This is a genomic window from Inquilinus limosus (genome assembly GCF_002195995.1).
Taxonomy (GTDB): Bacteria; Pseudomonadota; Alphaproteobacteria; order DSM-16000; family Inquilinaceae; genus Inquilinus; species Inquilinus limosus_C.
On the sequence record NZ_NHON01000038.1, the window covers coordinates 1 to 86,326 of the forward strand.

The 86,326-nt window shown below is 70.2% G+C and carries 83 protein-coding genes and 1 pseudogene; 54 read left to right on the plus strand and 30 right to left on the minus strand.

The features are described 5' to 3' along the window. Positions 1-77: 77 nt before the first annotated feature. A protein-coding gene (locus BWR60_RS19665; protein ID WP_179221845.1) for an IS630 family transposase occupies positions 78-1,027 on the minus strand; the annotation gives its coding sequence in 2 pieces (ribosomal slippage) (positions 78-692 and positions 695-1,027; 948 coding nt in all). A 238-nt stretch (positions 1,028-1,265) separates the two neighbouring features. Further along, entirely contained in the window at positions 1,266-2,603 is a 1,338-nt protein-coding gene (locus BWR60_RS19670; RefSeq protein WP_179221846.1) for a PLP-dependent aminotransferase family protein, read from the minus strand. Positions 2,604-2,733: 130 nt separating this feature from the next. On the opposite strand from BWR60_RS19670, the gene BWR60_RS19675 reads away from it, so the two are divergent. From BWR60_RS19675 to BWR60_RS37140, 4 genes are all read left to right on the plus strand, one after another. Next, on the plus strand, positions 2,734-2,946 hold the full coding sequence (locus BWR60_RS19675) for a DUF1127 domain-containing protein (RefSeq protein ID WP_088152714.1): 213 nt from the start codon (positions 2,734-2,736) through the stop codon (positions 2,944-2,946). Between the two features lie 70 nt (positions 2,947-3,016). Continuing rightward, on the plus strand, positions 3,017-3,847 hold the full coding sequence (locus BWR60_RS19680) for a helix-turn-helix transcriptional regulator (RefSeq protein ID WP_088152715.1): 831 nt from the start codon (positions 3,017-3,019) through the stop codon (positions 3,845-3,847). 250 nt (positions 3,848-4,097) lie between these two features. Next, positions 4,098-4,247 (plus strand): hypothetical protein, encoded by a 150-nt coding sequence (locus BWR60_RS37135; RefSeq protein ID WP_179221847.1) that lies wholly within the window; start codon positions 4,098-4,100, stop codon positions 4,245-4,247. 3 nt (positions 4,248-4,250) lie between these two features. Beyond that, positions 4,251-4,454: a DUF1127 domain-containing protein gene (locus tag BWR60_RS37140; RefSeq protein WP_088152716.1), complete on the plus strand. Its 204-nt coding sequence runs from the start codon at positions 4,251-4,253 to the stop codon at positions 4,452-4,454. 73 nt (positions 4,455-4,527) lie between these two features. Here BWR60_RS37140 and BWR60_RS19690 read toward each other — a convergent pair whose 3' ends face one another. Both BWR60_RS19690 and BWR60_RS19695 read right to left on the minus strand, forming a co-directional pair. Next, positions 4,528-5,568 carry an SPFH domain-containing protein gene (locus BWR60_RS19690; protein ID WP_088152717.1) on the minus strand — a complete coding sequence of 347 codons (1,041 nt, stop codon included), beginning with the start codon at positions 5,566-5,568 and terminating at the stop codon, positions 4,528-4,530. Positions 5,569-5,771: 203 nt separating this feature from the next. After that, complete coding sequence (locus tag BWR60_RS19695) at positions 5,772-7,373, minus strand: peptide ABC transporter substrate-binding protein (RefSeq protein ID WP_088152718.1); 1,602 nt, start codon at positions 7,371-7,373, stop codon at positions 5,772-5,774. A 193-nt stretch (positions 7,374-7,566) separates the two neighbouring features. On the opposite strand from BWR60_RS19695, the gene BWR60_RS19700 reads away from it, so the two are divergent. Both BWR60_RS19700 and BWR60_RS19705 read left to right on the plus strand, forming a co-directional pair. Beyond that, positions 7,567-8,772, plus strand: coding sequence for a CaiB/BaiF CoA transferase family protein (locus BWR60_RS19700; protein ID WP_088152719.1), 1,206 nt, complete (start codon positions 7,567-7,569; stop codon positions 8,770-8,772). 111 nt (positions 8,773-8,883) lie between these two features. Continuing rightward, positions 8,884-9,423, plus strand: coding sequence for a hypothetical protein (locus tag BWR60_RS19705; protein ID WP_088152720.1), 540 nt, complete (start codon positions 8,884-8,886; stop codon positions 9,421-9,423). A 99-nt stretch (positions 9,424-9,522) separates the two neighbouring features. Here the strand turns inward: BWR60_RS19705 and BWR60_RS19710 are convergent, their stop codons facing one another. Then, a complete protein-coding gene (locus BWR60_RS19710; protein ID WP_144445672.1) occupies positions 9,523-9,750 on the minus strand; it encodes an acid-shock protein in 228 nt (75 codons plus the stop codon). Between the two features lie 276 nt (positions 9,751-10,026). Here BWR60_RS19710 and BWR60_RS19715 point away from each other — a divergent pair, with 276 nt between their 5' ends. The 14 genes from BWR60_RS19715 (at position 10,027) to rpmG (ending at position 24,433) form a co-directional block, all read left to right on the plus strand. Further along, positions 10,027-10,893, plus strand: coding sequence for a dienelactone hydrolase family protein (locus BWR60_RS19715; RefSeq protein ID WP_088152722.1), 867 nt, complete (start codon positions 10,027-10,029; stop codon positions 10,891-10,893). Between the two features lie 139 nt (positions 10,894-11,032). After that, positions 11,033-11,560, plus strand: a complete 528-nt coding sequence (locus BWR60_RS19720; RefSeq protein ID WP_088152723.1) for a DUF2975 domain-containing protein — start codon at positions 11,033-11,035, stop codon at positions 11,558-11,560. 4 nt (positions 11,561-11,564) lie between these two features. Next, the gene (locus BWR60_RS19725; RefSeq protein WP_034837186.1) at positions 11,565-11,801 is read left to right on the plus strand and encodes a helix-turn-helix domain-containing protein; all 237 of its coding nucleotides are present in this window, start codon (positions 11,565-11,567) and stop codon (positions 11,799-11,801) included. Between the two features lie 63 nt (positions 11,802-11,864). Further along, positions 11,865-12,662 (plus strand): MipA/OmpV family protein, encoded by a 798-nt coding sequence (locus tag BWR60_RS19730; protein WP_088152724.1) that lies wholly within the window; start codon positions 11,865-11,867, stop codon positions 12,660-12,662. A 219-nt stretch (positions 12,663-12,881) separates the two neighbouring features. Beyond that, on the plus strand, positions 12,882-13,076 hold the full coding sequence (locus tag BWR60_RS19740) for a hypothetical protein (protein ID WP_144445673.1): 195 nt from the start codon (positions 12,882-12,884) through the stop codon (positions 13,074-13,076). A gap of 51 nt (positions 13,077-13,127) precedes the next feature. Continuing rightward, the gene (locus BWR60_RS19745; protein WP_034844099.1) at positions 13,128-13,310 is read left to right on the plus strand and encodes a DUF6726 family protein; all 183 of its coding nucleotides are present in this window, start codon (positions 13,128-13,130) and stop codon (positions 13,308-13,310) included. A gap of 101 nt (positions 13,311-13,411) precedes the next feature. Beyond that, on the plus strand, positions 13,412-14,650 hold the full coding sequence (locus tag BWR60_RS19750; RefSeq protein WP_088152727.1) for an MFS transporter: 1,239 nt from the start codon (positions 13,412-13,414) through the stop codon (positions 14,648-14,650). A 69-nt stretch (positions 14,651-14,719) separates the two neighbouring features. Continuing rightward, complete coding sequence (gene plsY / locus BWR60_RS19755; RefSeq protein WP_088152728.1) at positions 14,720-15,370, plus strand: glycerol-3-phosphate 1-O-acyltransferase PlsY; 651 nt, start codon at positions 14,720-14,722, stop codon at positions 15,368-15,370. A 190-nt stretch (positions 15,371-15,560) separates the two neighbouring features. Continuing rightward, on the plus strand, positions 15,561-16,700 hold the full coding sequence (gene dprA, locus BWR60_RS19760) for a DNA-processing protein DprA (RefSeq protein WP_088152729.1): 1,140 nt from the start codon (positions 15,561-15,563) through the stop codon (positions 16,698-16,700). A 75-nt stretch (positions 16,701-16,775) separates the two neighbouring features. Further along, positions 16,776-19,424: a type I DNA topoisomerase gene (gene topA, locus BWR60_RS19765; protein WP_230983109.1), complete on the plus strand. Its 2,649-nt coding sequence runs from the start codon at positions 16,776-16,778 to the stop codon at positions 19,422-19,424. 256 nt (positions 19,425-19,680) lie between these two features. Beyond that, positions 19,681-22,062, plus strand: coding sequence for a ribonuclease R (gene rnr, locus BWR60_RS19770; RefSeq protein ID WP_088152730.1), 2,382 nt, complete (start codon positions 19,681-19,683; stop codon positions 22,060-22,062). 110 nt (positions 22,063-22,172) lie between these two features. Then, positions 22,173-23,735: a S41 family peptidase gene (locus BWR60_RS19775; protein ID WP_179221848.1), complete on the plus strand. Its 1,563-nt coding sequence runs from the start codon at positions 22,173-22,175 to the stop codon at positions 23,733-23,735. 72 nt (positions 23,736-23,807) lie between these two features. Next, positions 23,808-24,134 (plus strand): hypothetical protein, encoded by a 327-nt coding sequence (locus BWR60_RS19780; protein WP_088152732.1) that lies wholly within the window; start codon positions 23,808-23,810, stop codon positions 24,132-24,134. Between the two features lie 131 nt (positions 24,135-24,265). After that, positions 24,266-24,433 carry a 50S ribosomal protein L33 gene (gene rpmG / locus BWR60_RS19785; RefSeq protein ID WP_034846881.1) on the plus strand — a complete coding sequence of 56 codons (168 nt, stop codon included), beginning with the start codon at positions 24,266-24,268 and terminating at the stop codon, positions 24,431-24,433. A gap of 223 nt (positions 24,434-24,656) precedes the next feature. Here the strand turns inward: rpmG and BWR60_RS19790 are convergent, their stop codons facing one another. After that, a complete protein-coding gene (locus BWR60_RS19790; protein ID WP_088152733.1) occupies positions 24,657-25,022 on the minus strand; it encodes a response regulator in 366 nt (121 codons plus the stop codon). Positions 25,023-25,188: 166 nt separating this feature from the next. Here BWR60_RS19790 and BWR60_RS19795 point away from each other — a divergent pair, with 166 nt between their 5' ends. Further along, a complete protein-coding gene (locus tag BWR60_RS19795) occupies positions 25,189-26,487 on the plus strand; it encodes a DNA polymerase IV (RefSeq protein ID WP_088152734.1) in 1,299 nt (432 codons plus the stop codon). 133 nt (positions 26,488-26,620) lie between these two features. Then, complete coding sequence (locus BWR60_RS19800; RefSeq protein WP_088152735.1) at positions 26,621-27,319, plus strand: superoxide dismutase; 699 nt, start codon at positions 26,621-26,623, stop codon at positions 27,317-27,319. Positions 27,320-27,471: 152 nt separating this feature from the next. On the opposite strand, the gene BWR60_RS19805 is transcribed toward BWR60_RS19800, so the two are convergent. From BWR60_RS19805 to aspS, 3 genes are all read right to left on the minus strand, one after another. After that, positions 27,472-28,284 (minus strand): EipB family protein, encoded by an 813-nt coding sequence (locus BWR60_RS19805; protein WP_088152736.1) that lies wholly within the window; start codon positions 28,282-28,284, stop codon positions 27,472-27,474. Between the two features lie 54 nt (positions 28,285-28,338). Continuing rightward, positions 28,339-29,865 carry an ABC transporter substrate-binding protein gene (locus BWR60_RS19810; protein WP_088152779.1) on the minus strand — a complete coding sequence of 509 codons (1,527 nt, stop codon included), beginning with the start codon at positions 29,863-29,865 and terminating at the stop codon, positions 28,339-28,341. Positions 29,866-30,258: 393 nt separating this feature from the next. Then, a complete protein-coding gene (aspS, locus tag BWR60_RS19815) occupies positions 30,259-32,058 on the minus strand; it encodes an aspartate--tRNA ligase (RefSeq protein WP_088152737.1) in 1,800 nt (599 codons plus the stop codon). A 138-nt stretch (positions 32,059-32,196) separates the two neighbouring features. Here aspS and BWR60_RS38200 point away from each other — a divergent pair, with 138 nt between their 5' ends. The 4 genes from BWR60_RS38200 (at position 32,197) to BWR60_RS19835 (ending at position 35,933) form a co-directional block, all read left to right on the plus strand. After that, positions 32,197-33,708: an alpha/beta hydrolase gene (locus BWR60_RS38200; RefSeq protein ID WP_230983115.1), complete on the plus strand. Its 1,512-nt coding sequence runs from the start codon at positions 32,197-32,199 to the stop codon at positions 33,706-33,708. 67 nt (positions 33,709-33,775) lie between these two features. Next, positions 33,776-34,774: an NUDIX hydrolase gene (locus BWR60_RS19825; RefSeq protein ID WP_221345211.1), complete on the plus strand. Its 999-nt coding sequence runs from the start codon at positions 33,776-33,778 to the stop codon at positions 34,772-34,774. Continuing rightward, positions 34,771-35,214, plus strand: coding sequence for a GNAT family N-acetyltransferase (locus BWR60_RS19830; RefSeq protein WP_088152739.1), 444 nt, complete (start codon positions 34,771-34,773; stop codon positions 35,212-35,214). Before BWR60_RS19825 ends, BWR60_RS19830 begins: the two co-directional genes overlap by 4 nt. A 71-nt stretch (positions 35,215-35,285) precedes the next feature. Beyond that, positions 35,286-35,933 (plus strand): hypothetical protein, encoded by a 648-nt coding sequence (locus tag BWR60_RS19835; RefSeq protein WP_088152740.1) that lies wholly within the window; start codon positions 35,286-35,288, stop codon positions 35,931-35,933. Positions 35,934-36,270: 337 nt separating this feature from the next. Here BWR60_RS19835 and BWR60_RS19840 read toward each other — a convergent pair whose 3' ends face one another. Continuing rightward, positions 36,271-37,221 (minus strand): aldo/keto reductase, encoded by a 951-nt coding sequence (locus BWR60_RS19840; protein ID WP_088152741.1) that lies wholly within the window; start codon positions 37,219-37,221, stop codon positions 36,271-36,273. Positions 37,222-37,449: 228 nt separating this feature from the next. On the opposite strand from BWR60_RS19840, the gene nadA reads away from it, so the two are divergent. The 5 genes and pseudogenes from nadA (at position 37,450) to BWR60_RS38860 (ending at position 42,414) form a co-directional block, all read left to right on the plus strand. After that, positions 37,450-38,448, plus strand: a complete 999-nt coding sequence (gene nadA / locus BWR60_RS19845) for a quinolinate synthase NadA (protein WP_088152742.1) — start codon at positions 37,450-37,452, stop codon at positions 38,446-38,448. Next, positions 38,448-40,028, plus strand: coding sequence for an L-aspartate oxidase (locus BWR60_RS19850; protein ID WP_230983110.1), 1,581 nt, complete (start codon positions 38,448-38,450; stop codon positions 40,026-40,028). Before nadA ends, BWR60_RS19850 begins: the two co-directional genes overlap by 1 nt. Positions 40,029-40,043: 15 nt before the next feature. Continuing rightward, positions 40,044-40,406 carry a hypothetical protein gene (locus BWR60_RS19855; RefSeq protein WP_088152743.1) on the plus strand — a complete coding sequence of 121 codons (363 nt, stop codon included), beginning with the start codon at positions 40,044-40,046 and terminating at the stop codon, positions 40,404-40,406. 5 nt (positions 40,407-40,411) lie between these two features. Beyond that, positions 40,412-41,263 carry a carboxylating nicotinate-nucleotide diphosphorylase gene (nadC, locus tag BWR60_RS19860; RefSeq protein ID WP_088152744.1) on the plus strand — a complete coding sequence of 284 codons (852 nt, stop codon included), beginning with the start codon at positions 40,412-40,414 and terminating at the stop codon, positions 41,261-41,263. A gap of 502 nt (positions 41,264-41,765) precedes the next feature. After that, positions 41,766-42,414: pseudogene (locus tag BWR60_RS38860) on the plus strand (enolase C-terminal domain-like protein). Positions 42,415-42,462: 48 nt separating this feature from the next. Here BWR60_RS38860 and BWR60_RS19870 read toward each other — a convergent pair. Continuing rightward, positions 42,463-42,855, minus strand: a complete 393-nt coding sequence (locus tag BWR60_RS19870; protein ID WP_144445675.1) for a hypothetical protein — start codon at positions 42,853-42,855, stop codon at positions 42,463-42,465. 178 nt (positions 42,856-43,033) lie between these two features. Between BWR60_RS19870 and rnd the strand changes: the two genes are divergently transcribed. The 3 genes from rnd to BWR60_RS19885 all read left to right on the plus strand — a co-directional run bounded on the left by rnd (position 43,034) and on the right by BWR60_RS19885 (position 45,906). After that, positions 43,034-44,182: a ribonuclease D gene (rnd, locus tag BWR60_RS19875; protein WP_088152746.1), complete on the plus strand. Its 1,149-nt coding sequence runs from the start codon at positions 43,034-43,036 to the stop codon at positions 44,180-44,182. A gap of 108 nt (positions 44,183-44,290) precedes the next feature. Next, positions 44,291-45,268: a M23 family metallopeptidase gene (locus BWR60_RS19880; protein WP_088152747.1), complete on the plus strand. Its 978-nt coding sequence runs from the start codon at positions 44,291-44,293 to the stop codon at positions 45,266-45,268. Further along, the gene (locus BWR60_RS19885) at positions 45,265-45,906 is read left to right on the plus strand and encodes a glutathione S-transferase family protein (RefSeq protein WP_088152748.1); all 642 of its coding nucleotides are present in this window, start codon (positions 45,265-45,267) and stop codon (positions 45,904-45,906) included. The genes BWR60_RS19880 and BWR60_RS19885 overlap by 4 nt, the downstream gene beginning before the upstream one ends. 15 nt (positions 45,907-45,921) lie before the next feature. On the opposite strand, the gene BWR60_RS19890 is transcribed toward BWR60_RS19885, so the two are convergent. The 3 genes from BWR60_RS19890 to BWR60_RS19895 all read right to left on the minus strand — a co-directional run bounded on the left by BWR60_RS19890 (position 45,922) and on the right by BWR60_RS19895 (position 47,379). Then, a complete protein-coding gene (locus BWR60_RS19890; protein WP_088152749.1) occupies positions 45,922-46,341 on the minus strand; it encodes an SgcJ/EcaC family oxidoreductase in 420 nt (139 codons plus the stop codon). A 66-nt stretch (positions 46,342-46,407) separates the two neighbouring features. After that, positions 46,408-46,569 carry a hypothetical protein gene (locus BWR60_RS37145; RefSeq protein WP_179221849.1) on the minus strand — a complete coding sequence of 54 codons (162 nt, stop codon included), beginning with the start codon at positions 46,567-46,569 and terminating at the stop codon, positions 46,408-46,410. A 48-nt stretch (positions 46,570-46,617) separates the two neighbouring features. Further along, on the minus strand, positions 46,618-47,379 hold the full coding sequence (locus BWR60_RS19895) for a helix-turn-helix transcriptional regulator (protein WP_088152750.1): 762 nt from the start codon (positions 47,377-47,379) through the stop codon (positions 46,618-46,620). Positions 47,380-47,476: 97 nt separating this feature from the next. On the opposite strand from BWR60_RS19895, the gene BWR60_RS19900 reads away from it, so the two are divergent. Beyond that, entirely contained in the window at positions 47,477-47,941 is a 465-nt protein-coding gene (locus tag BWR60_RS19900; protein ID WP_088152751.1) for a DUF1579 family protein, read from the plus strand. On the opposite strand, the gene BWR60_RS19905 is transcribed toward BWR60_RS19900, so the two are convergent. After that, positions 47,910-48,803, minus strand: a complete 894-nt coding sequence (locus tag BWR60_RS19905) for a hypothetical protein (protein ID WP_088152752.1) — start codon at positions 48,801-48,803, stop codon at positions 47,910-47,912. The two genes, BWR60_RS19900 and BWR60_RS19905, sit on opposite strands and share 32 nt — an antisense overlap. A gap of 224 nt (positions 48,804-49,027) precedes the next feature. Here BWR60_RS19905 and BWR60_RS19910 point away from each other — a divergent pair, with 224 nt between their 5' ends. Further along, positions 49,028-49,654, plus strand: a complete 627-nt coding sequence (locus BWR60_RS19910; protein WP_088152753.1) for a LysE family translocator — start codon at positions 49,028-49,030, stop codon at positions 49,652-49,654. 7 nt (positions 49,655-49,661) lie between these two features. On the opposite strand, the gene pcaD is transcribed toward BWR60_RS19910, so the two are convergent. Next, positions 49,662-50,438 (minus strand): 3-oxoadipate enol-lactonase, encoded by a 777-nt coding sequence (gene pcaD / locus BWR60_RS19915; RefSeq protein WP_088152754.1) that lies wholly within the window; start codon positions 50,436-50,438, stop codon positions 49,662-49,664. 153 nt (positions 50,439-50,591) lie between these two features. On the opposite strand from pcaD, the gene BWR60_RS19920 reads away from it, so the two are divergent. Beyond that, positions 50,592-51,194 carry a DUF938 domain-containing protein gene (locus tag BWR60_RS19920; protein ID WP_088152782.1) on the plus strand — a complete coding sequence of 201 codons (603 nt, stop codon included), beginning with the start codon at positions 50,592-50,594 and terminating at the stop codon, positions 51,192-51,194. A gap of 159 nt (positions 51,195-51,353) precedes the next feature. Here BWR60_RS19920 and pyrC read toward each other — a convergent pair whose 3' ends face one another. Beyond that, the gene (gene pyrC, locus BWR60_RS19925; protein ID WP_088152755.1) at positions 51,354-52,397 is read right to left on the minus strand and encodes a dihydroorotase; all 1,044 of its coding nucleotides are present in this window, start codon (positions 52,395-52,397) and stop codon (positions 51,354-51,356) included. 115 nt (positions 52,398-52,512) lie between these two features. Between pyrC and BWR60_RS19930 the strand changes: the two genes are divergently transcribed. From BWR60_RS19930 to BWR60_RS19960, 8 genes are all read left to right on the plus strand, one after another. Then, a complete protein-coding gene (locus BWR60_RS19930; RefSeq protein ID WP_088152756.1) occupies positions 52,513-53,214 on the plus strand; it encodes an orotate phosphoribosyltransferase in 702 nt (233 codons plus the stop codon). A 287-nt stretch (positions 53,215-53,501) separates the two neighbouring features. Then, the gene (locus BWR60_RS19935) at positions 53,502-54,746 is read left to right on the plus strand and encodes an MFS transporter (protein ID WP_088152757.1); all 1,245 of its coding nucleotides are present in this window, start codon (positions 53,502-53,504) and stop codon (positions 54,744-54,746) included. Positions 54,747-54,824: 78 nt separating this feature from the next. After that, positions 54,825-55,589 (plus strand): helix-turn-helix transcriptional regulator, encoded by a 765-nt coding sequence (locus BWR60_RS19940; protein WP_088152758.1) that lies wholly within the window; start codon positions 54,825-54,827, stop codon positions 55,587-55,589. A gap of 189 nt (positions 55,590-55,778) precedes the next feature. Beyond that, positions 55,779-55,907, plus strand: a complete 129-nt coding sequence (locus BWR60_RS38700; protein ID WP_275542392.1) for a hypothetical protein — start codon at positions 55,779-55,781, stop codon at positions 55,905-55,907. A 375-nt stretch (positions 55,908-56,282) separates the two neighbouring features. Beyond that, positions 56,283-57,041, plus strand: coding sequence for a helix-turn-helix transcriptional regulator (locus tag BWR60_RS19945; protein ID WP_179221850.1), 759 nt, complete (start codon positions 56,283-56,285; stop codon positions 57,039-57,041). Between the two features lie 181 nt (positions 57,042-57,222). Continuing rightward, the gene (locus BWR60_RS19950) at positions 57,223-57,672 is read left to right on the plus strand and encodes a DUF3574 domain-containing protein (protein ID WP_088152760.1); all 450 of its coding nucleotides are present in this window, start codon (positions 57,223-57,225) and stop codon (positions 57,670-57,672) included. Positions 57,673-57,868: 196 nt separating this feature from the next. Then, a complete protein-coding gene (locus tag BWR60_RS38705) occupies positions 57,869-59,314 on the plus strand; it encodes a calcium-binding protein (protein WP_088152761.1) in 1,446 nt (481 codons plus the stop codon). A 275-nt stretch (positions 59,315-59,589) separates the two neighbouring features. Then, positions 59,590-60,723, plus strand: coding sequence for a branched-chain amino acid ABC transporter substrate-binding protein (locus tag BWR60_RS19960; protein WP_230983111.1), 1,134 nt, complete (start codon positions 59,590-59,592; stop codon positions 60,721-60,723). 42 nt (positions 60,724-60,765) lie between these two features. Here the strand turns inward: BWR60_RS19960 and BWR60_RS19965 are convergent, their stop codons facing one another. The 6 genes from BWR60_RS19965 to BWR60_RS19990 form a co-directional block, all read right to left on the minus strand. After that, the gene (locus BWR60_RS19965; RefSeq protein ID WP_429913032.1) at positions 60,766-61,551 is read right to left on the minus strand and encodes an ABC transporter ATP-binding protein; all 786 of its coding nucleotides are present in this window, start codon (positions 61,549-61,551) and stop codon (positions 60,766-60,768) included. Continuing rightward, a complete protein-coding gene (locus BWR60_RS19970) occupies positions 61,548-62,387 on the minus strand; it encodes an ABC transporter ATP-binding protein (protein WP_179221851.1) in 840 nt (279 codons plus the stop codon). Before BWR60_RS19970 ends, BWR60_RS19965 begins: the two co-directional genes overlap by 4 nt. After that, complete coding sequence (nikC, locus tag BWR60_RS19975; protein ID WP_088152763.1) at positions 62,384-63,319, minus strand: nickel transporter permease; 936 nt, start codon at positions 63,317-63,319, stop codon at positions 62,384-62,386. Before nikC ends, BWR60_RS19970 begins: the two co-directional genes overlap by 4 nt. A 232-nt stretch (positions 63,320-63,551) precedes the next feature. Next, positions 63,552-64,544: an ABC transporter permease gene (locus BWR60_RS19980; protein WP_088152785.1), complete on the minus strand. Its 993-nt coding sequence runs from the start codon at positions 64,542-64,544 to the stop codon at positions 63,552-63,554. 83 nt (positions 64,545-64,627) lie between these two features. Beyond that, a complete protein-coding gene (locus tag BWR60_RS19985; RefSeq protein WP_230983112.1) occupies positions 64,628-66,220 on the minus strand; it encodes an ABC transporter substrate-binding protein in 1,593 nt (530 codons plus the stop codon). Between the two features lie 21 nt (positions 66,221-66,241). Then, positions 66,242-67,846, minus strand: coding sequence for an ABC transporter substrate-binding protein (locus BWR60_RS19990; RefSeq protein ID WP_230983113.1), 1,605 nt, complete (start codon positions 67,844-67,846; stop codon positions 66,242-66,244). Between the two features lie 220 nt (positions 67,847-68,066). Between BWR60_RS19990 and BWR60_RS19995 the strand changes: the two genes are divergently transcribed. From BWR60_RS19995 to BWR60_RS20010, 4 genes are all read left to right on the plus strand, one after another. Then, positions 68,067-68,681 carry a helix-turn-helix domain-containing protein gene (locus BWR60_RS19995; protein ID WP_088152765.1) on the plus strand — a complete coding sequence of 205 codons (615 nt, stop codon included), beginning with the start codon at positions 68,067-68,069 and terminating at the stop codon, positions 68,679-68,681. Further along, on the plus strand, positions 68,678-69,169 hold the full coding sequence (locus BWR60_RS20000) for a GAF domain-containing protein (protein WP_088152766.1): 492 nt from the start codon (positions 68,678-68,680) through the stop codon (positions 69,167-69,169). The genes BWR60_RS19995 and BWR60_RS20000 overlap by 4 nt, the downstream gene beginning before the upstream one ends. Positions 69,170-69,202: 33 nt before the next feature. Beyond that, on the plus strand, positions 69,203-70,789 hold the full coding sequence (locus BWR60_RS20005; RefSeq protein WP_088152767.1) for an ABC transporter substrate-binding protein: 1,587 nt from the start codon (positions 69,203-69,205) through the stop codon (positions 70,787-70,789). A 150-nt stretch (positions 70,790-70,939) separates the two neighbouring features. Further along, positions 70,940-71,479, plus strand: coding sequence for a GNAT family N-acetyltransferase (locus tag BWR60_RS20010; RefSeq protein ID WP_218823584.1), 540 nt, complete (start codon positions 70,940-70,942; stop codon positions 71,477-71,479). Between the two features lie 75 nt (positions 71,480-71,554). Here BWR60_RS20010 and BWR60_RS20015 read toward each other — a convergent pair whose 3' ends face one another. After that, entirely contained in the window at positions 71,555-72,478 is a 924-nt protein-coding gene (locus BWR60_RS20015) for a LysR family transcriptional regulator (RefSeq protein ID WP_088152788.1), read from the minus strand. A gap of 133 nt (positions 72,479-72,611) precedes the next feature. Here BWR60_RS20015 and BWR60_RS20020 point away from each other — a divergent pair, with 133 nt between their 5' ends. Continuing rightward, entirely contained in the window at positions 72,612-73,322 is a 711-nt protein-coding gene (locus BWR60_RS20020; protein ID WP_088152768.1) for an SDR family NAD(P)-dependent oxidoreductase, read from the plus strand. A 174-nt stretch (positions 73,323-73,496) separates the two neighbouring features. Further along, positions 73,497-74,792, plus strand: coding sequence for a carbohydrate porin (locus BWR60_RS20025; RefSeq protein ID WP_218823585.1), 1,296 nt, complete (start codon positions 73,497-73,499; stop codon positions 74,790-74,792). A gap of 91 nt (positions 74,793-74,883) precedes the next feature. On the opposite strand, the gene BWR60_RS20030 is transcribed toward BWR60_RS20025, so the two are convergent. Continuing rightward, the gene (locus BWR60_RS20030; protein ID WP_088152769.1) at positions 74,884-77,184 is read right to left on the minus strand and encodes a TonB-dependent hemoglobin/transferrin/lactoferrin family receptor; all 2,301 of its coding nucleotides are present in this window, start codon (positions 77,182-77,184) and stop codon (positions 74,884-74,886) included. A 446-nt stretch (positions 77,185-77,630) separates the two neighbouring features. Between BWR60_RS20030 and BWR60_RS20035 the strand changes: the two genes are divergently transcribed. Together BWR60_RS20035 and BWR60_RS20040 are read left to right on the plus strand one after the other, a co-directional pair. Then, a complete protein-coding gene (locus BWR60_RS20035; protein ID WP_088152770.1) occupies positions 77,631-79,829 on the plus strand; it encodes a phosphocholine-specific phospholipase C in 2,199 nt (732 codons plus the stop codon). Positions 79,830-79,921: 92 nt separating this feature from the next. Beyond that, positions 79,922-80,167 carry a hypothetical protein gene (locus BWR60_RS20040; RefSeq protein WP_144445676.1) on the plus strand — a complete coding sequence of 82 codons (246 nt, stop codon included), beginning with the start codon at positions 79,922-79,924 and terminating at the stop codon, positions 80,165-80,167. 151 nt (positions 80,168-80,318) lie between these two features. Here the strand turns inward: BWR60_RS20040 and BWR60_RS20045 are convergent, their stop codons facing one another. After that, the gene (locus tag BWR60_RS20045; RefSeq protein ID WP_088152771.1) at positions 80,319-81,245 is read right to left on the minus strand and encodes an NmrA/HSCARG family protein; all 927 of its coding nucleotides are present in this window, start codon (positions 81,243-81,245) and stop codon (positions 80,319-80,321) included. A 90-nt stretch (positions 81,246-81,335) separates the two neighbouring features. Here BWR60_RS20045 and BWR60_RS20050 point away from each other — a divergent pair, with 90 nt between their 5' ends. Next, a complete protein-coding gene (locus BWR60_RS20050) occupies positions 81,336-81,749 on the plus strand; it encodes a winged helix-turn-helix transcriptional regulator (protein WP_218823586.1) in 414 nt (137 codons plus the stop codon). Between the two features lie 157 nt (positions 81,750-81,906). Here BWR60_RS20050 and BWR60_RS20055 read toward each other — a convergent pair whose 3' ends face one another. Genes BWR60_RS20055 through BWR60_RS20070 form a run of 4 tightly spaced genes read right to left on the minus strand, consistent with a single transcriptional unit; the run spans position 81,907 to position 86,252 of the window. Further along, positions 81,907-82,842: a Gfo/Idh/MocA family protein gene (locus BWR60_RS20055; protein WP_088152773.1), complete on the minus strand. Its 936-nt coding sequence runs from the start codon at positions 82,840-82,842 to the stop codon at positions 81,907-81,909. A 16-nt stretch (positions 82,843-82,858) separates the two neighbouring features. Further along, positions 82,859-83,806: an ABC transporter permease gene (locus BWR60_RS20060; RefSeq protein ID WP_088152774.1), complete on the minus strand. Its 948-nt coding sequence runs from the start codon at positions 83,804-83,806 to the stop codon at positions 82,859-82,861. Next, positions 83,803-84,774 (minus strand): ABC transporter permease, encoded by a 972-nt coding sequence (locus BWR60_RS20065; protein ID WP_088152775.1) that lies wholly within the window; start codon positions 84,772-84,774, stop codon positions 83,803-83,805. The genes BWR60_RS20060 and BWR60_RS20065 overlap by 4 nt, the downstream gene beginning before the upstream one ends. Continuing rightward, the gene (locus tag BWR60_RS20070; protein WP_088152776.1) at positions 84,771-86,252 is read right to left on the minus strand and encodes a sugar ABC transporter ATP-binding protein; all 1,482 of its coding nucleotides are present in this window, start codon (positions 86,250-86,252) and stop codon (positions 84,771-84,773) included. The genes BWR60_RS20065 and BWR60_RS20070 overlap by 4 nt, the downstream gene beginning before the upstream one ends. Positions 86,253-86,326 lie beyond the last annotated feature (74 nt).

Below are 86,326 nucleotides of genomic sequence, written 5' to 3' on the forward strand. Positions count from 1 at the left end.
CTAGAGCGTTAGCCACCTAGGTTGGCGCGAGATATCCGGAATTGAGGATGTAGTTCTGGCACTAGAGCGTTAGCCACCTAGGTTGGCGCGAGATATCCGGAATTGAGGATGTAGTTCTGGCATTCGAGCGGTGGGAAACGGTCGAGCAGTGAGCCGATGCGGTTCCACAAGGCGTGTCGGTTGCGGGGTGCGGCCCGTCGTATCAGGGTCTTGAGTTTGGCGAAGACCTGCTCGATTGGGTTGAGGTCGGGCGAATAGGGCGGCAAGAAGCGCAACTCGCCACCGACTTGCTCGATGGCGGTGCGGGCGGCCTTGCTCTTGTGGCTGCCGAGATTGTCGAGCACCACGATGTCGCCAGGCCTGAGGCTGGGCGCCAGGATCTGCTCGACATAGGCGGTGAAGCTGAGGCCGTTGATGGGGCCATCGAAGACCGCCGGTGCACTCATCCCGTCCCAACGCAGTGCAGCCAGGAAGGTCGAGGTCTTCCAGTGGCCGAAGGGGACGCGGGCGATCAATCGCTGACCGCGCTGGCAACGGCCATGCGTAGGCGTCATGTTGGTCTTGACCCAGGTCTCGTCGATGAAGACCAGGCGGCGCGGGTCAAGGCCGATCCGCTCCTCGATCCAGGCCGCACGCCGCGCCTGGACATCCGGCCGATCGAGCTCGGTCGCCGTCAGCGTCTTTTTTTGCGCGTGATCTTCTCGCGCTGAAAGAACCGCCGGATCGAGCCATAGCCCACCACGATGCCGCGCTCGGCCAGATCGTGCCGCAGGCTCTCGATCGAACAATCGGGCTGCGCCTCCAACAGCGCCAGAACCGCGGCCTTGTGCGCTGTCAACTTGGGCGGGCTCGGATTGCCCATCTTCTGCGGTGCCACGCTCCCGCTGCTGCGGTAGTCGCTCACCCAACGCACCGCCGTTCGGATCGCCACACCAAATCGAGCCGCCGCTGCCCGACGGCTCATGCCTTCCTCTTCAACCGCCCGAACAACACGCAGCCGAAGATCCTGCGACAAGGGTCCTGCCATTCATGCCGGCCTCCGATCCAGCACAAAGCTTGAATCACAGTTCACCCAAAATGGGAACTCCTCTCGAATCAGCCTTAGCGGCTAACGCTCTAGCCTTCAACCGCCCGAACAACACGCAGCCGAAGATCCTGCGACAAGGGTCCTGCCATTCATGCCGGCCTCCGATCCAGCACAAAGCTTGAATCACAGTTCACCCAAAATGGGAACTCCTCTCGAATCAGCCTTAGCGGCTAACGCTCTAGTCCACCGCGATCTGGTCAGGCTCGCTTCGCGCCAGCCGGGCCAGGGTCTCCACCGCCTCGCGCAGCACGTCCGGCGCCGGCGAGGCCAGGGCCAGCCGCACCCCGGCCGGCGCATGGCCGGGGCCGACGGCATAGGCCGGGCCGGGGGTCAGGGCGATGCCCTTGCGCGCGGCCGCGGCCGCGAAGGCCTCGGCCCGCCAGCCTTCCGGCAGGTCGAGCCAGAGGTGATAGGCGCGCGGATCGCCCCGGGTCTCAAGCCCGTCCAGCGCGGCGCGGGCGATCGCCTGGCGCGTGCGGGCATCCTCCCGCTTCTCCGCCACCAGCGCCGCCACCGTGCCGTCGGCCATCCAGCGCGACGCCGCCTCCAGCGCCAGACCCCCGGGGCTCCAGGGGCCGGAGCGGATCACCCCCACCATGCGCTCGACCAGCGCGCGCGGCGGCACCGCGAAGCCCAGGGTCAGCCCGGGCGCCAGGCGCTTGGACAGGCTGTCGACGACGACGGCATGGTCCGGCACCAGCGCCGCCAGCGGCGCCTCGTCGGCCAGGAAGCTGAACACCCGGTCCTCGATCGCGACCAGGTCGAGCCGCTGCAGGGTTGCAGCCAGATCCGCCCGCCGGCCCGACGGCATCGACAGGCCGAGCGGGTTGTGCAGCACCGGCTGCAGATAGACGCCGCGCAGCGGGGCGGCGTGGTGCGCCGCCTCCAGCGCGTCGGGCCGCAGCCCTTCGGCATCCATCGCGATCGGCACCAGGGCGATGCCCAACCGGATGGCGATGCCCTTGATCACCGGATAGGTCAGCGCCTCGACCCCGACCCGGCCGCCGACCGGCGCCAGCGCCGACAGCGCCGCCGCGATCGCCTGCCGGCCATTGCCGGTGAACAGCACCCGCGCCGGCTCCGGCGCCCATCCGGCCTGCGCCAGGAAGGACGACGCCACCGCCCGCGCCGCCTGGGTGCCCGCCGCCGGCACTGCCCGCAAGGCCAGGCCCAGCGCGTCCGGCCGCATCAGCGCCTGCAGCCCCTGCGCCAGGGCGGCCGGCTGGCCGGGCAGGATCGGGAAGCTGGATTCGAGGTTGATCGGCGCCTGCCACGGCTCGGCCAGCACCGAGGCCGGCACGGTCGCCGCGGCGCGGACGAAGGTGCCGCGCCCGACCTCGCCCGACACCAGGCCGCGCCGGGTCAGCTCGGCATAGACCCGGGCGGCGGTGGAGGCGGCGATGCCGCGGCGATAGGCGAAGTCGCGCTGCGGCGGCAGCCGGTCGCCCGGCCGCAATTGCCCCGAGGCGATCTCACCGGCGACGGCATCGGCAATGGCGCGGAAATCGTCCAGCATGCTAAATTGCTCCGAGTGCAATACTCTGATTGCACCGACATCATGCTCGGATCAATCTCCGACTGCAATCCCGCAATTGCCGCTCCGGGGCGCAGTGCCCCGCCGGCCGCGGGCCATCAGGAGACCTCCCATGTCGACGCGCGTTGTCGAGCGCCGCGTTTCCCGCTCTGCCCTGTCCCGCCCCGTGGCCTTCGCCGGCTGGCGCCAGGTCTTCGGCCTGTGGCTGCGGCGCGCGCGAACCCGACGCCAGCTCGACGCGCTGAGCGACCACGAGCTGCGCGACCTCGGCCTCCACCGCGGCGACGCCCTGCGCGAGGCGGCAAAGCCGTTCTGGCGGGGCTGAGCCTCGCCCAGGTGCGGAACACGGCCCGGCAGGGTATGGTGGGCCGTAAGCCCCCTGCCCTGCCGGAGCCATGACGGACATCTCGGCCGATACCCTGCTGCAGACGGAGACCGTCGCGATCCGCGATGTCGCCTGCGGCGGTGCGTGCCGGCACCGCAGCGCCGAGGAATGCGCGGCGGCCACCCATCTGGTCTTCCCCTATCGCGGCGTGTTCGTCCGCCATCTCGGCAGCGACGATGCGGTGGGCGAGGCCAACCAGGTGCTGTTCTTCAACCCGGATGAGGGCTACCGGACCAGCCACCCGGTCGAGGGCGGCGATGCCTGCCTGGACGTGGTGGTCGACGACGCGCTGCTGCGCGAGCTGGCGCCGCCGGAGCTGCTGCGGCACGGCCCGGCGGCGGCGTTCCGCCCGCACCGGCTGCGGATCGACGCCCGCAGCCAGGCGCTGGTGGCGCTGCTGCGGCACAGCCTGAGGCGCGAGGCCGCCGAGACGCTGGAGGCCGAGACCCTGGCCCTGACCCTGGTGCGGCGCGCGATCGGCGAGCGCACCTCGCACCAGGCCGGAGCCAGCCGCGGCCTGCAGAAGCTGGTCGACCGGGCCAAGCTGGCGCTGTCCGGGGATTTGGCGCGGCGGTGGACCCTGGCCGAGATCGCGGCCGAGGTCGGCGTCTCCCCGGTCTACCTGACCCAGGTGTTCCGGCAGGTCGAGGGCCTGCCGCTGTATCGCTACCAGCTGCGGCTGCGGCTGGCGCGGGCGCTGGACCTGCTGGGCCGCTACGACGACCTGACCGCCCTCGGCCTCGACCTCGGTTTCTCCAGCCACAGCCATTTCAGCGCCGCCTTCCGCCAGGCCTATGGCCGCACCCCGGCGGAGTTCCAGCGCTCGGTCCATCTGCGCTGAGTGGTTCTTGTTCAATACCGGCGGCCTTTGAGAGCGACTCGCTTTTTTCGTCATGGCGAGGAGCGAAGCGACGTGGCCATCCAGGGGCCGGTGCGAGCCGCCCTGGATGGCCACGCCCCTCCGGGGCTCGCCATGACGGATCTGTGGTCCGGGCCGTCGCTGCAAGTCCCTAAAGAATCCGACAGCGGGCCGGCCGCCCGAAATGGTCCCCTTCCCTGGCCCGGATGCCGGGCGGAGAAGGAGAGCCCCCATGAGCGAGAGAACCTGCGCGGCCTGCGACTGCGAGCTGGACGCCGAGACCATCAAGGTGACGATCGGCGGCCAGACGGTGGAGGTGTGCTGCGAGGATTGCGCCCGGGCGCTGCGCGAGGCCGACGCCTCGACCGCAGGCGGGGAGTGACCGATGCAGCCCCTGTCGCTGACCGCGGCGAAGCCGCAAAGAGGCTCCGGCCTCGTCCCGCTTATGACGCGCCTGGCCGGGCTGTGGCTGCGCCGGTCCCGCACCCGCCCGCGTCTGTGGACGTTGAGCGACCACGAGCTGCGCGACCTCGGCCTGGAACGCTGCGCCGCCGACCGCGAGTCGCTGAAGCCGTTCTGGCGGGGGTGAGAAGGATCGCGCAGAAGCAAAAGAGTCCCCCCTCCCGCAAGGGGAGGGAGGACTAGATAAGAAAGCTCCCCGCTCACTCCGTCGGGGCCTGCGCGGCCGCCGCCGGCCTCATCGCCTCGGCCGGCAGCACCACGACCGGCGCCGCGCCCGGGCCGCCCGCCCCGCCGGCGAGCTGGACGCCGGGGACCGCGCCGGTCCAGTTCTTGGTCGCCTCGGCCCGCAGGATCTCGGCATAGGCCTGGGCCGAGCCGGCCGCCTTGGCCTTGGTCGAGATCACCTCGGCCTCGGCCGCGCCGACCTCGCGCTTGGCGCCTGCCTCGGCCTCGGCGCGCTTGGAGACGTCGTAGGCCGCGGCGTCGGCCGCCAGGCGCACCGACTGGGCCTGCGCCTCGGCCTGGGCGATGGCGACGCGCTTCTGGCCGTCCGCGGTCGCCGCGGCGGCGTCGGCCTCGCCCTTGGCGACGGCGACGGCCTGCTCGGCCTCCGTCTGCTTCACCTTGAGGATGTTGATCGCCGCGAGCTGCTGGTTGCGGGTCTGCACCGTGACCTGGATGTTCCGCTCGAAATTCTCGTCATACTTGATCTGGGTGATCTGGATGTCCTCGACCTTGACGCCGAACATGTCGGCGGCCTGGGCCTGGATGGCGGTCAGGATCGAGTTCTCCAGCCCCTTCTTCTTGTCGGCGATCTCCAGCGCGTTGACCTGGCCGAACACGTCGAGCGTGCGGCTCTGCACGAAGGGGATCACCTTCTCGCTGACCGTGCCGCCGCCCATGTCGCCGACCTGGAACAGCGCCTTGAGCGGGTCGGAGAAATGGTAGGTCAGGCTCATGTCGATCGACACGAACTGGTTGTCGATCGTCTTCACATGGATTTCCGGGATCGGGATCTTCTCGATCGAGGTGCGGATGGTGTGGACCGAGTCGACGACCGGCAGCTTGAAGTGCAGGCCCGGCTGTACCGGCTGGTCGCTGACCAGCCGGCCGAAGCGCAGCACCGCGCCGACCTCGTTCTGGTTGACCGTGAAATAGGACGACATCACCAGGATGACCGCGACCGCCAGCACGACGACCAGGGTGACGTTCGACCTGAGTTTCGCGAGCAGGGGATTCATGGCAGCTCCGGTGTCCGGACGCCGCCGCTCCGGCCCGTTGCGGTCGGATGCCGCAGCGGCGCCCGGCCGGGAGACTAGGAGCCGCACTGGGACAAAATCATGGCGGCCGCATGAATTCCCATGTCGGCCCCGGTGCGGGATCGGGGCGGACACGAAAAGGGCCCCGCCTCAGCCCGAGGCGGGGCCCGATCGGCGACGGGCGGTCAGCGTTCGACCGTCAGCCAGCGGCTGAGATGGTTGTCCAGGATGTTGTCCTGCCACCCCTTCACCGCCGGCGAGAGCATGCGCTTGCTGGTGTAGACATAGATCGGGATGATCGGCTGGTCGGCCAGGAACATCTGCTCGCCCTTGGCCAGGATCTGGCCGCGCTTGCCGAGATCGGCCTCCGCCGCCGCATCGTCCATCAGCTTGTCGTAGCCAGGCTCGGCATAGCCCGGATAGTTCTGCTCACCGGCCGTGCTGCGGAACAGGTCGAGGAAGTTGCTGGGGTCGTCGAAATCGCCGATCCAGGAGGTGCGGCTGAAGTCCTTGTACTCCTTCTTCCGCAGCGAGCTCTGCAGCGTGCCCCATTCGACGTTGGTCTGCGTGACCTCGACCCCGAGCTTCTGCTTCCACATGGCGCCGATGGCGACGGCGATCTTCTTGTGGCTTTCCGAGGTGTTGTAGGTGATGTCGACCGCCAGCGGCTTGTCCGGGCCGTAGCCGGCCTTGGCGAACAGCTCCTTGGCCTCGGCGTCGCGCTGGGCCTGGGTCTCCCCCGCCTCCTTCGGCGTCCAGGCCGCGAAGTTGCTCATCCCCGGCGGCACGAAGGTGTAGGCCGGCAGCTCCCCGCCCTGGGTGATCTTGTTCACCAGCACGTCGCGGTCGATCGCCAGCGACAGGGCGCGGCGCAGCTCCGGATGGCTCTTCCAGGGCTCGTGCGTCAGGTTGATCGCATAGTAGTAGGTGCCGACATAGGGCGCGATCCGCACCTGGTCCGGCACGGTCTGCTTCAGCTCGGGGATCTGCTGGCCCGGGATGGTGTAGGTGTAGTCCAGCTCGCCCGCCTTGAAGCGCTGCAGCTCGGCGTCGACATCCTCGGTCACGAAGTAGCGGACGGTGTCGATCTTGACGTTCGGGGCATCGTGGAAGCTGGGGTTCTTCACCAGCTTCACATGCGACTGCGGCACCGCCTCGGCCAGCATGTAGGCGCCGTTCGACACCAGATTGCCCGGCTTGAGGTAGTCGTCGCCGAACTTCTCGACATTGGCGCGGCTGAGCGGGAAGGTCGAATGGTGGGTCAGGGTCGACAGGAAATACGGCGTCGGCCCGACCAGCGAGACCTCGAAGGTGCGGTCGTCGACCGCCTTGACCCCGAGCGTGTCGGCCGGCTTCTGGCCCAGGCGGATCTCCCTGGCGTTGACCACCCGGTCGATGAAATAGCCGTAGGGGCTGGCGGTCTTGGGGTCCAGCAGACGCTTCCAGGCGAAGACGAAGTCGCCCGCCGTGACCGGCGTGCCGTCGGACCATTTGCCGTCGGCGCGAAGCTTGAAGGTGTAGGTCTTGCCGTCGTCGGAGACGGTCCAGCTTTCCGCCGCGCCCGGCACCGGCTGCGCCTTGGCGTCCTGGGTCAGCAGGCCCTCGAACAGGTCGTTCTGGATGTTCGCCTCGGCGACGCCGGACGATTTCTGGATGTCGAGCGTCTCCGGCTCCGAGCTGTTGCCGACATTCAGCACCATCTCGGCCAGCGCGGCCGACGCCGTCCCGCCCAGCAGCGCCGCCGCCAGCAGGCTGCGGACGAGAACCCTGGAGAAGCCTTGCATCATCGTTTATGTCCCCTGTTGGACCGACGCCTTTTTCGGGCGCCAAGGCTATGGCCTAGACCACTCCCTCGTCCCTGCCAAAAAGAAAGAAGGTCTTAACCTGGGGTCATGATCCGCCCGCCCGCGCGGGGCGCCGATTGCGGCCCCGCCCCGCCTGGGCTAACCAGGGCGGACCAAGGAGGAAGGTTCAAAAGACATGACCGACAGCCCCGCCGGCGCCCTGGCCGGCCTCAAGGTGCTCGACCTGACCCGCGTGCTGGCCGGCCCCAGCGCCACCCAGATCCTGGGCGACCTCGGCGCCGACGTGGTCAAGGTGGAGCGGCCGGGCGTCGGCGACGACACGCGGAAATGGGGCCCGCCCTTCCTCAAGGACGCCGACGGCGCCGATACGACCGAGAGCGCCTACTATCTCAGCGCCAACCGCAACAAGCGGTCGATCGCCATCGACTTCACCCAGGAAGATGGCCGCGTGCTGCTGCGCCGGCTGGTGGCGCAGGCCGATGTGCTGGTCGAGAACTACAAGCTGGGCGACCTCGCCCGCTACGGCTTCGGCTATGACGACCTGAAGGACGAGTTCCCGGGGCTGATCTACTGCTCGATCACCGGCTTCGGCCAGACCGGGCCCTACGCCCCGCGCGCCGGCTACGACTACCTAGTCCAGGCCATGGGCGGGATCATGAGCCTGACCGGCCCGATCGACGGCGAGCCGATGAAGGTCGGCGTCGCCATCGCCGACCTGATGACCGGCACCTACGCCACGGTCGGCATCCTCGCCGCCCTCGACCACCGCCGCCGCACCGGGCGCGGTCAGATGGTCGACATGGCGCTGCTGGACACCCAGGTGGCCTGGCTGTCCAACGCCGGCCAGTACTACCTGACCTCCGGCGTGCCGACGCCGCGCACCGGCAACGGCCACCCGACCATCGTGCCCTACCAGGCGTTCCGCGCGTCGGACGAGTACCTGATCCTGGCGGTCGGCAACGATTCCCAGTTCGCCAAGTTCTGCGAGGTCGCCGGCCGGCCCGACCTGCCGGCCGACCCGCGCTTCGCCACCAACCAGGCCCGGGTGCGCAACCGCGAGGTGCTGGTGCCGATCATCGCCGGGCTGATTGCCGAGAAGCCGCGCGGCCACTGGCTCGAGGCGCTGGAGGCCCGGCAGGTGCCCTGCGGCCCGATCAACACCATCGACCAGGTCTTCACCGACCCGCAGGTCGTGGCCCGCGGCATGCGGATCGAGATGGCGCATCCGCTGGCGCCGGACCCGGTCGCCCTCATCGGCAGCCCGATCCGGCTGTCGGAGACGCCGGTCACCTATCGCCATGCCCCGCCGGTGTGCGGCGCCGATGGCGACGCGGTGCTGCGCGACTGGCTCGGCGAACCGGAATCCGGTTTCGGGCGTTAATAAGGGGAACTGAGCCTGGCGTCACCGCCGGCGAGGTGCACGCACCCGCGATCGGGACGCGTCGCGCCAATGGTCCTGCCGTGGCTGGCGCCGACAGAACGGAGCAGAGACATGGTCAAGACTGTCCATGCGGCGTCCGCCGCCACCCTGGCTGCGTTGCTGGTCGCAGCGCCGGCCATGGCCCAGACCGTCATCGTGCCGTCCCCGGCCCCGACGGTGGTCACGCCCGCGCCGGCGCCCACCGTCGTGCAACCGGCACCGGTGGTCGTCGCCCCGCGGCCGGCGCCCGTGATCGCCGAGCCGACGACGGCCTATCCGATCGACCCGAACACCCGGGTGCAGCAGCCCTATGTCTTGCGGGGCGGGGTGCAGCCCTACAATCCGCCGGTGACGGCGATGCCGGGCGGGCCGGCCCCGGCCGATCCGCGCGAATACGCCACCGACACGCCGATCACCGTGACCGGCCATGTCGACGGCGTCACCCGTCTGGGCGGCATCACCTCGTTCCGGCTGCAGACCCCGACCGAGGCCTGGACCGTGGTGGTGCCGTCCGGCGAGACCGGCGCCATCGGCCGCTCGGCGACCGTGACCGGCTATCCGCATGTCGAGGTGCGGAACCAACTGCTGGCGCAGAGCGTCTCGACCCGCTGAGGCGGGGCGCCCGGCCCGGGAAACGGACAAAAAGAACCCCGGCGTCGAGGCCCGACGCCGGGGTTTCATGAACGATCGCTGGAAGGGGGAGAGAAGCGATCAGTTCACGGGGTTGGACGACGGCGCGGCCGTCGTCGAGCTCTTCCGGTGGGCATGCTTCTTGGCATGCTTCGCGGTATGCGCACGATGGTGCGCAGTGTGATGGGTCGCCTTGTGGGCGGTCGCCGCCGGCGCGGCGGTGGTGGTGTCCGCCGTGCCCGAGGTCTGGGCGAAAGCCGCGACGGGCAAGGCCAGGGTCATGATGCCGGCGAGAAGAAGTTTACGCATAGTCGAGCGCTCCCGGGAGCCGTGTCTTAACGGCACATCCGACAGTGCCGCACGGCCAAAGAAGGCCATGAATCGGGGTGCCGCGGCATCTTAACTCTTGGTAAGGCGCCTGAACTCTTCGTAAACTTGCAGCCTCGGCTGCATTGCCTCGGCCCGACCTTGCGATGCCGGTTGCGGCGTCGCCGCGGTCGACAGGCCGCCCGTCCCTTCCCTATCGTCCGCAGGCGGGCCGCAGCGCCGCTCCGGCCGCCGCCGCCGACCACGAAGGGGCCGATCATGACCAGCTTCGATTCCGACATTCTGAGCCTGCATCACGCCGCCGACCTGACCCGGCGCGGCTTCGCCATGACCTCGCTGATCGCCGGCTTCGCGCTGGCCACCCGGCCGGTCTCGGCCGCGGCCATCACCACCGACACCGAGGGGCTGGAGGCCGGCGAGGTGCAGGTGCCGGTCAAGGACGGCACGGTTCCGGCCTATCGCGCCAGGCCGAAGGCCGGCGGCCCGGCGCCGGTAATCCTGGTGGTGCAGGAGATCTTCGGCGTGCACGAGCACATCAAGGACATCTGCCGCCGCCTGGCCAAGATCGGCTATTACGCGATCGCGACCGAGCTCTATGCCCGGCAGGGCGACGCCAGCAAGATCAGCGACATCAACCAGCTGATCTCGACCATCGTCTCGAAGGTGCCGGACGCGCAGGTCATGTCCGACCTCGACGCCACCGCCGCCTTCGCCGCCGCCGACGGGGGCGACGCCGCCCGGCTGGGCATCACCGGCTTCTGCTGGGGCGGCCGCATCGTCTGGCTGTATGCCGAGCACAACCCGAAGCTGAAGGCCGGCGTCGCCTGGTACGGCAAGCTGGTGGGCGACCCGACGCCGCTGCAGCCGAGGAACCCGATCGACCTGGTGGCCGACCTGCACGCCCCGGTGCTGGGCCTGTATGGCGGCGCCGACACCGGCATCCCGGTCGAGACCGTCCGCCGCATGGAAAGCGTAGCCAAGGCGGCGGGCAAGACGGTGGAGATGGTGGTCTATCCGGACACGCCGCACGCCTTCAACGCCGACTACCGGCCGAGCTATCGCCAGGGCCCGGCCGAGGATGGCTGGAAGCGGCTGCAGGCCTGGTTCCGCGCGCATGGGCTCTGACCCGTCCGCACGGGTGCGACGGCTCGGCGACCGCCGGGCCTTCGCATATTCCTTTATCGAAATTCGATAAACACTTATTGACCATCGATAAGAGTCGACGCATAGTGGCTTGGTGATTCGACTGGGGTGAGTCCTGTCCATGAACCGCGTCGCGCGCCTCAGCAGCGTGCTCCGTCTGACTGTCACGGCCCTGGCCTGGCTCATCCTGCTGGCGACGATCCCGTTCCTGATCTGGGTCGTCCTGTACGGCAAGGCCGACCTGTCGGACGGTGTCAACGCCCCGGTATCGTCGCTGCCGCTGCTGCCGGTGGTGCTGTTCGTGGCGCTGTACGCGCTGCGGTCGCTGCTGATGGTGGTGGCGCTGTTCTCGCTGCGCCGGATCCTGATCCATTTCGGGCACGGCCAGTTCTTCACCCGGAATTGCGTCATCGTTTTCCGGCAGATCGGCCTGCAGCTGGTCATGCTGGCGACGGTCGACGTGCTGACCCCGGTCATCACCGCCCTGGCGCTGTGGCTCACCGAGCCGCGCTTCGACGCGTCGGATATCTGGATCCTGTTGACCGATCTCCCTTTCATGCCGTTGGTGGGAGGCCTGTTCGCCCTGATCATGGCCCATGTCCTCGGACAGGCCGCCGATCTGGCCGAAGATGCAGCCCTGACGGTATAGCCGGATGCCCATCATCGTGCGCCTCGACGTCGTTCTGGCACAGCGGAAGATGAGCTTGACGGACCTGTCCAACGCGGTCGGTGTCAGCATCCCCAACCTGTCGATCCTGAAGACCGGCAAGGCGCGCGCGATCCGGTTTTCCACCCTGATGGCGCTGTGCCGGCATCTGGAGTGCCAGCCCGGCGACCTGCTGGAATATGTGCCGGGCCCGGGGGATGACGCCCCCGAGCCGCCCGACTAGAACCGCCCCGCCCGCGGGCGGATTTTCCGACACCTACCCGACGATCGACCGAGCGAGGATCCGATGATTTCCCGCAGCGCCTGTGCCTTGCCTGCCGCCGCCCTTCTCGCCTTCGGGCTGCCGCACGGCTCCGCCGGCGCCGAGCCCGGCACCGGCCTCGCCGGCTCCAGCTTCATCGTCGGCCTCGGCGCTGGCGCCGGCTTCGCCCCGACCTATGAGGGATCGAAGCGCTATGAGTTCGTGCCGGTGCCCGCGGTCAGCCTGTCCTGGAACGACACGCTGGTGATCGACAACACCACCGCCCGGCTGACGGTGATCCGCACGCCCTGGCTGCAGGCCGGCCCGCTGGCCGCCTGGCGCCCGGGACGCCAGCAGGACGACGACCACCGGCTGAAGGGCCTGGGCGATGTCGACGACGCCTTCGACCTCGGCGGCTTCGCCCGGATCGGCTTCGGCGGCTGGTCGGCCTCGGTTTCGGCCCGGCAGGACGTGATCGACAGCGGCGGCGCGCTGGTCAATCTCGAGACCGGATACCAGCTGCCGCTGTCCGAGGCCCTCAGCCTGTCCGTCGGCGCCGACGCGACCTGGGCCAGCGACGACTACATGTCGGCCAATTTCGGCGTCACCCGCCAGCAGGCCCGGCGCAGCAAGTACGACGCGTTCGACGCCGGGGCCGGCTTCAAGAATGCCGGCCTGTCGCTGGGCGCCAGCTACGCCCTGAACGAGCGCTGGTCGCTGAACGCCGTCACCGGCTACGAGCGCCTGCTGGGCGACGCCGCACGCAGCCCGATCGTGAAGCAGGGCGGCACGGCGGACCAGGCCTACGGCTTCGTCACCGTCACCTATCGCTTCGGCCTGTAGCGCCGAGGCTCAGCAAGGGAGTCCGGATGCGATGATCCTTCGAGCCTGCCTTGTCCTCCTGCACCGCCTGGCCCGGCTGACCGGCCGCGACCGGCGCCAGGTCCGGATCGTGCGCCTGCTGCCGCACGGCGCCCCGCCGCGCCGCCGGCCCGCGCCACTGCGGGTGGCCCATGATTCGCGGCGTTCCGGCGCGTCCGGATGGGCCGGGCGAGGCCCGAAATGACAGCCGCCATGCTCTGGCTCGGCGGCGTCCTGCTGTTCGCCGAACCCTATCTCTGGGTCGGCACCGTGCTCTGGCTCGGCGGCATCCTGCTGTTCGCCGCGCCCTATCTCTGGGCCTGGGCGCTGTGCCTGGTCGCCCGCGACCCGCCCGGTGCGACCGAGCGGCCGGGCCCGCCGCCGCGACAGAAATGATACGATGGGCGCATCGACGCCGTTTGCCTTGAAGCAGATGAAGGACAGGACATGGTAATCCGCGCTCGCCGCCGACCGGCCCGCTGGCTGGTCCTGGCCGCGGCCGTCACCCTCGCCGGCTGCGGCGTCGTCGCCGCGCCGTTCCGCGTCACCGGCGCCGTGGTCAAGGCCGTGCCGGTGGTCGGCCACCCGGTCGCCGCCCCGCTGGACGCCACCGGCGACGCCATCGACTGACGGCATGGCCGGACGGATCGCCGGGCAGCCATCCCGGCGATCCGGGTTCCGCCGGTCGTCCCGACCCGCTATGGTCGGCGCCCCTCTCTGCAGCGCCGCCGATGACCGACGACGACCCTTCGACCGCCGCGTCCGGAAGCATCTTCCGCCACCGCGGCTTCGCCTATTACTGGACCGCCCGGCTGATCGCGACCTTCGCGGTGCAGTTCATCAGCGTCGCGGTCGGCTGGCAGGTCTATGACCTGACCCGCGACCCGTTCGACCTCGGCCTGGTCGGTCTGGTGCAGTTCCTGCCCTCGCTGGCGCTGGTGCTGGTCACCGGCGCCGCGGCCGACCGCTACAACCGGCGCCGCATCATGGCGGTCTGCATCGGCGCAGAGATCGTGTGCGCCCTCGGGCTGCTGGCCCTGACCGTCGGCGGCGACCACCGGGTCTGGCCGATCTTCGTGGTCCTGGCCGGCTTCGGCATCGCCCGTGCCTTCCTCGGCCCCGCGGTGCAGTCGCTGCTGCCCAACCTGGTGCCGCCGGAGGAGCTGTCGACCGCGATCGCCTGGAACTCCTCCTCCTGGCAGATCGCCACCATCAGCGGCCCGGTGATCGGCGGCCTGCTGTACGGCCTGGCGGCTGAGGTGCCCTATGCCCTGGCCGCGGCGCTGATGGCGGCCTCGATCGGCCTCGTGGCGCTGATCCCGAAGCCGGCGCAGAAGACGGTGCCGGAGCCGGCGAGCTGGGAGAGCCTGGGCGCCGGCTTCCGCTATATCTGGGGCGAGAAGGTGGTGCTGGGCGCGATCTCGCTCGACCTCTTCGCCGTGCTGCTGGGCGGCGCCACGGCGCTCTTGCCGGCCTATGCCCGCGACATCCTCGATGTCGGGCCCTGGGGCCTGGGTCTGCTGCGGGCCGGCCCCGGCATCGGCGCGCTGGTGGTGGCGATCTGGCTGGCCCGCCGGCCGATCGAGGACCAGGCCGGGCTGATCATGTTCGCCTGCGTCGCCGGCTTCGGCGCCTTCACCTGCGTCTTCGGCGCCTCCACCCTGCCCTGGCTGTCGATCGTGGCGCTGGCCCTGATGGGCGCCTTCGACATGGTCAGCGTCTATATCCGCGAGACCTTGATCCAGCTGTGGACGCCGGATTCGCTGCGCGGCCGGGTGAACGCGGTGAACATGGTCTTCGTCGGCGCCTCGAACGAGCTCGGCGAGTTCCGCTCCGGCATCTCGGCCTCGCTGATCGGCGTGGTGCCGGCGGTGGTGGTCGGCGGCCTGGGCACCGTGGCGGTGGCCGGGCTGTGGTCGGCCTGGTTCCCACAGCTGCGCCGCATCCGCCACCTGAACCACGCCGCCTGACGCCGACATCACCGTTCCCCCGGCCGGGAAAATCGCCATGATGGAGCCGGCGCAGGAACGGATTCGCTCATGTCCTCATTCGACCCGACCTCGATCTGGGCGGTCGCCGCCGCGGCGGTGCTGGGCTATCTGCTCGGCTCGATCCCGTTCGGCCTGGTGCTGACCAGGGCCGCCGGGCTGGGCGACATCCGCAGCATCGGCTCCGGCAACATCGGCGCCACCAATGTGCTGCGCACCGGCCATAAGGGCCTGGCCCTGGCGACACTGCTGCTGGATGGCGGCAAGGGCGCGATCGCGGTGCTGGTCGCCGGCCTGTTCGACCCGATGCTGGCCGTGATCGCCGGCGGCGGCGCCATGCTGGGCCACATCTTCCCGGTCTGGCTCGGCTTCAAGGGCGGCAAGGGCGTGGCCACGGCGCTGGGCACGCTGCTGGCGATCATGTGGCCGGTCGGCGTGCTGTGCTGCCTGGTCTGGCTCGCGATGGCCGCCCTGTTCCGCTATTCCTCCCTCGCCGCGCTGGCGGCGATCGCCGCGGCGCCGGTGCTGGCCTGGGCCCTGTCGGGCACGACCATCCTCGGCGCGGTCTGGACCGACCTGCCGCGCGCGGCCCTGGCCCTGTTCATCGCCGTGCTGGTGTTCCTCCGCCATGACGGCAACATCCGCCGCCTGCTGCGCGGCGAGGAGCCGAAGATCGGCCAGAAGAAGGCCGCGGCGGGCTGAGATCCTCACCCGGACGCCTCCTTTCCTGTCATTGCCGGGCTTGACCCGGCAATCCAGGGACACGCGGAGCGGCTCTTGAAAGCCCTGGATCCTCGGGTCAAGCCCGAGGATGACAGTTTTAGAGAGGCGTGTTCGCTGCGGGCCCAAATGCCGATTGACCCGGCCGCCACCCTGCCCCGAAGCTGGCAGGATGACGACGTCCCGGCGCCCCTTGAGCGAAGCCGAACGGCTGGACTGGCTTCGCCTGGCCCGGACCGACGCCGTCGGGCCGATCACCTTCCATGACCTGATCGCCCGCTACGGCACCGCCGGCGCCGCGATCGCGGCGCTGCCCGAGCTGTCGCGCCGGGGCGGAAGGCGGGTCGAGCTGAAGCCGCCTTCCGTCGCCGAGGCGAAGCGCGAGCTGGACGCGCTGGCCCGGATCGGCGGCCGCCTCGTCGCCGCCTGCGAGCCGGACTATCCCGGCCTCCTGGCGATGATCGAGGACGCGCCGCCGGTGCTGTCGCTGCTGGGCCGCGGCGACCTCGCGGCCCGGCCGATGGTCGGCATCGTCGGCGCCCGCAACGCCTCGCTGAACGGCCGCCGCTTCGCCCATGGCATGGCGCGGCAGCTGGGCGAGGCCGGCTTCACCGTCGTCTCCGGCTTCGCCCGCGGCATCGACACCGCGGCGCATGAGGGGGCCTTCGCCACCGGCACGCTGGCGGTGCTGGCCGGCGGCATCGACATCGTCTACCCGCCGGAGAATGCCGGGCTGTACGACCGCCTGGCCGAATCCGGGCTGGTAGTGGCGGAATGCGCGCTCGGCACCCAGCCGACCGCCCGCCACTTCCCGCGCCGCAACCGCCTGATCTCCGGTCTGTCGCTGGGCGTGGTGGTGGTCGAGGCGGCGCTGCGCTCCGGCTCGCTGATCACCGCCCGCATGGCCGCCGAGCAGGGCCGGCAGGTGCTGGCGGTGCCGGGATCGCCGCTCGACCCCCGCGCCCAGGGCTGCAACCGGCTGATCCGCGGCGGCGCCACCCTGGTCGAATCGGCCGAGCATGTGATCGAGGCGCTGGCGCCGCAGATCTCCAGCCCGCTGCTGCGCGAGCCGCCGGCGCCGGCGCCGCGCCCCTCCTCCATCCTCGTGCCGGAGGGCGCCGACGGGGCCGGAACCGACCGCGCCCAGGCCACGGCCCGGGTGCTGGAGCTGCTGTCGCCGACACCGACGGCGGTTGACGAACTGTTGCGCGATTGCCAATTGTCTCCGCCGGTGGTGCTGACCGTGCTGCTGGAGCTCGAACTCGCCGGCCGGATCGAGCGCCAGCCCGGCAATCGGATCAGCCTGCTCTGACTTGCCGTTATGGGTGAGTCCGTTTCCTGGCGCCGCCACCCGGCGACGCCGCTGTCGTGAATTGAGTGTGGCGCTTTGGCAGACCAGACCCTCGTCATCGTCGAGTCGCCCGCGAAGGCCAAGACGATCAACAAGTATCTCGGCCGCGACTATACGGTGCTGGCCAGCTTCGGCCATGTCCGCGACCTGCCGGCCAAGGACGGCTCGGTCCGGCCCGAGGAAGACTTCGCCATGGACTGGGAGCTGGCCGATCGCGGCAAGTCCCGCATGGACGAGATCGCCCGCGCCGCCAAGGACGCCAACCGCGTGCTGCTGGCCACCGACCCGGATCGCGAGGGCGAGGCCATCTCCTGGCATGTGCAGCAGCTGCTGCGCGACCGCCGCGGACTGAAGGACCTGGAGATCCGCCGGGTCACCTTCAACGAGATCACCAAATCGGCCATCCTCGACGCCGTCGCCAACCCGCGCGACCTGGACCGCGAGCTGATCGAGGCCTACCTGGCCCGCCGCGCGCTGGACTATCTGGTGGGATTCACCCTGTCGCCGGTCTTGTGGCGCAAGCTGCCGGGCTCCCGCTCCGCCGGCCGCGTCCAGTCGGTGGCGCTGCGGCTGGTCTGCGAGCGCGAGCTGGAGATCGAGCGGTTCCGGCCGCGCGAGTTCTGGAGCATCGAGGCGGTGTTCCGCACGCCGAAGGGCGACGAGTTCACCGCCCGGCTGACCCATCTCAACGGCCGCAAGCTCGACAAGTTCGACCTGCCGGACGAGGCCTCGGCCCGGGCCGCGGTGGCGGCGATCGACCCGCTGGCCTTCGCCGTCGTCTCGGTCGAGACCAAGCAGGTGCGGCGCCACCCGGCCCCGCCCTTCACCACCTCGACCCTGCAGCAGGAGGCGTCGCGCAAGCTGGGCATGAGCGCGACCCAGACCATGCGCACCGCCCAGCGCCTGTACGAAGGCGTCGACATCGGCGGCGAGACGGTCGGCCTGATCACCTATATGCGGACCGACGGCCTGACCCTGGCCGGCGAGGCCATCGCCCAGGCCCGCCAGGCGATCGGCAATCTCTACGGCCCGAATTACGTCCCGTCCGCGCCGCGGGTCTACAAATCGACCGCCAAGAACGCGCAGGAAGCGCATGAGGCGATCCGCCCGACCGACCTGCGCCGCCGGCCGGAGGACGTGTCCCGCTTCCTGTCGCGCGAGGAGCTGCGGCTGTACGAGCTGGTGTGGAAGCGCACCATGGCCTGCCAGATGGAATCGGCGGTGCTGGACCAGGCCATCGTCGACGTCACCGATGCCCGCCAGACCGCGGTGTTCCGCGCCGTCGGCACGGTCATCCGCTTCGACGGCTTCCTCAAGGTCTACCAGGAGGACCGCGACGACCCCGCCGCCCCGGGCGAGGATGCGGATGAGAGCCAGCGCCGCCTGCCGGCCATGGCCAAGGGCGACGCGGTCGAGCGCCGCAAGACGGTGCCCGAGCAGCACTTCACCCAGCCGCCGCCGCGCTTCACCGAGGCCAGCCTGGTGAAGCGGATGGAGGAGCTGGGCATCGGCCGCCCCTCCACCTATGCCTCGATCCTGCAGGTGCTGCAGGACCGGGAATATGTGCGGCTGGAGAAGAAGCGCTTCATCCCGGAGGACCGCGGCCGCATCGTCACCGCCTTCCTGGAGAACTTCTTCAAGCGCTACGTCGAGTACGACTTCACCGCCAAGCTGGAGGAGCAGCTCGACGACATCTCGGGCGGCAAGCTCGACTGGAAGCAGGTGCTGCGGGACTTCTGGGCCGCGTTCCACGCCGCGGTGGACGAGACCAAGGACCTCAAGATCGGCGACGTGATCTCGGCCCTGGACGAGGCGCTGTCCGACCACCTGTTCCCGCCGAAGGGCGACGGCACCGACCCGCGGCTGTGCCCGTCCTGCGCCAAGGGCCGGCTGGGGCTGAAGCTGGGCCGCACCGGCGCCTTCGTCGGCTGCTCGAACTATCCGGAATGCCGCTACACCCGGCCGCTGGGCGCGCCCGGCGAGGAGGGCAATGGCGAGGACTCGGCCCTGCCGCGTCTCCTGGGCGACGACCTGGAGACCGGCCTGCCGGTGTCGATCCGCAAGGGCCCCTACGGCATCTACGCCCAGCTCGGGCCCAAGGACGAGGCGGCGAAGGGCGAGAAGCCGAAGCGCGCCTCGCTGACCAAGTCGCAGGACCCGATGGCGATGACGCTGCAGGAGGCGCTGGCCCTGCTGTCGCTGCCGCGCGAGATCGGCCGCCACCCCGAATCGGGCGAGCCGATCCTGGCCGGCATCGGCCGCTTCGGGCCCTATCTGAAGCATGGCGAGCGCTACAAGAACCTGCCGCCGGACGAGGACGTGCTGAAGATCGGCATGAACCGCGCCGTCGATCTGCTGGCGGCCGACGCCGCCAAGGCCCGGCCCAGCGCCGAGCCGCTGCGCGAGGTCGGGGCGCATCCGGATGGCGGCGAGCCGATCAAGGTCTTCGCCGGCCGCTACGGCCCCTATGTCCGCCACGGCAAGGTCATGGCCTCGCTGCCCCGCGGCGTCGAGCCTGAGGCGGTGACGGTGGAGAAGGCGGTCGAATGGCTGGCCGCCAAGGCGGCGAAGGGCCCGGCCAAGGGTGGGCGCGGCCGCTCGGCGGCCAAGGCGGCGCCGAAGGCCGCCGCCAAGAAGGCCCCGGCGAAAAAGGCGACGGCGCGCAAAGGCAAGGCAGCCGAGTGAACGTATCCCCGCTCTCCCATGCCCATCCGAGTCCCCCCTCCCCTCGCGGGAGGGGGGTAGGGGGAGGGGGTTCGTGCCGCTCGAGCCGGCCTGAGTTCCGGCGATCCCGCCTGGACCGCGAGATCGGTCTCCGCCCATTCGCGCGCGGACGCGCGCAGACCCCTCCCCCTGCCCCCCTCTCGCAAGGGGAGGGGGGACTTGTTTGCTTTGACGGCCTGGTTGGAGTGCCCTCCACAGTGCCAGCGGTCCCCGCGCCATGACCGAACCGCCCACCCGGAAGCCCCCGGCCCGCAGGCCGATCAAGCGGAAGAAGGTCGTCAAGACCGTCGTCCCGGCCAAGACGCCGCTGGGCAAGGGCAAGAAGGCGGCCAAGCCGTTCCCGACGCGCGAGCAGATCGTCGAGTTCCTGAAGTCGCGCGACGACACGGTCGGCAAGCGCGAGATCGCCCGCGCCTTCCACATCACCGGCGACGACCGGGTGCGGCTGAAGGAGCTGCTGCAGGAGATGGCCGAGGACGGCCAGCTGGAGAAGCGCCGCGGCCGCCGCATGCGGGCGCCGGGCGCCGTCCTGCCGAATGTCGCCGTGCTGCGCATCGTCGCCATCGACTCGGATGGCGAGGCCCTGGCCCAGCCGACGCGCTGGGAGGAAGAGGAGCCGCCGCCGCGCATCGCCATGGTGGCCGAGGGCCGCGGCAAGGGCGCGCTGGCGGTCGGCGACCGGGTGCTGGCCCGGCTGCAGCAGGAAGAGGACGGCAGTTGGACCGGCCGCACCATGCGCCGGCTGGAGAACCAGGCCGACATCCGCGTGGTCGGCGTGTTCCGCCGCGGCCGCGACGGCCAAGGCCGGATCGTGCCGGCCGACAAGCGGGCGCGGGACACCTGGCCGGTGCGCGAGGGCGACACCGGCGGCGCCAAGGACGGCGAGCTGGTGGAGGCGCTGGTCGAGGCGTCCGACCGCCTCGGGCCGCGCCGCACTGTCATCTCCGCCCGCTATGGCGACGCCGAGGATCCGCGGTCGATCAGCCTGATCGCCATTCATGCCGCCGGCATCCCGACCGAGTTCCGGCCCAAGGCCCTGGCCCAGGCCGAGGCGGCAGAGCCCGCCGGGCTGGAGGGCCGGGTCGACCTGCGCCAGGTGCCGCTGGTCACCATCGACGGCGCCGATGCCCGCGACTTCGACGACGCGGTCTTCGCCGAGCCCGACCCCGACCATCCCGGCGGCTGGCACCTGATCGTGGCCATCGCCGACGTCGCCCATTATGTGCCGCCGGGGTCGCCCTTGGACCGCGACGCCTTCGAGCGCGGCAATTCCTGCTATTTCCCCGACCGCGTCGTGCCGATGCTGCCGGAGGCGCTGTCGAACGGGCTGTGCTCGCTGCGCCCCAACGAGGACCGCGCCTGCCTGGCCGCCGACCTGTGGATCGACGCCCAGGGCCGGCTGGTGCGCCACCGCTTCCGCCGCGGGCTGATGCGCTCCGCCGCCCGGCTGACCTATGAGCAAGTGCAGGCCGCCCGCAACGGCCAGCCGGACGAGCTGACCGGCCCGCTGCTGGAGCCGGTGATCGCCCCGCTCTACGGCGCCTATGAGGCCCTGCTGGCGGCGCGGGAGAAGCGCGGCACGCTGGAGCTGGACCTGCCGGAGCGCAAGGTCCAGCTGGACGAGGACGGGCGCGTCGCCTCGATCGGCGTCCGCGCGCGGCTCGACAGCCACAAGCTGATCGAGGAGTTCATGATCGCCGCCAATGTCGCGGCGGCCGAGACGCTGAGCGACCGGAACCTGCCGGCGCTGTACCGGGTGCACGACCAGCCGGACCGCGCCCGGGTCGCGGCGCTGAAGGAGTTCCTGGAGCCGCTGGGCTATTCCCTGTCGCTGGGCCAGGTGATGCGGCCGCGGGTGTTCGGCCAAATTCTGGAGCGCGCCGTCGGCCGGCCCGAGGAGCCGATGGTCAACGAGATGGTGCTGCGGTCGCAGGCCCAGGCCGTCTACAGCCCGGACAATCTCGGCCATTTCGGCCTGGCCCTGCCGCGCTACGCCCATTTCACCTCGCCGATCCGCCGCTATGCCGACCTGACCGTGCATCGCGGGTTGGTGCGGCTGCTGCATCTCGGCAACGACGGCGCCCCCGACGACGAGCTGGCACGGCTGGACGAGATCGGCGAGCACATCTCGGTCACCGAGCGCCGCGCCGCCCAGGCCGAGCGCGACGCGGTCGACCGCTACATGGCGAGCTGGCTGGCCGACCGGATCGGCGCCATCCTGCCCGGCCGAATCGGCGGCGTCGCCAAGTTCGGCCTGTTCGTGAAGCTGGACGAGTCGGGCGCCGACGGGCTGGTGCCGATCTCGACCCTGCCCGACGACTATTACGACCATGACGAGGCGGCGCATGCCCTGGTCGGCCGGCGCTGGAACCGCGTGTTCCGGCTGGGCGCCCGCGTGCGGGTGCGGGTCACCGAGGCCGATGCCCTGACCGGCAGCACCGTCTTCGCCCTGGTCGACGCCGCCCAGGGCGCCGAGGTCGAGGGCCTGCCGCCGCTGGCGGGACCGGACCGCCGGGCCCCCTCCCGCGGGCGGCCGCGATTCGGCTCCGGACCCGGCCGGAAGCCAGGGCCCGGGCCGCGCCGCGGCTCTCGGCGTTGAACGCAGCCCTGCTGCGCTGCAATACCGCCTTTCTCCTGTCAAGCTCCTGGCCTAGAGTGACTGCGAGAAGATCCGGGCCGGAGTTCCATTAAGTGTTGTGTCAGAAGCGGTTGGCGGCGGTTGTTGCAGCGCTGCTGGTGCTTTCGGGCTGCCTTGCCTCCGCCCCGGACTCCCCGATCCCGCAGACCGAGGCGCAGGCCCGCGAGGCCGGCCATTTCGCCGACCCGTCGGTGTTCACCGTCGGCTTCGACCGCATCCAGGAAGTCTATCTGGTCAAGGAGGATTTCGGGAAGCTGGCGCTGGACGGGCTGAACGGCCTGTCCAAGCTCGATGACACGCTCAGCGTCCGCCGCGACGGCGGCCGGGTGCAGCTGATCCGCGCCGGCCACGTGGTCGGGGATTTCGATTCGCCCGCGCCCGATGCCTCCTATGACTGGGGCACGCTGGTCGCCTCCACCCTCGACTCGGCCTCGCTGGCCTCGGCGAAGGTCGCCACCGCCGGCAACGAGGCCGCGTACCAGGCGGTCTACGAGGCGCTGCTGTCGGACCTCGACCCCTATTCCCGCTACGTCAACCCGGACCGCGCCCGCGACGACCGCGCCCAGCGCGACGGCTATACCGGCGTCGGCATCGCGCTCAGCCAGGACGACAAGGGCCGGCCGGTGATCGGCGACGTGTTCCCGGACACGCCGGCCGCCCGCGCCAACCTGCTGAAGGGATCGCTGATCGTCGCCGTCGACGGGGTGTCGGTGGAGGACGCCAAGGTCGACGAGATCGCCGACCTGATGCGCGGCCCGGTCGGCACCAAGGTCGACCTGACCGTGCGCGAGCCCAAGGGCAACAGCCGCACCGCCACGATGACGCGCGAGAAGGTCATCGAGAACATGGTCCGCAGCGAGGTGCGCGACAGCGTCATCGTCGTCAAGCTGCTGCGCTACAACACCACCGCCGCCGCCGCCGTGCGCAACGCGGTGACCGGCCTGCTGCGCGGCCTGAACGGCAAGGCCCGCGGCGTCGTCCTCGACCTGCGCGGCAATCCGGGCGGCCTGCTGGACCAGTCGGTGGCGCTGGCCGACATGTTCATGGATCACGGCCCGATCGTGTCGACCCGCGGCCGCAACCCGGACAGCGACCAGAGCTTCTCGGCCCGCAACGGCGACATCTCCGGCCACCTGCCGCTCGCTGTGCTGGTCGACGGCCATTCCGCCTCGGCCGCCGAGATCACCGCCGCGGCGCTGCAGGACGCGGACCGGGCGATCCTGGTCGGCTCCACCTCCTTCGGCAAGGGCAGCGTCCAGACCGTGACCCGGCTGCCGAATGACGGCGAGCTGTTCCTGACCTGGAGCCGGATCTACGCGCCCTCCGGCTACACCTGGCATCGCCAGGGCATCCTGCCGACCGTCTGCACCAGCGGCAGCGGCACCGACGCCAAGGCGATGATCGACGCCTTCCGCGCCGGCCAGGCGCCGAGCATGAGCGATGCGATGGCGGAGCGCTTCCGCGCCCCGGACGACGAGACGGCGCTGCGCCGCGTGCGCTCCGCCTGCCCCTGGCAGGTGCATGACGCCGATCTCGACCTCCAGGTCGCGGTCGGACTGATCAGCGACCCTGCCCTCTACGCCCAGGCGCTGGGGTCGCAGGACCGCGGCACCGTCGCCGCCCGCGCGCAGTAGCGTCCTTCGGCGCGGCGCCGTGTCGGATCGCGCCGGTCCCGTTCGTCCTCCGGTGAGCCCAGGAGGTGAGCCATGGATGAACCGCCGGTGATCAAGACGCGGCGCAAGGGCCGGAGCGCGACCCAGAGCATGCTGATCCCCAGCGAGGCCATGGTGGCCGAGGCGCTGCGGGCCGCGCCGCCCGGCCGGCTGTCGGAGCTGGGGGCGCTGCGGCGGGCGCTGGCGGCGGCACATGGCGCCGATGCCTGCTGCCCGGTGACGGTGCAGCGGCACTTGGTGCGCCTCAGCCAGGACGGCAGCACCCCGGTCTGGCGCGTCGTCGACCCCGACCGGCCCTTCGCCCGGCGGATGGCCGGCGGGCCGGAGCGCATCCGCGACCGGCTGGCCGGCGAGCGCTGACCCGCCGCGCGCGGCGCCGGAAGATCGCCGCCCCGACCACGCCGCGCTTGACTCGGGCGGCGCGGACGCTATGGTGCGCGCTTCCCGGCCCGTGATGCGGCGCCGAGCAGAGTCATATTGGGACCAGCATCATGGCCAAGCCGAGCACCATCAAGATCCGCCTGAACAGCACCGCGGACACCGGTTTCTTCTACGTTACCAAGAAGAACCCGAAGACCAAGACCGAGAAGCTGACGCTGAAGAAGTACGACCCGGTCGTGCGCAAGCACGTCGAGTTCAAGGAAGGCAAGATCAAGTAAGCAGCGTCGTCCGGTCGGCCGACCGGGCGCTGCTTCTCTGCGTTCCTGACGGAGCCCCGCCGGTGGCGGGGCTTTTTGCATGGCTGCGGCTCGGCCTGCCACTGCTCCTTGAGAACGCGTCATTGCGAGCGCAGCGAAGCAATCCAGGGCTGTTTGGCGTGGCCCCTGGATTGCTTCGTCGGCTTCGCCTCCTCGCAATGACGGTCTTGCCAGGCGCCGCCCCCTAATCCAGGTGCCGGCGCACCGTGGCGATGAACCCCGCCACGCTGATCGGCTTCGAGATGTAGTCGTCGCAGCCGCCGGCGCGCACCATCGCCTCGTCGCCCTTCATCGCCAGCGCCGTCACCGCGATCACCGGGATCGCGGCCAGCTCCCGGTCGGCCTTCAGCCATTTCGTCACCTCCAGCCCCGAGATCTCGGGCAGCTGGATGTCGAGCAGGATCAGGTCGGGCCGGTGCGCCCGCGCCAGCGCCATCACCTCCGACGCGCTGTCGGTGCCGATCGTGGCGTAGCCGTTGGCCTCGAGCACGTCGACGAACAGCTTCCGGTTGAGCTCGTTGTCCTCGACGATCATCACGGTCTTCGGCATGCGCGGGTTCCCAGTGCCCGGCGCCACGGCCGGGCCAGCCAAGATCAATCCCGCATTGTTCCTTGTAAAGCCGCGATCTGACTTCCCGTGCGCATCCGGTACAAAACGGGTACAATGGCGCCATGTCCGATCCCAATCCGGCATCGCGGCAGGAGCCCGGCCCCCGATGACCCCGAAGCCGGACCGGGCCGGCCTGCTGCCCGGCCTGTGCCGGGACTGCGGCGCGCATCCGCCGCCGGGGGCGCGGCGCTGCGCCCGCTGCGGGTCGCCGCGCCTGATCCGCCATGCCGAGCTGCATCAGCTGAGCATCGCCCATCTCGACTGCGACGCCTTCTACGCCACGGTGGAGAAGCGCGACCGGCCGGAGCTGCAGGACCGGCCGGTGATCGTCGGCGGCGGGGCGCGCGGCGTGGTGTCCGCCGCCTGCTATGTCGCCCGGCTGTACGGCGTGCGCTCGGCCATGCCGATGTTCAAGGCGCTGGAGGCCTGCCCCGACGCCGTGGTGCTGCGCCCCGACATGCAGAAATACGCCGGGGTCAGCCGGCAGATCCGGGCGCTGTTCCTGGCGGCGACGCCGAAGGTCGAGCCGCTGTCGCTGGACGAGGCCTTCCTCGACCTGTCCGGAACCCAGGCGCTGCACGGCCGCAGCCCGGCCGAGACCTGCGCCGCCATCGCCCGCCAGGTCGAGCGCGAGATCGGCGTCACCCTGTCGATCGGCCTTGCGCCGAACAAGATGCTGGCCAAGATCGCGTCGGACCTGGACAAGCCGCGCGGCTTCGCCGTGATCGGCCGGGGCGACGCCATGGCCTTCCTGGCCGACAAGCCGGCCGGCATCATTCCCGGCGTCGGCAAGGTGATGCGCGAGAAGCTGTTCAGCGACGGCATCCGCACCGTGGGCGACTTGCGGCGGCTGGACGAGAGCGCGCTGGTCCGCCGCTTCGGCGTGTTCGGCCGGCGCCTGTACCGCTATGCCCGCGGCGAGGACCAGCGACCGGTCGACCCGGACGGCGAGACCAAGAGCATCTCGGCCGAGACCACCTTCACCGTCGACATCCAGAACCCGCAGGCGCTGCAGCGCGAATTGTGGCCGCTGTGCGAGACCGTGTCGGCCCGGCTGAAGAAGCAGGACCTGGCCGGCGGCACGGTGGTGCTGAAGCTGAAGACGGCGAGCTTCCGGCAGCTGACCCGCAGCCACCGCCTGGCCGACCCGACCCAGCTGGCGGAGACGATCTGGCGCATTGCCGCGCCGCTGGTCGAGCAGGCGGCGAATGGCGAGGCCTTCCGGCTGATCGGTGTCGGCTGCACCGACCTGGTCGAGGGCCGGCTGGCCGACCCGCCGGACCTGCTGGACCCCGCCCCGGCCAAGCGACGCGCGGTCGAGGAGGCGATGGACGAGATGCGCCGCAAGCTGGGGCCCGACGCCATCGCCAAGGGCCGCTCCGGCCTGCCGCGCGGCCCCGGATAGGCGCCCCGCAGCGTCTTTCAGTCGCGTGTCGCCGATCCCACTGGGCGGCAGGCCCTGGTCAAGGAGAGACTGCGCCCCACCTGCTTTCACGCCATCCGCCGGCGCGGCCGGCGCCCAACCGAGGAAGCCTGCGATGAACCGACGTGATGCCCTGACGCTGGGCGGCGCCGCCGCCCTCGCCGCCACCGCCGCCCGGATCGGCGCCCCGGCCCTGGCCCAGACGGCCGCGGCGCCGGCGGGCCCGTTCAAGCAGCCGCCGCTGCCGTTCAAGGAGGACGCGCTGGCGCCGACGATCGGGGCGGAGACCGTGGGCCTGCATTACGGCAAGCACCACAAGGCCTATTTCGACGCGCTCAACAAGCTCGCCGCCGGCACGCCCTACGAGTCGATGACCCTGGCCGAGGTGGTGGTGAAATCGGCCACGGCCAAGGACCAGGCGGTGTTCAACCAGGCCGGCCAGGCCTGGAACCACAATCTGTACTGGGAGCAGTTCACCCCCGGCGGGCCGAAGGCGCCGCAGGGCCGGCTGGCCGACGCCATCAGCGAGTCCTTCGGCGACCAGGCCGCGCTGGTCAAGGCCACCACCGACGCCGCCGGCAAGGTGTTCGGCAGCGGCTGGGTCTGGCTCGTCGCCGATGCCGGCAAGCTGACCCTGGTCGGCACATCGAACGCGGATTCGCCTTTCGCCCATGGCGGCCAGCCGCTGTTCGGCATCGATGTCTGGGAGCACGCCTACTATCTCGACTACCAGAACCGCCGCGCCGACCACGTCAAGGCGGTGATGGAAAGCCTGGTCAACTGGTCCGTCGTCTCCGACCGCCTCGGCGCCTGAGTCCGGAAGCCCCCTCACCCTCCCGCCGCCAACGCGGCGGGCCCCTCCCTCTCCCCAAGGAGAGGGCTTAAAGCGCATGCCGCGTTACACCTCTCCTTGGGGAGAGGTCGAAATCGCGCAGCGATTTCGGGTGAGGGGGCGGCTCCGCCGCCTCAATCGCAGCGCGGCGCGTCGACCGGCTCCAGCGTGTCCAGCTTCGCCGCCATGGCGAAGTCGCCATAGTCGATGACGATGCGGTCGGCGATGCCATTCTCGAACAGGCGCTGGCGCAGCTCGTATTCCGGCAGCTCCACGCCGGCGCCGTCCTTGTCGGGCTTGCCGACCGTGTAGAAGGCCATGCTGATCGGGTGCGACGGCCCCCGCAGCAGCGGGTTGGCCGAGGCCTCGCCCGGCTGGGTGCGGCCGATCCCGACGCTGACATATTGCGGCCCGTCGGCGGAGCTGCCGTCGAAGAAGCCGGCGGTGAAGACCGGCTGCCCCTGCCGCATCGCCTCGACCAGCCGCTCCATATGCGTGGTCGGGAACAGGCTGCCGGCCGGCAGCGCCTGCTTCAGGTCGGCCGGCGTCTTGAACACGGCGTCGCCGCCCGCCGCGCCGTCGAGATGCGCCGTGCCGCGGATATCCTCCTTGTCCTCGCCATTGGTGGAGGAGCTGAGCTTGTAGGTCAGCTCGCGCCCGTCGGCGGATTCCCAGCCGGCGTAGCGGGTCTTGCGGGTCAGCGTGTCGCCCGAGGCGTAGACCATCGCCACCTGGTAGTTCTGCTCGAAGCTGGAGCCGTCGCAGGCCGCGGCCCAGCGATACTCCATCTGCCCCTCGATCGAGATCACGCTGCGCTGCCCGCGCGTCATGTCGAGGCTGAGGGTGTAGACCGCCCGATGCGGCTGCAGCGCCACCGTCGGGGCGGCCTGGGCCGCGCCGGACAGGAGCAGGAGGGCGAAGGCGGCGGACGGAGCGATGCGGATCATGGCGCATCTCAGCCCGAAGCCTTCGGCGGATGCAAGCGCGACGGCGCCGCGCCCTCAGCCCGCGGGTTCGATCTTCACCCCCTGCAGCCGCATCAGCCCGTCCGGATAGGGCGTGAAGCCCTGCACCGCGCGGCGCATGCCCCAGACCGAGCGGTAATGGTACAGCACGATCTGCGGCAGGTCGGCCAGGAACAGCCCGGCGGCCTGGCGGTATAGCGCCACCCGCGCGGCCTGGTCGGTCGTGGCGCGCGCCTGCGCCAGCACCGCGTCGAGGTCCCCGCTGCAGTAGCGGCCCCAGTTCTGGAAGGCGTCGCAGCCGGCCCAGGCGGCGATGTTGGCGTCCGGGTCCAGCCGGCCGCTCCAGATCGCGATCGCCGCCTGGAAGTCGCCGGCATCGGCGCTGGCCGCCAGGGTCGCCGCCTCCAGCGCCTGCAGCTTGATGTCGAAGCCGGCCTCGCCCGCCATCGCCTGGATCATCTGCCCGACCTGCTGGGTGACCGGGCTGTTGGTGACCAGGAGGGTGAAGGACGGGTTCGGCACCCCGGCTTCGGCCAGCAGGGCCTTGGCCTTGTCGACGTCGCGCGCCGGCATCGGGTGGCCGGGATCCTCGAAGGTCGTGCCCGGCACCTCCGGCTGGTTGCCGGGAATGAACATGCCCTCATAGGCCGCGGCGTTGATGGCGTCGCGGTCCAGCGACAGCTCCAGCGCCCGGCGCACCCGGGCGTCCTGGCCGATCGGCGACTTGGCCTTGTCGCCATGGCCGACATTGAAGGTGATCAGGTCATAGGCGATCGACGGGGCGTCGACCACGGTCACGGCCGGGTCGTCGCGCAGCCCCGCGGCCTCGACCGTCGGCACATGCTCGATCAGGTCGAGATCGCCGGAGCGCAGGTTGAGCAGCCGCACCGTCTCGTCCGGCATCGGCCGGTAGGTGACGGTGTCGAGGAAGACCGCATCCCTGTTCCAGTACCGGTCGAAGCGCTTCAGCAGGATGTGGTCGCCCTGCTGCCGCTCGACGAACTCGAACGGCCCGGCGCAGACCGGGTGCGAGCCGATGCCGTCGCCGGCCCGGGCCAGCGCCTTGGGCGACAGCATCATGCCGGCGCGGTCGGACAGCACCGCCACCAGCGGCGCATAGGGCTGGGACAGCGTGATCCGCACCGTCAGCCGGTCGACCGGCGTGACATCGGCGACCGGCTTCAGCTCCGACTTGCGGCGCGAGATCGGGGCGCTGCGATAGCGGTCGAGATTGACCTTCACCGCCGCCGCGTCGAACGGCTCGCCGTCCTGGAACACCACGCCGTCGCGCAGCGTCAGGGTCAGCGCCTTGCCGTCGCCGGACCAGTCCCACTTCGTCGCGAGCTCGGGCTGGAAGCCGCCGCCCGGGGCGACGCCGACCAGCTTGTCGCACATCGCGGCGAAAACCTGGCGGCCGGAGACCGACCCGCCCTGGGCGGGGTCCAGTACGTCCGGGTCGGCGTCGAGGCCGATCCGGATCCCGGCGGCCAGGGCCGGCGAGGCGACAACGAGACTCAGCAGCACCGCGGCAAGCGCGGCTGTCCGTCCAGACCGTCCGATCATCGGCAGCATCCCTGCGAATTCTGTTCTGATCGCAGGGTCGAGGCGCGCCCTGCCGGACCGCCGAACGGCGGTGCATCGGCAGGGTAGCGCGAGTACCCGGCCGCGACGACGCCGAAATGTCGGATCTAGAGCGGGATGATTGAGGAGGATCTCGAGCGTCTGCACGTGTTGCCTCTCCCGCGTGGCGGGAGAGGTCGGGCTCGCGCAGCGAGACCGGGTGAGGGCTGGTCCCGGCCTCGACAAATCCCCTCACCCGGAGCCGCTTCGCGTCTCCGGCCTCTCCCGCGAGCGGGAGAGGCAAAAGCTCACTGCCCCTGGGGATGACTCGATCGGGATTGAGCCCATCCCGCTCTGATGAGGAGCCGCCCGCGACCGGAGCCGCGGGCGAAACGCTCAGCCCGCCTTCTTGGGCAGGTCCAGCTTGATCGACAACTCCTTCAGCCGGGCCGGGTCGACCTCGGCCGGGGCGCCCATCAGCAGGTCCTCGGCGCGCTGGTTCATCGGGAAGGCGATGACCTCGCGGATGTTCGGCTCATCCGCCAGCAGCATGACGATGCGGTCGATGCCGGGGGCCGAGCCGCCATGCGGCGGGGCGCCGAAGCGGAAGGCCGACAGCATGCCGCCGAACTTCGCCTCCAGCACGTCCTGGCTGTAGCCGGCGATCGCGAACGCCTTGATCATGATCTCCGGCTTGTGGTTCCGGATCGCGCCCGAGGACAGCTCGACGCCGTTGCAGACGATGTCGTACTGGAACGCCTTGATGGTCAGCGGGTCCTGCGTCTCCAGCGCCTCGAGCCCGCCCTGCGGCATCGAGAACGGGTTGTGGCTGAAGTCGATCTGCCCGGTCTCCTCGTTCAGCTCGTACATCGGGAAGTCGACGATCCAGCACAGCTCGTAGCGGTCCGGGTCGATCAGCTCGAGCTCCTGCCCGATCTTGGTGCGGGCGTAGCCGGCCAGCTTGCAGGCCGCGGCCTCCAGGTCGGCGACGAAGAACACCGCGTCGCCATCCTCGGCGCCGGTGGCCTCGCGCAGCGCGTCCTGGGCGCCCGCCTCGAGGAACTTGGCGATCGGGCCCTTGCCGGCGCCGGCCTCGAACACGACGTAGCCGAGGCCCGGGGCCCCCAGCTCCTGCGCCCAGCCATTCAGCTTGTCGAAGAAGCTGCGCGGCTTGTCGGCCACCTTCGGCGCGCGGATGGCGCGCACCACGCCGCCCTTCTCGATCACGCCCTTGAAGGCGCGGAAAGTCACATCCTCGCGGGCGAAGATTGCGGTGACGTCGGCGATCACCAGCGGGTTGCGCAGGTCCGGCTTGTCGTTGCCGTATTTCAGCATCGACTCGGCATAGGGGATGCGCGGGAAGGCGCCGGCGGTGACCGCGCGCTTGGTCCCGCTGAAGTCCGAGAACTCCTCGAACACGCCGCGCAGCACCGGCTCGATCGCCTGGAACACGTCCTCCTGGGTGACGTAGCTCATCTCGAAATCGAGCTGGTAGAACTCGCCCGGGCTGCGGTCGGCGCGGCTGTCCTCGTCGCGGAAGCAGGGCGCGATCTGGAAGTAGCGGTCGAAGCCGGCCACCATCAGCAGCTGCTTGAACTGCTGCGGCGCCTGCGGCAGGGCGTAGAATTTGCCGGGGTGCTGGCGGGCCGGCACCAGGAAGTCGCGCGCGCCCTCGGGGCTCGACGCCGTCAGGATCGGCGTCTGGAACTCGCGGAAGCCCTGGTCGATCATGCGGCGGCGGATCGAGGAGATGACCTCGCTGCGCAGCACGATGTTGCGCTGCATCTTCTGCCGGCGCAGGTCGAGGAAGCGGTTGCGCAGGCGGATATCCTCGCCGGCGTCCTCGTCCGACGCCACCTGCAGCGGGATCACCTGGGCGGCCGACTGCAGCACGAAATCGTCGATCCGCACCTCGATGCCGCCGGTCGGCAGCTTGTCGTTGGCGGTCTCGGCGCTGCGCTTGACCACGGTGCCGGTGACGGTGACGACGCTCTCGACGCGCACCGCCTCGGCCGCCTTGAAATGCGGGCTGTCGGTGTCGACCACGCATTGCGTCAGGCCATAATGGTCGCGCAGGTCGAGGAACAGCAGATTGCCATGGTCGCGCTTGCGATGGACCCAGCCGGACAGGCGGACGGTCTCGCCGGCCTGTTCGGGACGGAGCTGGCCGCAGGTGTGGGTGCGGTAGGCGTGCATGGGATCGCTCTCGGACCTTGGCGTGAAACGGTGGTCACTGACACCGCCCGCGCCGGCCTGTCAAGCCGCGGCTCGACGCCCCTGCCCTGCCTCCGGCAGAATGGCCGCCGCTTCGCCTCGTTCCGGACCGCCGACCGCATGCGCTGGATCCTCGCCCTCGCCCTTTTCCTCGCCGCCGGATCCGCCGCGGCGGAGGAGCGCCGGCCGCCGTTCTTCACCGCCGATGACTGCCCGGCCGGCCTGGTCCTGCCGGAGGACGTCGCCGTGGACTGCGGCACCGTCACGGTGCTGGAGGACCGCGCCCGGCCGGACGGCCCGCGCATCCGCCTGCGGGTGGTGACCCTGTGGCGGACGGATCGCGCGCTGCAGCCGGACCCAGTGCTCTACATCGGCGGCGGGCCCGGCTACGCGACCGGCCTTGACGCGGAGTGGCTGCCCGGCTGGACCATGGTGCCGAAGACATCGGATTGGCTGGGCACACGCCGGCTGGTCCTGTTCGACCAGCGGGGCGTCGGGGAATCGAGGCTGCTGCCGTCCCCCTGCGGCCCGCTCGATCCGTATGAGCGGCAGTTCGTCCTGGATCACAACCAGCCCTCCAGCGCGATCGTGGCGGCCGCCCTGCGCGAGAAGGCGAAGGGATGTTGGGCCAGGTTCCGGGAGGCGGGACACGATCCCGGCCAGATCACCACCGCGACGATCGCCGCCGATGTCGCCGATCTGCGCCAGGCCCTGGGCTACCCGGCCTGGAACCTCTGGGGGGCCTCCTTCGGCTCCCGCGTCGCGATGATCGTGATGCGCGACCATCCGGAGGGCATCCGCTCCGCCATCCTCGAGGGCGTGTGGCCGCCCGAGGCCAATTTCTACGATTCCGCGGCCAATGCCGGAGAGGCGTTCGATGCCCTGCTTGCGGCCTGCAATGCCGATCCGGGCTGCGCCGAGGGATACCCCGATCTCGAGCGGCGATTCCTAACCCTGGCCGAGCGGTTCGACCACGCGCCCTTGACGATTCCGATCTCCGGCGGCGAGACCGCGCGGATCGACGGCTGGATGTTTCGCGACGTCGTCAACGGGATGCTGGAGTCCAGCGACCGCGCGCGCTTCATCCCGCGCATGATCGAGGAGTTGGAGGGCGGGAATCCGCGGCTGCTCGCCAGCAGCAAGAGGATAGACCTGCTCGACCTGGAGATCAGGGAGCTGGCCTGGGACCAGTCTCTCTATATGTCGGTCGCCTGCGCTGATCTGTTTCCCGCCGATCCCACCTGGATGGACAAGGCGCGGTCCCGGGATCGGCGCTTCGCCGACCAGGTCTGGGATCAGGCCGCCGACGGGTATTGCGCCGCATGGCCTGTGCCGCATAGCCCGGAGCGCGATGCTGCGCCGGTGACCAGCGACATCCCGGCGCTGCTGATCTCCGGAGCTTTCGATCCGCGCACCCCGCCCTCCTGGGCGGCGGCGGCGGTGAAGCGGCTGGCCCATGGCACCAGCCTCGTCTTTCCCGGCCAGGGCCATGGCGTGCTGAATCCCTGCGCCAAGCGGATCATCGGCCGGTTCCTCGATGACCCGGCCCGGCGGCCGGACCATGAGTGTTTCGCCAGGCTGGTGCCGATGATCTTCGAGCCGCCGGCGGACTGGCAGGCCCGGCGACCGTGAGTCGTCATCCGGGCGACGCCCGCCCATGCTATCCTGGCCGCATGCGAGTCGAGGCTTCCGATCCACGATGGCCGGCGTGACGGCCAGGGCGCAGCGGGCGCCGCAATCCCCTCAGAGCCGGGCCGCCCAGGACCGGGTGACGGTCGACCTGTCGGCCGTGGTCGTGGCGGTGGCGGGCGAGACGCCGCGCGTGCTGGCGCTGCGCGGGCCCGACGGCGCCGACGCCCTGCCCGCCGGCCCGCTGGAGCCGCAGCACCGGACGCTGGAGCTGGGGCTGCGCGCCTGGGTCGAGGCGCAAACCGGACAGCCGCTGGGCTATGTCGAGCAGCTCTACACCTTCGGCGACCGCGACCGGCAGCTGGCCGGGCCCGGCCGGGTGCTGTCGGTCGGCTATCTGGCGCTGCTGCGCGAGGCGGCCGGCGCCGGCGACAGCCTGTGGAGCGACTGGTACCGCCACTTCCCCTGGGAGGACCGGCGCGCCGGCCGGCCCGAGCTGCTGGACCGGATCGAGGCGGCGCTGGCCGGCTGGGCCGGGGCCGCCACGGCCGAGCCGGAACGCCGTCGGCGCGAGGCCCGGCTGCGCCTGGCCTTCGGCCTGGGCGGCCTGCCCTGGGGCGAGGAGCGCGTGCTGGAGCGCTACGAGCTGATGTACGAGGCCGGGCTGGCCGCCGAGGCGCATCGTGACGCCCCGGGCGACGGCCCCGGCCGGGTCTGCCCGGCCCTGGCCGAGGGCGCGCCGATGGCGGCCGACCACCGCCGCATCCTGGCCACCGGCATCGGCCGGCTGCGCGGCAAGATCAAGTACCGGCCGGTGGTGTTCGAGCTGATGCCGCCGACCTTCACCCTGTCGCAGCTGCAGCGCACGGTCGAGGCGCTGGCGGGCCTGCGCCTGCACGCCCCGAACTTCCGCCGCCTGGTCGACAGCCAGGGGCTGGTCGAGGAGACCGGCGAGGTCGCCGGCGGCACCGGCGGCCGCCCGGCGCGGCTGGTGCGCTTCCGCCGCGAGGTGCTGCAGGAGCAGCCCGAGCCCGGCGTCCGCCTGCCCGTGTCGCGCCGGCCGGCATGACCGTCGCGCTGCGCCCACTGGCGCCGGCCGACCATGACCGGCTGCTGGCCATGGCGATCGCCTTCAACGACGAGGACAACCACCCGCTGACCCCGGGCGGCCGCCGGGCGCTGGCGGAGATCGTCGCCGGCACCCGCTTCGCCGCCGGCTGGATGATCGAAGCCGGCGGCGAAGCGGTCGGCTACCTGGTGGTGACCTGGTCCTGGAGCATCGAGTTCGGCGGCCGCGACGCCTTCATCGACGAGTTCTACATCGAGCCCGCCCATCGCGGCCGCGGCCACGGCTCGGCCGTGCTGGAGGCGCTGGTGCGGCTGCTCCAGGCCGAGGGCGTGCACGCCGTGCATCTGGAGGTCGAGGCCGGGAACCCGGACGCCGCCCGCCTGTACCGCCGCCACGGCTTCGCCGGCACCGACCGCGCGATCCTGTCGCGCCGGCTGTGACCGGGCGCCTGCCGGAGCCGGACGCACGATCGCAGTAGCCTTAACTGCGACTTTCGTTCATGATACGTTCTATGGATGAGGTGCAGCCCGAACCGATCAAGCCGAGCGACACCGACCTGCGCTGGACGGAGTGGGCGCTGAACCGGCTGCGCGAGGTGGTCGACCTCGACATCCGCACCATGCGGGCCACCGTGCGTGAGCACGAGCGGATCCTGCACGACGCGGAGATGCCGAACTATCCGCTGATGCAGTCGCGGCTGGCGCGCTCGGTGCGGCTGTCGATCGCGATGACCGAACGGATCCGGGCCAACTACCTGCTGCGCAAGCAGGAGCGGATCGCGTCCGGCGAGCAGGAGCGGCGGCGCCAGAAGCGGGAGCAGGCGGCCGAGGCCGCGGTCAAGGCGATCGCCCGGCCCGCCGAGCCCGGGGATGTCGAGCGCGTCCGGTCGCTGGTGTGGGAGAGGTTGACCGAGGACGAGGTCCTCGACGTGCAGCTGGACCTGCTGTCACCCGAAGACTTCGTGCGCGCGGTGAGCCGGAAGATCGGCCTGCCGCCGGATCCGTCCTGGCTGCCGCCGGGATGGGCGGATGAGGCGGTGACCGTCGACGCGGTGGCGGAGCCTGCCGAACGAGCCCCGGCGGAGGCTTGGCCTCGCCCGATGGACGAGCCCGACGCCGGCCGGCTCATGCCGGCACCATTGAAGCCGGACAGCAGCTGAGGGCCTGCGCCAGGCATTCCCACCTCGTCATTGCGAGGAGGCGAAGCCGACGAAGCAATCCATCGATCCGCCCATGCTGCTGCATGGATTGCTTCCCCCGGCTCAAGGCCGGGGCCGCAATGACAGTATGGCTGCGGAACCAGTGATCAAAACCGATGATTTTGCCTCTCCCGTTTACGGGAGAGGTCGGAGGCGTTTACGCCTCCGGGTGAGGGGGCTTAGTCGAGGCCGGGACCAGCCCTCACCCGGTCTCGCTGCGCGAGCCCGACCTCTCCCGCCACGCGGGAGAGGCAATGCGATGGTTCAGGCCCTCACGCCCGCCAGCCTTCGCCGCCTCCTACCGCCCCGCCTCGTCCAGCAGCCTGATCTCCTCGGCGGTCAGGGTCAGGCGGGTGGCGGCGATCTGGTCCTCCAGCTGCTCCGGGCTGGTGGCGCTGGCGATCGGGGCGGTCAGGCCAGGCCGGGCGATCAGCCAGGCCAGCGCCACCGTGGCCGGGCGCACGCCATGCGCCTCCGCCACCGTGTCGAGGGCGCCGAGGATGCGCAGGCCGCGCGCGTTCAGCCGGTCCTTCATGCCGCCGCCGCGGGCACTCTGCGACAGGTCGGCCTCGCTGCGGTACTTGCCGGTCAGGAAGCCGGCCGCCAGCGAGAAATAGCTGATCACGCCGATGCCCTCGCGCCGGCACAGATCCTCCAGCGGCCCCTCGTAATGCGAGCGCTCATAGAGGTTGAAATGCGGCTGCATCGTCTCGTAGCGCGGCAGGCCCTGCTCGCTGAGCTTCAGGGCGGAGGCGAAGCGCTCGGCGGAAAAATTCGAGGCGCCGATCGCCCGCACCTTGCCGGCGCGGATCAGCTCGGCATGCGCCGCCAGCGTCTCCTCTTGCGGCGTCTCCAGATCGTCGTGATGCGACTGGTACAGGTCGATGACGTCGACCTGCAGCCGGCGCAGCGAATTCTCGACCTCCTCGCGGATCCAGGCGGCCGACAGGTCCTTGCGCTGCGGCCGGCCCGGCATCTCCCAGCCGACCTTGGTGGCGATCACCACCCGGTCGCGCTTGCCGCTGCGCTTCAGCCAGCGGCCGATGATCGTCTCCGACTCGCCGCCCTTGTTGCCGGGCGCCCAGGAGGAATAGCAGTCGGCGGTGTCGATCAGGTTCAGCCCGGCATCGACGAAGGCGTCGAGCACCCGGAACGAGGCCGCCTCGTCCGCGGTCCAGCCGAACACGTTGCCGCCCAGGGCCAGCGGCCCGACCCGGATGCCGGACCGGCCGAGATTGCGCTGCTCCACGATGTCTCTCCTTGGCTTCGGCCGGGCGCCGCTGCGCCTGGCCGCGGGGTTGGTCTTGCAGGGGACCGGCGGCGACTCCTGCCCCCTCCAATGTAGCCCCGCGGCCGCCGCTGCCAATGCGGTCGCTGCGCCGCCACTTGATTTTCTTATTCTGAGAATTAGAGTAACCAAAGCGACACCGATTCGGGCCGCCCCTGTCCTCGTAATTCTCGAAGTGAGCAGAACCCGATGTCAGCCCATGCCGAATACACCCCCGCCGTCGCCGCGCGCATGGCGCCGCTGTACGGCCGCCTGTCCCGCGTCATCCCGGCCTTCGACTGGCCCGGCTTCGCCCCCGACATCGACGCCATCCTGCGGCTGAAGCGGGAGCGCGACGCGGTGATCCTGGCGCACAACTACCAGACGCCGGAGATCTTCCACGGCATCGCCGACATCACCGGCGACAGCCTGGCCCTGGCGCGCGAGGCGGCGCGGGTCGAGGCGTCGGTGATCGTGCTGTGCGGCGTGCACTTCATGGCCGAGACCGCGAAGCTGCTGAACCCGGCCAAGACGGTGCTGATCCCCGACACCCGGGCCGGCTGCTCGCTGGCCGACTCGATCACGCCGGAGGATGTGCGCCTGCTGCGCCGCCGCTATCCGGGCGTGCCGGTGGTGACCTATGTCAACACCTCGGCCGCGGTGAAGGCGGAGAGCGACATCTGCTGCACCTCCGGCAACGCCGTGAAGGTGGTGGAGAGCCTGGGCGTGCCGCGGGTCATCTTCATCCCCGACCGCTACCTGGCGGCCAATGTCGCGGCCGAGACGAAGGTCGAGATCATCGCTTGGCAGGGCGCCTGCGAGGTGCATGAGCGCTTCGGCCCGGACGACATCCGGGGCTTGCGCGACCGCCATCCCGGCGTGACCGTGCTGGCCCACCCGGAATGCCCGCCCGAGGTGGTGGCCGAGGCCGATTTCGCCGGTTCCACCGCGGCGATGAGCGACTATGTGGCGAAGCAACGGCCCGGCCGGGTGGTGCTGGTGACCGAATGCTCGATGAGCGACAACGTCGCCGTGCAGTTCCCGGAGATCGACTTCATCCGGCCCTGCAACCTGTGCCCGCACATGAAGCGGATCACCCTGCCCGGGATCCGGCACGCGCTGGAGACGATGACCGAGGCGGTGACGCTGGCCCCCGCCGTGGCCGGCCGCGCCCGCGCCGCGGTCGAACGCATGCTGGAGGTGCGCTGATGGACGCGATGTCTTTCCGCCCGCAGGCCAATGCTCGTGATCGTGTCGTGGTGATCGGCGCCGGCATCGCCGGGCTGGCCGCGGCGCTGCGGCTGGCGCCGCTGCCGGTGCTGCTGCTGTCGGCCGCGCCGGTCGGCACCGAGGCCGCCACCGGCTGGGCCCAGGGCGGCATCGCCGCGGCGCTGGGCCCCGACGACGACCCGGCCCTGCACGCCGCCGACACGCTGGCGGCCGCCGCCGGCCTCGGCGACCCGGAGGTGGCGCGGCGCGTCACCGAAGCCGCCCCCGGCGCCATCGCCTGGCTGGCCGGGCTGGGCGCGCCCTTCGACCGGACCGACAGCGGCGGCTTCGCCCTCGGCCTGGAGGCCGCGCATTCCCGCCGCCGCATCGTCCATGCCGGCGGCGACGGCACCGGCGCCGCGGTGCTGCGCACCCTGGCCCGGGCCGCCGGGGCCGATCTCCGCATCGCCATCCGCCACGCCCGCGCCACCGCCCTGCTGCGCGACGAGGCCGGGGTGTGCGGCGTGCTGGCCCGGGAGGACGGGGAGCCGGTGGCGATCCCGGCCCGGGCCGTGGTGCTGGCGACCGGCGGGGTCGGCGGCCTCTACGCCCACACCACCAACCCCCTCGGCGCGGCCGGCACCGGGCTGGCGCTGGCGGCGCGCGCCGGCGCGGTGCTGCGCGACCTGGAGTTCGTGCAGTTCCACCCGACCGCCATGGCCGTCGGCCGCGATCCGATGCCCTTGGCCACCGAGGCGCTGCGCGGCGAGGGCGCCGTGCTGGTGACGGCGGCGGGCGAACGGGTGATGGCCGACCATCCGCAGGGTGACCTGGCCCCGCGCGACGTCATCGCCCGCGCCGTGTTCCGCCGGGTCATGGCCGGCGAGCCGGTGTTCCTGGATGCCCGGCCGCTGGGTGCCAAGCTGGAGCGCTTTGCCAAGGTCGGCGCGCTGTGCCGCGAGGCCGGGCTGGACCCGCTCCGGCAGCCGATCCCGATCCGCCCGGCCGCTCACTACCATATGGGCGGGGTGGCGGTGGACGGGCGCGGCCGCAGCTCCGTCCCCGGCCTCTGGGCCGCGGGCGAGGTGGCAGCGACCGGGCTGCACGGCGCCAACCGCCTGGCCAGCAACTCGCTGCTCGAGGCGCTGGCCGCTGCGGAGTGGATCGCCGAGGACATCCGCGGCGGCGAGGCTCGGCCGCCGCTGCGCCCGCTGCCGCTCGGCGCCGGCCACCGCCCCGCCGCGGATGCCGGCATCGTCGCCGCGCTGCGCGGGGTGATGGAGCGCCATGTCGGCGTGGTCCGCGACGGAGCCGGGCTGCTGGCCGCGATCACCGCCCTGCGCCCGCTGGCCGATGCCGCGCCCTCGCCCCTGGCCGACCGCGCTTTGGCCGGCCTTATGATCGCCACCGCCGCGCTGCGCCGACGCGAGAGCCGCGGCGCCCAGTGCCGCAGCGACCGGCCCGAGGCCGACCCTGCCTCCGCCCCCTCCTTCCTCACCCTCGCCGATGTGCTGGAGAGCGGCGGGCCGGTACAGTGCCGGGGCGCCGAGGATGCCCCGACCGTCGCCGGGCATGCCTGACCGGAGGATCACCCCATGCCGCTTTCGACCTTCACGGATTTCGGGGCCTGGACGGCGGGCATCCCCTGCCCGCCCTGGATGCCGGTCTATGATTTCCGCGCCTTCACCGACCGGACCTATGCCGAGTGCGGCTACAGCTCCGCACCGATGGAGGCCTCGTATTTCCAGGCGATGCATCTGCGCGAGCTGCAGGCCCTGATCGAGATCTGCCGGGCCTGCGAGATGGTCGATGGCGGGCCCTATCGCCTGCAGGGGGCCAGCGCCGACATCGACCGCGTCCTGGCCCGCAACGCGCAGGACGGCGCCCCGACCTACACCCGGCTTCTCGAGCTGCTGGTCCAGGACGGCCTCCTGGCCCCCGCCGAACGCAAGGACTGATCCCGATGGATCTCTCTCCCCTCCCCGCTTTGCTGGTCGAGCCGATCGTCCGCGCCGCCCTGGCCGAGGATCTCGGCCGCGCCGGCGACATCACCAGCGCCGCGGTGATCCCGGCCGAGGCACGGATGAGCGGCGCCATCGCCGCCCGCCAGCCCGGCACCGTGGCCGGCACCGACGCCGCCGCCCTGGCCTTCCGCCTGCTCGACCCCGCCATCGCCGTCGCCATCCTGCTGCCGGATGGCAGCCGGGTGGCGCCGGGCGACGCGGTGATCCGCATCGACGGCCCGGCCCGGCCGATCCTGGCGGCGGAGCGCGTGGCGCTGAACCTGCTGTGCCGCCTGTCCGGCGTCGCCACCGCCACCGCCGCGCTGGCCGCGGCCGCCCGGCCGCACAAGGCGCGCATCGCCTGCACCCGCAAGACCACGCCGGGCCTGCGGGCGCTGGAGAAGCACGCGGTGCGCGCCGGCGGCGGCGTCAACCACCGCTTCGGCCTCGACGACGCGGTGCTGATCAAGGACAACCACGTCGCTGTGGCCGGCGGGGTGCGGCCGGCGATCGCCCGGGCCCGCGCTGCGATCGGCCATCTGGTGAAGATCGAGGTGGAGGTCGACACGCTCGCCCAGCTCGACGAGGCGCTGGCCGAAGGCGTCGATGCCGTGGTGCTGGACAACATGACCCCCGACCAGCTGCGCGAGGCGGTGCGCCGGGTCGACGGAGAGGTGGTGACCGAGGCCTCCGGCCGGGTGACGGCGGAGACGGTGCCGGCGATCGCCGCCACCGGCGTCGACCTGATCTCCGCCGGCTGGATCACCCATTCGGCGCCGATCCTCGACCTCGGCCTGGACTGGGAGGGGTAGGACGATGCGGATCGTCGACATCCGGGAGCGGCCGGTCGCGATCTCGCGCTATGCCGATCCCGCCATCCCGTCCGGCGGCCTGACCACCAGCATCGTCGCGCTGGTCACCGACGTGGTGCGCGACGGCCGGCCGGTGGTCGGCTACGGCTTCGGGTCGATCGGCCGGTTCGCGCAGGGCGGGCTGATCCGCGAGCGCTTCGCGCCCCGGCTGCTGGCAGCGGCCGACGGCGCCCTGGCGGATGCGGCCGGCACCAATCTCGACCCGTTTCGCGCCTGGGCCGCGATGATGGCCGGGGAGAAGCCGGGCGGCCATGGCGAGCGCTGCGTCGCGATCGGCACCCTCGACATGGCGCTGTGGGACGCCGCCGCGAAGATCGCCGGCCTGCCGCTGCACCGGTTCCTGGCGGACCGTCTCGGGCGGCCGGTGCTGGAGCGTGTGCCGGTCTATGCCGGCGGCGGCTATCCATACCCGGCCGACGATCTCGCCCGGCTGGGGGACGAGATGCGCCGGCTGGGCGATCTCGGCTACACCCGCGCCAAGATCAAGATCGGCGCGGCCGGGCTGGCGCAGGATCTCCGCCGGATCGAGGCCGCATCAGCGGCACTGGGTGGGCCCTGGAACCTCGCCGTCGACGCCATGAACGCCTATGACGGCCCCGCCGCGCTGGCAGCGGCCGCCGCCCTGGCTGTGGTGGTTCGAGGATGTCTGCGACCCGCACGACTTCCCGACCCAGGCGGCGGTGACCGCCGCCTATCCGGGACCGGTCGCGGCCGGGGAGGCGCTGTTCTCCGCCGCCGAGGCCAGGCTGCTGGCGCGGCATGGCGGGCTGCGGCCCGACCGCGACATCCTGCTGTTCGACCCGGTGCATGGCTATGGCCTGCCTGGCTTTCTGCAGATCATCGACGCCATGACCGCCGCCGGCTGGCCGCGCCGGGCCTTCTGGCCGCATGGCGGGCACCTGTTCACCCTGCATGCCGTCGCCGCGCTCGGGCTGGGCGGCGCCGAGGTCAACCCGCTGTGCTTCCATCCCTTCGGCGGGCTCGAAGACGATGCGCTCGTGGCCGCAGGCGTCGCCGGCCTGCCACAGCGCCCCGGCATCGGCTTCGAAGGCCGTGCCGAGCTGCACCGGCTGTTCCGGGCGCTGGGCTGAACCGATGGCCCTTGGGTTCACCCCCGGCCATTTTCTCGCGATGGCGGATCATCGGCTGCACGACCCGATGATCCGGTCGACCGACAGCATCGGCACCGCCGCGGCGCCGCGGCGCTCGAACCGGCCATGAACCAGGAGGCAGCCGCCCGATGCCCAGGCGCGCCAGATCTCGTTACGGGCCTGCTCCAGCAGTTCGGGCCGCGCCGCGATCACCGGCGGCGCGTCCCCCGCATAGGCCGGCGGGACGGTTCCGGCGGCGACGCTCTCGTCATCGACCGGCACCACGCCGCGCCACGGGCAAGGCTGCTTCAGGCAGCGGACGCCGGTGTCGCCGACCCGGAACAGGCCGGGCGGCGCCTCCTCCCGCCCCGCCGCGCCGGCAAAGGGCAGGGTTGCCGCCAGCACGGCCACGGCTGCCGTCAATGCCAGGGATCGTCTCATGCCGCCCTCCTTGCCGCCGTCTCCACGCTCCCGGACCGCCATGGCGAAAGCATGGCTTCGTTCCCACTCCGGCCCTCACCCCGGTTTTCGACCAGCCTAGACGGATTCGGCACCCACGACAGTCGCTTCGGCGTAAAGCACTCGGCAATGGGGGGATTCATCCGCTACAACTCTGGGGATGACTCTGATCACCTCCTCCGCCGAGCTCGCCGCCTTCTGCGACCGCATGGCAGCAGCCGACTACATCGCCATCGACACCGAGTTCATGCGCGAGCACACCTTCTGGCCGAAGCTGTGCCTGGTGCAGATCGCCGGGCTGGACGAGGCGGCGGCGATCGACCCGCTGGCCCCCGGCATCGACCTGGAGCCGCTGTTCACGCTGGTGCACAACCCGAAGGTGCTGAAGGTCTTCCACTCCGCCCGCCAGGACGTGGAGATCTTCGACCACCTGACCGGCCGGGTGCCGACGCCGCTGTTCGACACCCAGGTCGCGGCGATGGTGTGCGGCTTCGGCGAATCGGTCAGCTACGAGAACCTGGTCGGCAAGCTGGCCAATGCGCGGATCGACAAATCCTCGCGCTTCACCGACTGGTCGCACCGGCCGCTGACCGAGCGCCAGATCGACTATGCCCTGGCCGACGTGATCCATCTGCGCCCGGCCTATGAGGCGCTGCGCCGCCAGCTGACCAAGTCGGGCCGCGAGGCGTGGCTGGCCGAGGAGATGGCGATCCTCTGCGACCCCGGCACCTATCGCACCGAGCCGGACCAGGCCTGGCTGCGGCTGAAGCCGCGCAACGCCTCGGCCAAGTTCCTGGCGATCCTGCGCGAGGTGGCGGCCTGGCGCGAGCGCGAGGCGCAGAAGCGCGACATCCCGCGCGGCCGTATCCTGAAGGACGAGGCCCTCCTGGAGATCGCGGCGCACACCCCGCGCGACATCGACGGCATGGCCCGGATCCGCGGCATGAGCCGCAACATGGCCGAGGGCTGGCAGGGCCAGGGGCTGATCGCGGCGGTCGAGCGCGGCCTGGCGACACCGCCCGACCAGGCGCCGAAGCTGGCGCAGCGCCCGCCGACCCCGCCCGGCATCGCGCCGCTGGTCGAGCTGATGCGCGTGCTGCTGAAGATGAAATGCGAGGATGAGGGCGTGGCCCAGAAGCTGGTCGCCGGCAGCGACGACCTGGAGGCCATCGCCATGGACGACGACGCCGAGGTGCCGGCGCTGCACGGCTGGCGCCGCGAGCTGTTCGGCGAGGATGCCCTGGCGCTCAAGCGCGGCGGCATCGCCCTGGCGGTGCAGGGCCGGCGGATCCGGGTGGTCACGCTCTAGCCCCCGAACCGCTGCCCCTCCGCGCGCGACGGCGAGGGAGGCATTGTGTCCGATTGCCCGGGGCGACCGTTCGCGTCATCAAGGAGCAGACGTTCAAGGGGGAAGCGGATGATGCGGAGCGCCCTGATCGGACTCGTCCTTCTCGCCGCGCCCGCGGCCTCCGCGCAGCAGCAGGAGCCGCGCTTCGCCTGGCCCGCCGCCTGCACCCTGGGCCAGGACTGCTTCATCCAGAACTATGTCGACGCCGATCCCAGCCCCGGCCGAGCCGATTTCCACTGCGGCCCGCTCACCTACGACGGGCATGACGGCACCGACATCCGGCTGCCCGATCTGGCGACGATGCAGCGCGGCGTCGAAGTCCTGGCCGCCGCCGACGGCACGGTGCTGCGCGTCCGCGACGGGCAGCCCGACGTCTCGGTGGACGAGCGGGGCAAGACGGCGATCGAGGGGATCGAGGCCGGCAACGGCGTGATCATCGACCATGGCAACGGCTGGCAGACCCTGTACGCCCATATGAAGCGCGGCAGCCTGAAGGTGAAGCCTGGCGAGATGGTGAAGGCGGGCCAGCCGCTGGGCCAGATCGGCCTGTCCGGCGACACCGAGTTCCCGCATGTGCATTTCAGCATCCTCAAGGGCGAGGAACGGATCGATCCCTTCACCGATGAGGCGAAGGGTGCAGGCTGCACGACGGCGGGGCATTCGCTGTGGGCGACCGACGTTCCCTATATCGCCACCGGCCTGCTGATCGCCGGCTTCGCCACGGGTCCAGCCGACACGAATGCCGCCCGGCTCGGCCGCTACGCCGACCTCAAGGGCGACCGTCAGGCGCCGCTGGTGATGTGGGCCGAAAGCTTCGGCGTCCAGGCCGGCGACCTGCAGACCGTCACCATCGCCGCCCCGGATGGCACCTTGGCGTTCCAGGACCAGAAGCCGCTGCCGTCCTCGAAGATCAGCTGGTTCGCCTTCGCCGGCAAGCGGGCGCCGAAGGATGGCGGCTGGAAGCCCGGCACCTATACCGGCCGCTACCGGCTGGAGCGCAACGGCGCCATGCTGATCGACGTCGAGCGCAAGCTGGAGATGCCATGACCGCCACCGCCCCGATCCTCTACGGCGCCCGCTACAGCGTCTATGTCCGCGCCGCCCTGATGGCGCTGCAGGAGAAGGGCGTGGGCTTCGATCTGGTCGAGGTCGACATCTTCGCCGCCGAGGGGCCGCCGCCGGGCTATCTCGGCCGCCACCCCTTCGGCCGTATCCCGGCCTTCGAGCATGACGGCTTCGCGCTGTACGAGACCGCGGCGATCACCCGCTATGTCGACGAGGCGTTTCCCGGGCCGGCGCTGCAGCCCGCCGACGCCCGCGGCCGGGCCCGGATGACGCAGGTCATCGGCGTGCTCGACAGCTACGCCTATCGACCGCTGGTCTGGGACATCTATGTCGAGCGGGTGTCGAAGCCGAAGGCGGGCCGGCCGAGCGACGAGGCGCTGATCGCCGCCGCCCTGCCGCGCGCCGGGCTGTGCCTGGATGTGCTCGAGGGCTTCCTCGGCGACGGCCCGTGGCTCGTGGGTGACGCGCTCAGCCTCGCCGACCTGCACGCGGCCCCGGTCATCGACTATTTCCGGATGGCGCCCGAGGGGCGCGACCTGCTGGCGCGGCACGAGCGGCTGGCCGCCTGGTGGGATCGCATCGCCGCCCGCCCGAGCGCCGGGGTGCTGGGGCGAAGCTAGCGGAAGGTCGGGCGGTCACGGCGGCGCGAGCGCGCCCGGCACGATATCGGTGTTCTGGGCGATCCGGATCCGCCAGCCGCCCGCGGCCTCGGTCAGCACCAGAAGCAGTATGCCTTGCCGCGGTTCGGCCGGCGCGCCGTCCGGCAAACTCAGGCCGGTCAGCGTCCAGGTCACGTGCAAGGCGGCGATCCCCGCCGGCCCCAGGCGGGTGATCTCGGCGATCTCGCCTTCCAGATGGCTCTGCTTGAAGATGGTCTCGTGGGTCGCCGCATGGGCGGCCTCGATTTCCTCCCGGCTCCGCCACCACAGGCCGACGACATTGACGAAGTCCGCGTCCTCCGCGAACAGCGCGGCCAGGGACGCTGCGTCGTGACGGTTCCAGGCCGCGATGAACGCGGCCGGAACGTCCTCCAGCCGAAGCCGCTCCGACACCATCGGATCCTCGCCCGCGAGCAATATCTAATTGAATTTTACCACGAATTTGCACTCGCAGAAATCGGGTCACTCCCAGACATGCGAGCGGCCGGGCGCCAGCAGGACCGAGCGCAGATGGGCGACCATCCGCGCCTCGTTCTCGGCCGAACGGCTGGCCGGCCGTGATGTCGCGCGCGGGCCTTCGTCATCCAGGCCCCGCCGCGCCGCAATCGAACTCTCGTGATCCATGGATCCCCCGTCATATCGTCCCGGCGATTCCAGCGCGCAAACATGGCGTCATCGCGCCGATCCGAGGTCAGGGCCCGCCTTATTTGCGGCACCGGTCGGGCCGGGGGCGAACCGCCCGGGTGTCACCCCGAAGCCGGCGCGGAAGCGGGTGATGAAGGCGCTGACGCTGTCATAGCCGACGGCCAGCGCCGCCTCGGTCACCGAAGCTCCGTCGCCGAGCAGCGCCGCCGCCCGGATCAGCCGGGCGTGGTGCCGCCACTGCACGAAGCTCAGCCCGGTCTCGGCCTTGAAGCGCCGCACCAGGCTGCGCTTCGGCAGGTCCAGCGCCGCCGCCCAGTCGTCGAGCCGGCGCGGATCGGCCGGGTCGGCCGCCAGGGCGGCGGTCATCCGGCGCAGCCGCGGGTCGCGCGGCGTCGGCAGGCGCAGCGGCTCCTCCGGCGCGGCGCGCAGCTCGTCCAGCAGCACCGCCAGCAGCCGGTCCCGGCGGCCGGGATCATCCGCCTCGATCTCGATGATCCGGCCCAGCAGCGCCAGAGCCAGCGGCGGCGCCCGCAGCACCGCCGGCCGCGGCGGCAGGCCGGCGGCGTCGAGATAGAGGCTGGTGCCGGCCACCGGTCCCAGCGTCAGCACGCCATGCGGCACGCCCGCCGGCATCCAGCACAGCCGCCCGGACGGCATGATCCAGTCGCCAGCGCCGCTGCGGATCAGGGCCAGGCCGTGGTCGAGGGCGAAGAGCTGGCCGCGGTCATGGGCGTGGATCGGCCCGTCGAAGCGGCCGTCATGGCGGAAGCGGCGGATCTCTATCGGCACGGGTTGGCCAGAATAAGCAATTCTATGGCTCACTCCCGTTAGCACGCCATCCGGCCTCTGGCTAGGGTCAGGGCCTGATCCTGAACCGAGGCTGCCGATGACGCCCCTGCCCCCCGGCCCGCTGCACCGATCGCTCGCCCGGCTCGAAGGCGCCTGGGAGGGCGAGGAGGAGGTGTTCCCCAACCCCTGGGGGCCGAGCGGCCCGGCCCGCGGCCGCTGGGACTTCCGCCTCGACCGCGCCGGCCTGGCGCTGATCCACGACTTCAGCGAGGAGCGCGCGGGCGGATACCGCTTCGACGCGCATGGCGTGCTGACCGTCGACCCGGCGGCGCAGGAGATCGTCTGGTTCTGGTTCGACAGCTATGGCTGGCCGCCGCTGGCCCCGTCGCGCGGAGCCTGGGACGGCGACCGGCTGATGCTGGAAAAGCGCACCCCGCGCGGCATCGGCCGGTCGGTCTTCACCCTCGGGCCTGACCGCTTCATCCATGAGATCGAGAGCCGCCCGGGCGGGCAGGACGGCTTCATCCCGATCATGCGCGGCGTGTTCCACCGGCGAGGCTGAGGCCGGCCGGCACCGGGTCGGCGAAGACGAAGGGCCGGACCAACAGCCGCCGCTTCCAGTGCAAGAGGCCGAGCCCGCCCTGCTCCAGCGCGCCATAGAGGACGAAGCGCGCGCCCCGCACCCGCGGATCCTCGCGCCGCAGCAGCCAGCGCACGATCTCGACGAACAGCAGCTTCATCGCGCCGGAGGACAGGTGGTCGGCATGGCCGAGGAAGCTGACGATGCGGATGATGTTGCCGATCCGGCGCAGCACGATGGTGCCGACCAGCCGGTCCCGCCCGTTGTCGTCGACGAACACGCCCCAGTCGACCGCCCAATGCTCCGGGCACGGCGCATCGAGCCAGGGATCGCCCTTCACGCCGCTGCCGCGGCCGAAGCGCTGGGCGAAGGCCTGGGGCACCGGCCCGCCGGAGCGGAACAGCTTCGACGCCTCGATGTCGCGCATGTCGTCGCCCTGGCCGAAGCGGTCGAAGACCCGGCAGTGATAGCCGGCCTTCGCCGCCTTCCGCGTCTCGCGCAGGATGTAGCCGAAGGACTGGCCGCGGATCGCCTTCTCATAGGCTTCGGCATCGGTGAAACCATCGAGATCCAGCAGGCAGGGCGTGCCCTGCCATAGCCGGGCCAGCCCGTTCGGCCCGCGCCGCGTGTATTTCGCCAGATAATCGCGATGCGCCGACACCATGTGTCGGCAGAGGACGCCGCCGCTGCAACGCTCGGTCTCCAGCCGCAGCGCCGCTTCCGGCAGGTCGGCGGCGCGCAGCCCCCAGACGCGCAGGCGCTGCTCCTTCCGCAGCCGGAACAGCACCGGCTCGACCCCGCCGAGATAGGCCCGCATCGCGATGCCGGAGATAGAGATCGCCATGGAATCTTACCCCGAATTCTTTCGGCTCGGCGCGATTATGGCGAATCCCGGGATCCTCGATCAATGCGTTCGGCTCGAAACCTTCAAAGAATCGCATCCGATTTTACGACAATTCAGCACAAACTGGATGAATTCTGCGAACCACTCCTTCGGCCGGGCTGTTCCGCTGCCGCCCGATCTCTGGCAGGCTGTGCGGGCCGGGGCGTACCGGCGGAGGTCGGATCATGACGCTCGACGACTACCTTCTCTTCCTGCCCGCCTGCTTCGCGCTGAACATGGCGTTCGGCCCGAACAACCTGCTGTCGCTGTCGAACGGCGCCCGCGACGGCACGCTGCGCGCGGTGGCCGCCGCGTCCGGCCGGCTGGTCGCCTTCGCCATCATGATCGCGATCGCCGGGCTCGGCCTCGGCACGCTGCTCACCGCCTCGGAGATCGCCTTCGCGGTGGTGAAATGGCTGGGCGCCGCCTATCTGATCTGGCTCGGCATCAGACTGCTGCGCGCCGACGCGCCGGCGCCGGAACGGATGGCGGCCACGGAACGGCAGCCGCTCAGCACCCTGATCCGGCAGGAATTCTGGGTCGCGGCGGGCAACCCGAAGGCGATCCTGATCTTCACCGCCTTCTTCCCGCAATTCGTGGTGCTGCAGGACTATGCCGCCAGCTTCACCCTGCTGGGCGCCAGCTTCCTGGCGCTGGAGGGGGTGGCGATCACCCTCTATGCCCTGATCGGCGCCCGCCTCGGCCGCTATTTTCGCACCGCCCGGCCGTTCCGCTGGTTCAACCGGGTCTCCGGCGCGCTGATGATCGGCTTCGGCCTGCTGCTCGCCGCCGCCCGCCGGCCGGCGGCGTAGCGGCCCGTCACCCCAGGAACGCTTCGACCACCGCGGTGAAGGCGTCCGCCTGCTCGAGATTGGCGATATGGGCGGCGTCGAGGGCCAGGAAGCGCGCGCCCGGCACGGCGGCCGCGATCTCCTGCCCCCGCTCCGGCGGGGTGCCCTGGTCCTGGCGGCCCGACAGCACCAGCATCGGCGCCCGGATCCGCCCGATCGTCTCGCGCTGGTCCATGTCGCGGATCGCGGCGCAGGTGGCGGCATAGCCTTCGGGCGACGTCGCCAGCAGCTTGCGGCGGATGCCGTCGACCGTTTCCGGCGCCCGCTCGCGGAAGCCCGGGCTGAACCAGCGCCCGATCACACCGTCGACCAGCCCGGTCATGCCGTCGCGCCGCACCGCCTCGATCCGCGGGTCCCAGACCGGTGCGCCGCCGGCAAAGGCGGTGGTGCAGCCGGGCACCAGCCGGCCGACACGCTCCGGCGCGTGGATGCCCAGCCACAGCGCCACCATCCCGCCCAGCGACAGGCCGACGACATCGGCACGGGCAATGCCCAGCGCGTCGAGCAGGCCGACGGCGTCCTGCCCCAGCCGGTCGAGGGTGTAGGGCCCGGCCGGCGCGTCGCTGCCGCCATGGCCGCGATGGTCGTAGCGCAGCACCCGGAAGCGCCGGGCGAGATGCGGCACCTGCGGCGCCCACATCTCGAGATCGACGCCGAGCGCATGCGACAGCAGCAGCGGCGGCCCGTCCTCGGGCCCGTCCAGCCGATAGTGCAGCCGGCATCCATCGATGGTGGCGGTGGGCATGGTCGGCTCTCCTGGCCGGGGGCGGTCGATCGGTCGGGCGCAGGCCCGACTCATCGCGGCGCGGTGCCGCGCGACCCAGTGTGGCCGGATGGGCTATGGAAGTCGATGGCGCCACGTCGCCGGAGATTCGGGCGAAGCACGAGGGAGAGGATGATGACCGACCATCGCCAGCAGGCACCTTCGGCGGCCCGCAACCGGGATCCGATCCTCGCCGTGCTGCGCGGCGTGATGCCCGCGGCCGGCACGGTGCTGGAGATCGCCAGCGGCTCGGGCGAGCACAGCGTGCATTTCGCGCAGGCGCTGCCGGGACTGGTCTTCCAGCCCTCCGATCCGAATCCGGACGCGCGCCTCAGCATCGCGGCCTGGGCGGCGGATAGCGGCCTGGCCAATCTGCGGCCGCCATTGGCGCTCGACGCGGCCTCGCCCTCCTGGCCGGTGACGGCGGCGGACGCGGTGCTGTGCATCAACATGATCCACATCTCGCCCTGGGCCTCGACCGAAGGGCTGATGCGTGGCGCCGCCTCCATCCTGCCGCCGAGCGCCCCGTTGTATCTCTACGGCCCCTATCGCCGCGCCGGCGTGGCGACCGCGCCGAGCAACGAGGCCTTCGACCGCGACCTGCGGCAGCGCAACCCGGCCTGGGGCCTGCGGGACCTGGAGGCCGTCGCCGCCCTCGCCGCCGCGGCCGGCTTCTCCGGCCCCGAGGTCACCGAGATGCCGGCCAACAATCTGAGCGTCGTGTTCCGCCGGCTCTGAGAGCCCGTTTGGAAATGCTACTGGCGCGGCCGTCTGACGGCGGTTTCTGCGCTTCCGGTGCTCACGGACTTAACGTCCGCTGCGCGCCGGTTCTCGAAACCACCGCCAGCCGACTCACGCCAGCGCATTTCGAAACGGGCTCTGACCGGCACCCCAGCGTCAGGCCTCCACCCGCCAGCCCGGCACGGCCTTGCCGCGGAAGACGTGGACATCGTCGCCGCCCGGCACCGCCAGGCGCTCCGGCAGGTCCTCGGCACCGCGGACCAAGGTGACGGTCTCCTCGTTCACCGGCAGGCGGTAGAAGGCCGGGCCGTTCAGCGAGGCGAAAGCCTCGAACCGGTCCAGCGCCCCCTCCTCCTCGAACGCCTGGGCGTAGCAGGCGACCGCGACCCGGGCGTTGAACACGCCGGCACAGCCGCAGGCCGTCTCCTTCGCATGCACCGGATGCGGCGCGGAATCGGTGCCGAGGAAGAAGCGCGGGTCGCCCGATGTGGCCGCCTTGCGCAACGCCAGGCGATGGTGCTCGCGCTTCACCACCGGCAGGCAGTAGTAATGCGGCCGCACCCCGCCCACGAGCAGGTCGTTGCGGTTCAGCACCAGGTGCTGCGGCGTGATCGTCGCCCCGACCATGCCGTCGCCCTGGTCGAGCACGAAATCGACGCCGTCCTGGGTGGTGACGTGTTCCATGACGATCCGCAACTCCGGGAAGTCGGCGCGGATCGGCCGGAGGTGGCGCTCGATGAACACCGCCTCGCGATCGAAGATGTCGATCTCCGGATCCACCACCTCACCATGCACCAGCAGCGGCAGGCCGATCGCCTGCATCCGCTCCAGCACCGGGCGGACCTTGGCCAGGTCGCGCACCCCGCCATGGGAGTTCGTCGTGGCCCCGGCGGGATACAGCTTCACCGCCGTCAGCACGCCCTCCTCCCGGCCGCGGGCGAGGTCGTCCGGGTCGGTGCCCTCGGTCAGATAGGCCGTCATCAGCGGGGTGAAGCGCGCGCCCTCCGGCAGCGCCGCCAGGATGCGGTCGCGATAGGCCCGGGCGTCGGCGGCGGTGACCACCGGCGGGGTCAGGTTCGGCATGACGATGGCGCGGGCGAAATGCGCCGTGCTGTGCGGCAGCACCGCGCGCAGCATGGCGCCGTCGCGCAGATGCAGGTGCCAGTCGTCGGGGCGGCGGATCGTGAGGGTGTCGGTCATGGCGGAGCGTCCTGATGCGGCGGGCGGATCATGGCTATGCGTACTTTAGTCCGCAAGCCCGCTTGCCGGATGGCTGCCCCCGCCCTAAGACACCCCAAATCCGCCGGAGCCCGCCATGATCCTCTCGACCAGCTTCCCCGACCGCAAGACCATCGCCCGCCTGACCGCCCAGGCCTATCTCGAGGCCGGGGCCGTGAGCTTCAACGCCGAGACGCCCTACAAGTTCACCTCGGGCTGGGCCAGCCCGGTCTACACCGACACGCGGCGGCTGATCTCCTTCCCCCGCATCCGCGGCGTGCTGATGGACTTCGCCACCTCGGTGATCCTGAGCGAGATCGGCTTCGAGACCATCGACGCGGTGGCGGGCGGCGAGACCGCCGGCATCTCCTACGCCGCCTGGATCGCCGACCGGCTGGCGCTGCCGATGCAGTATGTCCGCAAGAAGCCAAAGGGCTTCGGCCGCAACGCCCAGATCGAGGGCGTGCTGACCGAAGGCCAGCGGGTGCTGCTGGTCGAGGACCTGAACACCGACGGCCGCAGCAAGGCCAAGTTCTGCCAGGCGCTGCGCGACGCCGGCGCGGTGGTCGAGCACGTCTTCGTCGTGTTCAACTACGGCATCTTCAAGGACACGCCGAAGTTCTTCGAGTCGATCGGGGTCGAGCTGCATGGGCTGGCCACCTGGTGGGACGTGCTGGAGGTCTGCAAGGCCGGCAACCACTTCGACCCGAAGACGCTGGATGAGGTCGAGAAATTCCTGCACGACCCGGTCTCCTGGTCGGCCGCGCATGGCGGCATCGACAAGATGCCCACCGATTGAGCCTCCCCTGACCACCTAATCCCGTCATTGCGAGGAGGCGAAGCCGACGAAGCAATCCAGGGGCCGGTGCGCACCGGCCCCTGGATTGCTTCGCTGCGCTCGCAATGACGGATGTTGGGAATTCCGAAAGGGTGTCGCTGACGGCAGACCGGCCGCCCCGTTCCGACACATGAGCCATGCCCGATCGGCGCGAGACGGGGCCGCCGATCGGGGAGGAAGCTGACGCCAGGCGACGGGGGCGAAGGGAAGGGGCGCGGCCCGCCGCAGCCACGGCTCAGAGGCCCGACATGCAGGGATGGACTTCCCAGCAGCGGAGCGTCGTGATCGCCAGCTTCCTCGGCTGGACCCTCGACGCCTTCGACTTCTTCCTCCTCGTCTTCATCCTGACCGACATTTCCCAGGAATTCGGCACCGGCGCCGAGACCACCTCCTGGCTGGTGACGCTGACCCTGGCGATGCGGCCGGTCGGCGCCTTCCTGTTCGGTCGCGCCGCCGACCGCTTCGGCCGCCGGCCGACCCTGATGGTCGACGTGCTGGCCTATTCCCTGCTGGAATTCGCCTCGGGCTTCGCCCCGACCTTCACCGTGCTGCTGATCCTGCGCATGCTGTACGGCATCGCCATGGGCGGCGAATGGGGCGTCGGCGCCTCGCTGACCATGGAGACGGTGCCGGTGCGCTCGCGCGGCTTCGTCTCCGGCCTGCTGCAGGCGGGCTATCCGACCGGCTACCTGCTGGCTTCGGTCGTCTACGGCCTGTTCTTCGATTCGATCGGCTGGCGCGGCATGTTCATGATCGGCGTGCTGCCGGCGCTGCTGGTGCTGTTCATCCGCCGCAGCGTGCCGGAATCGCCGTCCTGGACCGAGACCAGGGCCACGCGCGAGGGCATCTCGCTGGGCGACACGCTGCGCCGGCACTGGCGGCTGGGCCTCTACGCCATCCTGCTGATGACCGCCTTCAACTTCTTCAGCCACGGCACCCAGGACATCTACCCGACCTTCCTCAAGGTCCAGCACGGCATGGGCCCGCACGAGGTCAGCCTGATCGCCATCGTCTACAATATCGGCGCCATCCTCGGCGGCCTGGTCTGCGGCTCGCTGTCGGAGCGCTTCGGCCGGCGGCGGGTGATCATCGTCGCGGCGCTGCTGGCCCTGCCGGCGCTGCCGCTCTGGGCCTTCTCCACCGGCCCGGTGCTGCTGGCCGCCGGCGCCTTCCTCATGCAGGTCGCGGTGCAGGGCGCCTGGGGCGTGATCCCGGCGCATCTGAACGAGCTGTCGCCGGAAGAGGCGCGCGGCACCTTCCCCGGCTTCGTCTACCAGACCGGCAACCTGCTGGCGGCGATCAATCTCACCCTGCAGACCCACATCGCCGTCACCAACGGCAACGATTATGCCCTGGCCATGGCCTGGGTGACCGGGGTGGTGGCGGTGGCGATCGCGCTGCTGATCGCCTTCGGTCCCGAGCGGCGCGGCGTCGCCTTCGGCATGGCGCGGCTGCGCTCGGAGCTCGCCTCCAGCCCCGCGCCGGGAGAGTAGCGGCCCTGCCGGACGGGGGCGGGCGGCCGTGCTATAACACGCCGCCCGACCCGCCGGGCCCTATCGTGATGCTCCGCCATGCCGGATGAGCTGCAGCTCCTCGACCTGATCGGCCAGATCTATGATGCTGCGATCGGCGACGAGGACTGGACCCGGGTCCTCGACCGCCTGTCCCGTCTGCTCGGCGGTCACGCGGCGGTGCTGCAGCGCCCCCACGCGCCGGACCAAAGGGTGCAGGCGCTGGTGAGCGGCATCGACGCCGCCTATGTCGAGCTGTATGGCGCCCGCTATCACGCCCTGCTGCCGATCGCGTCCTGGCTGCCGCGGATGCCCGGCGGATCCGTCTTCGTCGACCGCATGCTGCTGCCGGACCAGGATTATGTCCGGACCGAGWTCTACACCGATTTCCTGACGCCGCAGGACCAGCATGCCAGCCTGTCCTGGCTCGCCCGCGGCCGGGCCGGCAGCCGGGCCACCCCCGCGATGGTCTCGATCTGGCGGTCGCGGCGGCAGCCGGAATGGGAGCCGGCGCAGCTCCGCCTGCTGCACCGGCTCGCCCCGCATCTCGAGCAGGCGCTGGAGATCGAGCGGCGGCTCGGCGCCGGCGCGGCGCGCCAGGTGGCGGCCAGCCTGACCCGCGGCGCCGCGACGCTGACCTGGCGCGAGCGGGATTGCCTGGCGCGGATCGCCCGCGGCGCCTCCAGCAAGGAGATCGCGCGCCAGCTCGATCTGTCGATCCACACGATCAACGAGTATATCGAGGCGGCGATGCGGAAGCTGGAGGCGACCAGCCGAAGCCAAGCGGTGGCCAAGGCCCTGGTGCTCGACCTGCTCGAGGAGTGATCCCCTAATCCTCGGGGATTGAGGCTTGCCCTGCAATCCGCGACCCTCTGCGTGAAGAGTCACGAGGTGCGGCCGAACGCAATTCCGGTTTTTTTGCGTCGAGAAGGAAACAATTCGACGCAAATTCTGTTCTGATTGTGGACGGCAGCCGGCGCGGCGCGGACGTGCCCCAGGGGTGGAGGTGGACAGATGAATCCGGTTCTGATCGCAGCCTTCGGGCTGATCGCGGTGCTGCTGTGGCGCGCCGGACCGGCCTTCGCCGCTGTCATCGGCGGCACGGCCCTGTCGGCGGCGGTCCTGCTGATGACCCTGCACTGACAGCCGTGACGTCCGCGAGCGCGGCCGGGCAGGATGATGCGGACGTCGGAGGCGCCGCCGATGAAAGCCGCCGCGGTGCTCTTCGTCCCCGAACGCAGACGAGACGGCCGGCCCGCAGCACCGCGATCAGCCCGAAGGCTGCGATCAGAACCGGATTCATCTGTCCACCTCCACCCCTGGGGCACGTCCGCCAGGCCGCGGTCTTTTGTGGCAGGGAGCCCGTCGAGGCCAATGAACCAGCCCCGAGGGAGCAGCCCCCTCCCGCCTGATCCGTCCGAACCGGAACGGCGCCGGCCGTCCCGCGGCGGGCGGTCGAAAATCCATAAAATCTGCTATAGTCCCGAACGGACGCCAGCTTCGCGCCGGCGGCCGGTCGTGCCTTTGTCTTGCTTCGCCATGCCGGATGACCGCGCCATTGCCGAGCTGGTCGGCCAGACCTACGACGCCGCGCTCGGCGACGAGGACTGGACGGTCGTGCTGCGCCGGATCGTGGAGCTGCTCGGCGGAGAGGCGGCGGCGCTGCATCCGACCGGTGCACCGATGGCGGCCGACATCGCCATCCGCGTCGGCTGCGATCCCGCCTATGTCCCGCTCTACAACGCCCATTACCACGCGACCTGGCCGATCCTGCCGATGATGCGGCAGCTGCAGGCCAAGCCGGTCTTCGTCGACCGCATGCTGGTCCCCCAGGCCGACTTCATCCGGACGGAATTCTACAACGACTATGTCCGGCCGCAGGGCGGCCACAGCGGCCTCTACTGGGTCGATTTCAACCGCAGCGGCCTTGGCGCGCATCTCTCGCTCTGGCGTTCGGAGCGCCGCCCCGACTGGAGCGACGAGGAGGTCCGGCTGCTGCGGCATCTCGGCCCGCATGTCGGCCGCGCGCTGAAGATCCATGGCCGCCTGTCCGCGGCCGCCTCGCGCCACGGTGGCACGCCGCTGCTGGCGCCGCGTGAGCGCGACTGCCTGGCCTGGGTCGCCCGCGGCGCCTCCAGCAAGCAGGCGGCCCAGCAGCTGGCCCTGTCGGTCTACACCGTCAACGAGTACGTCGCCTCGGCGATGCGCAAGCTGCAGGCGACGAGCCGCAGCGAGGCCGTGGCCAGCGCCCTCAGCCTCGGCCTGCTCAACCCGTAGGCTCAATCCCCCAATCCTGGGGGATTGAGAGGTTTTTCCCATCCCGGGACAATATCCGCAGTCAATGACGCACCCCGGCACAGCCGGTCCGGCCGCGGCGGCCCGGCTCCGCGCGGCCGCTCCGCATCCACCTCCATCCGATGGAGCCCGCCCGAGCGGCGGGCCCGAGAGAGGATTGACCATGGTTCTTCGAGTTTCCGCGGCCCTGATCTCCATCGTCCTGCTGGCGGGCGCCACGGCCCGGGCGCAGGACGCCCAGACCGCCCCGGCCCAGGCGGCCCCGGCGCTGTGCCAGACGGTCGGCGGCACCGGCAGCCTGGAGGCGGAGCTGCTGTTCGGCCGCAACATCGAGGGCAAGGGCACGGTCACCGAGGCGCAGTGGTCGGACTTCCTGGCCAGGGAGGTGACGCCCCGCTTCCCGGACGGGCTGACGGTGCTGCAGGCCTCCGGCCAGTGGCGCGACAGCGAGACCGGCAAGATCGTGCACGAGCCGTCCTTCATCGTCATGATCCTGGCGCCGAACGCGCCGGACACGCTGGCCCACCTGTCCGAGATCCGGACCGCCTACAAGACGCGGTTCCACCAGCAGTCGGTCGGCCTGACCCTGTCCAAGACCTGCGTCGATTTCTGACCGGCGCCACGGCCGGGCCGGCCGTCTCGTCTGCGTTCGGGGACGAAGAGCACCGCGGCGGCTTTCATCGGCGGCGCCTCCGACGTCCGCATCATCCTGCCCGGCCGCGTCGCGCTGACGGCCGGCGACCTCCTCCTCTCGCCGCGCAGGCCTGGCCTGCGGGCATCCCTCCGATCCATCCTCACAGGAGAGTCCCATGAGATGGGATGGCGACGACACCGACAACCAGATTCCCCGTCCCGGCCAGGACAACAGCGGCAATGACGAGCTCTGGGGCCATGGCGGCAACGACCTGCTCAGCGGCGGCGATGGCAATGACCTCCTGATCGGGGGCACCGGGGGCGACACGATGTTCGGCGGCGCCGGCATCGACGAGATCAGCTACTTTCAGAGCAAGGCTGGCGTGACGGTCAACCTGACCACGCTGACCGCGTCCGGCGGCGAAGCCGCCAGGGATGTGATCCACGGCGACATCGAGAATATCGAGGGCAGCGACCTCAACGACGTCCTGACCGGTTCCGCCGTCGCCAACAGCATCTGGGGCGATCTGGGCAATGACGTCATCTCAGGCATGGGCGGCAATGACACGCTCACCGGCGACTCCGGCGATGACACGCTGCGTGGCGGGGATGGCAACGACCTGCTCTCCGGCCTCGACCAGAACGACACGCTGTCCGGCGAGACCGGCGCCGACCAGCTGGGTGGCGGCGACGGCAATGACGGTCTCGACGGCGGCATCGGCAACGACCAGCTCGACGGCGGCAACGGCGACGATGTCCTGCGCGGCGGCGCCGGGGCCGACGACATCTTCGGCGGCAGCGGCAGCGACACGGCGACCTACAGCGAGGGCACGGTCGGGGTCACCGTCAGCCTCGCCGACGGCACCGGGCATGGCGGCAATGCGGAGGGCGACACGCTGACCTTCATCGAGAACCTGATCGGCAGCCAGGGCAACGACACCCTCATCGGCGGTACCGACGCCAACACGCTGGACGGCGGCGGCGGCAACGACACGCTCTTCGGCGTCGACAGCAACGACGTGCTCCGCGGCGGCGCGGGCGCCGACCATCTCGACGGCGGCCTCGACATCGACACCGCCAGCTATTTCAGCGGGACGACCGGGGTGACCGTCAACCTGGCCACCGGAACCGGCAGCGGCGGCGATGCCCAGGGCGACACGCTGGTCTCGATCGAGAACCTGTCCGGCAGCCGGGGCAATGACAGGCTGATCGGCGCCGGCGGTGCCAACACCCTGCAGGGCTGGAACGGCAACGACACGCTCCAGGGCGGCGCCGGGCACGACACCCTCACCGGCGGCGCCGGGGCCGACCGCTTCGTCTTCACCGCGCTGAGCGACAGCGTGGCGGGGACCAATGCCGACCGGATCACCGATTTCAGCCATGCGGCGGGGGACAGGATCGACCTGCACCTCATCGATGCCGCCACCGGCACGGCCAGCGACCAGGCTTTCCACTTCATCGGCACCGCCGCCTACGACCACCATGCCGGCGAGCTGCGCTTCGCCTTCACTTCGCCGACCACCACCACCATCGGCGGCGACGTCAACGGCGACGGCGTCTCCGACTTCAACATCGTTCTGTCCGGCCATGTCAGCCTGACCGCAGCCGACTTCGTGCTCTGAACCGGCCGGGGCTGGCCGGTATCAGAAGAGATCAATCCATATGATCCGCAACACGAAGCCTACATCCGTAGTCCGAATGACCATCAATGCCCCGGCATGATCTGGAATAGATCACGGCTTCGACATCAGTGCTTATCGCGATGTCGGCCCACTGGTCATCAGACCTGACGGGCGCAGCGGCGCGCTGCCGACAGGGCCATCAGGCAACCCGGCCGCAGATCCGGACCTCACGACCCGGCGGCAAGGACCGCCGGTCGGCAACAAGGAGAGATGCTTTGAGAGCACGTTTCGCGATCACCCTGCTGACGGCCGTCGCGCTCGGCACGCTCGCCGCCCCGGCGATGGCCGAGGTGAAGCTGGGTCTCGGCGCGCCGCTGACCGGCCCCAACGCCCCGATCGGCGAGCAGTTCCGCCGCGGTGCCGACGCCGCGGTCAAGGCGCTGAACGCGTCCGGTGGCGTCAATGGCGAGCAGGTGACGCTGGTCTATGGCGACGACGCGTCGGACCCGCGCCAGGGCGTCGCGGCGGCCAACGACATGATCAACCAGGGCGTGGTGGCCGTGATCGGGCACTACAATTCCAGCGTCTCGATCCCGGCCTCGACCGTCTATGCCGAGGAAGGTGTGCTGCAGATCACCCCGGGATCGACCAACCCGCAGCTGACCGAGCAGGGCATCAAGACCGTGTTCCGCACCTGTGGCCGCGACGACCAGCAGGGCGACGTCGCCGGCAAGTTCCTGGCCACAGCCTATAAGGGCCGCAAGGTCGCGATCCTCGAGGACCAGACCACCTACGGCAAGGGCGTGGCGGACACCACCAAGGCGCGGATGAACAGCCTGGGCCTGCAGGAGGTGATGTATGAGGGCATCACCGTCGGCGAGCGCGACTTCTCGGCGATCGTCTCGAAGATGAAGGCGGCGAGTGTCGACGCCGTGTTCTTCGGCGGCCTCTACAACGAGGGCGGCCTGATCCTGCGCCAGATGCGCGACCAGGGGGTGAAGGCGCAGTTCCTGTCGCCCGACGGCACCGTGTCGCAGGAGTTCTGGGGCATCACCGGGCCGTCCGGCCAGGGCGCCCTGGTCACCTTCGGGCCGGAGATGCGCGACCAGCCGCAGGCCAGGGACGCTGTCGCCAAGCTGCGCGCCGAGGGCTACGACCCGGAGGGCTACACCCTCTACACCTATGCCGCCGTCCAGGCCTGGGCCGCGGCGGCGAAGAAGGCCGGGTCGACCGACGGCGCCAAGGTCGCCGCGGCGCTGCATGACGGCAGCGCCTATGACACGGTGATCGGGCCGCTGACCTTCGACGCCAAGGGCGACCCGACCGGCAGCAACTACGTCCTCTACAGCTGGCAGGACGGCAAGATGGTGCAGTTGACCGACGCGCAGGTGGCCAAGCTGGGCCACTGAGGATCAGGCCGGGGCGCGGACGATCCGTGCCCCGGCCTGGCTTCAGGCCGCGAAGTCCTCGATCCGGTCGGCCGCGGCGCGGTCGTAGCCGCGGCTGGCCTCGAGCAGCTGGCGGGTATAGGGCTGGGCCACGCTGCCGTCATGCAGCTGCGCCGCGGTCAGCGTCTCGACGATGCGGCCGCGATTCATCACCGCCAGCCGGTCGCACATCACCGACACCACGGCGAGGTTGTGGGTGACCAGCAGATAGGTCAGCCCGCGCTCGGCCCTGAGGCGCTTCAGCAGGTTCAGGATTTCCGCCTGCACCGAGACGTCGAGCGCCGAGGTCGGCTCGTCCAGCAGCAGCACCCGCGGCTCCAGCACCAGCGCCCGGGCGATGGCGACGCGCTGGCGCTGCCCGCCCGACAGCTGGTGCGGGTAGCGGAAGCGGAAGCTGGGCCCGAGCCCGACCTCCTGCAGCGCCCGTTCGACCCGGGCGTCGCGGTTGTCGAAGCCATGGATCGCCAGCGGCTCCATCAGCGTCGCGTCCACGGTCTGGCGCGGATGCAGCGAGCCATAGGGGTCCTGGAACACCATCTGGCACAGCTTGAAGAAGCCCTTGTCGCGGTGCCGCCCCTGCTCCCGCCCGTCGACCGTGACCCGGCCGGTCCAGTCCCAGTTCAGGCCGGAAAGGGCCCGCAGGATGGTCGACTTGCCGGAGCCGCTTTCGCCCACCAGCCCGTAGCTCTCGCCCCGCTCCACCGCCAGCGAGGCGCCACGCACCGCATGGGTGTCGCCGAACATGACGTCCAGATCTTCGATCGCGATCATCGGATCCGCCATGGTCATGCCTCCAGCCAGGCCGGGTCGCGCTGCAGCACCGGCAGGAACGGCCTGGTGTCGCCGATCTGCGGCAGCGATTCGAGCAGGCCGCGGGTGTAGGGATGCTTCGCGTGGTGCAGCTCCGCCGCCCGGCAGCTCTCCACCACCCGGCCGGCATACATGATCAGGATGCGGTCGCAGAAGCTGGCCACCAGGTTCAGGTCATGGCTGATGAAGATCAGCCCCATGCCGCGCTGGGTCACCAGGTCGTCGATGATCGCCAGCACCTGCATCTGCACGGTGACGTCCAGCGCCGAGGTCGGTTCGTCAGCGATCAGCAGGTCCGGGTCGGGGATCAGCATCATCGCGATCATGATGCGCTGCCCCATGCCGCCCGAGACCTCGTGCGGGTACAGGCCCCACACCCGCTCCGGGTCTCGGATGCGCACCGCCTCGAACATCTCCAGCACCCGGCGCTTGGCCTCGCCGGCCGAGGCACGCTTGTGGATGCGGTAGGCCTCGGCCACCTGCTCGCCCACTGTGGCGACCGGGTTGAGCGAGAATTTCGGGTCCTGCATCACCATCGAGATGCGGCGGCCGCGGATGGCGCGCATCTGCCGCTCGCTCTGGCGCTGCAGGTCGATGCCGTCGAACACCAGCCGGTCGGCCTGGGCCCGGCCGGGCGGCCCGACCAGCCGCAGGATCGAGCGGCCGGTCATCGACTTGCCGGAGCCGCTTTCGCCGACGATGCCCAGCTTCTCGCGGCCGAGGGTGAAGCTCATGCCGCGCACGGCCCGGACCGGGCCCTTGGCGGTGTCGAAGGTGACCGAGAGGTTCTCGACCTCCAGCAGAGGCGCGCTCACGACTGGCCTCCCTGCTTCGGGTCGAGGATGTCGCGGAGGCCGTCGCCGAGCAGATTGAAGCCCAGGCTGACCACGAAGATGGCGATGCCGGGCATGGTCGCGACCCACCACTGGTCGAGGATGAAGCTGCGGCCCTTGGAGATCATCGCGCCCCATTCCGGCAGCGGCGGCTGGGCGCCGAGGCCGAGGAAGCCGAGGCCGGCCGCGGTCAGGATGATGCCGGCCATGTCGAGCGTGACCCGGACAATCACCGAGGACAGGCACAGCGGCACGATGTGCCGGGCGACGATGCGGGCGCTGGAGGCGCCCTGCAGCCTGACCGCGCTGATGAAGTCGGCGTGGCGGATGGTCAGCGTCTCCGCCCGGGCGATGCGGGCATAGGGCGGCCAGGAGGTGATGGCGATGGCGATGATCGCATTCTCGATGCCGGGGCCGAGGGCGGCGACGAAGGCCAGCGCCAGGATCAGCTTCGGGAAGGCCAGGAAGATGTCGGTGATGCGCATCAGCACCGCGTCGACCCAGCCGCCGAGATAGCCGGAGACGGTGCCGATCAGGAGGCCGACCGGCGCCGCGGTGATCGCCACCAGCACGACGATCAGCAGGGTCAGCCGGGTGCCGTAGATGATGCGGGACCAGATGTCCCGGCCGAGCTCGTCGGTGCCCAGCCAATGCGCGGCGCTGAAGGGCTGCAGCCGGTCGGCCAGGTTCTGCTCGATCGGCGATTGGTGCGCCAGCAGCGGCGCGATCGCGGCGGCGACCAGCAGCAGCAGGACGATGACGAGGCCGACCATCGCCAGCGGGTTGCGGGCCAGGCCGAGCCACAGCAGGTAGAGGCGCCCGAGCCGGGCCTGGCCGCGCGAATGCGGCGTGTCGGACAAGAGCCAGCCACGCCAGGTGTCGGGCTTTGGCAGGGTGTCGGTGGAATGTGTCATCGCCCCGCTCCACCTGGCACTTTGAGTCCCCCCTCCCCTCGCGGGAGGGGGGTAGGGGGAGGGGGTTCGCGCCGCATAGCAGCCGGCAGATTGCTGCCCGACGTCACCATGGATGGAGTCTCCCAGGCCTTGGAAAGCCGGCTGTCGTGTCGACAACCCCCTCCCCCTACCCCTCTCCCGCAAGGGGAGGGGGGACAAGAAAGGGGCAGCCTTGTGAAAATCGGACGCCCCATCATCGCGCCCTCGGGTCCAGCACGCGGTACAGGAGGTCGGACAGCATGTTCAGCCCGATATAGACGGCGCCGACGACGATGGTGCCGCCAAGCACCGCGTTCATGTCGGCATTGAGCAGGGAGTTGGTGATGTACTGGCCGAGGCCCGGCCAGGCGAACACCGTCTCGGTCAGCACCGCGCCCTCCAGCAGCCCTGCGTAGGACAGAGCGACCACGGTCAGCAGCGGCACCCGGATGTTGCGGAAGGCGTGGCGCCAGATCACCGCCCGCTCCGACACGCCCTTGACCCGCGCCGTGGTCACATACTCCTGGCGCAGTTGGTCCAGCATGAAGGACCGGGTCATCCGGCTGATATAGGCCAGGCTGTAGTACCCCAGCAGCGCCGCCGGCAGGATCAGGTGGTCGATGGCGTTCCAGAACACGTCCCATTCGCCAGCCAGCGCGGCGTCGAGCGTGATCACGCCGGTGACGGGATCCACCAGCCCGTCATAGAACACGTCGAGCCGCCCGGGCCCCCCAACCCAGCTGAGCTTGGCGTAGAACAGCAGCAGGCCGACCAAGCCAAGCCAGAAGATCGGCACCGAATAGCCGATCAGCCCGACCACCCTGACGAGATGGTCGGGCCATCGGCCGCGATGCACTGCCGCCAGCACCCCGGCCGGCACGCCGATGACGATGCCGAACAGGACGCCGAGCGTCGCCAGCTCCAGCGTCGCCGGGAACACCCGGCCGATATCCTCCAGCACCGGCCGCGAGGTCAGCACCGAGGTGCCGAGATCGCCCGACAGCACGTCCCCGGCATAGCGGGCGAACTGGTCCCACAGCGGCTTGTCGAGGCCGAGCTCGAGCCGCGCCTTCTCATAGACGTCGCGCGGCGCCCGGTCGCCGACCACGGCGAGCACCGGGTCGATCGGCACCACCCGGCCGATGAAGAAGGTGACCAGGAGGAGGCCGAAGAAGGTGGTCGCCAGCGAGGCGACCACGCCGGCGATGCGGAGGGCGAGGCCACGCCGGCGCCGGCGTCGGGCGGCGCCGGTCTGGGCCGGCGCCGGTCCCGGCTGGAGATTGGTTGCGGTCACGGCGACTTCCTGCCGGTCCAGTACTGGTTCCTGTCATAGGTCGCCGACCAGGTGAGGCCCTGGACCGTCTTGCGGCTGGCGATCACCTCGGACAGCTGGAACATGAAGGCGAAGGGCGACACCTGCTGGTGGCGGCGCTGCAGCTCGGCATAGATCTGCGCCCGCTTGGCGCCGTCGGTCTCGAGCGTGGCGCGCTGGGCGTCGGCGGTCATCGCCGCATCCTGCCAGCCATTGGCCCAGGCCTGGGTCTTCGAGGCGGTGGCGTCGCTGTTGTCGGTGTTGACCGCGAAGGTCCCGGCATTGGAGTCCGGATCCTCATAGTCCGGCCCCCAGCGGCCGATATAGACCTCGTGCTTGCGGGCGCGCTGCTTGGACAGGACCTGCCGCGCGTCGCCCGGGATCAGCTCCAGCGTCACGCCCGCCCGGGCGAAGCTGGCCTGCAGCGCCTGGGCGATGTCGATGTAGGGCGACTGGTTGATGACGTCCATCGTCGCCTTGAACCCGTCCGGCAGGCCCGCCTGGGCCAGCAGCGCCTTGGCCTTGTTGACGTCGAGCGTGAAGGGCGCGTCGTCGATCGACCCCAGCATGCCCGCCGGCACCAGGCTCTGATGCACGGTGGCGAGGCCATGCATGATGGTGGCGACGATGCCGTCATAATCGATCAGGTATTTCAGCGCCTGCCGCACCTCCGGCTTGTCGAAGGGCGGGTGCAGCACGTTGAAGCTGACATAGAAGATCGACATCTTCTGCACCGGCTCGAGCGTGATGTCGGCATTGCCCTGCAGCGACTTCAGCTGGTCCGGGGTCAGGTTGCGGGCGACGTCGACATCGCCCTTCTGCAGCAGCAGCAGCCGGCTCGAGGACTCCGGCACGTGGCGGATGAAGACCCGGTGGAATCCCGGCTGGCCCTGCCAGTAGCCGTCGTTCCGGTCGAACGCCAGCAGCTCGTTCGGCTTCCAGGACTGCAGCTTGAACGGGCCGGAGCCGGCGGAATGCGTCTTCAGCCAGTCATGGCCGAAATCGCCATTCGCCTCATGCTCCTGCACCAGCTTGCTGTCGACCACGGCGGTGACGGTGGAGGTCAGGCAGTTCAGCACGAAGGTTGGGGCGTAGGCCTTGTCGGTCCTGAACACCAGGGTGCGGTCGTCCGGCGCCGTCACCATCCGGTCGACATTCTCCGCCGTGAGGCCGAACTGGCTGACGATATAGGCCGGCGCCAGGTTCAGCTTGACCGCGCGCTGCAGCGACCAGGCGGCGTCCTTTGCCGTCAGCGGGTTGCCGGAGTGGAACTTGACCCCGTCGCGGATCCTGAAGGTGTAGGTCCGGGCGTCGTCCGACACCGTCCAGCTTTCGGCCAGCAGCGGCACCAGCTTGCTGGCGTCGGTGCGGTCATAGCCGATCAGCCGGTCATAGACCTGGGCCAGGTATTCGGTCGAGGAGGCCTCGAAGATCTCGGCCGGGTCGAGCGAGACCAGATCGTCGATCACCCAGGCCTCGACCAGCGTGTCGGGCGGCGTGCCTGCCCTGGCCGTGAGGCCAGAGCAGGCGATCATCGCCGCGAGGACGCCGCAGGCGAACGTCTTCAGCACGGTTGCGGTCCTCGCTGCAGGTCAGGACTTCTTGCCGGTCCAGTAGAAGTTGCTGTCGAAGGCCGGGCCCCAGGTGATGCCCGAGACGTTCTTGCGCATCGCCGGCACCTCGGTCTGCTGGAACATCACGGCGAAGGGCGAGATCTCCATGTGCTTGCGCTGCAGATCCTCATAGATCTTCGCCCGCTTGGCGCCGTCGCGCTCGGTCACCGCGCTCTGCGCCAGCTTGGTCAGATCCGCATCCTGCCAGCCATTGCGCCAGGAGAGGGTCTTCGACTTGGCGTCGGCGCCGTTGTCGACATTGATGGCAAAGGTCTCGGCGTTCGAGTTCGGGTCCTGATAGTCGGTGCCCCAGCGGCCGATATAGATGTCGTGGTTGCGGGCCCGGTACTTGGTCAGGGTCTGCTTGTTGTCGCCGGGGATGATCTCGACCTGCACGCCGGCCTGGGCAAAGGTGCCCTGGATCGACTGCGCCATGTCCATCGACGGCGAGGCGTTCCAGACGTCGAAGGTGGTCTTGAAGCCGTCCGGCAGCCCGGCCTTGGCCAAGAGCTCCTTGGCCTTGGCGACATCGAGCTTGAACGGCGCGTCGGCGATCTCGCCCAGCATGCCCTGCGGGATGAAGCTCTCATGCTTCACCGCGATGCCGCGCATGAAGCTGTTGGCCATGCCGTCATAGTCGATCAGGTACTTCAGCGCCTGCCGCACCTCCGGCTTGTCGAAGGGCGGGTGCAGCGTGTTGAAGCTGATGTACCAGACCGAGCCCTTGGGCGCGTTCTCGAGCTTGATGTCCGGGTTGCCGTCGAGCGACTTCAGCTGCTCGGCGCTGAGGTTGCGGGCGACGTCGACATCGCCCTTCTGCAGCAGCAGCAGCTGGGTCGCCGGCTCGGAGACATGGCGGATGAAGACGCGGCGGAAGGCCGGCTTGCCCTGCCAGTAGTCGTCGTTGCGGTCCAGCACCAGGGACTCGTTGGGCTTCCAACCCTGCAGCTTGAACGGGCCGGAGCCGGCGGAATGCGTCTTCAGCCATTCATGGCCGAAATCGCCGTTCGCCTCATGCGCCTTCACCTCCTTGCTGTCGACCACCGAGGCGACGCCCGAGGTCAGGCAGTTCAGCACGAAGGTCGGGGCGTAGGCCTTGTCGGTCTTGAACACCAGCGTCCGGTCGTCCGGCGCCGTGACCATCTGGTCGACATTCTCCGCGGTCAGGCCGAACTGGCCGAGGATGAAGGCCGGCGACAGGTTCAGCTTCACCGCGCGCTGCAGCGACCAGGCCGCATCCTGGGCAGTCAGCGCGTTGCCGGAGTGGAACTTCACCCCGTCGCGGATCTTGAAGGTGTAGGTCAGGCCGTCATCGGAGACGGTCCAGCTCTCGGCCACGCCGGGCAGGATCTTGCTGACGTCCTTGACGTCGTAGCCGATCAATCGCTCATAGACCTGCGCCTGGTATTCGGCCGCCGAGAACTCGAAGATCTCGGCCGGGTCGAGCGAGATGATGTCGTCGATCTGCCAAGCCTCGACCAGAGTGTCCTTCGGCGTCTCGGCCAGGGCCGGGAGGCCCGTCGCCGGCAGGCTGGCGCAGGCCAGGATCGTCGCTGCGAGTATATTGCGGGTGAAACGCTTCAACACGTTTTCCCCTCCCTGTTTGTTATGTCCAAGACCACGGAACGGAACCGGACGGCCCACAGGTCTCCGGGGTCGGCCCATCTTCCGGGCCGCGTCGAACCGGAGTCAAGCCGCAGCCCCGGTCCTCCGGGTAACGTTCCCTGGGCCGGCATCCTGCCATCAAAAAAATTTTGATGGCAGCAAAAATCCGACTAGGCTCGCTTCCAGCAACGGGGGGCTCATGGTGGGGGACGCGGCAGCGCAGACAGCCGATGCACGGGCGGCCGTGCCGCATCTCGGCCGGGCCATCCGCGCCCGCCGCCGCGCGCTCGAACTCACCCTCAAGGACCTCGGCGAGCGCAGCGGCCTGTCGGTCGGCTTCCTGTCGCAGCTGGAGCGCGACCTGGCCTCGCCGTCGCTGAGCGCCCTGTCCGGCATCGCCGGCGCGCTCGGTGTGCCGCTCGACGCCTTCCTGGCCGCGCCGCGCCCGGCGAGCGGCCTGACCCGGCGCGGCGAGCGGCCGGTCTTCGCCATCGGCGACGCGCCGCCCGACCGCATCCGCTACGAGCGGCTGAGCGCCGCCTTCCCCGGCCAGGCGCTGAACGCCGTGCTGGTGCATGTGCCCCCGGGCTACGCGTCGGAGGCGGTGGAGCATGAGGGGGAGGAGATCGCCTTCGTGCTGGAGGGGTCGCTGCTGGTCGGCATCGGCGAGGAAAGCATCCGCCTCGATTCCGGCGACAGCCTGCACTACCCGGCCGGTCGGGCGCATCGCTGGAGCAACGCCCATGACGGCTGGACCCGGGTGCTGTGGACCGGGACGGCCCCGATCTTCGACCGATTGCGAGACGATTCATGACGACACTGACCGACCCGAAGGTAGCCCAGGCCGTGGCAACGCTGGCCGCGGCCCAGGCGGCGCCCGGCCAGCCGCAGGCGCTGTTCCGCGCCGCCGACGCCGCGTACCGCGCGCTGCTGGGCCACAGGTTGTTCACCATCATGGCACTGCGCGCCGACGCGGCGGAGGCGGAGCGGGTCTACACCAACGACGCCGCCAGCTACCCCGTCACCGGCCGCAAGCCGATGCAGGAGAACCGCTGGTCGGCCCAGGTGATCGGCCGGCGCGAGGTGTTCCTGGGCCGCACTTTGGCCGAGATCGCCGAGGTGTTCCCGGACCATGAGCTGATCGGCTCGCTGGGCTGCGGCGCGGTGCTGAACGTCCCCGTGCTCTATGACGGGCGGGTGCTGGGCACGATCAACGTGCTGGACGCCGAGGGACGCTACGACGAGGCCGCCGCGGACCGCGGCCGCTGGCTGGCCCCGCTGCTGGTGCCGGCGCTGCTCTGACGACAACGCGAACAACGAACAGGGAGACAGAACATGCGGATCCTACCGGGCTTTCTTCTCGCTGCGGTTCTCGCGGCGCCGCTGGCCCCATCGCTGGCCGCCACGCCGGCCGATGCGCTGGTGGTGGCCAAGAACATCGACGACATCGTCAGCCTGGATCCCGCCCAGGCCTATGAGTTCACCTCCGGCGAGATCGTCACCAACACCTATGACCGGCTAGTGCAGTACGAGGCCGAGGACATGCAGAAGCTGGTCGGAGGGCTGGCCGAGAGCTGGGCGGTGTCCGACGACGGCAAGACCCTGGCCTTCAAGCTGCGGCCGGGCGTGACCTTCCAGAGCGGCAATCCGGTGCGGCCGGAGGACGTCGTGTTCTCCCTCGCCCGCGTGGTCAAGCTGGACAAGGCGCCGGCCTTCCTGCTGACCCAGTTGGGCTGGACCCCGGACAACGTCGCGCAGATGGTGCGCAAGACCGGCGATGCCGAGGTCACCATCACCACCACCGGCAGCTTCGCCCCCAGTTTCATCCTCAACGTCCTCGCCTCCCGCCCCGGCTCGATCGTCGACGAGAAGACGGTGACCGAGCACGCCAAGGACGGCGACCTGGGCAATGCCTGGCTGGGCCAGAACTCGGCCGGCACCGGCCCGTTCTCGCTGCGGTCCTACAAGCCGAACGAGTCGATCGCGCTGCGCGCCAACCCGGCCTATTTCCGCGGCGCCCCGGCGATGAAGTCGGTGATCTACCGTCATGTCGCCGAGCCGGCGACCCAGCGCCTGCTGCTGGAGGCCGGCGACGCCGACCTGGCGCGCGACCTGACGCCGGACCAGGTGGCGGCGCTGGAGGGCAAGGACGGCATCGCCATCGGCACCTATCCGCAGGCGGCGGTGCATTTCTTCAGCCTGAACCAGAAGGTGGCGGCGCTGCAGAACCCAAAGGTGTGGGAGGCGGTGCGCTACCTGGTCGACTATGACGGCATGACCAAGAGCTTCCTGCGCGGCCAGATGAAGATCCACCAGGCCTTCTGGCCCGAGGGCTTCCCCGGCGCGCTGAACGACACACCGTTCACGCTCGACGTCGCCAAGGCCAAGGCGCTGCTGGCCGAGGCCGGGGTCAAGGACGGGCTGACGATCAAGATGGATGTGATCTCCAGCCCGCCCTTCACCGAGATCGCGCAGTCGCTGCAATCGACCTTCGCCCAGGCCGGCATCACGCTGGAGCTGGTGCCCGGCACCGGCAGCCAGGTGATCACCAAGTACCGCGCCCGCAACCACGAGGCGGTGCTGCTGTACTGGGGGCCGGACTTCATGGACCCGCATTCCAACGCCGGCGCCTTCGCCTACAACGTCGACAATTCCGACGGTTCGCCGCAGAGCACCACCACCTGGCGCAATTCCTGGCTGGTGCCGGAGCTGAGCGCCGAGACCGAGGCGGCGCTGCAGGAGCGCGACGCCCAGAAACGCGACGCGATGTATGTCGACCTGCAGCGCAAGGTGCAGGCCTCCTCGCCGATCGTGATCATGTTCCAGGCGGTCAGCCAAGTGGCGATGGCGAAGTCGGTGCACGGCTACGCCAACGGCGCGACCACCGACCAGATCTACTACCGGCTGGTGACGAAGAACTAAGTCCAGAACGCAAAACCTAAACCGTCATGGCGAGCCCCGGAGGGGCGTGGCCATCCACGGGCCAATGCGAGCGGCCCCTGGATGGCCACGGCGCTGTGCGCCTCGCCATGACGGTGGGAGGCGGGTGAGTTCGCCGCCAAGGATCGATACATGACGAAGCCTGACATGACCGACAGCACGATCGAGACCGAACGCCTCGTCCTCCGCCCCCATCGGGCGGAGGATTTCGATGACCTCGCGGCGATGTGGGCGGATCCGGCGGTGACCCGCTTCGTTGGCGGCCGCGCTTCAACCGCGGAGGAAAGCTGGGCCCGGCTGCTGCGCTATGGCGGGCTGTGGGGGCTGTTCGGCTTCGGCTACTGGGCGGTGCGCGACCGCGCCACCGGCCGCTTCGTCGGCGATGTCGGCTTCGCCGATTTCCACCGGGGCATCGGGCCGGACTTCGACGGCGCGCCGGAGGCCGGCTGGGTCCTGGCGCCCTGGGCGCATGGCCAGGGCCTGGCCGGCGAGGCGGTGCGCGCCGCCTTGGCCTGGGCCGACGCCCGAGGCTGGGCGCGCAGCGTCTGCATCATCGACGAGGCGAATGCCCCGTCGCTGCGCCTGGCCGGTGCCCGCGGCTATCGCGAGATTGGCCGACCGACCTACAAGGACCACACGGTGATCCTGCTGGAGCGCCTGCGGCCAGGTTGACGGGAAGCCCCGGCGAAGCCATCGCCGGGCCTCAGATCCTCTTGCCCCGACGGCGCCGCCTGCAGCAGCATGGCCTCATGGATAGGCGGCCTTGCACACCGCCATGATGGTGTCGCGGAGCCAGCGATGCCCGGGATCGGCGTCCAGGCGGGGATGCCAGATGGCGGACACGTTGAAGTCGGGCGTCCGGACCGGCAGCTCGAAACCTTCGAGGCCCAGCAGCGCGGCGTGATCCGCCGCCAGAGGGTTGCCGAGGCATGACCGCGGCACCAGCGCGACGAGGTCCGAGCGGCGCGCGATCCGCATCGCGTCGGGATATCCGGGAACGACGAGCGGGACCGACCGCGTCAGGCCCAGCCTCGCCAGGGCGTCGTCGACCGTTTCGGCGACATCGCCCTCGCGCGACGCCACGACGTGGCGGCAGGCGGCATAGCGTTCCGGCGTCACGCCCCCGGCGTCCAGCAGCGGATGCCCGATCCGGGCGACGCCGACATACCGGTCCCGGAACAGCAGCTGGGTCCGCACCTCCGGCGCCGAGGTGCCGAGCACCCCGATCTCCAGGTCGATCAGCCCTTCCCGCAGCGGCCGGGCATCCTTGTCGGGCTTGGGCGCGAAACGCAGGCGGACATGCGGGGCATCCGCGGCGACCGCCGCCATCAGCGGGGCGGCCAGGAACTCGACGAATCCCTCGCCGGCGCGGAGGGTGAAGGTCCGGTGCAGCGAGGCCAGGTCCAGCCGGCTGGCCGGCGGCCGAAGCACCGCCCGGGCGTCCCGGGTGAGCGCATGGACCCGCGCGCCCAGCTCCTCCGCATAGGGCGTGGGGGCGAGCGACCGGCCGGCCTGCACCAGCAGCGGGTCGCCCGTCGCCAGGCGCAGCCGCGCCAGCGCCCGGCTCGTCGCCGAGGGGCTCAGGCCGAGGCGGCGGGCCGCGCCCGTCACGCTGCGCTCGGTGAGCAGCGCGTCCAGCGCGATCAGGAGGTTCAGGTCCACGCCTTGCATGGCCCTGGAATAGACCATCGGCCCGGCCAGGCATAGCGTTGCATGCAATCGTTCATTTCGTTCTGTGCGTCTGGCGCAAGCATCGACGGTCCGCCATATCAGCGGCCGACCCCACCAGCGAAGGCATCGAGCCATGCCCCATCCCCACCCGTCCCGCCGCACCATCCTGCTCATCGGCGCCTCGCGCGGCCTCGGCCATGCCATGGCGGCCGAGTTCCTGAAGCAGGGCTGGAACGTCGTCGGCACCGTCCGCGACGGCCCCCGGACCCTGCTGCACGACCTGGCGGACGCGCATGCCGGCCGGGTCGAGATCGAGACCCTGGACATCTGCGCCCCCGACCAGATCGCGGCGCTGCGCGGCCGCCTGTCCGGCCGGATGTTCGACATGCTGTTCGTCAATGCCGGGACCACCAACCGGGACCCGACGCAGACGATCGGCGAGGTGTCGACCGACGACTTCGTCCACCTCATGATCACCAACGCCCTCAGCCCGATGCGGGTCATCGAGAGCCTGGAGCCCTGCGTGGCCGCGACCGGCCTGATCGGGGTGATGTCGTCCGGGCAGGGCAGCATCGGCAACAACGAGACCGGCCAGCGGGAGCTGTATCGCGGCACCAAGGCGGCGCTGAACATGTTCATGCGCAGCTTCGCCGCCCGCCAGGCCGGGACGTCGCGCGCCCTGGTGGCGATGGCGCCCGGCTGGGTCCGCACCGACCTGGGCGGCCCGGATGGAAAGCTCTCGATCGAGGAGAGCATTCCCAGCCTGGTGCAGGTCCTGCTCGCCAAGCAGGCGACGCCGGGGCTGCAGTATCTCGACTATCTGGGCCGCACCGTTCCCTGGTAGGTGACCGGAGGGGTGCGGAGGCGGAGCATCAGGGTTGCCCTGGCCATGCTTGACGCAGGCCGCCGGCCGCCGCTTCCATTCCAGCGACGTCCGGTCATCAGGCTCCGCGCCCCTCGGCGGCCTCCTGATCGCAGCGCCTGGATTGCCGCTCGGAACGACCGTGGAGGCCGGCATATGTCGCGATTGGCCCTGGGCCTGGTGCTGTCGGCGAGCCTCGCGGCAAGCGGGGCCGCGCTGGCCGAGGATGCCGGCAGCGGCAAGCTGACCGGGGATTGGGGCGGCCTGCGCACGGATCTGGCGAAGGCCGGCGTGGATGTCCAGCTCGGCTACACCTCCGAGCTCGCCTATAACGCGGCCGGCGGCACGAAGGACCAGCTGAGCTATACTGACCAGTTGAGCTTCGGCGCCACCTTCGACCTCGACCGCCTGCTGGGGGTGCATGACGCCAAGATCCAGCTGACGATCACCGACCGCAACGGCCGCAACCTCAGCGACGATGCCCATCTCGGCACGCTGCAGCAGGTGCAGGAGGTGTTCGGCCGCGGCCAGACCTGGCGCCTGACCCAGTTCTGGTACGACCAGAAGTATTTTTCCGGGCTGCTGGACTGGAAGATCGGCCGGCTGACCGTCGGCGAGGATTTCGCGAGCTTCAGCTGCAAGTTCCAGAACCTGACCTTCTGCGGGTCGCAGCCCGGCAACATCGTCGGCAACTACTGGTACAACTGGCCGGTCAGCCAATGGGCCACCCGCCTGAAGGTCAACATCGAGGGCGTCGGCTATATCCAGACCGGCGCCTATCAGATGAATCCGGGCTTCCTGAACGTCACCGACGCGGTGCTGCCGAACAACCCGTCCGGCACCACCGGCGTGATGATCCCGGTCGAGTTCGGCTGGACCCCGACGCTGGGTCCGGCCGCCCTTCCCGGCAGCTACAAGTTCGGCGCCTGGTACGACACCTCGACCGCGAGCGACGTGTTCGACGACGACGACGGCAACCCCGAAGTTCTGACCGGCCGGCCGTTCAAGGACCGGCACGGCCGGTATGGCGCCTATATCAACTTCCTGCAGCAGCTGACGCGCCCGGACCCCGACGACCCGGCCCGCGGCCTCAGCGTCTTCCTCAACGCCAGCATCGCCGACCGGCGGACCTCGACGATCGACGACCAGGTCGCCCTCGGCCTGATATACACCGGGCCCTTCGACGCCCGCCCGAAGGACGAGATCGGCGTGGCCTTCGGCCGGACCCATGTCAACGGCCGGGTGGCGAGGGGCCAGCGGCTGCTGAACGATGCGGGGCTCGGCCCCGTCGCCGTGCAGGACGCCGAATACGCGTTCGAGGTCTATTACGGCCTGCAGGCGACCGACTGGCTGATGGCGCGCCCGAACATCCAGTATGTCCGGCTTCCCGGCGGCACCCGGCACAACGACGACGTCGTGGTCATCGGCCTGAAGACCTCGATCGACTTCTGACCCGGGCCAGCCCAGCCGCCGTCGACGGGCGCAGGCGCCTCACAGCGCCGACACCCTTCCGCGACAATCTCCGGGACCGACGGCCTCCGCGTCAGAACCGGTAGGTCAGGTTCAGCCGCACGCTGCGGCCTGGCTCGGTGTAGTAGCGCAGCGGCTGGGTCGGGCTGTCGGGGATGTTGAGCGCGTCATAGTATTTCCGGTCGAACAGGTTGAACACGCCCGCCTGGATGCGCACGCCGTTCAGCCGCTCCGGCTCCCACCAGCCGGTCAGGTCGACGATGGCGTAGCCCGGCGCCTTGAACTGGGTGTCCTCCTCGACCTTGTCGCGCTTCGTCGCCATGGTCACCGAGGCGTCGGCGCCCCAGCTGGTCGAATCGTAGCCGAGGCCGACGATGGCGCGCAGCGGCGGCACCGAGTTCAGATAGACCTCGGCCCCCTCGTCACGGCCCACCGCCCAGGCCAGCGAGGCCCAGCTGCGCCAGCCGTCGCCGAAGCGCCAATGCGCCGCCGCCTCGATGCCGTAGATCCGCACCCGCGCCCGGTTCTCATAGGAGGTGACGCCGAGCGGATAGCTGCCGGATGGCACGCCGACGCTGGCGGGGTCGACGCTGACGCTGTCGATGAAGTTGCGGTACCAGTTGTCGAACCAGGTGATCGAGCCGCCCAAATCGTCATCGCCCAGCCGCGCCCCGATCTCGTAGCCGCTGCTGGTCTCCGGCTTCAGGTCCGGGTTGCCGAGGCTGAGATAGGTGCCGGGGCCGCCATAGTTCAGGTACAGCTGGGTGGCGGTCGGCGCCTTGAAGCCCCTGGCCCACTGGGCATAGAAGGTGACCTCGTCCAGCGCCTGCCAGGACACCGCCACCTTCGGCGACAGCGCGCTGTCGGAGGAGGAGGACGGCAAGCCCGACACGTTCGGGTTGTCGCGATACGCCGCCGTCTCGTGCGGGTTCAGCTCGTACCAGTCGAAGCGCAGGCCGGGGGTCAGCTTCACCCGGCCGTCCAGCATCGCGATCTCGTCCTCGGCGTAGAGGCCGACGGTGTTGCCGCGCACCTCCGGCATGTCGGCCTGGTTGCTGTGCAGGAAGCCGCACAGCCGCGGCCCGAAGATCGCCGGCCGGGTCGTCGGCGTCGTCGGGCAGTTGTCGAAGCCGCCGGAATGCTGCTCCACCCCGATGTGATAGTACTCGCCGCCCACCGTCAGGCGGTTCGCCAGGCCTGCCAGGTCGACCGATTTCTCGGCCTCGCCGTTCACGCCCCACAGCGTCTGCTCGATCCGGTTCTTCCGGCTGTAGCGGCCGCTGGGATAGCCGTACTGGAACGGGTCGCCCGGGATGATGGAGGCGCGGGAATCGACGCCGCGCAGCCCGTCATTGCCGTCGACGCGCTCGGTCTGCAGCCAGTACGCCGTCAAATGCGCCCGGTCGAGGAAGCCGCCCGATTTCGGCGCAGTGTAGTCGTAGTCGATCGAGGCCCGCTTGCGCTCGCTGCGCTCCAGCCCGTCGTCATGGCCGATCAGGTAGCTCTGGCCCGCCCCCTGGTCGGTGCGGATGTCGAGATTGTCCTGGCGGCGGAAATATTCGCCGGTGAAGGACAGGCGGTGGCCGCCCTCGAACTGATGCGCCAGCTTCACCAGCAGGCTCTGCTGGTCGTAGTCGTCCGGGTTCGGTTTGGTGCGGCCGGCGCCGAAGCCGCCCACATTCCCGCGATTGTCGAGCTCGTGGCCGATGCGGAAGCCGCCCTGCAGCATCAGGGTTGTGTCGGTGGCGATGCGGCCGGCCACCGCGGCGGTGCCGCCGACGCTGTCGTCGTCGCCCTGATAGCCGAACTTGGCGATGCCGCCGAAGTCGCGGCCGTCGGCGATCAGGTCCTCCGGTTCGAAGGTGCGCAGCGCCAGCACGCCGCCCAGCGCGCCCGAGCCGTAGCGGCTGGAATCGGCGCCGCGGACGACGTCGATCCTGGACAGGGTGTCGAAGTCGAAGCTGCGCAGCCCGCCGCGGACGTTGCGGGCGCCGTCGTCGAGATAGGGCAGCCGGATGCCGTCGATCGTGGTCAGCACCCGATCCCCGTCCAGGCCGCGGATGTTGATGCTGTCGTTCTGGCGGTTGAAGTTGATCCCGGCATCGACGCGGCGGCCGAGATCGGTCCAGCTGCGCACGAAGCGCTGGTCCAGCTCCTGCCGGTCGGTGCTGTCGGTCCAGGCCGGCTGGTCCTCGACCTTGGCGCCGGTGACCGCGATCGGGGCCAGTTGCAGCGTCGTGCCGGCCGAGGCCGGAGCAGCGGGAGCCGCCGTCACCGTTTCGGACGCCGGCTGCGCGAGAGCGATCCCGCCGCCCAGACCCAGGGCGCCCAGCGCCACGCCCAGGCGCAGCGCGCCGTGATACCGACCGACCATGCAACGACCCCCATTCCGCGAGATTGTTTCCGGCGGCTGGGGGCGATCCGACCTGGCTGAACCGGGATTGCGGCGCGGCGGCCTTCCGTCTGCGGCCCCGCGCGATCCGGCTGTGAGTTATCCGCAGCGGCGCCGGAACGTCAACAATATTCTGCAAATCATTATCAATCTCATTCTATTGGACACGAAACCAGATTCGAAAAGCATCCGCGGACCTCGCTGACGCCTTCGGCAAGAGAAACATCCACAACATTCTTAAGAAAACCTGGTGAAGCGACATCTGCCTGCAACAAACCTTGGCTACGGTCCCGCCACATTTGAAACAGCGCCATTACCGGCGTCGCAATCCCAGGATTCGCGGCGGGGGTGGCGCTGTCCCTTACGCATGTCCGGCAACCACTGCCCCGACGCGACCGGAGCGTCGAGTTTCTCTTCGAGGGTCCGAGATGACATCCGAAAGCAGGCGCGACTTCCTGAAGATGGCGGGAGCCGCCGCCGGCGGCGCCGCCGCGCTGTCGATGTTCCCGCCGGTGATCCGCGACGCGCTGGCCATCCCGGCGCACAACGCCACCCGCTCGATCAAGGATGTCGAGCATGTGGTGATCCTGATGCAGGAGAACCGGTCCTTCGACAACTATTTCGGGACCTTCCCGGGCGTCCGCGGCTTCGGCGACCGCTTCACCATCCCGCTGGAGAATGGCCGCACCGTGTTCCAGCAGTGGAACGGCAACCGCGTGGTGATGCCGTATCACCTGGATTCGAAGAAGGGCAACGCCCAGCGCGTCAACGGCACGCCGCACAGCTGGAACGACATGCAGGCGGCCTGGGCCAACGGCCAGATGAACCAGTGGCCGCTGTTCAAGCAGAACCAGTCGATGGGCTACTACACGGAGACGGAAGTCCCGTTCCAGTTCGCCCTCGCCAACGCCTTCACCCTCTGCGACAGCTACCACTGCTCGCTGAACGGCGGCACCAACCCGAACCGGCTGTTCCACTGGACCGGCACCAACGGCGCGACCGGCGCCGGCGTCGCCGCGGTGGTCAATGAGTGGGACGATTTCGGCCCGTCCAGCCAGGGCTACACCTGGACGACCTATCCGGAGCGGCTGCAGAAGGCCGGCATCTCCTGGAAGGTCTACCAGAACATCCCGGAGAATTTCGGCGACAACCCGCTGGTCGGCTTCAAGCAGTACCGCCGCGCCAGCGAGGCCGCGGGCAACGGCCCGAACGGCAGCCCCTACGTGCCCTGGACGCCGGCGATCGACCAGGCCCAGCCGCTGTACAAGGGCATCGGCAACACCATGCCGCAGAGCGCCCTGACCACCCCGGCCAGCAACCGGCTGGTCGAGTTCCGCGCCGACATCGCGGCCCGCAAGCTGCCGCAGATCTCCTGGATCGTCGCGCCGGCGACCTATTCCGAGCATCCCGGCCCGTCCAGCCCGATCCAGGGCGCCTGGTACATCCAGGAGGTGCTGTCGGCGCTGATCGCCGACCCGGACCTGTGGAGCCGCACCGTCCTGATCGTCAATTTCGACGAGAATGACGGCTTCTTCGACCATGTGCCGTCGCCGGCGGTGCATTCGCTGAACCCGGACGGCAGCCCGGCCGGCGCCTCGACCCTGTCGGACCAGGCGATCGCCTTCGAGCGCTTCAACTACCCGGTGCCGCCCGGCACCACCGGCCAGCCCAAGCCGGACGGCCGCGTCTTCGGCCCCGGCCCGCGCGTCCCCTGCTACATCGTCTCGCCCTGGAGCCGCGGCGGCTGGGTGAATTCGGAGGTGTTCGACCACACCTCGGTGCTGCGCTTCCTGGAGACCCGCTTCGGGGTGCAGGAGCCGAACATCCCGCCCTATCGCCGCGCGATCTGCGGGGACCTGACCTCCGCCTTCAACTTCGTCAACCCGAACAACGAGCGGCCGCCGCGGCTGCCGAGCCAGACCAAGGCGCAGGCCGACGCCGTCCGCGCGCAGCAGGAGACGCTGCCGCAGGTGCCGCTGCCGGCCGAGGCCAGCCAGGCGGCGCCGCGCCAGGAACGGGGCATCCGCCCGTCGCGGGCCCTGCCCTATGAGCTGACCGTCAACGGCGAGGCCGACGACAACCGGGTGAAGCTGAGTTTCCTCAACACCGGCAAGGCGGGCGCGGTGTTCCATGTCTATGACCGGCTGCATCTCGACCGGGTGCCGCGGCGCTATTCGGTCGAGGCCGGCAAGTCGCTGGACGGCGAGTGGACCACGTCCCCCGACTACGGCAAGTACGACCTGTGGGTGCTGGGGCCGAACGGCTTCCACCGGCACTTCACCGGCACCGTCGCCAATGGCGGCCGCAAGGCCGAGCCGGAGATCGCGGTCAGCTACGACAAGCGCGCCTGCGGCCTGATCGTGCGGCTGATCAACCGCGGCAGCAGCCCCTGCGTGTTCACGCTGAAGGCCAATGCCTACAGCCTGTTCAACTTCCCCTGGCGCCAGCTGGTGCTGCCGCACGGCCAGTCGACCGCCTACCTGCCGCTGCTGCTGTCGGGCCGGTGGTACGACTTCACCGCGCGGATCGAGGGCGACAGCCTGTTCACCCGGCGCTTCGCCGGGCGGCTGGAGGACGGCACGCCCAGCGTGTCCGATCCCGCCTTCGGCCAGGCGAACCTGGTCTGATCGAGACGCCCCCGCGCCGGCTTCCTGGCCGGCGCGGCCCCTTCCCCCGGCGCCGTGCTAGGATCGACGGAACGAACAGGGGGAGGACCATCATGCGTCGCGTGTCGCTGGGCCTTGCGAGCCTGATCGCGGTGGCCGGGCCGGCCTGGGCGGCCGGCGAGTACGGCGTGTTCTGCGCCGATAATCGCATCGAGATCGAGATGCGGACCCTGGAGCAGGAGAAGACCGCCCGCGGCAGCAATGTCTGCCAGTTCGGCAGCTTCGACTACCTCTCCGACGCCCAGAGCTTCGTGGCCAAGAACTTCGGCAGCCAGGGCGCCGCTTGCAGCTGCAAGTGAGGCCTGCCCTTTTGCCGTCACTCCCGCCAAAGCGGGACTCCCTTTCCATTGAAAGCGTCGAGAGATCCTCACTTCGCGGGGATGACGAACTGGTTGTGAAAATCTCAGCAACGGCGATCGGGAGCGGACGAGTTCGGGCTGCTCTAGATCGTTAAGCGTACCCGTAATCCCACGCACCAGCCGTTCCGAGAGCCTTTTGAAAAGCCTCGCGGCCTGTGCCGTTGAGCCAGGAACGGAAGGATTGCAGATTGGGATTGGTCTCCCGCAGAGCATCGAGGTTCGCCTTCCCCGTAAGTCGTCCAGCATCGAACAACTCGGTCAGTTCCGCGAGGAAGGGATTGGCTGACAGGACCTCGTCGGAAAAGCGCGCATAGGGTATGGGACGACCCGCGGCCTCGGTAAACAAGGCCTCCAGCTCTCGACCTGTAACGGTATCACTTGCGACCTCGATCGTCGCGCCGCCGAAGTGCCCCGAATCGGCGAAGATCGCCGCGACGAATTTGCCGATATCCTCGACCGCTAGAAGCTGCATCGGCTGGTCTCTCTTGACGAAGAAATTGAACTGGCCCTGGTCCAGGCCGAAGCCAGGCATCAGCAGCATCTCCATGAAAGCCACCGGCCGGATCACTGTCGCGATGATCGGCAGCGTGCGGATATGGGCCTCAATGCGGGCCTTCGTATCGAAATGTCCCATGCCGGTCGGTTGGTCGCCGACGGCCCCGGAGGAGCTGTAGACGAGGTGTTGGACGGCGCTCTCGACCGCGAGATCGGCAATTGCGATTCCGTAGCGCAACTCTTCTTCGTCGGTCAGCCCGAGATCGGGCCCCTGACCCGAACTCGGTTGCACGCTGAAAACGCCGCGGACGCCCTTCATTCCCTCGCGAATCGATTGGACACAGGCAAAATCGCCCTGCACCAGCTCGACACCGACGTCGTTCAGCGCGATCGATTTCGCTGACTGAGGATTGCGCACCAAAGCACGAACCGGCCAGCCCGCCTCAAGAAGCGCGGAAGCGACCGATCCGCCCTGTTGACCAGTGGCGCCGAATACCAAGATCGGCTGCTTGTTATCGGACATGGAACACCCTCGTGTTTGAACAAGGGTTACTCATATATACCACTGCGGAACAGCCGGAAGACGGCACATTTCTCTACCTCAGGCACAAGGATGGTACGCTTGGACCGAGTGATTCACGGACGACCCTATGAGGAAACCGGCCAAGGCCTCGTGTTCAGGCCCTGCGCCCCCCACAGCGTCCTCGCTCGCCTCGGCGACAAATGGACGGTCCTCGTCATGAGCCATCTCGCGGTGGCGTCCGGACATCGACTCCGCTTTTCGAGTCTCAAGGCCGGTATCGAGGGAATTACTCAGCGCATGCTTACGCTCACGCTACGCAATCTGGAACGTGATGGCCTTCTGGTGCGCCACTACTTCCCGGAAGTGCCGCCGCGCGTCGAGTACGAACTGACTGAAATGGGCGCGAGCATGCTGCCTGCGCTCGAGGGATTCACCTCCTGGATCAGGGACAATTGGCCCCGTATCGAGCAATGCCGCCATGCCTATGACAGGGCCCGGCGTTGAAACGGAGCGACCCTATCCAGGCTCCGCCTGCAGCCACTCGCGAAGGACCGCCTTCAGGCGATACTTCGAAAAACTCGAATGGCAACAACCGGCGGGAAACGGCTGTTCGAGGAGTACTCAGCGTCAGATGTTGACATCCAGGGACAGGAAAACGTCCTCACCACTCGAACGCGTCGGTGCCCACCCGCTTGCCGACCAGCATCGCATCCGCGACCAGGCGCAAGGGCGCGCCGTCGACGTCGCTGCGGCGGGCGGCGAGCAGATCGGCGAAATGCGCGTAGATCCGCTCGTATTCCTCGCTCGGCGCCTCCGTCACGACCGTGCCGCCGACCGACAGCGCGCAGCCGCCCTTGAACAGCCGGGCCGGGCGGCCGTCGGCCGTCTCGATCGTCATGTGCCATTTCTCGTCGCCCTGCTCGCGCCAGTCGAAATCGGCGGTCAGGGCGGGCGCCGCGGGATCGGTGCTGCCGAAGACGAGTTGCGCCGCGATCGGCGTCTGCCGGTTGGCCGGATAGGTCAGGTCCGCGGTGCGGACGAAGGGCACGAAGGGCAGGATGCGGGTGAAGATCGACAGCGCGTTGATGCCCGGGTCGAACACGCCGAAGCCGCCGGGCGCCCACACCCAGTCCTGGCCCGGATGCCATTTCCGGACATCCTCGCGCCACTCGATCTTCACCGAGCGGACGCCGGCGGCCAGCAGCTCCCGCGCCGCCTCGACCGCCGGGTTGAAGCGCGAATGCCAGGTGGCGAACAGCACCCGGCCCTTCGCCGCCGCGGTGGCCTCGAGATCGGCCAGCTCGGTCAGCGTCGCCGCCGGCGGCTTCTCCAGCAGCACGTCCTTGCCGGCCAGCAGCGCCTCGCGGGCCAGGCCGTGGCGCACCTCCGGCGGGGTGTTGACCGCAACGATGCCGATGTCGGGCCGGGCGGCGTAGAGCTCCGCCGGGGTGCGGTAGCTCGGCACGCCGCCATGGCTGAGGCCGCGGGTGCTGACCACGGCCGCCAGCTCGAACGAATCGCTCTTGTCGATCACCGGCAGGTGCTGGTCCTGCGTGATCTTGCCGAGGCCGATGACGGCGATCTTGTGGGTGGCCAAAGGGGATCTCCTCGTCTCAGCGCGTCTTCTCGCCGCCCGCCGCGACGATCACGGCGATGATGATCAGGCCGGTCAGCACCAGCCGCAACCCGGTTCCGGTGCCGAGCGCGTTCAGCATCGTCACCAGCAGGAACAGGAACAGCGACGCCCCCCACAGCCCGGGCAGGTTGGCCCGGCCGCCGGCGACGCTGGTGCCGCCGATCACCACCACGGCGATCGAGTTCAAGAGGTAGTCCTTGCCCATGTCGAGCGAGGCGCCGCCGAAATATCCCGCCATCAGCGCCCCCGCCAGGCCGGCGAAGCCGCCGGACAGGGCATAGGTCAGGAAACGCGTGCGCTCGACCTTCACCCCGGCGAGATGGGCGGCGCGCGGGTTCTGCCCGACCGCCAGCACCGAGCGGCCGTAGATCGTGCGCTGCAGCACCACCGCCATGACCGCGGCCAGGGCGAAGCCGGCCACCGCCATCATCGGCACGCCCGCCACCTGCCAGGTGGTGAAGGCGGCGAAGCCGTCGGGCGGGGAGATGCGCAGGCCGCGGCCATAGGCGATGGCGACCGACTGGAACACCAGGCTGGAGGACAGGGTGGCGATGATCGGCGGCATGGCGAAGCCGCGGATCAGCGCCCAGTTGGCGATGCCGACCACGAGGCCGGCGGCCAGCGCTGCGGCGAGGCCCGGCAGGATCATGCCGTCCTGCCCAGCCATGACGATCATGGCGACCGAGCCGGACAGGGCGATGTTGGACGGGATCGACAGGTCGATATTGCCCGGCCCCATCGCGATCACGAACATCTGGCCGATGGCGACGACGACGAAGAACACGCCGAAACTGAGCGCCGCGGTCAGCACCTGCCCCGCCCCCTCGCCCGCCGCGATGGCCACCACCGCCAGCCACAGCAGCACGGCGCCGGCCCAGGACCACAGCCAGGGCCGGTCGGCGGTCCAGGTCGAAACTCGGGTCATCGCCGCCTCCGGCTGGTCAGGGCCCGCAAGGCCAGGACGATGATCAGGATCGCGCCCTGGGCGCCGATCTGCCAGTCGGGCGAGATCCGCATGAAGGTCAAGAGCGACCCGGCCAGGGTCAGCACCAGCGCCCCGGTCACCGCCCCGACCGGCGACACCCGCCCGCCGACGAAGTCGCAGCCGCCGAGGATGGCGCCGGCGATCGACAGCAGCGTGTAGCGCTGGGCGATGTTGGCGTCGCCCGAGGTGGAGAGGCCGAGCAGCGACAGGCCGGACAGCAGCCCGAACACCCCGGCCAGGGCGTAGAGCCCGACCCGGATCTTGAACAGCGACCAGCCGGCCCGGGCGATCGCCTTCGGGTTGCCTCCGGCGCCGCGCAGCACCGAGCCGAGGGCCGAGCGCATCAGGAACAGGTGCACCAGAGCGGCCAGCCCGATGGCGACCAGGATCGGCAGCGGCACGAAGGGCGGCTTCCAGCCCATCGCCGCGCGCAGCCAGGCCGGGCTGGCACCGCCCGGCGACGGCAGCACCAGGATGGCGAGGCCGAGCCAGACGAAGCTCATCCCCAGCGTGACCACCAGCGACGGCACGTTGCGCCAATGGATCAGCGCGCCGGCCGCGGCATAGGCCAGGACGCCGCCGAGCAGCACGGCGATGCCGAGCAAGGGTTCGTCGACCAGCCAGGTCGCGGCGACACAGGTGACGAAGCCGACATAGGCGCCGATGCCGAGGTCGAGGTCGTTGACCGTCAGCATGCACATCTGCGCCAGGGTGGCGAACATGATCGGGATCGCCAGGCCGAGCATCAGGTTCAGCCCGAAATAGCTCATCGTCCTCGGGTTGATCAGGAAGATCGGCACCAGGATCGCGACCAGCGACAGGAAGGGCAGCAGCGCCCGCCAGGTCGAGGCGCGGGTCAGCGGCGCGGTCCAGGATGGCCGCGGACGGGGCAAGGCAAGGTCTGTCATGAGGCGCGGCGCTCTTCCTCCGCGAAGGAGGCCTGGAGGACGGCGGATTCGGTCAGCTGCGACCGGCTGAGATCGGCGACGATGCGGTTGTTGCGGAACACATAGACATGGTCGCAGTGCTCCAGCTCCTCCATCTCGGTGGTGTACCAGAGGAAGCTGCGGCCCTGCTGCGCCTGGGCCCGGATCAACCCGTAGACCTCGTGCTTGGTGCCGACATCGACGCCGCGCATCGGGTCGTCCATCAGCACGGTGTCGGCGTCGCAGCCCAGCGCGCGGGCGAACAGCGCCTTCTGCTGGTTGCCGCCGGACAGGGTCAGGATCCCGCCGGACAAATCGGGGGCGCGGATGCCGATCCGCTCCTTCCACTCCCGCCCCAGCGCCGCCTCGGCGGCCGGCGAGATCAGGCCGAAGCGGCGCAGCGCCGCCAGCGAGCGGATGGTGATGTTGCGCTCGATCGACCACAGCGGGAACACGCCCTCGGTCTGGCGGTCGCCGGCGACGAAGGCGACGCGGCCGCGCACCTCCGCCCCGCCGCGGCGCAGGCCGAGGCGCGGGCCCGTGGCGGCGTCGTAGACGCGCTGCAGCAGGCGGCTCTGGCCATGCCCGGCCAGGCCGGCGAGGCCGATGATCTCGCCCTCGCGCGCCACCAGCTCCAGCCCCGCCCCGGGGGCGGCCGGCACCCGCACGCGGACCGGCGCCGAACGGTCGATCTCGGCCCGGGCCTCGGCGGCGGCGGAGGCGGCATGGCCCATGGCGGCGACCAGGCCGGGCTTGTCGATCTCGCCCGCTTTCCAGGCGCCGACCACCCGGCCGTCGCGCATCACCACGATGCGGCCGGCGGTGGACAGGATCTCGCCCAGGATGTGGGTGATCAGGATCACCGACAGCCCGTCGGCCACCCGCCGGCGGACATAGTCCAGCAGCTGCCCGGCGGCGACCGCATCGAGCGAGGAGGTCGGCTCGTCCAGGATGACGAGGTGCAGCGGCGCATCGGTCACACTGAAGGCGCGGGCGATCTCGACCATCTGGCGCCGGCCGATCGACAGGTCCGCGACCTCGGCCTCCGGCGCGATGCCGTGGCCGGGGAAGATGCGGTCGAGCGTGCCGATGATCAGGTCGCCGGCGCGGCGGCGCCAGCCCGGGCCGGTCAGGCCGGGATGGGTGATCCGCGCATTCTCCGCCACCGTCAGGTTGGGGCAGAGCGACAGCTCCTGGAACACGCAGCGGATGCCCAGCGCCTGGGCCGGCCCGATGGCGTAGCGGCCGGTGCGGTCCTCGCCCAGCACGGTCAGCCGCCCCTCGTCCGGCGCCAGGGTGCCGGCCAGCACGTTCATCAGCGTCGACTTGCCGGCGCCGTTGTGCCCGGCCAGGCCGAGGCATTCGCCGGGCGCTACGGCGAGGTCGACCCCGCCCAGCGCCCGCACCGCCCCGAAGCTCTTGGCCACGCCAGAGAAGTCGACGATCGGTACAGCGGTCATACGGAAGCCCCGGGTGACGGATCTGTCCCTATGGAGTCCCCCCTCCCCTTGCGGGAGGGGGGTAGGGGGAGGGG

Excerpts from the sequence above, each read along its gene's own strand:
- BWR60_RS37135 (WP_179221847.1), top strand. The coding sequence starts at position 4,098 with ATGAGCGAGAGAACCTGCGCGGCCTGCGACTGCGAGCTGGACGCCGAG.
- BWR60_RS37140 (WP_088152716.1), top strand. The coding sequence starts at position 4,251 with ATGCAGCCCCTGTCGCTGACCGCGGCGAAGCCGCAAAGAGGCTCCGGC.
- BWR60_RS19695 (WP_088152718.1), bottom strand. The coding sequence starts at position 7,373 with ATGATGCAAGGCTTCTCCAGGGTTCTCGTCCGCAGCCTGCTGGCGGCG.
- BWR60_RS19715 (WP_088152722.1), top strand. The coding sequence starts at position 10,027 with ATGACCAGCTTCGATTCCGACATTCTGAGCCTGCATCACGCCGCCGAC.
- BWR60_RS19805 (WP_088152736.1), bottom strand. The coding sequence starts at position 28,284 with ATGATCCGCATCGCTCCGTCCGCCGCCTTCGCCCTCCTGCTCCTGTCC.
- BWR60_RS19995 (WP_088152765.1), top strand. The coding sequence starts at position 68,067 with ATGGTGGGGGACGCGGCAGCGCAGACAGCCGATGCACGGGCGGCCGTG.
- BWR60_RS19900 (WP_088152751.1), top strand. The coding sequence starts at position 47,477 with ATGACGCCCCTGCCCCCCGGCCCGCTGCACCGATCGCTCGCCCGGCTC.
- nadC (WP_088152744.1), top strand. The coding sequence starts at position 40,412 with ATGGATCTCTCTCCCCTCCCCGCTTTGCTGGTCGAGCCGATCGTCCGC.
- BWR60_RS20060 (WP_088152774.1), bottom strand. The coding sequence starts at position 83,806 with ATGACCCGAGTTTCGACCTGGACCGCCGACCGGCCCTGGCTGTGGTCC.
- BWR60_RS19720 (WP_088152723.1), top strand. The coding sequence starts at position 11,033 with ATGAACCGCGTCGCGCGCCTCAGCAGCGTGCTCCGTCTGACTGTCACG.
- BWR60_RS19870 (WP_144445675.1), bottom strand. The coding sequence starts at position 42,855 with ATGAGACGATCCCTGGCATTGACGGCAGCCGTGGCCGTGCTGGCGGCA.
- rnr (WP_088152730.1), top strand. The coding sequence starts at position 19,681 with ATGACCGAACCGCCCACCCGGAAGCCCCCGGCCCGCAGGCCGATCAAG.
- BWR60_RS20045 (WP_088152771.1), bottom strand. The coding sequence starts at position 81,245 with ATGTCCGATAACAAGCAGCCGATCTTGGTATTCGGCGCCACTGGTCAA.
- BWR60_RS19780 (WP_088152732.1), top strand. The coding sequence starts at position 23,808 with ATGGATGAACCGCCGGTGATCAAGACGCGGCGCAAGGGCCGGAGCGCG.
- plsY (WP_088152728.1), top strand. The coding sequence starts at position 14,720 with ATGTCCTCATTCGACCCGACCTCGATCTGGGCGGTCGCCGCCGCGGCG.
- BWR60_RS19890 (WP_088152749.1), bottom strand. The coding sequence starts at position 46,341 with ATGGTGTCGGAGCGGCTTCGGCTGGAGGACGTTCCGGCCGCGTTCATC.
- BWR60_RS20010 (WP_218823584.1), top strand. The coding sequence starts at position 70,940 with ATGACGAAGCCTGACATGACCGACAGCACGATCGAGACCGAACGCCTC.
- BWR60_RS19790 (WP_088152733.1), bottom strand. The coding sequence starts at position 25,022 with ATGCCGAAGACCGTGATGATCGTCGAGGACAACGAGCTCAACCGGAAG.
- BWR60_RS19905 (WP_088152752.1), bottom strand. The coding sequence starts at position 48,803 with ATGGCGATCTCTATCTCCGGCATCGCGATGCGGGCCTATCTCGGCGGG.
- BWR60_RS19690 (WP_088152717.1), bottom strand. The coding sequence starts at position 5,568 with ATGAATCCCCTGCTCGCGAAACTCAGGTCGAACGTCACCCTGGTCGTC.
- BWR60_RS20030 (WP_088152769.1), bottom strand. The coding sequence starts at position 77,184 with ATGGTCGGTCGGTATCACGGCGCGCTGCGCCTGGGCGTGGCGCTGGGC.
- BWR60_RS20000 (WP_088152766.1), top strand. The coding sequence starts at position 68,678 with ATGACGACACTGACCGACCCGAAGGTAGCCCAGGCCGTGGCAACGCTG.
- BWR60_RS19750 (WP_088152727.1), top strand. The coding sequence starts at position 13,412 with ATGACCGACGACGACCCTTCGACCGCCGCGTCCGGAAGCATCTTCCGC.
- BWR60_RS19830 (WP_088152739.1), top strand. The coding sequence starts at position 34,771 with ATGACCGTCGCGCTGCGCCCACTGGCGCCGGCCGACCATGACCGGCTG.
- BWR60_RS19680 (WP_088152715.1), top strand. The coding sequence starts at position 3,017 with ATGACGGACATCTCGGCCGATACCCTGCTGCAGACGGAGACCGTCGCG.
- BWR60_RS19965 (WP_429913032.1), bottom strand. The coding sequence starts at position 61,551 with ATGACCATGGCGGATCCGATGATCGCGATCGAAGATCTGGACGTCATG.
- BWR60_RS19800 (WP_088152735.1), top strand. The coding sequence starts at position 26,621 with ATGAACCGACGTGATGCCCTGACGCTGGGCGGCGCCGCCGCCCTCGCC.
- BWR60_RS19745 (WP_034844099.1), top strand. The coding sequence starts at position 13,128 with ATGGTAATCCGCGCTCGCCGCCGACCGGCCCGCTGGCTGGTCCTGGCC.
- pyrC (WP_088152755.1), bottom strand. The coding sequence starts at position 52,397 with ATGACCGACACCCTCACGATCCGCCGCCCCGACGACTGGCACCTGCAT.
- BWR60_RS19920 (WP_088152782.1), top strand. The coding sequence starts at position 50,592 with ATGACCGACCATCGCCAGCAGGCACCTTCGGCGGCCCGCAACCGGGAT.
- dprA (WP_088152729.1), top strand. The coding sequence starts at position 15,561 with ATGACGACGTCCCGGCGCCCCTTGAGCGAAGCCGAACGGCTGGACTGG.
- BWR60_RS19705 (WP_088152720.1), top strand. The coding sequence starts at position 8,884 with ATGGTCAAGACTGTCCATGCGGCGTCCGCCGCCACCCTGGCTGCGTTG.
- BWR60_RS19930 (WP_088152756.1), top strand. The coding sequence starts at position 52,513 with ATGATCCTCTCGACCAGCTTCCCCGACCGCAAGACCATCGCCCGCCTG.
- BWR60_RS19700 (WP_088152719.1), top strand. The coding sequence starts at position 7,567 with ATGACCGACAGCCCCGCCGGCGCCCTGGCCGGCCTCAAGGTGCTCGAC.
- BWR60_RS19880 (WP_088152747.1), top strand. The coding sequence starts at position 44,291 with ATGATGCGGAGCGCCCTGATCGGACTCGTCCTTCTCGCCGCGCCCGCG.
- BWR60_RS19935 (WP_088152757.1), top strand. The coding sequence starts at position 53,502 with ATGCAGGGATGGACTTCCCAGCAGCGGAGCGTCGTGATCGCCAGCTTC.
- BWR60_RS19885 (WP_088152748.1), top strand. The coding sequence starts at position 45,265 with ATGACCGCCACCGCCCCGATCCTCTACGGCGCCCGCTACAGCGTCTAT.
- rpmG (WP_034846881.1), top strand. The coding sequence starts at position 24,266 with ATGGCCAAGCCGAGCACCATCAAGATCCGCCTGAACAGCACCGCGGAC.
- BWR60_RS20065 (WP_088152775.1), bottom strand. The coding sequence starts at position 84,774 with ATGACAGACCTTGCCTTGCCCCGTCCGCGGCCATCCTGGACCGCGCCG.
- BWR60_RS20050 (WP_218823586.1), top strand. The coding sequence starts at position 81,336 with ATGGTACGCTTGGACCGAGTGATTCACGGACGACCCTATGAGGAAACC.
- BWR60_RS19850 (WP_230983110.1), top strand. The coding sequence starts at position 38,448 with ATGGACGCGATGTCTTTCCGCCCGCAGGCCAATGCTCGTGATCGTGTC.
- nadA (WP_088152742.1), top strand. The coding sequence starts at position 37,450 with ATGTCAGCCCATGCCGAATACACCCCCGCCGTCGCCGCGCGCATGGCG.
- BWR60_RS19810 (WP_088152779.1), bottom strand. The coding sequence starts at position 29,865 with ATGATCGGACGGTCTGGACGGACAGCCGCGCTTGCCGCGGTGCTGCTG.
- BWR60_RS19730 (WP_088152724.1), top strand. The coding sequence starts at position 11,865 with ATGATTTCCCGCAGCGCCTGTGCCTTGCCTGCCGCCGCCCTTCTCGCC.
- BWR60_RS19725 (WP_034837186.1), top strand. The coding sequence starts at position 11,565 with ATGCCCATCATCGTGCGCCTCGACGTCGTTCTGGCACAGCGGAAGATG.
- nikC (WP_088152763.1), bottom strand. The coding sequence starts at position 63,319 with ATGACACATTCCACCGACACCCTGCCAAAGCCCGACACCTGGCGTGGC.
- BWR60_RS19835 (WP_088152740.1), top strand. The coding sequence starts at position 35,286 with ATGGATGAGGTGCAGCCCGAACCGATCAAGCCGAGCGACACCGACCTG.
- BWR60_RS19710 (WP_144445672.1), bottom strand. The coding sequence starts at position 9,750 with ATGCGTAAACTTCTTCTCGCCGGCATCATGACCCTGGCCTTGCCCGTC.
- BWR60_RS20040 (WP_144445676.1), top strand. The coding sequence starts at position 79,922 with ATGCGTCGCGTGTCGCTGGGCCTTGCGAGCCTGATCGCGGTGGCCGGG.
- BWR60_RS20015 (WP_088152788.1), bottom strand. The coding sequence starts at position 72,478 with ATGCAAGGCGTGGACCTGAACCTCCTGATCGCGCTGGACGCGCTGCTC.
- rnd (WP_088152746.1), top strand. The coding sequence starts at position 43,034 with ATGACTCTGATCACCTCCTCCGCCGAGCTCGCCGCCTTCTGCGACCGC.
- BWR60_RS19825 (WP_221345211.1), top strand. The coding sequence starts at position 33,776 with ATGGCCGGCGTGACGGCCAGGGCGCAGCGGGCGCCGCAATCCCCTCAG.
- BWR60_RS38200 (WP_230983115.1), top strand. The coding sequence starts at position 32,197 with ATGCGCTGGATCCTCGCCCTCGCCCTTTTCCTCGCCGCCGGATCCGCC.
- pcaD (WP_088152754.1), bottom strand. The coding sequence starts at position 50,438 with ATGCCCACCGCCACCATCGATGGATGCCGGCTGCACTATCGGCTGGAC.
- BWR60_RS20005 (WP_088152767.1), top strand. The coding sequence starts at position 69,203 with ATGCGGATCCTACCGGGCTTTCTTCTCGCTGCGGTTCTCGCGGCGCCG.
- BWR60_RS19910 (WP_088152753.1), top strand. The coding sequence starts at position 49,028 with ATGACGCTCGACGACTACCTTCTCTTCCTGCCCGCCTGCTTCGCGCTG.
- BWR60_RS20020 (WP_088152768.1), top strand. The coding sequence starts at position 72,612 with ATGCCCCATCCCCACCCGTCCCGCCGCACCATCCTGCTCATCGGCGCC.
- BWR60_RS38700 (WP_275542392.1), top strand. The coding sequence starts at position 55,779 with ATGAATCCGGTTCTGATCGCAGCCTTCGGGCTGATCGCGGTGCTGCTG.
- BWR60_RS19795 (WP_088152734.1), top strand. The coding sequence starts at position 25,189 with ATGACCCCGAAGCCGGACCGGGCCGGCCTGCTGCCCGGCCTGTGCCGG.
- BWR60_RS20070 (WP_088152776.1), bottom strand. The coding sequence starts at position 86,252 with ATGACCGCTGTACCGATCGTCGACTTCTCTGGCGTGGCCAAGAGCTTC.
- BWR60_RS20025 (WP_218823585.1), top strand. The coding sequence starts at position 73,497 with ATGTCGCGATTGGCCCTGGGCCTGGTGCTGTCGGCGAGCCTCGCGGCA.
- BWR60_RS19675 (WP_088152714.1), top strand. The coding sequence starts at position 2,734 with ATGTCGACGCGCGTTGTCGAGCGCCGCGTTTCCCGCTCTGCCCTGTCC.
- BWR60_RS19855 (WP_088152743.1), top strand. The coding sequence starts at position 40,044 with ATGCCGCTTTCGACCTTCACGGATTTCGGGGCCTGGACGGCGGGCATC.
- BWR60_RS19670 (WP_179221846.1), bottom strand. The coding sequence starts at position 2,603 with ATGCTGGACGATTTCCGCGCCATTGCCGATGCCGTCGCCGGTGAGATC.
- BWR60_RS19740 (WP_144445673.1), top strand. The coding sequence starts at position 12,882 with ATGACAGCCGCCATGCTCTGGCTCGGCGGCGTCCTGCTGTTCGCCGAA.
- BWR60_RS38705 (WP_088152761.1), top strand. The coding sequence starts at position 57,869 with ATGAGATGGGATGGCGACGACACCGACAACCAGATTCCCCGTCCCGGC.
- BWR60_RS20035 (WP_088152770.1), top strand. The coding sequence starts at position 77,631 with ATGACATCCGAAAGCAGGCGCGACTTCCTGAAGATGGCGGGAGCCGCC.
- aspS (WP_088152737.1), bottom strand. The coding sequence starts at position 32,058 with ATGCACGCCTACCGCACCCACACCTGCGGCCAGCTCCGTCCCGAACAG.
- BWR60_RS19950 (WP_088152760.1), top strand. The coding sequence starts at position 57,223 with ATGGTTCTTCGAGTTTCCGCGGCCCTGATCTCCATCGTCCTGCTGGCG.
- BWR60_RS37145 (WP_179221849.1), bottom strand. The coding sequence starts at position 46,569 with ATGGATCACGAGAGTTCGATTGCGGCGCGGCGGGGCCTGGATGACGAA.